The 90,442-nt window shown below is 32.1% G+C and carries 66 protein-coding genes, 1 other RNA gene and 1 pseudogene; 34 read left to right on the plus strand and 34 right to left on the minus strand.

Annotation, left to right across the window (positions count from 1 at the left end):
- Positions 1–75 precede the first annotated feature (75 nt).
- On the minus strand, positions 76–438 hold the full coding sequence (locus FHR24_RS14595; RefSeq protein ID WP_167190626.1) for an ISAon1 family transposase N-terminal region protein: 363 nt from the start codon (positions 436–438) through the stop codon (positions 76–78).
- A 320-nt stretch (positions 439–758) separates the two neighbouring features.
- Between FHR24_RS14595 and FHR24_RS14600 the strand changes: the two genes are divergently transcribed.
- Positions 759–2,312 carry an alpha-L-fucosidase gene (locus FHR24_RS14600; protein ID WP_167190629.1) on the plus strand — a complete coding sequence of 518 codons (1,554 nt, stop codon included), beginning with the start codon at positions 759–761 and terminating at the stop codon, positions 2,310–2,312.
- Between the two features lie 94 nt (positions 2,313–2,406).
- Here the strand turns inward: FHR24_RS14600 and FHR24_RS14605 are convergent, their stop codons facing one another.
- Entirely contained in the window at positions 2,407–3,042 is a 636-nt protein-coding gene (locus FHR24_RS14605) for a low molecular weight phosphatase family protein (RefSeq protein ID WP_167190632.1), read from the minus strand.
- A 77-nt stretch (positions 3,043–3,119) separates the two neighbouring features.
- Between FHR24_RS14605 and FHR24_RS14610 the strand changes: the two genes are divergently transcribed.
- A complete protein-coding gene (locus FHR24_RS14610; RefSeq protein WP_167190635.1) occupies positions 3,120–3,659 on the plus strand; it encodes a DNA mismatch repair protein MutS in 540 nt (179 codons plus the stop codon).
- A 58-nt stretch (positions 3,660–3,717) separates the two neighbouring features.
- On the opposite strand, the gene FHR24_RS14615 is transcribed toward FHR24_RS14610, so the two are convergent.
- The 3 genes from FHR24_RS14615 to FHR24_RS14625 all read right to left on the minus strand — a co-directional run bounded on the left by FHR24_RS14615 (position 3,718) and on the right by FHR24_RS14625 (position 6,976).
- Positions 3,718–5,436 carry a phospho-sugar mutase gene (locus tag FHR24_RS14615; RefSeq protein WP_167190637.1) on the minus strand — a complete coding sequence of 573 codons (1,719 nt, stop codon included), beginning with the start codon at positions 5,434–5,436 and terminating at the stop codon, positions 3,718–3,720.
- A gap of 63 nt (positions 5,437–5,499) precedes the next feature.
- Entirely contained in the window at positions 5,500–6,453 is a 954-nt protein-coding gene (locus tag FHR24_RS14620; protein ID WP_167190641.1) for a glycosyltransferase family 2 protein, read from the minus strand.
- A 7-nt stretch (positions 6,454–6,460) separates the two neighbouring features.
- Positions 6,461–6,976 (minus strand): DUF4199 domain-containing protein, encoded by a 516-nt coding sequence (locus FHR24_RS14625; RefSeq protein ID WP_167190644.1) that lies wholly within the window; start codon positions 6,974–6,976, stop codon positions 6,461–6,463.
- 143 nt (positions 6,977–7,119) lie between these two features.
- On the opposite strand from FHR24_RS14625, the gene ffs reads away from it, so the two are divergent.
- An RNA gene (gene ffs, locus FHR24_RS14630) (signal recognition particle sRNA small type) lies at positions 7,120–7,217 on the plus strand.
- An 89-nt stretch (positions 7,218–7,306) separates the two neighbouring features.
- On the opposite strand, the gene FHR24_RS14635 is transcribed toward ffs, so the two are convergent.
- The 12 genes from FHR24_RS14635 to FHR24_RS14690 form a co-directional block, all read right to left on the minus strand.
- Positions 7,307–8,746, minus strand: a complete 1,440-nt coding sequence (locus FHR24_RS14635; RefSeq protein WP_167190647.1) for a glycosyl hydrolase family 28-related protein — start codon at positions 8,744–8,746, stop codon at positions 7,307–7,309.
- 78 nt (positions 8,747–8,824) lie between these two features.
- Entirely contained in the window at positions 8,825–9,802 is a 978-nt protein-coding gene (locus tag FHR24_RS14640; RefSeq protein WP_167190650.1) for a T9SS type A sorting domain-containing protein, read from the minus strand.
- A gap of 166 nt (positions 9,803–9,968) precedes the next feature.
- Positions 9,969–13,100 (minus strand): chondroitinase family polysaccharide lyase, encoded by a 3,132-nt coding sequence (locus FHR24_RS14645; protein WP_167190653.1) that lies wholly within the window; start codon positions 13,098–13,100, stop codon positions 9,969–9,971.
- A 21-nt stretch (positions 13,101–13,121) separates the two neighbouring features.
- A complete protein-coding gene (locus FHR24_RS14650; RefSeq protein WP_167190656.1) occupies positions 13,122–14,786 on the minus strand; it encodes a glycosyl hydrolase family 28-related protein in 1,665 nt (554 codons plus the stop codon).
- Between the two features lie 96 nt (positions 14,787–14,882).
- On the minus strand, positions 14,883–16,403 hold the full coding sequence (locus FHR24_RS14655) for a sulfatase family protein (protein ID WP_243846566.1): 1,521 nt from the start codon (positions 16,401–16,403) through the stop codon (positions 14,883–14,885).
- A 59-nt stretch (positions 16,404–16,462) separates the two neighbouring features.
- Entirely contained in the window at positions 16,463–18,022 is a 1,560-nt protein-coding gene (locus tag FHR24_RS14660) for a DUF4955 domain-containing protein (protein ID WP_167190662.1), read from the minus strand.
- Positions 18,023–18,025: 3 nt separating this feature from the next.
- Complete coding sequence (locus FHR24_RS14665; protein ID WP_167190665.1) at positions 18,026–19,225, minus strand: glycoside hydrolase family 88 protein; 1,200 nt, start codon at positions 19,223–19,225, stop codon at positions 18,026–18,028.
- A gap of 175 nt (positions 19,226–19,400) precedes the next feature.
- Complete coding sequence (locus tag FHR24_RS14670) at positions 19,401–21,125, minus strand: RagB/SusD family nutrient uptake outer membrane protein (RefSeq protein WP_167190669.1); 1,725 nt, start codon at positions 21,123–21,125, stop codon at positions 19,401–19,403.
- A gap of 27 nt (positions 21,126–21,152) precedes the next feature.
- On the minus strand, positions 21,153–24,281 hold the full coding sequence (locus FHR24_RS14675) for a SusC/RagA family TonB-linked outer membrane protein (RefSeq protein ID WP_243846567.1): 3,129 nt from the start codon (positions 24,279–24,281) through the stop codon (positions 21,153–21,155).
- Between the two features lie 47 nt (positions 24,282–24,328).
- Positions 24,329–25,855 (minus strand): hypothetical protein, encoded by a 1,527-nt coding sequence (locus FHR24_RS14680; RefSeq protein WP_167190675.1) that lies wholly within the window; start codon positions 25,853–25,855, stop codon positions 24,329–24,331.
- Positions 25,856–26,056: 201 nt separating this feature from the next.
- Positions 26,057–30,145: a hybrid sensor histidine kinase/response regulator transcription factor gene (locus tag FHR24_RS14685; protein ID WP_167190679.1), complete on the minus strand. Its 4,089-nt coding sequence runs from the start codon at positions 30,143–30,145 to the stop codon at positions 26,057–26,059.
- A 3-nt stretch (positions 30,146–30,148) separates the two neighbouring features.
- Positions 30,149–31,156 (minus strand): LacI family DNA-binding transcriptional regulator, encoded by a 1,008-nt coding sequence (locus FHR24_RS14690; protein WP_167190682.1) that lies wholly within the window; start codon positions 31,154–31,156, stop codon positions 30,149–30,151.
- Positions 31,157–31,294: 138 nt separating this feature from the next.
- On the opposite strand from FHR24_RS14690, the gene kduI reads away from it, so the two are divergent.
- Genes kduI through FHR24_RS14705 form a run of 3 tightly spaced genes read left to right on the plus strand, consistent with a single transcriptional unit; the run spans position 31,295 to position 34,138 of the window.
- Complete coding sequence (gene kduI, locus FHR24_RS14695; protein ID WP_167190685.1) at positions 31,295–32,137, plus strand: 5-dehydro-4-deoxy-D-glucuronate isomerase; 843 nt, start codon at positions 31,295–31,297, stop codon at positions 32,135–32,137.
- A 38-nt stretch (positions 32,138–32,175) separates the two neighbouring features.
- The gene (locus tag FHR24_RS14700; protein WP_167190688.1) at positions 32,176–32,967 is read left to right on the plus strand and encodes a gluconate 5-dehydrogenase; all 792 of its coding nucleotides are present in this window, start codon (positions 32,176–32,178) and stop codon (positions 32,965–32,967) included.
- 4 nt (positions 32,968–32,971) lie between these two features.
- On the plus strand, positions 32,972–34,138 hold the full coding sequence (locus tag FHR24_RS14705) for a DUF4861 family protein (RefSeq protein WP_167190690.1): 1,167 nt from the start codon (positions 32,972–32,974) through the stop codon (positions 34,136–34,138).
- Positions 34,139–34,205: 67 nt separating this feature from the next.
- Here FHR24_RS14705 and FHR24_RS14710 read toward each other — a convergent pair whose 3' ends face one another.
- From FHR24_RS14710 to FHR24_RS14720, 3 genes are all read right to left on the minus strand, one after another.
- Positions 34,206–34,982: a DUF1961 family protein gene (locus tag FHR24_RS14710; RefSeq protein ID WP_167190692.1), complete on the minus strand. Its 777-nt coding sequence runs from the start codon at positions 34,980–34,982 to the stop codon at positions 34,206–34,208.
- Positions 34,983–35,148: 166 nt separating this feature from the next.
- Positions 35,149–37,044 (minus strand): sulfatase family protein, encoded by a 1,896-nt coding sequence (locus FHR24_RS14715; RefSeq protein ID WP_243846568.1) that lies wholly within the window; start codon positions 37,042–37,044, stop codon positions 35,149–35,151.
- 174 nt (positions 37,045–37,218) lie between these two features.
- Positions 37,219–40,047, minus strand: a complete 2,829-nt coding sequence (locus FHR24_RS14720; protein WP_167190694.1) for a M16 family metallopeptidase — start codon at positions 40,045–40,047, stop codon at positions 37,219–37,221.
- 105 nt (positions 40,048–40,152) lie between these two features.
- On the opposite strand from FHR24_RS14720, the gene FHR24_RS14725 reads away from it, so the two are divergent.
- The 4 genes from FHR24_RS14725 to FHR24_RS14740 all read left to right on the plus strand — a co-directional run bounded on the left by FHR24_RS14725 (position 40,153) and on the right by FHR24_RS14740 (position 44,137).
- A complete protein-coding gene (locus tag FHR24_RS14725) occupies positions 40,153–41,118 on the plus strand; it encodes a bile acid:sodium symporter family protein (protein WP_167190696.1) in 966 nt (321 codons plus the stop codon).
- A gap of 87 nt (positions 41,119–41,205) precedes the next feature.
- Complete coding sequence (locus tag FHR24_RS14730; protein WP_167190698.1) at positions 41,206–42,126, plus strand: Ig-like domain-containing protein; 921 nt, start codon at positions 41,206–41,208, stop codon at positions 42,124–42,126.
- 30 nt (positions 42,127–42,156) lie between these two features.
- Entirely contained in the window at positions 42,157–43,014 is an 858-nt protein-coding gene (locus FHR24_RS14735) for a hypothetical protein (RefSeq protein ID WP_167190700.1), read from the plus strand.
- Positions 43,015–43,108: 94 nt separating this feature from the next.
- Positions 43,109–44,137, plus strand: coding sequence for a family 16 glycosylhydrolase (locus FHR24_RS14740; protein ID WP_167190702.1), 1,029 nt, complete (start codon positions 43,109–43,111; stop codon positions 44,135–44,137).
- 103 nt (positions 44,138–44,240) lie between these two features.
- On the opposite strand, the gene FHR24_RS14745 is transcribed toward FHR24_RS14740, so the two are convergent.
- Positions 44,241–44,954: a pirin family protein gene (locus FHR24_RS14745; RefSeq protein ID WP_167190704.1), complete on the minus strand. Its 714-nt coding sequence runs from the start codon at positions 44,952–44,954 to the stop codon at positions 44,241–44,243.
- A gap of 127 nt (positions 44,955–45,081) precedes the next feature.
- Positions 45,082–45,957 carry an AraC family transcriptional regulator gene (locus tag FHR24_RS14750; protein ID WP_167190706.1) on the minus strand — a complete coding sequence of 292 codons (876 nt, stop codon included), beginning with the start codon at positions 45,955–45,957 and terminating at the stop codon, positions 45,082–45,084.
- A 153-nt stretch (positions 45,958–46,110) separates the two neighbouring features.
- Between FHR24_RS14750 and tgt the strand changes: the two genes are divergently transcribed.
- From tgt to FHR24_RS14785, 7 genes are all read left to right on the plus strand, one after another.
- On the plus strand, positions 46,111–47,241 hold the full coding sequence (tgt, locus tag FHR24_RS14755; protein WP_167190708.1) for a tRNA guanosine(34) transglycosylase Tgt: 1,131 nt from the start codon (positions 46,111–46,113) through the stop codon (positions 47,239–47,241).
- 2 nt (positions 47,242–47,243) lie between these two features.
- Positions 47,244–48,335 (plus strand): LptF/LptG family permease, encoded by a 1,092-nt coding sequence (locus FHR24_RS14760; RefSeq protein ID WP_167190710.1) that lies wholly within the window; start codon positions 47,244–47,246, stop codon positions 48,333–48,335.
- 20 nt (positions 48,336–48,355) lie between these two features.
- Entirely contained in the window at positions 48,356–49,750 is a 1,395-nt protein-coding gene (glmM, locus tag FHR24_RS14765) for a phosphoglucosamine mutase (RefSeq protein WP_167190713.1), read from the plus strand.
- 144 nt (positions 49,751–49,894) lie between these two features.
- Complete coding sequence (locus tag FHR24_RS14770) at positions 49,895–50,575, plus strand: 2'-5' RNA ligase family protein (RefSeq protein WP_167190716.1); 681 nt, start codon at positions 49,895–49,897, stop codon at positions 50,573–50,575.
- An 82-nt stretch (positions 50,576–50,657) separates the two neighbouring features.
- Complete coding sequence (locus tag FHR24_RS14775; RefSeq protein WP_208412375.1) at positions 50,658–51,776, plus strand: DEAD/DEAH box helicase; 1,119 nt, start codon at positions 50,658–50,660, stop codon at positions 51,774–51,776.
- A 234-nt stretch (positions 51,777–52,010) separates the two neighbouring features.
- On the plus strand, positions 52,011–53,453 hold the full coding sequence (locus FHR24_RS14780; RefSeq protein ID WP_167190720.1) for a sulfatase-like hydrolase/transferase: 1,443 nt from the start codon (positions 52,011–52,013) through the stop codon (positions 53,451–53,453).
- A 132-nt stretch (positions 53,454–53,585) separates the two neighbouring features.
- Positions 53,586–54,554: a LamG domain-containing protein gene (locus FHR24_RS14785; protein ID WP_167190723.1), complete on the plus strand. Its 969-nt coding sequence runs from the start codon at positions 53,586–53,588 to the stop codon at positions 54,552–54,554.
- A 75-nt stretch (positions 54,555–54,629) separates the two neighbouring features.
- Here FHR24_RS14785 and FHR24_RS15695 read toward each other — a convergent pair whose 3' ends face one another.
- From FHR24_RS15695 to FHR24_RS14805, 5 genes are all read right to left on the minus strand, one after another.
- A complete protein-coding gene (locus FHR24_RS15695; RefSeq protein ID WP_317166210.1) occupies positions 54,630–55,103 on the minus strand; it encodes a malate:quinone oxidoreductase in 474 nt (157 codons plus the stop codon).
- Positions 55,051–56,019 carry an FAD-dependent oxidoreductase gene (locus FHR24_RS14790; protein ID WP_243846570.1) on the minus strand — a complete coding sequence of 323 codons (969 nt, stop codon included), beginning with the start codon at positions 56,017–56,019 and terminating at the stop codon, positions 55,051–55,053. Before FHR24_RS14790 ends, FHR24_RS15695 begins: the two co-directional genes overlap by 53 nt.
- 151 nt (positions 56,020–56,170) lie before the next feature.
- Positions 56,171–56,866 carry a 3'-5' exonuclease gene (locus FHR24_RS14795; RefSeq protein ID WP_167190726.1) on the minus strand — a complete coding sequence of 232 codons (696 nt, stop codon included), beginning with the start codon at positions 56,864–56,866 and terminating at the stop codon, positions 56,171–56,173.
- Positions 56,867–56,879: 13 nt separating this feature from the next.
- Positions 56,880–58,793, minus strand: coding sequence for a DUF294 nucleotidyltransferase-like domain-containing protein (locus tag FHR24_RS14800; RefSeq protein ID WP_167190729.1), 1,914 nt, complete (start codon positions 58,791–58,793; stop codon positions 56,880–56,882).
- Between the two features lies 1 nt (position 58,794).
- Positions 58,795–59,334 carry an NUDIX hydrolase gene (locus FHR24_RS14805; RefSeq protein WP_208412376.1) on the minus strand — a complete coding sequence of 180 codons (540 nt, stop codon included), beginning with the start codon at positions 59,332–59,334 and terminating at the stop codon, positions 58,795–58,797.
- A 77-nt stretch (positions 59,335–59,411) separates the two neighbouring features.
- Here FHR24_RS14805 and menD point away from each other — a divergent pair, with 77 nt between their 5' ends.
- Both menD and FHR24_RS14815 read left to right on the plus strand, forming a co-directional pair.
- Positions 59,412–61,094: a 2-succinyl-5-enolpyruvyl-6-hydroxy-3-cyclohexene-1-carboxylic-acid synthase gene (gene menD / locus FHR24_RS14810; protein ID WP_167190734.1), complete on the plus strand. Its 1,683-nt coding sequence runs from the start codon at positions 59,412–59,414 to the stop codon at positions 61,092–61,094.
- Between the two features lie 4 nt (positions 61,095–61,098).
- Positions 61,099–61,530, plus strand: coding sequence for a S1 RNA-binding domain-containing protein (locus tag FHR24_RS14815; protein ID WP_167190737.1), 432 nt, complete (start codon positions 61,099–61,101; stop codon positions 61,528–61,530).
- 37 nt (positions 61,531–61,567) lie between these two features.
- Here FHR24_RS14815 and kwaA read toward each other — a convergent pair whose 3' ends face one another.
- Positions 61,568–62,182 carry an anti-phage protein KwaA gene (gene kwaA / locus FHR24_RS14820; protein ID WP_167190739.1) on the minus strand — a complete coding sequence of 205 codons (615 nt, stop codon included), beginning with the start codon at positions 62,180–62,182 and terminating at the stop codon, positions 61,568–61,570.
- Between the two features lie 240 nt (positions 62,183–62,422).
- The gene (locus FHR24_RS14825; protein ID WP_167190742.1) at positions 62,423–64,294 is read right to left on the minus strand and encodes a peptidase U32 family protein; all 1,872 of its coding nucleotides are present in this window, start codon (positions 64,292–64,294) and stop codon (positions 62,423–62,425) included.
- 254 nt (positions 64,295–64,548) lie between these two features.
- On the opposite strand from FHR24_RS14825, the gene FHR24_RS14830 reads away from it, so the two are divergent.
- The 15 genes and pseudogenes from FHR24_RS14830 (at position 64,549) to FHR24_RS14900 (ending at position 79,674) form a co-directional block, all read left to right on the plus strand.
- Positions 64,549–65,388, plus strand: a complete 840-nt coding sequence (locus tag FHR24_RS14830; protein ID WP_167190745.1) for a 1,4-dihydroxy-2-naphthoyl-CoA synthase — start codon at positions 64,549–64,551, stop codon at positions 65,386–65,388.
- A gap of 6 nt (positions 65,389–65,394) precedes the next feature.
- Positions 65,395–66,303, plus strand: coding sequence for a formyltetrahydrofolate deformylase (gene purU, locus FHR24_RS14835; RefSeq protein WP_208412377.1), 909 nt, complete (start codon positions 65,395–65,397; stop codon positions 66,301–66,303).
- A gap of 54 nt (positions 66,304–66,357) precedes the next feature.
- Positions 66,358–66,975: a fumarylacetoacetate hydrolase family protein gene (locus FHR24_RS14840; RefSeq protein ID WP_167190748.1), complete on the plus strand. Its 618-nt coding sequence runs from the start codon at positions 66,358–66,360 to the stop codon at positions 66,973–66,975.
- Between the two features lie 42 nt (positions 66,976–67,017).
- On the plus strand, positions 67,018–68,262 hold the full coding sequence (locus tag FHR24_RS14845) for a CinA family nicotinamide mononucleotide deamidase-related protein (RefSeq protein WP_167190751.1): 1,245 nt from the start codon (positions 67,018–67,020) through the stop codon (positions 68,260–68,262).
- 73 nt (positions 68,263–68,335) lie between these two features.
- Positions 68,336–68,575 (plus strand): 50S ribosomal protein L28, encoded by a 240-nt coding sequence (gene rpmB / locus FHR24_RS14850; protein ID WP_167190754.1) that lies wholly within the window; start codon positions 68,336–68,338, stop codon positions 68,573–68,575.
- 29 nt (positions 68,576–68,604) lie between these two features.
- Positions 68,605–68,787: a 50S ribosomal protein L33 gene (gene rpmG / locus FHR24_RS14855; RefSeq protein ID WP_010134999.1), complete on the plus strand. Its 183-nt coding sequence runs from the start codon at positions 68,605–68,607 to the stop codon at positions 68,785–68,787.
- 8 nt (positions 68,788–68,795) lie between these two features.
- Entirely contained in the window at positions 68,796–68,948 is a 153-nt protein-coding gene (locus FHR24_RS14860; protein ID WP_167190757.1) for a DUF4295 domain-containing protein, read from the plus strand.
- A gap of 108 nt (positions 68,949–69,056) precedes the next feature.
- A complete protein-coding gene (ftsY, locus tag FHR24_RS14865) occupies positions 69,057–70,010 on the plus strand; it encodes a signal recognition particle-docking protein FtsY (protein WP_167190760.1) in 954 nt (317 codons plus the stop codon).
- Positions 70,011–70,079: 69 nt separating this feature from the next.
- Positions 70,080–71,396: a 30S ribosomal protein S12 methylthiotransferase RimO gene (gene rimO / locus FHR24_RS14870; protein WP_167190763.1), complete on the plus strand. Its 1,317-nt coding sequence runs from the start codon at positions 70,080–70,082 to the stop codon at positions 71,394–71,396.
- Between the two features lie 306 nt (positions 71,397–71,702).
- Positions 71,703–73,399, plus strand: a pseudogene (dnaX, locus tag FHR24_RS14875) (DNA polymerase III subunit gamma/tau).
- A 179-nt stretch (positions 73,400–73,578) separates the two neighbouring features.
- Positions 73,579–74,253 carry a universal stress protein gene (locus FHR24_RS14880; protein ID WP_317166211.1) on the plus strand — a complete coding sequence of 225 codons (675 nt, stop codon included), beginning with the start codon at positions 73,579–73,581 and terminating at the stop codon, positions 74,251–74,253.
- A gap of 3 nt (positions 74,254–74,256) precedes the next feature.
- The gene (locus tag FHR24_RS14885; RefSeq protein ID WP_167190766.1) at positions 74,257–76,473 is read left to right on the plus strand and encodes a SulP family inorganic anion transporter; all 2,217 of its coding nucleotides are present in this window, start codon (positions 74,257–74,259) and stop codon (positions 76,471–76,473) included.
- A complete protein-coding gene (gene miaE / locus FHR24_RS14890) occupies positions 76,460–77,041 on the plus strand; it encodes a tRNA-(ms[2]io[6]A)-hydroxylase (RefSeq protein ID WP_167190769.1) in 582 nt (193 codons plus the stop codon). Before FHR24_RS14885 ends, miaE begins: the two co-directional genes overlap by 14 nt.
- Positions 77,042–77,043: 2 nt before the next feature.
- Positions 77,044–77,487 carry a DUF4268 domain-containing protein gene (locus FHR24_RS14895; protein ID WP_167190772.1) on the plus strand — a complete coding sequence of 148 codons (444 nt, stop codon included), beginning with the start codon at positions 77,044–77,046 and terminating at the stop codon, positions 77,485–77,487.
- An 84-nt stretch (positions 77,488–77,571) separates the two neighbouring features.
- Positions 77,572–79,674 carry a thioredoxin domain-containing protein gene (locus tag FHR24_RS14900; RefSeq protein WP_167190775.1) on the plus strand — a complete coding sequence of 701 codons (2,103 nt, stop codon included), beginning with the start codon at positions 77,572–77,574 and terminating at the stop codon, positions 79,672–79,674.
- A gap of 58 nt (positions 79,675–79,732) precedes the next feature.
- Here FHR24_RS14900 and FHR24_RS14905 read toward each other — a convergent pair whose 3' ends face one another.
- The 5 genes from FHR24_RS14905 to FHR24_RS14925 form a co-directional block, all read right to left on the minus strand.
- Positions 79,733–83,056 carry an FG-GAP-like repeat-containing protein gene (locus FHR24_RS14905; RefSeq protein WP_167190778.1) on the minus strand — a complete coding sequence of 1,108 codons (3,324 nt, stop codon included), beginning with the start codon at positions 83,054–83,056 and terminating at the stop codon, positions 79,733–79,735.
- Positions 83,057–83,198: 142 nt separating this feature from the next.
- Entirely contained in the window at positions 83,199–84,818 is a 1,620-nt protein-coding gene (locus FHR24_RS14910) for a RagB/SusD family nutrient uptake outer membrane protein (protein ID WP_167190781.1), read from the minus strand.
- 11 nt (positions 84,819–84,829) lie between these two features.
- Positions 84,830–88,156, minus strand: a complete 3,327-nt coding sequence (locus FHR24_RS14915) for a TonB-dependent receptor (protein ID WP_167190784.1) — start codon at positions 88,154–88,156, stop codon at positions 84,830–84,832.
- A 118-nt stretch (positions 88,157–88,274) separates the two neighbouring features.
- Positions 88,275–89,387: a FecR family protein gene (locus FHR24_RS14920; RefSeq protein ID WP_167190787.1), complete on the minus strand. Its 1,113-nt coding sequence runs from the start codon at positions 89,385–89,387 to the stop codon at positions 88,275–88,277.
- A 166-nt stretch (positions 89,388–89,553) separates the two neighbouring features.
- On the minus strand, positions 89,554–90,138 hold the full coding sequence (locus tag FHR24_RS14925) for an RNA polymerase sigma factor (RefSeq protein WP_167190790.1): 585 nt from the start codon (positions 90,136–90,138) through the stop codon (positions 89,554–89,556).
- Positions 90,139–90,442: the final 304 nt, after the last annotated feature.

Raw genomic sequence — 90,442 nt, forward strand, 5'->3', positions numbered from 1 at the left:
CTATAGAAAAAATAATGTAATTTTACCTGAACTTACGATTTAAGAACGAAGAATTTTAACTAAAAAAGAGTCAACCTATTTCAGTATAATACACTCTTTTAAAAAAGTGGCGAATTCATTCGTCATTCTTGTTCCTTTTGCTACTAATCCCCAATCTCTTGTAACTACTTTATTACTAGTCTCATTGATCCATCTACGGCGAGTTATGTGCAGGAATACTGGTTTGCCTCGGAGTGGAAAGTCTTGAAGAGTAGCCTCTGGAAAGAATCCTTTGGAGCTAAGGTTTTGGTTTTTAAACTCCTTTGGGATTGAATTGTTCTCTGTAAAATAAAAATGAAGCTCTTCGCCTTTGATCTCATGCTTAGTCAGCTCAAAATATTCAATCAAAACTTCAGGTAATAACAAGTTAGCAACAGCTAATAACGAATCAGATAACATACTATAAATTTATAACCAAAGTTCTGAATTTTTAAAATACTCCACAACTTTTGTTCTTGATCCAGGACTTTTATCATGACTCCTTGGTACTTGTGGATATTGTACTTTGTTAAGTAAAGTTTCTTTTTTGTGTTTTTTTTGTCGGTATAGTGTTTTTTATTTTTTGTTTATAGTTCTTTTTTTATTGGTTTTTTTTAAATTAAAGTCGGATTAGTGAATGAAATAGTTTGATTTATAATGCGTTGAAAAGATAATGATTTTTTATTTTTGGTAGAAAAGGTTAGGTCGCAATAAAGAACTAAAAATTAAGTATCAAAAACATGAATAAAAAACAATTTACATCAGTTATGTGTGTCGTGATCATGTGCATTAGTAGCCAATTGGTGAATGCTCAGAAAAAATTTAAACCTACTTGGGAATCTCTGCAAGGATATGAAATTCCAGAATGGTTTAAAGATGCTAAATTCGGAATCTTTATTCATTGGGGACCCACTACTGTGCCAGCACATGGACCTGCAGAATGGTATGGGTTTCAAATGTGGAATGAAGGAGTGGTAGATGCTCTAGGAAATCCAGAAAAAAAACCTTCGAGTTCTTATAAATACCATGTGGAAAATTTTGGAAAACCAGAAGACTTTGGGTACACAAAGTTTATTCCCATGTTTAAAGCAGAAAATTTTGATGCCAAAAAATGGATAGACTTGTTTGAGCAAGCTGGGGCTAAATACATTGTGCCTGTTGGTGAGCATTGCGATGGTTTTGCCATGTATAACTCTAAAGTAACTAGATGGAACTCGGTAGATATGGGGCCTAAAAAAGATATTGTAGGAGAACTTTTTAAAGAAGCTCGTTCTAGAGCGTTAAAGGTTGGAGTATCATCACACTTTGCTTATGGATGGCATTGGTGGACTTACAAAGATAAATTTGAAACGACAGATCCTAAACTAAAAGATTTTTATTGGGATAAGCACAAAAGATGGGAGCCGGCTTCTAGGTCTTATGTAAAACATTTTTACAAACGTACTTCTGATTTAATGAGTCAATATAAGCCAGATTTATTATGGTTTGATTTAGGTTTTAGTGAACCAGCATACGAGAGTACACGAAAGAAGATATTTGCTGAATTTTATAATCAAGGAATAAAAAACAAACAAGAAGTAGTTTTAAATTATAAAAACATTAGATACAAAGGTGCTCCAGACGGAACTGCAGTTTTAGATATAGAAAGCGGAAAGTTAGATAGAATTAGAAAAGAAGCTTGGCAAACAGATATGTCTTTGGGTGGATATAGATGGGGATATACAAATGACTATCAGATGCGAGAGGCAGGAGCTTATATTAACGATTTAATTGATATTGTTAGTAAAAATGGTTGTTTGTTGCTTAATGTGGCTCCAAATAAGCACGGAGAAATTCCATTGCCACAACAAGATATTTTAAAAGAGATAGGAGCTTGGTTAAAGGTAAATGGAGAAGGAATCTACGAAACTCGTCCCTTTGAAGTATTTGGGCAAGGACCTACAAATGCTTCTATGAAGTTACATGGAAATTCTCATGACAAAGGGTTTACTCCTGATGATTTTAGATATACCCAAAAAGGACAAAATGTGTATGCTTTTTGGTTAAAAAAAGATGATCGTAAAGTAGTAACGTTAGATGCTCTTGGTGCTGAAGATAGAATTCTAAATGATGCTATTTTAGACGTTCGTTTGTTAGGATTTGATAAAAGTATAAAATGGATTCAGCAAAAAAATGAATTGGTGATTGAATTGCCTAAAGATTATAAATCAGATAATGCAGTTTGTTTTAAAATTAGATTAAAGGAAAAACCAAGTGATATTTTGGGAGATCAAAAAAGCAGAAAAGACTTTTAAGAACGTATAATTTAAGAATAAAGTAATTCCGTTTTAAAATAAGTTGAACTAAAAACAGCCTATTTTAAAACGGAATTTTAGTTAAATTCAGTATTTAAATCAATTGACCTTTTACTTTTTTAAAGATAGATCCCATTTCACCAGCAATTAATTTAGAGGTGTTTAAATAAATTTCTTTTTCGTTTTCTTTACCATCACCAATTTTAGGATCTATATAGGGTAAGTGAAAACGAGAAGATGCATCTAATATAACAGGACAATTTTCATCGGCATGTCCACAAGTAGTAATGGCAATAAAAGGAGTTTTGTTTACAGGATGTTCTACTTGTTTAGAAAAACCTAAAAGCTCTTTAGAACTTCCGCTATAGCTTATAATATACTTTGGGTTTTTATGGTTAAATTCTTCCAAAACAAATTTAAATCCACAAGTTTCTAAAGCTTTTAGTGTATTGGCATGAAAAGCAGTTTCTGCAGTACCACTAGAAAAACTATCTCCATTTTCTATTTTAAAATATTCCATAGCATAATATGCCCAAACTTGTGCAAACTGACTACGTCTAGAATTGTGAGTGCAAATAAAATTTATATGTACCTTTCCTGTTTTATTGATGGTTTCTGCAATTTTGTTTGCAATATTTTGTAGTAATTTTTCTCTCTGAATATCTAACTTTGTATGGCGGATTGCTTTTTCAAAAACATCTCTCACCGTTGTTTTTTGTAGTAGAGTCATTTGCAATTAGGTATATGTTGTAGGGAACAAATATACAGGTAACATCATAATCATATGTTAATATATAATTAAGTAAAATGAAATTTAAAATTGGGGATAAGGTATTGGTTAAAGATTCCGTTGTTAAAGGCAAGGTTGCTAAATTATTGAAAGACAAAGTATTTGTTTTAGATGAAGATGGGTTTGAACTTCCTTATCAAGAAAGTCAGTTAATTTTAGTTAATATAGAGCAATCTAAGCTGTCTTTGTATACAGATATTAACAATAAAATGTTATTGCAAAAAGAAAGACTGGTAGAAGGTACTAGACGAAGCACAAAAAAATCGAAGCAAGAAAAATATGGTGTTGTTATGGAGGTAGACTTACATGTTGAAAAATTAGTAAAGTCTAAATCGGGAATGTCTAATGCTGATATTTTAAACAAGCAATTAGATACTGCTAATCATAAAGTAAATTTTGCCATTAAAAATAGAATTCCCAAAATTGTATTTATTCACGGTGTAGGAGAGGGGGTTTTAAAAGAAGAGTTGTACAGATTGTTTCATAGATATTCTTTAAGATTTGAGGATGCATCTTATCAAAAATATGGACTGGGAGCTACTGAAGTTACCTTTTAAAAACAACAAAAGCCTAATCAAAATAATGATTAGGCTTTTGTTTGTAAAATGTTAAGACTTATTTAAGCTGTAACGTTTCTATAATGTTATTAATTTTTTGATCTAATTGAGCTTCAACTTCTTGAGCTTGATTGATATTGTTTAACTCACCTTTTACACCAAAGTAAAATTTAATTTTAGGTTCTGTACCACTTGGTCTAACACAAAGTTTAGTTCCATCTTCTGTATGGTATATCAATACATTAGACTTAGGAACGTTTATTGTTGTTTCTTCACCAGTAATTAAGTTTTTTTGAATAGAAGATTCATAATCACATACATACTTAACTTTAGAACCTACAATTTCTTGAAAAGGATTTGCCCTAAAATCAGCAATCATTTGTTGAATTTGAGCAGCACCATCCATTCCTTTTTTGGTAATAGATATTAAAGATTCTTTATAGAATCCGTGTTCCTTATAAATGTCTAATAATTGTTGATAAAGTGTAGTTCCGTTTGCTTTTGCATGAGCTACCATTTCACAAGCCAATAAGCAAGAAGTTACGGCATCTTTATCACGAACAAAATCGCTAATCATGTATCCAAAACTTTCTTCTCCACCTCCTACAAAATCTTTAGTAGGATTGTCTGCAATAGCTTTTCCAATCCACTTAAATCCGGTTAAGGTAATTACGGTTTCTACTCCATAATGATCTGCCAAAACTTTTACCATTTCAGAAGATACAATAGTAGTTGCTGTAAACTGATTTCCGTTTAATTTTCCTGCTGCTTTCTTTTGTTGAATTAAGAAGTCAGTCATTAAAATCATGGTTTGATTTCCGTTTAACAACTTCATGTTTCCGTCTAAATCTCTAACAGCAATTCCTAAACGGTCACTATCAGGATCACATCCCATTAAAATATCAGCATTCACTGCATTTGCCAAATCGGTAGCCATAGCCAATGCTTCTGGCTCTTCTGGATTTGGAGATTTTACCGTTGGAAAGTTTCCATCAGGTTTAGATTGCTCTTCTACTAAATGCACATCGTTAAAACCTGCTTTATCTAATACTTGTGGTACGGACATAATTGAAGTTCCGTGTAAAGCAGTAAAAACTACTTTTACATTGCTTCTATTTACATTTCCAAAAGTTCCGTTTTCAACAGATACTTTGTTAAAAGCGTTGTCTACTTCGGTACCTATATAGGTTAATAAGTTTTCGTTTGCATCAAATTTAATTTGATCAAAAGATACTTTGTTTACTTCGTTTATAATCAATCCATCGTTAGGAGGAGTTATTTGGCAACCATCTGCCCCATAAACTTTGTATCCGTTATATTCTGGTGGATTGTGAGATGCTGTTAATACAATACCTGTATCACATCCTAAATGACGAACTGCAAAAGATAATTCTGGTGTTGTTCTTAAATCATCAAACAAAAAAACTTTAATTCCGTTTGCAGTAAAAACATCGGCAACTATTTTAGCAAACTCCTTACTATTATGTCTACAATCAAAAGCAATTACAGCCTTTAGTTCTTTGTTTGTATTGTTAGCTAATAAAAAGTTAGAAAGTCCTTGAGTAGCTTTACCTAAAGTGTATTTATTAATACGATTAGTACCGGCACCCATTACACCACGCATACCCCCTGTACCAAATTCCATATTCTTGTAGAATCTGTCCGTTAGTTCTTCGGGTGAGTTGTCTATTAGGTTTTGAATTTCTTTTTGTGTGTCTTGGTCAAAGGTTGGAGATAACCATTGTTTAGAAGCTTCTAAAATTTCAGGATTTACCATATGAATTTGCGTTCTGTTAAATTTAGTATTTGGTTTTGGTACTGTAAATATATGGATTGTATGTTATATTTCTTTTTCTATATAATACAAATTACTCGTTTTTTTATTCTTTAAAATCATTTCGCCAATAAAGCCCGCTATAAAAAGTTGAGTTCCTAAAATCATAGTGGTTAACGCTATATAAAAAAGTGGGTTATTGGTAACTAAACTTGCTTTTTGATGATAGTAGAAAACAGTAAAAAGTTTGGATATTCCAATATAAGCCGTAGAAAAGAAACCGATTAGAAACATAAAAGTTCCCATCAATCCAAAAAGATGCATGGGTCTTTTTCCAAATTTAGATAAAAACCACAAAGTGATTAAATCTAAAAATCCGTTGGTAAAACGATCTATTCCAAATTTGGTTTCTCCGTATTTTCTTGCCTGATGTTGTACAGGTTTTTCTCCAATATTTTTAAATCCTACATTTTTTGCTAAAATAGGAATGTATCGATGCATTTCTCCGGTAACATCTATAGATTTTATTACTTTTTGTTGATAGGCTTTTAACCCGCAATTAAAGTCGTTTAATTCTATTCCAGAGGTTTTTCTAGCAGCCCAGTTAAAGAGTTTAGAAGGAATGTTTTTACGAATTTTAGAATCGTATCTTTTTTTCTTCCATCCGCTTACCAAATCATAATTTTGCTGAGTAACCATAGTGTACAAGTCTGGAATTTCTTCGGGACTGTCTTGTAAATCTGCATCCATGGTAATAATAACATCACCTTTTGCTTTTTTAAATCCTGCATTTAACCCCTGCGATTTTCCAAAGTTTTTTAAAAACTTGATTCCCTTTACGTTTGGATTTTTAGCCTGTAAATTGGCAATAATCTCCCAAGAAGCATCAGAACTTCCATCATCGACAAAAATAAGTTCGTAACTATAGTTGTTTTTTTCCATTACAGCTACAATCCACTTGTGCAACTCTGGCAAAGAATCTGCTTCGTTTAATAACGGAATGACTATAGAAATTTGCATAAAAGACTTATTTATTTCGAACAAATATAGCAGTTATAACCGCAGAAAGAAAACCAATAAACAAATTGATGGCAATACTAAATAAAATAGTTCCTGGTAAAAAGGCATTTCTAGACAATTGAATAGCATTGTTTAAATCTTCTTCATTCTTAAATTGTCCTGATGCAATTGAACGTTCTCTATTCATTTGCTCAAACTCAGCCAAGGTATTAGGTTCTATGCTGTAAATAAACAATAAAGAATATGCTATATAAACTAAGGCAGTTAACAAACCAATAATTAATCCGGGTTTGATTATTTGTCCAAAACTGGTAAATGTTGCATGTTTTTTTAAATAGTTTAGGGCAATAACCACCATTACTACAGGAATGATTAATCCTATTAAAGAAAAAACGGAATTACGTTCTCCAATATATGGATTTGTTTGTGTAAGAGTGTTGATGATTACTTCATTTAAAACTAATAAAAGTCCGGATAGTATTCCGAATTTTAAAACAGGTTTTATACTAAAAAATGAATTCATTGGAGTTTGTTCTATTTAAAATTTAAGCGCAAATATAGGTATTTATTGTGCTAAAGTGTAGTCTTAGAGTAAGATGAATTGAATGTTAAAAAATGATGTGGTAAATGTTGTGAGAATTGTAATAAGGTTGTAAATTTGCTGCCGGGCAAGTCCTGCACAACTAGCTCCCTTGGAATCCCCCAGGGCGGGAACGCAGCAAGGGTACTTGGTTGAGCGGTGTGATGTAGGCAGCTTGCCCTTTTTTATAAGACAATTAGTATGTTTATTTTACATAAAAACCCAACTATTTAATAGTTGGGTTTTGTGTTTTATAAATATGTGTTTGCTTTGTTATTTAACGACTGATATTTTTTTTGTAATTGTTCCGTTTGTAGAAGATAATGAAATAATATAGATTCCAGTTTTTAAGAAATCAGTATTAATAGTGTTTGTAGTACCAACAATAAGTTCTTTTTCTAATAGTGTTGTTCCATAAAAATCAATAACTCTTAAATAAGCTTCTTTAGCTTTATTATATACATCAATGGTTAAATCTTTATCCGACTTTGTAAATTCAGGAAAATCTAATTTAATAGCTTCTTGATTATTTACTTGATTAGAATTACTACTCGCTTTGGTAGAATATATCAATTTATTATAATCAATATTGGTGGTGTTTACAAAAGGATTTCCGTGAGTTTGAGAAGTTACATTAGGTTCGTATTTATCTGCACCTCTGTAAATTTTATTTCCTAGATTACAACGTGGAGTACCGCTAAAGGCATTATTGGCTACATTATTGTTATAAACATAATTATCTCTAACAGAAGGTGCGTGTTGTGTAGACCAGGGTCCCATAACCACATATCTTCTTCCTGCAGATCCACTTAAATATGAGGGCAGTGTAATTCTGTTTCCTTCTATTAAGTTGTTTCCTTCGTCTGCATTGTGAAAATTAACATCTCCATAAATATCATTATCATATACTACATTGTATTCACAATATTCTCTTTGTAGTGCAAAATGTCTTAAACCCCTAAACTCAGAACTGTAAACCAAACAGTCTGGACTTTGAATTGCAAAATAACAACTACCTCCACCACCTTTGTTCCAACAACCATCAGTATATAAATCTCTAAAAGAGTGATGGCTACCCGACCAAGTAGAAACGGGACTGTTTCCAGAATTTATAATATGAACATTGTCCATATAGCAGTTTTTTGATCGAACAATTTCTACGGTTTTTGCATTGTAACTTGGTTTTGCATTTGTCATTAAGGCATCATTAGGATCTCCTTTAGTTCCCCAAAAACGAAGGTTTTTTAAACCAGAAGTTTGGGAATTAGAATTGTTAAGATCTTTAAAAGAAACCACACTACCACTATTCACCTCAACTCTTAAAATGGTATTGGTAGCACCTTCTCCAATAACACTGACTCCTTTTTTCATGTGAATCGTATTTTTAATGGTATATGTACCTTGTCTAATTCTAACAAGACCACCAGCACCACCACTTTCTGTAACCACTTTATCAATTGCAGTTTGTATTGCTGCCGAAGCATCTAAATTAGTGTTAGAAAAAGGAAGTACTTGCTCGTAACCATTTCCTGTTTTTCTAATACCATTTATAACTCCTGCATTTGCCCATCTTTGACGTTTTGATTGAAAGTTAGTAATATTTACATTCACAGTATTAGAGCTATCAAATTCTCTTTCTCCATCACCAATTCGGTTTTGAGAGTACGTTATATTACTAAATGATAGAATAATTATAAGAAACAGTTTTTTCATTGTATATATTTTTAATTCGTTATTCGGATTTCAGTTTTAAAGGATGTATAAATCTTTCTTAATCTGAAAAGACATTCATTATTGCACAACTATTTTTTTGGTCAAAATACCATTACTGCTAGAGGTAATTTTTAAAATATAAATTCCTTTGGCAAAGTTTTTTACATTAATAGAAGTTGTTTCTTTACTGCTGTAAATAGATTTACTGGTTATATCTATAATATCAATATTGGCTATATCAATATTTTTTAAATTGTTGATGTGAATTTGATCGGTAACAGGATTTGGGTAGATTGAAAAAGATTCTTTTCCTAATCTAGAAGCTGATAAAGAAGCATCAGAAAAAAACTTCACATCGCTAATACTCCAGTTTCCATTTCGGTTACTAGAACCACTAAAAGCACCCTCGTTATGAAATTCAAACTGAAAAGCCAACGTAAATTTATCAGCACCGGTATCACCAATATAGGCAGATAAGTCTAATGTGGTTAATGTCCAGTTCCCATCGTTTCCAAAACTAGCATTTGCCGTTTTTACAGCTGTAGTAATATCAACAAACTCTCCAGAACCACCACCTTCTACAGGAGTTGTTCCATCGGTATAGTTTTTAGCAATTAACACTTTAAAAGGATCGTTGTTTACACCTTCATGATATTGTTTTCTAGTAGCAAAAGAAACAAATAAGTTAGACAAACTAGAAATGTCAAAAGCATCCATTACAGCCCAGGCAACACCTTCATAATTTTCTCCTGCTAGGTTTCCCGTTAGCTTAATACTTCTTGGCTGTCTGGTATCTGTTCTAGCTCCATAATTGTTGGTGGGTCTTGTGTATCCTAATAGACTTGTACCTGGCTCTGTATTTTCATCGCTAGGAATCCCTTCAACTCTGGTAATAAAAGTCCCCAATCCTTTAGTGTCAGGATCATAAGTTGCAAAACCTGTGTATCCAGAATTTCCAGCATATCTAAAATCATCGTAATAATGAATGGTTTCTTGAGCTTTTGTTGTAAACGTACCTAATAGAATTAGAGCAATTAACAAAGTAAAATTTTTCATAATGTATATATAGTTTTTTGATTAGTTAAGTGTAAAACTATTTATAGTCATGCTTAAAAATAGGGGGAATAAAGTGCTTTTAGGAGGGGGGAATTATTCTTTAGGTAGGATTAATACTAAGTTTATAGTCATTTATTGATAAAACCTAAATTTTAGTGATGAGGTATTAATAAATCTGAACTTTTCTTTTAAAGACTTTTCCTGATTGTGTACTTACAATCAGGAAATAAATGCCTGTATTTAAAAACTTGACAGGAATTGGTGTCGTGTCTTTTTGACGATGCATAGTTTTGCCAAGAATATTTACCACAGCAATCTCTTTTGCTTTTAATGTGGAATTAAGAGCAATATTTATAAAATCATCACTTGGGTTTGGATATACGTTCACAAGACTTTCGTCTTTTTCAGTAGGTTGGGGAGCAGAAGCTGTTTCTCTTTTAATAAGTTTTAAATCTACTGGCAAACCATCTTTACAACTAAGGTGAATTGTAGTTGTTGTATCTTCATTTGTTAAGGTTGTGTTTTCTGAATTGGAATTTTTTAATTCCCAGTTACCATTCAATACAAGAGAAATTGTTACCGGTTGGCTTCCATTATCTCCATCAAAATTTAAATCAGGATTTACTACAGATACATTTAGGTTTGTTCCTGTTTGCTCCGTCATTACCAAACAAGGTTGGTTGTTAGATTGTAGTGGGGTTTCACTTCCGTAATTTCCTGCTCCAAACAAAGCATATCCATGCATATTGTTGTAGTGAACAATGTGTGCAGTTTCATTTTTTTGAATAACGGTATAAATAGCCGTATTTGTATTCTGCATTTTGGTGTTCAAATCAATCATTTCTGTCTGATTTGTTTTAGGAACAATCACATATTCATACTCCTGATTATTAGGATTCGTTCCGTGGTCTATATACGCTGAAGCAAAATTTCCTGTGGTAGTTCCACCTTTTCCGTTTTCGTTAGGAGAGATTTGGTTTTGTCTATCAATATTAATTTGCTGATTATTTTTTACATAATAACCAGTACCGTAAGCATCTAACAACCAATGGTGAGTTGTGTTGTCTAAAGTAGCTTGATAAGGAAAACTAGTTGTAGAATTGGTATCAACCACAATGGCATCATTTTTACTGTTTAACTGATTTTGAAATAGCGTAGTTACCGTTTTGTTAGTACCCTCATTATTGTTGATGTTAGAACCCAAACAAATTAATTTTCCATCAAAAGCAAAAACAGATTTTTTGAAAGTAAAACTTGGATTGTGGCTAGCCGTGATGGCATTTTGTGTAAAATCCATCCCAAACATTCCATAAGTACCTTCTAATTTTTCTTCTATATAATAATCAGTTTTCTTCCCAAAACGAAGAGCTGCAGCAAAATTAGCCTCTGTTTTTTCATCTTGTCTGCTTTTAGAAGCTTTTAAATCCTCAAAAGGCAAAACAATAGTAGTGGCTCCAGGAGTTAGGTTCCAGTTCCATCCATTTTTATGGGTTCCAGAAGCATCTTGTCCGTCTTTGTAAATAATTTCTACAGAGCCGTAACTTTGGTAACGTCCGTACCTGTTGTCTGATCCATAAATTTCTGTTCCCCAAAAATATTTGTTAAAACCTTTAATTCCGGCCAGCCAATCGTCTTGTCTGTACGTTCCTAAATTGGCAAAGTTTATCTGCCAAAAACCGTTGGGTGGAGTTTCGGTTGCGTACTGGTTGGTTTGATTATTTCCTCCCGTAATATAATTATAAGCACCTATCAAATCGGTATCAACAGGATGGTACATTCCTAAATCTTTATAAGCGTTGCTAATGGAAATAGCGTTCATAGGAGAACGACCCGACAAGCCGTTAGGAAACGTATTCTGATTCATGTTGATACGAGCAACTTGTAATATTTTTTTTAAAGTATCTCTTTTGTCTTCAGACACTGCATAGCTACTTCCTGAAAGTAAATTCAATGCTTCGGCTACACTTTTATAAGCTCCAAAAGCATATTGTGGATAATACACATTGTGATGAAAAGCAGTATAATCTACCTTTAAACCTTCTCCTTCTTTAGCATAAAGACTCAACCAATTGTGAAAATAATGTTGCAATCCTTTAAGATATTGTACCCTTTCGGCATCGGTGTCTTTGTTTAGGCAAGCACCTAAAAGTGTTACAGATCTTGTCAACCCATCATCAATATTGCTAAGGTGAGCAGTAGGATGCCAAATAATATCTATAGCCGTTAACCATTCTGCCATTTTTTGAGCTGGATTCCATAAGTTGGCGGCAACCAATTCCTCTCTCATTAAATGTACAGATTTTATAACGTTTCTACATCGGTAACCTACATGGTGCAAGGTTTCTAAACAGCTACCATCTGCATATCCTTGATCTAATAAATAACGGATGGTGTTTACATAATAAGTAAGACTGCTAGCGTTGTTTTTGTGTTTGTAATCTCTTGCCAAGGTGTAAATAAAATCATCTACAACAGCAATAGAATTGGCATCAGAATAATCGGTTCCAAAAAGTGGTTTTCCTGTAACAATACCATCTACATACTTTATTTCTTGATGATTGTAGGCACTTACAGCACTATTTACAGCAGAGTTTCCTGGTGCATTGCCAAGGATAGCATTGGTGTAAGCATTTTTCACTTTGGTTAAATCGTTTATTTCTTGAGTTGTAGGAGTGGTTAAGCTAATGGTTTTTGGTAGGGATTGAAAATACATCATGTCTGACCAATGTTTACCATTGTCTGCATTTAAATACGGAAGTTGATAATCTGGAGAACGATACGTATTTCTAGCCATAGTGTAATCCACGTAATCAAAAAAGAAAGTACCAGTGCCGGTGTTGGGAGCTTTTATTTTTAAGGTGGTAATGTTAGTGGATGTTTTATTTCCAGACATTTCGTGCTTGTAACTAGCTGATGCAGCTCTCCAACCCGAAAAATTCACATAAAAATCATAGTAAAATTGTTTGGTTCCTGTGTTGTCATAAAACTCAACTTCTAATTTCTGATTGGGTAAAGCATTGGTGTTGTAAACCCACATTCTAAACATGTTTTCATAATATCCAAGTACTTCAGATGGAGTCAAACCTTTATTCTGCAAGTTAGAAATCGTTAAAACATCATTTGCATTCCAGTTCCATTGCAAGCATTTTTTGTTGTGTTTGTAATGTAGGGTTGATATGGCTAAATTTCCAGTGGCTGCATTCCAATTGCTAGGAACTGTAGAAACTTCAAAAGATTGATCTTGCGATTTTGCCACCAAAGAAATTAGCAAAGCAAGCAAAAAACTATAAGTCTTCATAAGGTAAAGTTTTAGTTGTTTTTATTGAGCGTTTAATCGTAGCTCTAATTGAGTTTGGTACAAAGGAACCATCGGTTTTTTAGAGTTTAAACCTTCTACATAAATCCATTCATCAGCACGATTTTTGTCTTGATGTTCAATGGTTAATAAGTGGTTTTCCTTTTTAGAATGCACTCCAATTACATTACTTCTTAAATATTGTTTGTGGCAATCTATATGCATTTTATTTTTAAATTTTATAGGATCTCTCCAAATCCAACTAGAAAATAACTCGTTGTAATTGTCATCTTTCCAACCGTCTAATTCTACATTCCAAAACGTGTTGTATTCTCCAGAATGTGGAATGTTTTGTGGGGCACCACCACCTGCAATTTTTTCTATATTTTGAATGTTTTCAAACAAATTGTACATAGGCGGACAAAAACCAGCATCGGCCATTCCGTGTAAATCTATGGTTGATGGATATTTGTAAGAAATGTTTCTATATACGTTTCCAAAAGAGCAACCTTCTAATCCAGGACCGTGAGTCATTTTAGCATCTACTTGAATGTTTTGTACCAAGTTGTCTGAGGAATGATACATTTTAGGCGAATAATGCCCTGCTTTTCCTGTAATGTGAATGTCTTGAATGGTAACATTTCTACTGTTTACCAAATGTGTGGTTTGTGTGTAATTGTGTATGTGTATGTCTTTGATCCATCCGTGAGAAACTCTGTGTAAATTAATAGCTCCCCAACCATAATCCATTTCTCTGTTTTGATGGTGTTTGTATTCCCCATCCCAAGCAGAACTAAATTTAAAATGTTCTACACCAATATTTGTTAGCATGGGAAACAATGCAATACTTGGGTTGTATTTTAAATCAATTTTTCTTCTAGTAGGTTGTTTTAAAAGTAGATGATGTTCGTCTAGAATTTGATCAATTTCTACGGACCACTGAAAAGATTTGGCTTTTTCTTTACCTGCATTTAAATAATTAACTTGAAAAGGTTCAAAAGTTAAAGGATGCATTAAATCTTGCATTAAATTTCCATCATCTGTCGTATTTTGTAGGGCAACTATAATTACATCTTTGGGATGTAATCCTTTTGTAGAGGCTACGGTTAAAATTTTAGTCCCTGCATTTACTGCTTCGGTAATGGTTGAGGTGGTTGTTAAATCTTCAAAATTATAAAAACTGTGAGTGTCTTGTAAATTTAGTCCAGAATGAAACACAAAAGGAGACAACCAAGGACTGTCCTCTTCTGCTTGATGTGTGGATGAACCACTAAAAATAACGGTACCATCATCCTTAGAACCAGAACCTCTTAATATAATATTGCTGTAGTTTATGTGTACAATTTGGGTCTGTGTAGTGTCTAAGTTTACATGAAAAGTTCCTTTGGGAAAAAACACAATTCCACCACCGTTTTTACCTGCAGTTTCTATGGTTGTGTTAATGGCTTGCGTGTCGTCTTTACCATCATTAGGAACGGCTCCAAAATCGGTTACGTTGTAGTTGGTGCTATGTATGTTGGGAATTGGTTTTTCGCCATAGGCATAACCCGCATAAGAATAATCGGGGAGGTTAGAGGCAATTCCTTTTTGTTTAAACTCCTTTAGCAAGTTAGGTTCCCACAATTTTTCTGTTTGCTGACAAGACCAAAGCAGCACAAAACAAACAAGGTAAAGAGGATTGGTTTTCATAATAATCTAGATTGATGATTAAAATTCCCTTACCTAAATAATATAACATCAAAAGATAAGGGAATTAAAAAGAGAGAAATTCTTTAGGAGCAAATTCTAATAAGGAATTAACTCGCTATATTTTTTTGTTTGAAACCAAGGGTCGTTTGTTTTTTCTAACAACGTAGCTAGTGTTCCTAACAATTTTTTACATGTTTTTGGAGCTTCATTCATGGTTATTTTGTGTAGCTGGTAAGGATCTTTTTCGTTGTCGTAGAAAAAGACTTGTTTAATGCTTTTCCCTTTCTTTTTATCCCATTGTTTTTTGTTTTCTTCTACACAAAACGTATACCTGTCTGTTTGTACACCTCTTGAATTTCCTAACATAATTAAAGCAGCTTCTGGCTTTTTAAGATTTGTTTTTTCATCTTTTAGAATAGGAGCGTAGTTGGTTCCTTCAATACTTGTAGGAATTTGATTATTGATTCCAGCCAACCCCATAGCGGTTGGTAACACATCAGGAGCACTTAAAATAATGTCTTCAATACCAGGTTTTAAACCTTTTGGCCAGTGCACAATAAACGGAATAGCTAAAGATTCTAATTGCACTACATTTTTACCTGTTTTACCATGGCTACCTAACATTTCTCCATGATCTGAACTAAAAATTACAATGGTATTGTCTAGCTCTCCACTTTTTTCCAATTCATCCAACACCAAACCAATGTAATGGTCAGAACTAGTCACGTTTGCGTAGTAATGACGAGCATATTTTGCAACTTCCTTGTCAGCATTTTTACGCACTAACAAATCGTCATTAATGGTTGGAAATTTATCTTTGTCATAATTTTCTCTTAAAACCTCCATGTCTGTGTTTTCATCATCCCAAGGATTGTGAGGAGGGTTCATTGCCCAAATCATACAAAAAGGTTTAGAAGTATCTCTGTGTTTGTCTTGGTTTTTTAGGTAATTGATTATGATGTTGGCTTCGTTTTTAGGAGAAAATATTTTAGGCAAATGCAATTCTCCATCTTTTTTACCCTCAATCACACTAGGGTCGTTAGAATAAATATGAGGATTATAATGTTCGTCTTTTAATGCCTGATAAAAATACTCTATTCCGTGTCTTTGATCACTAGGAATATAAGTATCGTATTTGTTTACATGATGTCCGCCTGGAGCTTTGGTTGTTCCTACATAATTTCCTTTTTCATCAAACAAAGGATCGTTTTTTAACCAGTGACATTTCCCAATGTATGCCGTGTTGTACCCTGCTTCTAAAAATAAGGATGGAATGGTTGGAATATCCTTCTTTAAGCTATGTTCTCTCCCTACTTTACAATTGTTCCAAATTCCGTTTTGCTCTGGATACATACCCGACATTAACATTCCTCGGTAGGGACTACATAACGGAAAGTTACTAATGGCTTTGGTAAATACAACTCCGTTTTTAGCCAATTTGTCTATGTTGGGAGTAATTACAGGATCCGTTTTTCCATAAGCCAAACTCTTGTAAGGTTCTTCTGACCAAAAGCCTGCAGAATATCTCCTTAGCTGATCTGGAAAAATAATTAAGACATTGGGTTTTTTTTGATCCTTGTTTTTTTCTTTTTGTTGAGCACATGAAAGAAGGCTCATAAGGCTGAAAAAAGTTAAAGCTATATTTTTGATAGATTTCATTTTAAGTTTTTTTGTGATTATTTGTATGCATGCATCCAATTAGGAAGTTTGCCCAAACGTAATTTTAGTTGTTCTTCAAACAAAGATTCTGGTTGCACAGGAGTTCCTATACTTTCTGCAATCTGAACTTCATCGGTTTTAAAAGTAGTTCCTGCTCCATGGAACCCTACAATAATAGGAGGAACAATTCTCCAAAACCAAGTATCGGTTGCTACAAAACGGAAGTCTTTTTCAGCTTCGTCAGTTTCTTTATAGTTCCATAAGACCAAATATCGTCCGTGGTTGGGCAAGCTCTGTCTTGCTCCACCAGCTCTACCCGCAAAAAAGCCACCCTCTACATTGTCAAACAAAGTACATCTTGGTTGAGAAGCGTGAGATTCAAAAGAAGTATGTGCAGGATATTTACACCTCCAAATTACGGTTCCCGTAGTGCTACCACCACCTACACCTACCGCATGATGCATTCCTGCAGTATCGGTAATTTTGGCTAATAAAATACCGGTAGAACCACCACCTGCATGTACGGAGTTATGGCCAATAGTTCCTGTCACTTTTATATTGATAGCAGTACAATAAGCCGATTGAGAAAATCCAGCAGCACGACTTACATTTTTAAACGTACAATTTCTAATCCATGAGTTTACAGTTCTAGAAAGACTTAAAATAGTCCAACCCCCATCGTCTTCAGCAGATCTATGATGTACAAAATCTTTGGTCCAGTTTCCTTCAAAACGAATGTTCTCAAAACCAATATTTTTAAGATGTCCGTACTTGTGAATTTCCCAGTTGTGTTTTGCTTTTACATCGTAATGAATAGGCTCTACAAAAGTGATAACATTTCCATCTACCTTAGCAACTTGATGTCTTTCATTTACCTGAACTCCTTTGTTTACAATTTTAGTCCATTCAGGTTGTACCTCTAAAGGTTTGGTATCATAAGCAATTAAATCTTTGCTGTTGTTTACTACTTTTAGGATTACCCAATCTCCTGTTTTAATGTTAGAAGCATCTTTCACAGTAACCTTATGGGTTTCTCTACTGCTATTGGAAACCACAGTAGTTAATAGTTTGTCTCCTTTTTTAGATTTGGCCTCTAAAGCACTAGGAGAACTGTATATTTTTTTAGGATCTTTAGGAGGTAAATTTTTTTCAAAAAATAAAACAGTTCCATTTTCACCATCTCCCTCCCCACGCAATACGATATTAGAAGAATTGATGGAAATAGTGCTAATATCATCACTAGCTGTATTGATGTAGTACTTTCCTTTTGGAAAAAAAACAATTCCTTTTTTGTTTTTTTGAGCAGCAGCAATGGCTTTTTTAACGGCTTCTTTGTCAGATTTTGCATCATTAGGAATGGCTCCAAAATCTAAAACATTAAATATTTTATGATTGACATCTGGAATGGCTTCTTGACTGTATTTGTAACCTGCGTATGAAAAATTAGGTAAAACAGCTTCTGTATTATTTTCTTGAGCGGTAACATAATTGTTCCATACACTAGATTCCTTCTTTTGAGCGGCTAAAGAAAGTGTGCAAAAAGCCAATGTTTTTAGAATGAAATGACGTTTGTTCATGTCTTAGTTGTTTAAATTCTGAAGTCTATACAAGGCTTCAAGATAGTAATAGTCCGCATAATTTAAAGGCACATCAATCTCGTTATTATGAGGAATACTACCTGTGCTATGTTTTAATAAAAAATGTTTGTTTTCTCCTGGTTTTGCAAAATAGGCATTGCTAGAAAGAGAAGTCATTATTTTATCAATATTAGATTTGTAGTCATGATTGCTATAACCGTTTAGCTCAATTAAAGCAGAAACTGTTACGGCAGCCGCAGAAGCATCTCTAGGTTCGTTAGGAATGTTAGCTGCGTTGTAATCCCAATATGGAATTCCGTCCTCTGGTGTTCCTTTATAGGTTAAAATATAGTTGGCAATTTTTTGAGCCATATTCAAGTATTTTTCATCTTGCGTATATCTATAACAAAGGGTGTAACCATACAATCCCCAAGCTTGACCACGAGCCCAAGAACTTTCGTGCGCAAAACCTTGCGCGGTGTGTTTGTTTCTTACTTCTCCAGTTTCTGGATCGTAATCAATTACGTGATATGAACTGTTATCATCTCTATAATGGTTTTTTAACGTGGTGTCTGCATGTGCAATGGCAATGTTTTTAAAAGTATCATCACCAGTAAGTTTAGAAACTTCAAAAAGCAATTCTAAATTCATCATATTGTCAATAATTACAGGATATTTCCAACCTCTTTCTGCTTGCCATCCTCTGTGTACATCCCAACTTTTAATACAGCCTACATTTGGATTAAAACGTGTGATTAATGCATTGGCAGCATCTATCATTACTTGTTTGTATTCTTCATTGTTGGTCATTCTGTATCCGTTTCCGTAAGAACAGTTAAAAACAAAACCTAAATCGTGGTTGGTGGTAATGTCTTTATGTTCTTTAAACAAACTCTGAAATTGAATAGCATTTTCTTTCCATTTAGGGTCTTGTGTTAATCCATACAAATACCAACAAGAACCAGGAAAAAAACCTTCTGTCCAGTCGAACTTTTTTTCGTGCGTAAAATGCATTTCTCCGTTAGCTTCCAAAGTTCTTGGAAGTCTATTGGCTTTTTTTGCATCTGTTGTTAATAGAGAAAATTGTTGTTCTGACAATTGAACCTGTTTAGGAATATCAACTCCTTTGTTTTGTTTTGGTTGACAGGCAAACAAAAGCCCTACCGCTAATGTTGCTGAGATTATTTTTCTTTTAATTTTCATATAAATGTATTTGTTGGTATTATTTCCCAATTGCAAGAACCACTTTTTTAGAACCACCCCATGTGGTGAAAATGGTCAGTTTTAGGGGTGGAATCTTGTTTTTTCTTTCTGTTAAAAATAATACGAGGTTGTTTTTTGTTTGACAATTAGGTGTTTAGCTAAATAGGTGCTAGAGTTACCAATTCTGTTTTTGTTCTAATTGTTGATTTAAATTGACTTCTTGTAAAGGATAAGGCAGAGACATATGCTTGCTTGGGTTAAAAAATTGTCCTGCTCTTAAATAAGATTTATGGTCTTCGTTGGTGTTGCTGTATTCTGGAGATCCTTGAATAGATGCATTTAAATCCATTAATTTTTCACCTAACAATTCCCAACGAATCAAATCGTGTTTTCTTAAAGCTTCAAAACACAACTCACGCAAACGCTCATCTACCAATTCCTCAAAAAAGGCTTGTTGACCTGCTATAGCATTTGGTTTGGCTGTACCAATAGGAAACAATCCTGCTCTGTTTCTAACTTCGTCTAAATATTGAATAGCACTGGCTGTGGGTCCACTATTAATAGCGTTGTCTGCCTCTGCGTACATTAGTAGTACATCTGAATAACGAACCACAGGAAAATTTACGGTTGAAAAATTTCGGTTAGGAGCTGGGTTGTCTTCTAAAACCACATAAGCCTCTAAAACACCAGGTTCTGGATCTGTAAATAAATCTTCGTAATTAGAAGGTTCCCAACGTCTATATTTTCCGGGAGCATAACCTCTAGCTAGTGTATTGGTTACGGCAGAGGCATTTCCAGATGCAGAATACGTCATTTCTGCCATGTTCCACATTTTACGAATACTATCATTGTTAGCAATGTAAGAATCACGTAGTAGTGGAGTTGTGTTGTACATGGCAAAAGCACCAGGATAACCATCATCTCCACCTCCTAAATTAAAAGGAACACCGTTTAAATTACCCAATCTACCGTGAGTATCAATTCCAGACTCTCTTAAATAACGGAAAGAAATTTCGAACAAAGACTCACGTATGTCATAAGAATTCTGAATGTAATTCAAAAAGTGTTTTCTGTATCCGTCTTCTGTAACCACTATTTTATCATCACTACCATCATTTACCACCATAGATTGTGAAACACTAAGACCATGAGCTCCAGATTGAATAATGGTATCACAATGTTTTTTAGCCAGTTCATACTTAGTTACATCCTTTATAGGGTAGGTTGCCATTTTTAAATAAGCACGAGCCATTAAACCATGAGCTGCATATTTGTTGGCACGTCCTGATACATAACTAGGATCTGTTGCTGCTGGTAAATGCAAACTTGCATATGTAAAATCTGTAATAATTTGGGCATACAAATCCTCTAGACTAGATACCGCTAAGTTGTTAGAAGATTGGTCTAATGTAGGTGTTAATGGCATAGGAACCTCTTCCCACCAATCTACCAGTAGTTGATAAGCATGTGCTCTTAAAAAACGAGCTTCACCTAACAATGCATTGTATTGTTCTTCTTCAAAAGCATTAGGGTCTAGCTTTTCTAAAAAAGTATTACTTAAATTAATGACTTCGTATAAGGCAGTCCATAAGTTTTTTACATAATTGTCTTGAGAGGTGTGTCTGTACAAACCTACTGTCCAATTCTCGTTGTATCTTCTGTTGTAATAACCTTCATCTGTACCAGAAGACATAATAATGGAAAGTGCTTGTCCATAAACTCTATCATCAGCTAGTTTAGAATAAATTCCAGACAAAGCAATTTCTGCTTGTGTTTGATCTTTGTAAAATTCATCTACTCCAATGGTTGATATAGGTTGTTCCTCTAAAAAATCGCTACAGCTTGCAAACAATGCAATGGCTAGTAGGGAGCTTAGCAGTTTATTGAAATGTATTTTCATTTTAAATAATTTTAAGTTTGTAAACAATTAAAAAGTGATGTCTAATCCTGTCATAACAGTAACGCTTTGTGGATATGCAGAATAATCTAAGTTTGGAGTTAAAGCTCCATATTTACCTACCGAAACATCAGGGTTGTAACCAGAGTACTTTGTCCAAGTGTACAGGTTTTGACCAGTAACATAGATACGTGCCTTTTTAAGGTTTAGCGGTTGTAGTATTTTTTTAGGAAGTCTATATCCTATAGAAACAGAGTTTAGTCTTAAGTAAGATCCATCTTCAATATATCTATCATCAATTAAATTTCCTTTAGGAGCGGTACCAAAAACGGATAAATAGCGAACTGTATTTATATCTGTATCCGTATTGGTAGGTGTCCAAATATTGGTTAAATCTTTAAAACCATTTTGAGACCCTGCTCCAGGCACATTAAATACGGCTTTGTTGGCATTTAAAATATCAAAACCATAAGACCACTGGAATAGCACGCTTATATCAAAGTTTCCTACTTTAAAGTTGTTAGACAACCCTCCAAAGTGTTTAGGATGTGGATTTCCTATAATTACACGATCTTCATTGTTTATAGTTCCGTTACCATCAATGTCTTTAAACATTACACTTCCTGGGGCTACTGGTAAAGCACCATTGTCTGGAACTCCATCTTTTAAAGTATAGGTCTGTAAGTTGTTGTCCCAATTAAAATCTTCCCATTGATAAATTCTTTCGTATTGTAAACCGTACATCATTCCTACAGGTTGTCCTATTTTTGTGATGTATTGGTTTTCTGCATACCCACTGTTCCATTCAGGATCTGTATAAATAGCTTCTTGACCGTTGTTTAGAGCCAATGTTTTGTTGCGGTTAAATGCAATGTTAAAAGAAGTAGTCCATTTAAAATTTTTGCGATTAAAGTTTTGAGTGGTTAAAGAAAACTCAAATCCTTTGTTTTCTATTTTACCTACATTTTGCTGTACTTTGTCAAAACCAGTATGTGGAGCGGTCTCTGCATTTAATAACAAATCACTAGTTTGTTTGTTGTAGTAATCTACAGTAGCTTCAATTTTTTGATCTAGCAAACCAAAATCCAATCCAATGTTTGTTTGTGCTGTAGTTTCCCAAGTTAAATCTGGCACACCTAAATTACTTTGGTAAGCTCCCGGAATGTAGTTTTGTCCTGTTCCCCAAGCGTAACCACTACCAGTGTTAATATTTAGCTGATTGTAGGCTTGGTAATCTTTAACTCTGTTATTACCTGTAACTCCCCAACCTGCTCTAACTTTAGCAAAAGAAATGGCATCTATGTTTTTGATAAAATCTTCTTCACTTAACTTCCAAGCGGTAGAAAAAGAAGGAAAATATCCCCAACGATTCTCTTCACTAAATTTAGAAGAACCATCTGCTCTGTAAGTAAAGGTTAATAGATATTTGTCTTTTAAAGAATAATTTACACGTGTAAAATAAGATAGCAATGTGTTTTTAGAAATAGAACTTTGAGGAATAGAAGGAGATGTTCCCAATCCTATATTGTCTATTCCGAATAGGTCTGTTGGAATTTCAGAGTTTTTAAGATAGGTATATTCATAACTTCTTGCTTGCATTTCCATTCCTCCTAAAAAGGCCAAATCACTTTTTCCTACATGAGTTTTATAAGTAATGGTGTTAGATGAAGATAAAGTTTGGTTTCTTCTTTGCGTAATAGAACCGTTAATATGGTCTGTTCCTCTTGCACCTGATTGTGTATCTTCTCCAAAAAACAAACTTTCTTTTCTGGTATCCACTTGATAGTTTCCAGATAGATTGATGTAGAAATTAGGTTGAAATTTATGTCTTAAAGAAACTCCACCACGAATAACATCAAACTTACTTTGTCTGTCCGTATTTTCTAGATTTTTTACAGGGTTGTATAAAAAACGTTGGTTGATATCAGCTGGATCATAACCTCCTAATTCTAAACCATCATCATTAATAGGTTCTACAGGTCTAAACTGAATAGCATCACGAATAACACTGGTGTATTTGTCTCCAGAAACTCGCAAACCACTTCGGTTTAAGTGCGTGTACATTAGGTTACCTTTAAACTCAGTCTTACTACTAATTTTTCTAGAAAACTTTAAGTTGTTTACAATTTTTTTATAACCTGTGTTTAACAAAGTTCCTTCCTGATCTATGTATTCTGTAGAAAAATAAATTCTACTTGTTTTGTCTCCTCCACTAATACTAGCGTTGTATTTGTTAGTTTTTGCCAATCTAAAAATTTCATCTTGCCAGCTAGTTCCCTCTACATTTCTGTACAGCTCTGGATCTACCCAATCTTGTGCAAAGAATTTTGTTCTATCGCCAGGAGAATACCCATCCATTGCATAGGCAATTTGTTGTTGGTATTTTACGTATTCATAAGGGCTTAACACTTCTAATCTGTTAGGAATCCATTGGTAACTGTTAGAAACATTAATTCTTACATCTGTTTTTCCATCGGTTCTACCGTTTTTAGTATTGATTAAAATAACACCGTTGGCAGCTCTAGATCCATAAATTGCTGTTGCCGATGCATCTTTTAAAATATCAAAAGTTTCAATATCATTTGTACTAATAGATCCTGGATCAAAATCTTCCAACGGAACACCATCAATAACATACAAAGGAGAGTTGTCTCCAGTAATTGAATTTCCTCCACGGATGACAATATTAACTGCCTCACCAGGAGTTCCATCTAAAGAAGTAATATTTACCCCAGAAACACGACCTGCCAATGCTTGATCAAAATTGGTGGTTGCGGTATTGCTAATTTCCTCTGGACTCACTTTGGCAACGGCACCTGTTAAATCTTTCTTTTTTACTGAACCATATCCTACAATAACTACTTCATCTAGCCCCATTCCTTTGGTTTCTAGTTGTACTTGTATTGTTTTTTGATTGAATATTTTAACTTCTTTGGTCTGAAAACCTAAATAGCTAAAAATAAGTTTGTTCCCTTTTTTTGCTTTCAGTTTATACAATCCATCAAAATCGGTAATGGTTCCTTTGTTTTGTCCTTTAAGTACTACAGAAGCACCTACCAAAGGTTCTCCTTTCATATCTGTTACTTTTCCGCTAATTACTTGTGCATACGATAGGGATGCACATAAAAATAAAAGCAGAAATCCTATGTTTTTTTTCATTTGAATAGAGTTTAGTGGGTTCTTTTTTTCTAGGTTTGATGTTACAATCATTCTTCTGAAGCTTTAAAGTGAACATCAGAAATGTAATATCTACCTGGTCTAGCAGCTGTGCTTATGTCGTTTAAAGAACCTGTGTAGTTAGATTTTACTTTAAATTTTAAAGTGAAGTTTTTAATGTCTTTGTAAGGGTTTAAGTCAAGCTCGCAACGTGTCCATTTATTGTCTGCATTTTTAGTAGCATCTTTTTGTCCGTCTGGATCACCACCACCAATTTTTTGATCTCCAGGATAAGGCAATCCTGCAAAAGGAGTAGTTGTTAAACTGTTGATTTGACTAGTAACTTCATCGTTAATTTTTGTCCAAGTAGCTGTTGCGTTATTTCCTGTATAATCTGCAGAATAATAAACTTCTAGTTCTGTAGGAGTTTTTCCATCAGGCATGTATTCTACATATTGATTTTTAATGTGGAATATGGCAGAAACATCAAACCCTAAACTAAATTGTGTTAAGTCTTGTGAGTTGAGGATGACATCAGACTCATGTGCCAATCGATCTCCAACGGTTACGTTGATCCAAATAGATTTGTTTTCAATTCCGTCTGGTCTTTCTTCTGCTGCTAAAGGTGATGGATTGGCTTGTGCCCAAGCTGTTGTAGAACCTTGCTCAATCATATCAATAGCATATCCAAAAGTTTTATTTTCGGATTCTAAGGTTGGATAAAAGAAGTAATTGGTCTTTTTAGGCAGGTCCACCGGAGTGTTAGAGGCAACTAGCATAAGAAAACTATCTCCTTGAAAAGTAGTAGTCTCTTGACTTATATTACTTGTTACTTGTACAGTTGGGTAAAGTGTGTCGTTTTCTGTAGTACTATAGCTATCTAGAAGAGAAATAACTCCTGTTTGGTTGTTGATGGATAATTTATCAGTATCAGATAACAAATCAAAAGTAACATCTGTATTTCCTGTAATTAAATAGGGCTGAGAAGTTGTGTTTCCTGTTCCTACCACCAAATTTTGAGCAATAGGAGAAAATAATAAGTTAGTGACTAGTTGTGGCCCAACATTTAAATGAAAAACATCGTTAAAAGTAGAGGTGTAGGTAGTTTCTTTATTTTGAGTGGTTACTTTCACATCAAAATAATAATCACCAATCCCAAATTTGTTTTCATCGGCAATGATAATAACTCCGGCTGTTTGATAGTTGGTAGCCGTGTAAGTTTTTACACTGTCTCCTTCCGTATTTACAAAATAATCTTCAGGATCTAAATTTGCGGTAACTTCTGTTGGGTTTTGAATGCTTACATCTGCCATATAAGTAGCATCTAAAACATTTCCATTTCCGTTTCTTCCTGCTATAATTTCGTAAGTAGGAATTAAGTTGTTGGTTTGTACAATAGGAGTTCCAGATTTAATGAACGAAAATTCACGAGCATTTAAAATTTCTGAATACGCTAATTGTGTGGGAGCTTTGTATAGAGAATCATTGGAGTTTTCTATAAAAGTATCTTTTGTACAACTACCAAAAAATAGTAGTAATGTGGCTGCACAAAACAAGGTGAGTACTTGGTTTTTCATGATCTTTAAAATTGTTTAGTTCGATGAACGCAATTTCAAAAAAGATGAGAATTTACAAGAGGGGGAAATTGCCTTTAGGGAGGGGATAAATTGCTCTTGCGTTGTGTTTACTGCAGTTTTACTGTGTTTTTGGTGATTTTATTTTAATTTACAGGGGTGTTTTTAATCATATTTTTAATAAATGGATTATTTGTTTGCCGATTAATTAGTCTTGTTTTCTGCGTTTTTAGATCTGTAAGCAGAGGGAACGTCATTAAACTGTTTTTTAAAGCAAGACCTAAAATATTTTAAATCGCTAAAGCCAATTTCATAAGCAATTTCAGAAATACTCATAGGAGTTTTTACCAACATTTGAGCTGCTTTTTTTAGTTTGATAGTTCTAATAAATTCGGTAATAGATTGATCTGTTAAGGCTTTGGTTTTTCTGTAAACTACAGATCTACTCATGTTCATTTTTTGAGTAAATTGGTTTACATTAAAATTATTGTCGTGTAGGTTTTCTTCAATAATATCAATGGCTTTTTTTAAGAATTCTTCATCAGCAGAAGTACTCACCATTTCTTTAGGTTCTAAAATAATTTCTTTTTTAAACTTAGAAATCAAATTTTTACGTGTATTTAAAATATTCTGAACACGTATTTCTAAAATAGCAGCATCAAAGGGTTTAGAAATATAGGCATCGGCTCCGGTAGTAAAACCTGTTTTTTGATGTTCTATAGCTGTTTTTGCAGTTAGTAATATAACAGGAATATGGCTGGTAAGAATGTTTTTCTTAATGTTTTCACACAATTCAAAACCGTCCATTTCTGGCATCATCACATCACTAATCACCAATTCAGGATTTGTTTTTTTAAGAATTTCCAATCCTATTTTTCCGTTTTCGGCTTCAACAATATTGTAGTTGTGTTCAAAAATTTCTTTTACAAAGTTCCGAACTTCAATATTGTCTTCTACCACCAAAATGGTTTGTTTGTTAGGGTTGATGTGTTCCTCTTGTTGCAATGATTCTTGCTCTTGTGTTTTTAGATTTTTTTCTAATAAGAAAGACTTTTCAATATCAATATTGGCTACTTTGTGTGCAATACGTTCTTCTTCTCTTAAATGTTTTTTGCCAAGCGGAACCATTACTTTAAAACAAGTTCCGTCTTGTTTAGAACTAGTTGCTGTTATTTTTCCGTAATGCAATTCCACCAAATTTTTGGTTAACGCAAGTCCAATTCCTGTCCCTTTTTGTTTTCCTTCTTTGTCAAACCTATAAAAACGATCAAAAATTGAATCTAAATTTTGTGAAGGAATTACCTCTCCGTAATTGATGATTTTAATGGTGACATATTTTTTAAATTTTTCATCTTCAAATCCTATTTTAATAGCAATTTTTCCATGTTCCTCATTGTATTTAAAAGCATTGGAAAGTAAGTTGTATAATATTTTTTTCATTTTGATTTGATCAAACCAAAGTGAAATATTTTCTTGTTCGCTATAAAAATCAAAAGAGTATTGTTTAAAACTAGCCAGTTCATCAAAGGCTTTTTTAATGGTTTTTACAAAATCTACAATATTAGATTCCGATGCATACAACTGCAATTTACCAGATTCACTTTTTCTAAAATCTAGTAATTGATTGATTAACTCTAACAACATATTTGCATTGGTGTGCATAATTTTATGTTGTTTTTGAATTTCTATATTTCCCAAATTATTTTTAATCATACGTTGTAACGGACCAATAATTAGCGTAAGAGGGGTTCTAAAATCATGAGAAATATTAGTGAACATGGTTAGTTTTAACTGATTGATTTCCTCCAAACGTTCTTTGTCTAGTTTCTCTTGTTTTAACTCGTTTCTTTCTTTAATTCTAATAATGATAATGCGTTGTATAAACAACAACAAAGTGAATAGGAGTAAGGTGTAGATGGTGTAAGCCCACCAAGTTTTCCATGGAGCGGGTAATATGGTTAACTGAATATTTTTACCCGTAACATTCCATAAATTGTTGCTATTGGCTGCCTTTACTTTAAAGGTGTAGGTTCCGCTATCTAAATTGGTATAAGTGGCTCTTTTGTTTTGTCCTACATATTTCCATTCAGTATCAAAACCCTCTAATTTATAAGCAAACTGATTTTTTTCAGCTTGAGAAAAACTCAAAGCCGTATAATCTACCTGAATGTCATTTTGATTGTGTTTTAAATCAATCTTAAAATTAGGATTGGTAATGTTAATGTAGTTTTTGTTGTTTATGTTAATTCCATAAATATCAACAGGAGGCACAAAGTTATTTTTAATAATTTCTTTTGGGTTAAAAATGTTTAGTCCGTTGGTACCACCAAACATTAATACTCCATTTTTTCCTTTAGAGTAGGCTCCGTAATTAAACTCTCTACCTTGCAAACCATCAGGTTCTAAGTAATTTTCAATTTCATTACCTTCAATCGTTAAACTACTAATTCCACTATTGGTACTCATCCATATTTTGCCATCATTGCCAGAAATAATTCCATAAATTACTTCGCTCAACAACCCTTCTGCAATACTAAATTTGGTTGTAATGTTTTTGGTTACATCAACTTTGTAAAGACCTTTTCCTTCGGTACCTATCCATATTTTTTTTTGATGTACTAAAATACAGTTTACAGATTTTGGAATAAACGTTTTTGAGTTCTCGTTATTTAAAAACGTTACCTTATGTGTAAGCGTGTTAATTTTTTCAACTCCTCCCAATCCTCCAATTAAAATTTCATTTGCTTTGTCTGACTTAGAAATACATTTAATAGAGTTTAAGTAATTGGATATTTTTTTAATTGTTTTGTTGGTTGTGTTGTAAACAAAAAGTCCTTTTGCCAAAGTTCCAATCCATATATTTTGCTGTTCGTCTTGGTACAAACTTAAAATTCTACATTCCTCTAAATAAGTTCCATCACTTAAAATAGGATTCACTTTGTTAAATAAAAATGGCTTTTTTTGAATGTTGGTATAAAACAAGCCTTTGTCGTGCGTACCAATCCATAATTGATGATGTTTGTCTAATAAAAGTGCTTTTATATTGTTAGAGCCTAAAGAGTTTGGGTTTTTAGAATTGTATTTATAGTAGGTAAATGCATCTTTACTTTTGTTATAATAGTTTAAACCACCCCCTTCTGTTCCTACAAATAAGTTTCCATTATCTAGTTCAATAATGGAGCTAACTACACTGTAATTTAGCATTTTGTGACTAGTTCCGTAGGCTATTTGTTTAAACGTCTGAAAGTTGTAATCAAAATGATTGACACCACCAGCCCAAGTACCAATCCACATGTCTCCACGGTTGTCTCTAGTAATGTTGTAAATGGAATTCTGACTCAAACTCCCCAACCGGTTAGGGTCATTTACAAATTGTTTTACTTTGGTTCTTTGTGAATTTAGAATGTACAAACCGGTGTAACTACCTATCCATAAATTTCCGTCAACATCTTCGTTAAAAGTTCTAACGGGGCTTGTAATGTTGTACGGAGCATCTACAAATTTATGCTGTTTGGCATCCCAAGTTGCCAATCCGTTTTCGTAACCCAACCAAATTTTGTTCCTAGTATCCTGATAGATTTTTGGTGCATTGTTATGATGAGGTTCCGAATTGGAGTCATTAGGATATTGATACAATTCAACTTTGTGAAGATCTAAATTGTATTTGATAATTTTTTTGGGAGTACAAAGCCAAATAAAACCGTCTTTGGTTTTGTAGGCAGCTCTTATTTGATTGAATTTGATTTTATTACCAATATCTTTAGGCAATGCCTTTGATTTTTTATTTTCAACATCAACCAAAGTGATATTTTTGTTGGTGGTAATCCATAGCGTTTTATCATCAACCTGAGCTATGTTCCAAACATTATTATCTGTTAAAAAGTTGTTAGGATGATTTTTTTGATAACGGATAAAATTTCGCTCTTTAGGATTGTATAGGTTCAATCCATCTGTGGTACCTACCCAAATATTTCTGTTACTGTCTTCAAAAACAGAAGTGACCCAGCTGTGGCTAAGGCTTGTTGTATCTTCAGAATTGTGTCTAAAAACAATAACATCTGTTCCATCAAACATGTTTAAACCATCTCTGGTTCCAAACCATAAATATCCTTTAGAATCTTGTATTATAGAGGTAACCGATCTCTGAGAAAGTCCCTCTTTGATAGACAAATGCTTAAAACGAAGATCTTCTAGTTTGTCAAAAGCAGTTTGTGCAAAGGTGTGATTTTGAAAAAATAAAATTCCAAAAATCAACAAAATAATACGAGATAAAAAAGAAGTGTTTAACGTCATAAATTAAGAATTTCTAACAATCAATTCGGTTGGTAAAACTTTAGATTGATGTTGACCGTTTACATCTTTCTTTTCAATTAAATCTATCAATTGAGAACAAGCAATGGTTCCCATTTCAAAATCGGGTTGATTAATAGTGGTTAAATTAGGTTCTATTACCGCAGAAATAGGATCGTTGTTAAAACCTACTACAGAAATATCTTCAGGAATTCTAATTCCATTGGCTTTTAAGTATTGCATGGCACCAATGGCTGATGTGTCATTTGAGGCATAAATACCATCTATATTTCCAAGTTTTAGAATTTTTTTTGCAAACTCAACTCCATCATTTTCAGATAATTTAGCCTCAAAAATATAATCTTCGTTTACAGGAATATTGTGTTTTTTTAATGCCGCTATATAACCTTCTTTACGGTTTTTGTACAAAGCTATTTTCTGAATTCCAGAAAAATGAACAATATTTTTACAGCCTTTACTAATTAAATGTTGCGTGGCCACAAAGCTAGCTTCAAAATCATTAATAGTAATAGAAGCAAAGTTTTTTAAAGGGACAGGTCTGTCATAAAAGACAATAGGACCTCCATTGTTTTTAAAATTTTCTAAATGATCATAGTCTGTGGTTTCCATAGAAATTGAAATTAACAAACCATCTACACGGTTAGAGAGAAAAGTAGAAACTAATTTTTGTTCACGTTCAAAACTTTCAAAACTTTGACCAATTACTACATTATAACCTGCAATATATGCTCGTTCCTCAATACCAGAAATTACCGAAGAAAAGAAGTTTCTAGAAATTCTAGGCACTATAATTCCAATGGTATTTGTTTTGTTGGTTCTTAAATTAGATGCCAATGTGTTTTTTTGATACCCTAATTCTTTAGCTTTTTTTAAGATTAAATCTTTGGTTTTTTTAGATACCCTAGGGCTGTTGTTTAAAGCTCTAGAAACCGTTGAACTGTTAATGTTTAACGCTTTAGAAATATCGTGTATGGTTGGTTTTGAGTTTTTCATATAAAATTTATAGTCACGTAAATGTACTACCGAAACTAATCATCAACAAATATATAAATTCAAATTTTAAAAATACAATCGATTGTATTTTTAAAATATTTATTACATTTACCAAAAAATGATCAAAAGTGTAACATTATGAACAAAAACGTAGAAACAAGATATGCTGCTTCGCCAAGAGAAGTTAAGCAAATGGACACACAAGAATTAAGAGATGAGTTCTTGATAGAAAAATTATTTATTAGCAATGAGGTAAAGTTGGTGTACTCGCATTACGATAGATATATTATAGGAGGAGTGATGCCTGTAGATAAAACAATTCCTTTAGAAGTAGTAGATGCCTTAAAAGCAAATTACTTTTTAGAAAGACGTGAATTGGGAATTATTAACGTAGGTGGAAAAGGATCTGTAGAAGTAGACGGAACTGCTTATGAATTGAATCATAAAGAAGCTTTGTATGTAGGTAGCGGAAACAAAGAAATAAACTTTGTAAGTGCTGTAGCATCAGAACCTGCAAAATTCTACATAAACTCTACACCAGCACACAAATCTTTTCCAGTTAAAAAAATTGGTTTGGATGACGTGGAAGTAACTGAGTTAGGTTCTTTAGAAACGGCCAATGCAAGAACCATTCGTAAATACATTGTAAATAGTGTGGTAGACGTTTGTCAATTACAAATGGGAATGACTACGTTAAAAGAAGGAAGTGTTTGGAACACCATGCCAGCTCACGTTCACGACAGAAGAATGGAAATTTATTTCTACATAGACGTTCCTCAAGATCAAGCAGTATGTCATTTTATGGGACAACCTACAGAAACAAGACATATTTGGATGGCCAATGAACAAGCTGTTATTTCTCCACCATGGTCTATTCACTCAGGATCTGGAACTTGTGCTTACACTTTTGTGTGGGGTATGGCAGGAGAAAATTTAGATTATAGTGACATGGATATGTGCAAAATCAATGAGTTAAGATAACATCAACCAAACCAAAAATAAACCAAAACCAAAAATAAATGTCAATTAACTTATTTGATTTAACAGGAAAAACCGCATTGGTAACAGGAGCAGTGCACGGATTAGGAATGGCCATGGCCAAAGGATTAGGAAATGCAGGAGCAAAAATTGTTGTAAACGGTTTGTCTCAAGATGCTATTGATGCTGCAGTAGAAGAGTACAAAGCTTGTGGCTTAGATGCTTACGGTTATGTTTTTGATGTAACAGATGAAGCAGCTGTGATTAAAGGAATTAAAACCATTGAAGCAGAAGTAGCACCTATTGATATCTTGATTAACAATGCAGGTATCATTAAAAGAACTCCTATGATTGACATGGAAGTTGCTGATTTTACTGCTGTTATAAATGTAGATTTAATTTCGCCTTTTATTGTTTCTAAAAATGTAGCCAAAGGAATGATTGAAAGAGGAGGAGGAAAAATTATCAATATTTGTTCTATGATGAGCGAGTTGGGTAGAGACTCTGTAAGTGCTTATGCTGCTGCCAAAGGTGGTTTAAAAATGTTAACCAAGAACATGGCAACAGAATGGGCTAAGTACAACATTCAGACTAACGGAATTGGACCAGGATATTTTGCAACGAGTCAAACGGCACCTATTCGAGTAGATGGACATCCTTTTAATGAATTTATCATTAATAGAACCCCAGCTGCTAGATGGGGAGATCCAGAAGATTTGCAAGGAGCTGCTGTTTTTTTAAGTTCAAAAGCAAGTGATTTTGTAAATGGACATGTGGTCTATGTTGATGGTGGAATTTTAGCTACTATTGGTAAACCCTCTAACGAAAATTAATTTTATGTTACGTACAATAAATAAAATAGGAGTCTTTTTATTGTTTGTTTGTTTCTTGTCTTGCAAGAAACAAACAAACATTGTTGTTAAAAATACATTGGATGTTCCTCGTTCTTCTGAGAATGTGGTCTTAACTAAAGCATTTTTACAAGTAGAAAGTCTCAAAAATATAGGAATAAAAAATACAACTACAGAAAAATTAGAAGTTGTGCAATTGGTAGATGTTGATGGAGATGGAAAAATGGACGAATTGTTATTTCAGCCCAAAGTAGAAAGTAATTCTAAAACAACTTATGCTGTAGTCACGGTTACAGAGCAAGAACAACCCAATTCTGAAGAATGGTGTTACTCAAGATTTGTTCCAGAACGTACCGATGATTATACGTGGGAAAATGACAAAGTTGCTTTTAGAATGTATGGACCGACTGCTCAAAAAATGATAGAAGATAGAGTTCCTGGGGGTACACTCTCTAGTGGAATAGATGGTTGGTTAAAAAGAGTTTCGTATCCAATTATCAACAAATGGTATGCAGAAAATGACGAACATCCTGGGGCTTATCATAAAGACACGGGAGAAGGTTTAGATAATTTTCATGTTGGAGTAAGTAGAGGAATAGGAGGGTTGGCAATCAAAGGAAAAGACACGTATCATTTTTCTAAGAATTATACAGCATGGAAAACCATTACAACAGGACCTTTAAGAACTTCTTTCTATTTAAAATTTGCTGATTGGAAAGTAGAAGATCAAACGGTTACAGAGTATAAAATCATCACACTAGACAAGGGAAGTAATTTATCTAAAATAGAAACTTTTATTACCGGTGCAGATAAAGTTTCAGTAGGTTTAACACTACACGATCAAAAAGGAAAAGTTGATGTTAACCAAGAACAAGGTTGGATGAGTTATTGGGAGCCTTTACAAGATTCTGAAATAGGAACTGGAATTGTAATCAATGATAATGATTTTTTAGGGCAAGAAACCTATATAGTAGAAGAAAAAGATTTGTGTAATGCCTATGCACATGTAAAAGTTAATAACAATAAAGTTACTCACTACGCAGGATTTGGATGGAAAAAAGCAGGTGAGTTTACCACAGCAGCAAAGTGGAAAGCGTATTTAAAAGATTTTAAAAACAAATTAGAACATCCTTTGCTAGTAGAACTTAAATAATACTTTAGAAAAGAAGTAGAAGCCCTCGGAAGAATTTACTGTTCCGAGGGTTTTTTATGGAATAAATCTATTCTAATTGCCAAATTTTAAAGTTCTTGTACCTGGCACTTCGGGTATACATGTGTCTTAGTCCAACTCGGCCATAATTGCAATCAGCAAACTCAGAAACATCCCATTTGCAAATTTTTTGATCAGCAGTATCTTGTTTGTTCTGAATGTGCATTTCAATCTGGCTTTTGTATTTAAAAACTTGAATGTGATACGTAAGATTGGTTTTAAAAAGTCCAGTGTTAAAATGATCTCCAGGAACATCGGTGTTTTGTAAACCTATTTGTGTGGGATTGTATCTTCTTAATCGAATGTAATCATGGTCTCCAGAATATTCTTTAGCAGAAAAAGCAGCATAACTAATATGGTAGGTATGTATGTTGTTAAAGTAAGTTTTCATGTGCGGAACCGTTCTTTTGTTATTCCATAAAGAAATATCAGTAGGATATTCTTCAGTCCCTTTTCCTGTAGTATGAAAATAAAGAATGTTCACACATCTAGAGGTAGTATCTGTTTTGGTGTAATCATATTCAATACAAATGTTTCCTTTAAAGCTTTTTTTAGTCCACAAAACGGTATGGCAAGTATCATTTCCATGTTCTGGTCCAGCAATTAATTCCATTCCTTTTTTAGAATTAACTACTTTAGATTTTGTACCATCTAACATCCAGTTCTGTGTCCAGTTTTGGGTTCCATCATCAGAAAATAAAAGCGTTTTTTTTTGATAGCTAGATGAATGTTTACAACTTAAAAGTGTTAAAATTAGAATAGAAAAACAAAAGAATATTTTTTTCATTTTGATAGAATTATGAGTGTAATATAAATATACTTTGTTTTAGCAGATAGAAATAGTATTAAAACAAAGTAGACGAATTTACCCTTTGTATTAGAGCAAAATAGCTCCTAAAAACACAAGCCGCTCCTTGGTTAAGGAACGGCTTGTGTTTGGAAAAAGAATGAGATTATTTAACTCCTAAATAATCCAATCTTCTTACAGCTTGTGGTTCTGTATAAACAGTTGCTAATTTTTCTTTTTCAAGGTTGAATTTATAATCAAATCCATCTTGCATAACTACAATAGAGTTTAGCATTAACAAAGCTTCATTAGGATCTTTAGAATCGTATAAAGCTTGTGTCATTACTTTTACTGGATTTTTATTTCCAATGGCTCCTAAAAATTCAGCAGCTTTCACTCTGTTAATTAGTTCTGAATCATTTTCAGATATCTTAATCGCATTTTTAACAAATTGATCTGCTTGTTTTCCAAAGCTAGTACAAGCATTAATAGCCCAATATCTTTCCCAAGAGTCTTTAGAATTTAAGTATTTTTCAATCTTATTTTTAGCAGTTTTAAAATCTTCTAAAGCTAAATTGGCAACAGACAAGTATTGTTTAATATCTGCTTGGTGAGTCTTACCAAAAGCAGCAGGATTGTTAAAAGCATTTTTGATTAAGTAAAATTCTGGATACAAAGATAAATCGTTGATAGTTTCCATTTTGTTGGTTAGCAATCCTCTTAATTCAACCAATTTGTTTTTAAGAGCAGGATCGTTTGCTAAATTTTTTGTTTCATATGGATCTGCTTCAATATCATACAGAGCTTCAGGAGCTTTTGTGTTAAAAAATTGTGATTGAACTTCATTTAATTTTCCTGCTTCATTCAATTCACTCCACTCCTTATAAGCCAATTGTTTGTAACGGTAGTTGTTCATCAATCCATCATAATTAATAGGCTGAAAATTTCTTAAGTACTTGTATTTTCCTTTTCTATATCCTCTAACCATGTCGTATTTTTCGTCCATTCTGTCAGAATAACTAAAAGTTTCATCACGATCACTAAGCTCTTTAGCAGAAATATTTTTACCTAAGAAAGGTTTTCCATCAATTCCTTCTGGTATTTTAATTCCAGCAATGTTCATTAATGTTGCTCCAAAATCTACAAAACTTACAAAACCATCGTTTCTAGTTCCAGCTTTTATGTTTACCAAATGTTTATATTTTTCTGGAATGTAAACTACCATTGGTACTTCTAAACCAGTTTCTAAAATATATCCTTTGCTTCCTGGTAAAACTCCACCGTGATCAGAAAAATAGAAAATAAAAGTATCGTCCATTAAACCATCTTTTTTTAATTCATCTACAACTTGACCTACTTCTGTGTCCATTTGCACAATTTTGTCTCTATACCAAGCGTTGGTATATTTCATCAATTTTGTATCTGGATGATTTGGTTGTACAGAATAATCTTTTGGGTTGGCATTTGTTTTTTTTGTTTCGTAATCTTCTTGTGTAAAATGCACTCTACTTTCGTGAGTAGTCATAATATTAAATACATGGAAAAAAGGTTGTCCTGGTTTTCTATTTCTCCACGTTGCTTTTTTAGAAGAAGAATCCCACACGGTATCTGATTTGATAATGTTGTAATCTTCTTTATAGCAATTGGTAGTATAATAACCTGCTTGTTTTAAATAAGCTGGATACATTTCTACATTGTTTGGCATAGGTACTTGTTGTAATCTTCTGTGATAATGTGAAGAAATTCTAGGTCCGTAAATTCCAGAAATTAAAGTAGAACGTGCAGCACTACAAACAGCAGCGTTAGAAAAAGCATTGTCAAAAATAACACCTTGTTCTGCTAAAGCTTCAATATTAGGAGTTGCAATACCGTTATCATCAAAAAGTTTTAAATAGTGTTTAGAATTGTCTTCAGAGGTAATCCAAACAATATTTGGATGTTCTATTTTTTCTTGTTTTTGTGCACATGCAGACAGCATGGTAATTGCTACTAATAAAATTAGTCTTAATGGATTCATAATTACTTTAAATTGAATTGGTCTATAAAAATAAATGTTTATCATTTATATAATAAATTTAAAATGTACTTATTACATATATGTTTTGATGTTTTTTTCTTTAAAAAAAACGTGAGTCTAAAATTATAACAATTTATAATTAGATATATAATTTAGCATACATAAACCTGTACAAAAACTGAACAAGTTGTTATTGAGACTTTAGTTTGTATAGATGGTTTAATTCTGAGGTTTAAGAACCGCTGTTATTTTGTTTTTTGTTAAATATTTGTTGGCTACTTTCTTAAGGTCTTCAGATGTTAATTGCTTTATTTTTTCTTTCTGATTTAAGAAATTATGAATATCAGTTTTATAAAAATCCGCATTTTTAATTTTATTGATCCAGAAGCCATTTTGTTTTAAAGCTTGTTTGTAATCTAACAATTGGGTTTCTTTAATTTTGTTTAAATCCTTATCAGAAATACCGTTGTTTTTTATTTTTTCTAATTCAGCTAAAGCTTTTTGAATTAGCTTGTCTACATTTTCTGGACCACAAGGAAAAGCAATAGAAAAATTGTATTGTTTAACAGGTAGTTTTCTAATACCTCCTTTGGCAGAAACTCCATAAACACCACTTTCTTCTTCTCTTAATTGTTCAATAAGTTTTATAGAGAGCACTTCTCCAAGACTTCTTAAATAATAATCTTCATTTTTTGTGTATTCTTTTGCTAAGCCAGAAAATAGGATTCTGACCAAACTTTTAGGTTCGTTTCCTTTTAAAACGGTTTTTTCTAAAATACCTTCCATCGGTTTTGTAGAAACATTTTTGTAAGTTTCTTTAGAATATGTGCTAGGTAAAGAAGCCAGGTAAGTTTTACAATATTCTTGCAAAGTTTGTTCATCAAAGTTACCTACAAAGTAAAAGTTAAAATCAGAAGCATCGGCAAAACGTTCTTTGTACTTTTGATACGCTAACTTATAATTTGTTTGGTTCCAGACCTCATCTGTAGGAAAACCAATGTGTCTTTTGTTGTGTTGATTTAAAAATTGATCAACCTCTACAGAAAAATAGGTTGAGGGTTTAGAAATTGCGTTTTTTAAGTAAGCCTGCATTTTATTTTTGTAAGAATTGTAGGCTTTTACATCGTAATTTAGTTTTGTAAAATACAAATGTGTTAATTGAAAAAAGGTTTCTAAATCTTTTGGAGTTGAAGCTCCACTCATTCCTTCACTTAAACTTCCAATAGATGGAGAAACACTTACGGATTTACCAGCCAATAATTTTTGCAAATCATTTTTAGAATATCCATTAACACCTGCTTCTGTTAAAGCTCTATTGGCAATGCTGGTTTGTTTGTATTCTTCATCTGTTAATAAAGAAGATCCTCCAAAACTAAAAGCTCTAAATAGAACTTGATTGTCTTTAAAATCTGTTTTTTTGTAACTTACTTTTACTCCGTTACTTAAAGTGATTTTTGTAATGTTTAGAACCGTGTCTTTTTCTATTTGGGTAATGCTCCCTGCTATTGGTAGTGTAGACATCAATCCATCTCCTAATTCTTTTTCCTGATAAGGTTTTAGTGATGATTTTTTTACTTTATTTAAAATTTGAATAACTTCTGTTTCAGTAATATGGGGAATGTTTTCTTTTTGTGGTCCTGTAAATATTATAACACGGTTGTTGTTATGAATGTAGTTTTTAAGTAAAGAATTGCAATCATTTAAAGAAATTTTAGGCAACAATTCTTGTAAATTTTTAAACTCCCACTCAACTCCTGGAATAGGTTCTGCATTTAAAAAGTTTTGAATATATTCTGACGTATAGCTTTTAGATTCTGATTTTTCTTTTTCGTTAAAAGCTCTCTCCATGCTATTTAATAATGATTTTTTAGCTCTTTCTAATTCGCTTTCTAAAAATCCAAAGCGAAAGGCTCTTTCATTTTCTTTTACCAAAGTTTTAAAAGCTTCTATTTGACCTGTTTCGCTACTAATAGCATAGTTTTGATATGCATTTTTAGATTTATCCCAAATATTACCATACCAAGAACCTGCATAAATAAAAGGAGGGTTTTCTTTGTTTTTTAGTTCGCTTAAACGATTGTTTAACATCGTACTAAATAAATTGTTGATCAAACTTTCTTGATAATCAGCAATAGTAACAACAGGTTTGGCAGTAGCTGTGCTTTTGTAATATAATTGTACGGTTGATCTAGTTGCTTCTGGATCTGTAACAATAGAAACCAATGTTTTTTTATGATTTGGAGTGGTGTATTCTGTTCTTTTTTTAGGTTTTTTTACAGCAGGATATTTTTCAAAGTGAGTCTTTATTTTTTCTTCTAGCGTTTTTACATTCACATCACCTACGGCAACAATGGCCATTAAATCGGGTCTGTACCAATTTTTATAAAACTCCCTTAAATCTTTATAAGTAAAATTTTCTAAGACTTTTTTAGTTCCTATAGGCAAACGCTCTGCATAACGAGATTTGTACATTAATTTAGGTAAATAATCGGCTAACATTCTTTTGTTTGCTCCCAAACCTAATCGATATTCTTCTAGAACTACACCTCTTTCTTTGTCTATTTCTTCATCTGTTAAAGAAGCGTTAAAAGCCCAGTCTTCTATAATTTGAAATCCTTTTTCTAGTTTTTCATCATCGTCTGTAGGAATGGGCAATATGTAAACAGTTTCGTCAAAACTGGTGTAGGCATTTAGGTGAGCTCCAAACTTAACTCCAATACTTTGTAAATAATCTACTAGTTCATTTTTGTTAAAGTTCTTAGAACCATTAAAATTCATATGCTCCATAAAATGAGCCAATCCTAATTGTTTTTCGTTTTCTAGAATAGAGCCTGCCTTCACCACCAAACGCAATTCTACTTTTTGTTCTGGTTTAGAATTTTGTCTAATGTAATATGTCATACCGTTAGATAAAACTCCTTTTTTTACATTTTTATCTGTAGGAATAGCAGAGGTTGTCGCTGTTTTGTTGGTTGTTTCTGGATTAGAAATGCGATTACAAGAGATAAATGCAACTATAAATGTGGCAACTATAAGTACTTTTTTCATAAGATAAAGGATGCTTTTTTTTATAAACTTATTAATTATAGATCAAAGAATATGTTTCAAAAGGATTAATTTCGTTTTTAATTAAAGATATAGAGTTACCAAACAATGTTCCAAAAAAAACTAAAAATTCCTATTGATGGATTTATTCTATCTTTATTAGGTGCTATTTTAATTGCTGTTGTATTTCCTAACGGAGCCAAACTTTTAAAAATTAAGGAAATAACTAATATTGGAATTGCGTGTATTTTCTTTTTTTATGGATTAAAATTATCCTTTAAAGAAATACAATCAGGATTAAGAAACTACAAGGTTCATGTTTTAATTCAGATAACTACTTTTTTAATTTTTCCTATAATTTTAATTTTGTTAAAACCTATAATTACAAATTTAGTAGGGCCAGATTTTTGGATAGGATTGTTCTTTTTAGCAGCTTTGCCTTCTACAGTTTCTTCTTCGGTAGTTATGGTTTCTTTGGCAAAAGGAAACGTGCCTTCGGCCATTTTTAATGCAAGTATTTCTGGAATTATAGGTGTGTTTGTAACTCCTGTTTGGATTAGTATATTTGTGTCTACGTCAGGCAATATCTCACTTTCATCTGTGTTTTTAAAACTTTTTATTCAGATTATAGCACCCTTAACATTAGGTTTGTTGTTCAATAAAAAAATAGGAGTGTATGCAAAGAAAAACTCAAAACGAATTGCTTTTTTTGATAAGGTAATTATTGTATTAATTGTGTATGCTAGTTTTTGTAGTTCTATTTTAGAAAACATTTTTGGTGGAGTAAGCATTTTAAACTTAGTCTATTTATTTTTTATAGTTGTGTTTCTTTTTGGTCTGTTAATGGCTATTGTTTTTGTGACTTCTAAATTTCTTAAATTAAAGTATCAAGATAAAATTACGGCCATGTTTTGTGGTTCTAAAAAATCGTTGGTTCACGGTTCTGCCATGTTAAAAATTATTTTTTTAAACAATCCAAGTGCAGGTATGTATTTGTTACCAGTTATGTTATATCACATTAGTCAATTAATGATTTTAGCTTTTGTAGCCAACAAATTGGGGAATAGAAATTAACAATAGAAAATAGTTTTTTTATAAGTGTTTGTAATTGATTTAGTTATGTGTCGACCAAAAGATAACTAACCAACACTTATACCCTAAATGAAAACAATGCACTTTTTTAGTTTTTTACTACTAATCAGCCTCACTTCCTGTATTCAAGAAGATTTGGTAGACGATTATGTAGAACCAGAATTTAGAGTTGACATTCAAAACCCTGTCCCTGCAAGAATAGGTTTGAATAATACGTATCAATTTTCTGCTTCTTTTTTTAATGATATTGGACAACAAATAGATACACCAATTACTTGGTCTAGTTCCAATACTACTGTAATTACAGTAAGCAGTCAAGGATTGGCAACTGCAGTAGGTACGGGACAAGCAATTATAATAGCTAGTGTAACAGATGATAATCCCAAAAAAACATCACAAACTATTACCCAAAGCATAGGAACTATTACTGTGGATGAAATAAAAGAAGGAACGCTAGTTATTAATAACCCAAGAACAACCTCAATGCTGATTGGTGCTACCTATAATTACAATGCAGATTATATTGGAGAGGGAGTTTTAAACTGGTCCAGCTCCAATTCAAATATAGCTAGTATTAATGCAGTTACAGGTCTAGTTACTGCAAAAGCCTCAGGAAATACAACAATTACGGTTACTGTTCAAGATCAAGGAAATACATTAACGGATACAACTCAACTAAGTGTTATTACTGCTGTTTCTAAACAAGCTACTTTATCGGGTTCTTATGGTTTATCTGGTAATGTTACGTTTACCAATTCAAGTTTAAATTTTTCAGATGATTTTAGTGTGAGCTCTGCACCTGGAGGCTATTTTTATTTATCTAACAATCCTAACTCTATCAGCGCAGCTATAAAAGTAGGAGGACAAGTAAATGAAAGAACTGGAGCGTGGTCAATTTTACTAAACAATATTGATGTGAACGATTACAACTACATTATTTTTTGGTGTGACCCATTTGATGTGTATTTGGGGGGAGGAACTTTTAACTAAACAAAACTAGACATATACTAAACATAACAGATGAAAAATAAATTTATAATGATAGCCATGCTTTTGTTTACTGCAAATGTAATGGCACAATGGACGAAAGGAAAAGGTAACGGATATTTTAAATTATCAACTTGGTATTTACAAGCTGATGAACATTTTACAGATTCAGGAGACAAGTCTCCTTTAACAACAAGAGGAGTGTTTAATGTTAGTTTGTATGGGGAGTACGGATTGACAGATAAGTTAGATATAATAGCTTACATTCCATTCTATGTAAGGAGTTTTCAAAACAAATCGGTTTCTGCTACCAGAGGAACTGTTGTTACAGAAGGTGCAGCATTAAACAGTTTTGGAGATACAGATATAGGAATTCGATATTCGTTATTGAAGAACAGTAAGTTAGCTGTTTCATCAACTTTAAAGTTTGGGATTCCATTAGGAGAAACAGAAGGAGGAAATGAAAGAGCGGTGCTGCAAAACGGAGATGGAGAATTTAATCAGCAATTACAGGTAGATCTAGGAATTCCTTTTGTATTAGGAAACTTAGGGGCTTATGCAAAAACACATTTGGCTTATAATCATAGAACAGAGGGGTTTTCTGATGAGGTCTATTATGGAGGAGAATTAGGTGTTCAGTTTTTTAATAGACTATGGCTTATAGGTAGGTTGACTGTTTTAGAATCTACCAGAAATGGATCTTTAAGTGATGCAGGAAGTGTAAACGGAAGCATTTTTGCTAACAATATAGAGTACACAAATTTAGGAGCAGAGGTGGCTTACTATATAACCTCTAAAGTGGGACTTTCATTTACTTATACTTCGGTAGTGTCGGGTAGAATTATTGTGGCGGCTCCATCGTACAGTGGAGGAGTGTTTTTAGATTTGTAACTAGTCTCAATCAAAACATTTGTGGTAGTGTTTAAATCCAAAGACACCATAGTTATAAAACCTATCTGTTAGCTTTGAAAAAAAAGTATATAAAATGAAGATAGTTTTAAAATCAATGGTCATTGTTACCATGTGTTTGTTTTGGAATTGTAGCAATGCTACTGGAGATAATTTTGTCCCACCAAGCGAAGAAGAAAATTTAGAAGAAGAAACTTTGTTAGGGTCAGATGTTAGTGCACCCACATTTAATGCCAATCAGGATCCTAATACCACAGATAAAAAATGGGTAAAAGTAGTTGAGCTTTCAGATGAATTTGAAGGAAGTAAATTAGATACCAAAAAATGGAATCCTACTCCAGAAACAATGTGGAATGGAAATGATAGAGGATGGTATGGATCAAATAGGTCATTGTTTGATGAAGACAATGTATCTGTTGGAGATGGACATTTAAGAATACAAGGTATAAAGTATGCTTCTCCACAATACGGTCCTAAGGATAATACTTCTCAGCCTGCTAACAGAAGGTATGGTGGTGCTTATTTGTACGGAAAAACATCAGCCAAAGAAGGGTATTATATGGAAGCTAGAATGAAAGCTAGTGGTACAGCAATGTCAGCAGCTTTTTGGTTAAAAACGCCTCCAATTCCATGTAGTAGTAACCTAAGTTATGGAGAGAATTTAGAAATTGATATTCAAGAGTGTGTAGGAGTTTTTACAGGTGAAAAAGGAGATGCTTGGACGAAAGATGATTGGGCGGTAGATTCTAAGTGGGATCGTATTTTTCATTATAACACACACAGACATAATGCAGGAGATTGCTATACTGGAGGGAAAAAAACCAAAGGAGGGAAACTGAATTTTGATGAAAAAAATGCAGATAAATTTCATGTTTACGCTGCTTATTGGTATCCAGGAGGAGAGCGTGTAGACTTTTTTATTGATGGAGATTTTGTAAAACAAGTAACTCCTGCTGTTGCTTTTAAAGGAGAATTACGTTTAATTATGTCTAGTAACTTTTACGATTGGATAGAAGAGACAACAGCAGAAGAAATGGGATTTACCAAACCTTTAGAAGAACGTTACACTAGGTTTGATTGGGTGCGTACTTGGGAGTTGAAATAATAATAAATTAAAAATATTTTTAGATAAAAAACAAAAGAGATCGTATGTATACGGTCTCTTTTGTTTTAAAACTATAGTTGATTAGGAATGTTTGTAATTATTTTTAAAGAAACATAGGAACCTCCATTAATAATACGTTGGCTCCTTCTTTTGCGGTTAGGTTAAAGTTTTTTGTATTCCAAATTCCCATTCCGTCTCTTTTAGATAAAAGTTCACTGTTCACATCAATATTTCCTTCTAACACAAAAACATAAACTCCATTTCCTTCTTTTTTTAACGTATATTCAATAGTCGTTTCTTTGGTGAATTTTCCAAGACTAAACCAAGCATCTTGATGTACCCAAACTCCTTGATCGTCTTTATTAGGTGATAGTACTTGATAAAATTGATTTTCTTTTTGAATTTCTTTGGTAGAAATTTGATCGTAACGAGGTTCAACTCCCTTTTGGTTTGGAATTATCCATATTTGAAGAAATTTTACATCTTTATTAGGGTTTCTGTTACGTTCACTATGATAAATACCTGTACCTGCACTCATCACTTGCACATCACCTTCTTTTATTACAGATATATTTCCCATGCTGTCTTGGTGTTCTAAATCTCCTTCTAAAGGAATAGAAATAATTTCCATGTTTTCATGTGGATGTTTTCCAAAACCACTTCCAGAATGTACCTGGTCATCATTTAAAACTCTTAAAACTCCAAAATTCATTCTTTCTGGATTGTGATATCCTGAAAAACTAAAAGTGTGGTAAGAGTTTAACCAACCATGATTTGCATGTCCTCTTGTTTCTGCTTTGTGAATTACTGTGTTCATTGCTTTTTTTTAATGTTAAATAATTATTTTTTCTTTTTTAATTCTATAGCAAAGATGGTACAAAAGCAGAATGTGAGGAATATAAGAAATCTGGATTTGCATATGAGAATCCGACATTGTATTATTTTTAGGAAGAAAGTTCTTTTCGCTTAAAATGGGAAGGGGAAAAAGAAGTACATTTTTTAAAAAAAGCACTAAAGTTGGCGGGCTCACTAAAGCCTAAGTTAAAACCAATTTCTTTATTGGTTAAAGTAGATAGAAACAATAATCTTTTTGCCTCTACAATAATTCTAGACTGAATGTATTCTTTGGCTGTTTTACCAATAGTGGTTTTTACAATTCTATTTAAATGATCTGGAGTAATGTGTAAAGCGTTAGCATAATAGCTGGTAGAATGTTCTGCTTTATAATTAAGGTTTACCAATTCTTTAAACTCTCTAATTATCCTGTTTTCCGAAATATCTATATATGACTCTACCGGATTAATAGATTGTATGTTGTTACATTCAATTAAAAACAATTTTAAAAAAGCTCCAATAGACAATTCTTTCATTTGCGAGTTTCCATAAAATAATTGAAAAATTTCGTTTGTAAATTGGTCAATTTTTACAAACTGACTTTTAGTAATAGCTAGCGGAGGACTTTGTCCATAATCATGAAAAAGATTTAAACTTTCAATAAAAGAAAGTTGAATAGCATTTTCAATTAAAAATTGAGTCGAAAATGTCATTGCAAAACCCAAAGAAGCTTCTTGTTCTATCACTTGATGAACTTGGCCAGGAGACACAAAAAATAATTGATAACGATCCATTTTATAAGTGTTAAAATCTATTTTATGAGTTCCTTTAGCTTGTTTTATAACCAAAACAGTATAGTAATTGTGCTTGTGGGGTTCATCTGTTTTACCATTTCTTTTTAGATATGTGGTTTCCATATTAGAAATTCCAAAACTGATTTTATCATTAGAGGCATTTATCTTTTGATATGTTTTGATGGGATTCATGATGAGTTAATTTGTTTGGTAAAAGGTAATTAAAAGTACAATTTTTTAGAGGTTTTATAATTAAAGAAAAGTAATAAGTAGTTTGCAGTAGAGATTGTTATATTTTTCTATTCTTTAAACCTTTGTTCATTTCAAAGTGTTATTTTTGTCGCTATGAAATTTAAGATAGAAGCATTAGATCCTAAAAGTAAAGCCAGAGCTGGTGAAGTTACCACGGATCACGGAGTGATAGAAACACCAATATTTATGCCTGTAGGTACTATGGGTACTGTAAAAGGAGTTCATCAACGTGAGTTAAAAGAAGAAATCAATCCTGATATTATTTTATCAAACACGTATCATTTATACTTAAGACCTAAAACAGACATTATACAAGGTGCTGGTGGTTTGCATAAATTCATGAATTGGGACCGTCCTATTTTAACAGATTCAGGAGGATATCAAGTATATTCTTTGTCTGGACGTAGAAAAATTAAAGAAGAAGGCGTAAAGTTTAAAAGTCATATTGATGGTTCTTACCATTTCTTTTCACCAGAAAATGTAATGGAAATACAACGTAAAATTGGAGCAGATATTATCATGGCATTTGATGAGTGTACTCCATATCCTTGTGATTATAATTATGCAAAACGTTCTATGCATATGACTCATAGATGGTTAAATAGATGTATCAATCATTTAGAGAAAACACCAGAAATTTACGATTATAAGCAAACATTCTTTCCGATTGTACAAGGAAGTACCTATACAGATTTAAGAAAACAATCTGCAGAATACATTGCCAATGCAGGAGCAGAAGGGAATGCTATTGGAGGGTTGTCTGTAGGGGAGCCTGCAGAAGAAATGTATGCTATGACAGATGTGGTGTGTAGCATTTTACCAGAAGACAAACCTAGATATTTAATGGGAGTAGGGACTCCAATTAACATTTTAGAAAACATTGCTTTGGGGGTTGATATGTTTGACTGTGTAATGCCTACTCGTAATGCTCGTAACGGAATGTTGTTTACTTCTGAAGGTCACATTAATATTAAAAACAAAAAGTGGGAAAAAGATTTTTCTCCAATAGATCCTGCAGCCATTACTTGGGTAGATACAGAGTATTCTAAAGCGTATTTACGTCACTTATTTGTGTCTAATGAATTTTTAGGCAAGCAAATTGCTACCATACATAACTTAGGCTTTTATCTTTGGTTGGTAAGAGAGGCTAGAAAGCATATTATTGCAGGAGATTTTAGAGAATGGAAAGATAAAATGGTAAAGCAAATGGATAATAGATTATAAGCTTGAAAATATTAGATAAATACATACTATTCAGATATTTAAAATCAGTGTTTTTTACGCTGTTTATTTTAATACCTATTGCGGTAGTAATTGATGTTTCTGAAAAAGTGGATAAGTTTTTACGCCACGATGATTTAACATTGATAGAAATTTTAAGAGATTATTATTTAAATTTTATCGTTTATTACGGAAACACTTTTTTACCCTTGGCTACTTTTATTGCCTGCATTATGTTTACTTCTAAATTGGCAAATAATACAGAGGTAATAGCCATTAGTAGTGCCAATATATCGTTTACTCGTTTTTTAAGACCTTATTTTATAGGAGCGACCATTTTGGCAAGTGTTGCTTTGGCAATGAATCATTTTGTGGTGCCTAAAGGAAATGAGATTAGACATAGGTTTGAAAAAAGTTATATTAATAAAAACTTAGGAGGTAGAGGAGCTGTAAAAAACTTTAACCTTCAGCTAAATGATAGTGCTAAAGTATTTATAAAGTCGTTTAATGTTTCTGGAAATAGAGGTTTTAACTTTTCTTATTCAGAATTTAATGATACCAAAATTAAATACAAATTGGTGTCTAATAATATTGTTTGGGATACAGAGAAGCTTGTCTTTAAACTGCCAGATTATACAGAACGTTTTGTGTTTGCTAATAAAGATTCTCTTTCTTCGGGAGTAGACAAAGAAATTGATTTAGATTTTACTCCAGAAGATTTAAAAACATCGGGATATAAATCTATGAACTTAACTTCTGATAAATTGATTGAGTTTATAGAGAAATCAGAAAAAAGAGGAGTTAAAAATTTAAATTCTTATTACGTAGAATTATATCAAAGAACAAGTTTGCCCATTTCGGCTTATGTTTTAACATTAATAGCTGTGTCTTTGGCTTCTAGAAAAAAACGTGGTGGAGTAGGAATTAACCTTGCTATTGGAGTTGGGTTGATGTTTATTTACGTGTTTTTTATGAAAGTTGCAAAAGTGCTAGGATCTGCACCAGATTCTAATGCTCTTTTTATGGCTTGGTTGCCTAATTTTATATTTGGAATAATTGCAGTGTATTTATACATAAAAGAAAAAAAACAAGGATAACCCTTAAAAATGGAAACAAAATGTCGTTAATCAAATCAATTTCTGGAATTAGAGGAACTATTGGAGGACAAGTTGGAGACAACCTAACCCCGTTAGATGCAGTTAAATTTGCAGCCGCTTATGGTACTTGGATAAAAGAAAGAAATAAAGAAGCTAAAGAAATTAATGTAGTTGTAGGTAGAGATGCTCGTATTTCTGGAGCTATGATTAGTAGTTTGGTAACCAACACACTAATAGGTTTGGGTATTAATGTTATAGATTTAGGTTTGTCTACAACTCCAACGGTTGAGGTAGCTGTGCCTTTAGAAAAAGCACATGGTGGAATTATTTTAACAGCATCTCACAATCCTAAGCAATGGAATGCCTTAAAATTGCTAAACGAAAAAGGAGAATTTTTAAATGGTGCCGATGGGTTAGAAATTTTAGAATTTGCCGAAAAGGATGCGTTTACATTTGCTGAGGTTGATGATTTAGGAACCTATACAGAAGACAATTCATATATAGAGAAACATATTCAAGAAGTTTTAAATTTAGAATTGGTAGATGTAGAAGCTATTAAAAAAGCCCGTTTTAAAGTAGTTCTAGATGCAGTAAATTCAACAGGAGGAATTTTTATTCCTGCTTTGTTAGAAAAATTAGGTGTAGAATGTGTAAAATTATATTGTGAACCTAATGGAGATTTTCCTCACAACCCAGAACCTTTAAAAGAACATTTAGGAGATATTGCTAAATTGGTGGTACAAGAAAAAGCAGATTTTGGAATTGTAGTAGATCCAGATGTAGACAGATTGGCTTTAATTAGCGAAGATGGTTCTATGTTTGGAGAAGAATATACCTTGGTAGCTTGTGCAGATTATGTGCTAGGACAATTAGGAGGTGGGAATACGGTATCTAACCTATCATCTTCTAGAGCCCTAAGAGATGTTACCGAAAAACACGGTGGAACTTATACAGCAAGTGCTGTGGGAGAGGTAAATGTGGTGACTGCCATGAAAGAAACCAATACCGTAATTGGTGGTGAAGGAAATGGAGGAATCATTTATCCAGAATCCCACTACGGTCGTGATTCTTTAGTAGGGGTTGCTTTATTTTTATCTCACTTAGCAAAAGGAAATAAATCTTGTAAAGAATTACGTGATTCTTATCCTGAATACTATATGAGTAAAAATAAAATTCAGTTAACACCTAGTTTAGATGTTGATGCGATTTTAGCTACCATGGCAGAGAAATACAAAAACGAAGAAGTAAATATCATTGATGGTGTAAAAGTTGATTTTGCTGATGAGTGGTTACATTTACGTAAATCTAACACAGAACCAATTATTAGAATTTATACAGAAAGTGGTTCGCAACAAAGTGCAGATGCTTTGGCTTTTAGAGCCATTGATGAGATCAAAGAAATTGCAGGTTTGTAATAAAAAGTAGGACCATCGAGCGGAGTCGAGATGTGAAATTATAGCACATAAACGATCTAGTTAAGTCCAAATTGACGAATTAAAAAGTCCGAGAAATTCTCTCGGACTTTTCTTTTATAAAAAACTAAATTGTTAAGAAAAAGAATGGATTTAAAGAAACATTATGATTCTCTGTACAAAGAGTCAGTTTTAAAAATAGCTAAAGAAAATTGCCAAATAGATCCTTTAATTGATGCTGGTAATGACAACCGATTTGGAATTACACTTTTATTAAGACCTTCTGAAGAAGTAAAGAACCATATTCAATATTTTTTACGTCAACTTAAGCTTATAGAACCTAGTCAATATTATTATGAAAATTCAGATATTCACATTACAGTTATGTCCATTATATCGTGTTATAATGGATTTGATTTAGATAAGCTTAATATTGAAGATTACAATCAAATTATTTGTAAAAGCTTAATCGATTTTACTCCCTTAAAAATAACATGCAGAGGTGTAACAGCTTCTTCTAGTTGTTTAATGATTAAAGGTTTTATGGAAAATGAATCTATAAATCTTTTAAGAGATAGGTTAAGAGCTCATTTTAGAGCAACCACTTTAGAACAAAGTATAGATAAACGTTATGCTATTCAGACAGCACACTCAACAGTAGTTAGATTTAGAAAAAAATTGAGCAATAAAAATGAGTTTTTAGCTCTGGTAGAAAAGTTTAAAGATTATGATTTTGGTACTTTTAAAGTTGAAAGGTTAGAATTGGTTTATAACGACTGGTATCAAAGAAAAAAGTCGGTAAGAAAATTAACAGATTTTACACTCTAAAGAGAGTCTCTTTTATCTAATTTCTCAAATCTTATATCTAAATTATAATAGTACCTTTGCATTGAAATTAAATACTAAAATTTTGAAAAATTTTAAAGATTTAGGAGTAACTCCAGAATTCATCAAATCGATGAAAGAAATGGGAGTAAACCAACCTACAGAAATACAAGAAAGATCCATTCCAAAATTATTGGAAGGACAAATAGATTATATAGGAAAAGCACAAACAGGAACGGGAAAAACCATTGCTTTTGGTTTGCCATTGTTGCAAAAAATAAATCCTAAAAAAAATGAAATTCAGGTTTTGGTTTTAGCTCCGACACGTGAATTGGCTCAACAGATAAAAAAACAATTGTTTAAGTTGACCAAATATGCATCGGAAAGAATTTTTTGTGAAGCTGTTTACGGAGGAGAAAAAATAGACGTTCAAATTAAAAACCTAGAGAGGACTACACACGTAGTTGTTGCGACTCCAGGTAGATTATGCGATTTGTTAGATAGATCTGCAATTGATATTAGCAATATAAAAATGTTAGTATTAGACGAGGCTGATGAAATGTTAAGTATGGGGTTTTTACCAGACTTAAATAGAATTTTAAAGTTTTCTACAGGAGCAAAAAACACTTGGTTGTTTTCTGCAACATTTCCAAATGCATTAAATAGTTTGGTAAAAACATATATGAACAATCCTGTTCGTGTAGAGGTAGAGTCTGAGCAATTGGTAAACGAAAACATTTCTCATAAATTTATATCAACTACAATAGGTCAAAAATTAGATGTTTTAGTCAGTTTTGTAGAGAGTAGAGGAATGGAAAAAGGAATTGTGTTTTGTAAAACAAAATTAGGGGCTCAAAAACTAAAAGAAGAATTATCAGAAGAAGGTTTTTCTGTATCGGCTTTAGAAGGTGATATGGGACAGCGAGATAGAGAAAAATCTTTACGTTCTTTTAAAAATGGAGCTAGTCAATTGTTAGTTTGTACAGATGTTGCTGCAAGGGGAATAGATGTGCCTAATGTGAATTTTGTAATTCATTACCAGCTGCCAGAGAATACAGAATATTTTGTACACCGTAGTGGTAGAACTGCCCGTGGTGGAAACAAAGGTTTGTCTTTGGCTATTGTGTTGTCTAAAGAGTTAGAGCAGTTACAGGGATTACAAAAGGAATTTAAAATTTATTTTGGAAAATATACGATTGTATAATAAGAGAAATTTATAGTCTTATTTATTTTTATAAAAACAAAAAACTCGGATGTGCAATCCGAGTTTTTTTGTAGGTGTTTTTTAGTAAATGTTAATAGCTTAACTAGATTTTATATGTACAAACTATATTTATAGATAAGGAATCATTTGTGCTAGATGTTTTAATTATAAATTATGTTCTTTGAAAAATCTAAAAATTAATTTTAGATTAATTACACATAAACTTAAAATACAATGCACATTTTTTTTAAAGTTATCGTTTTGTCTCTAACAGTGCTAACTACTGTTAATTCACAAAAAAGAGAAGTCAAAAAACAACCTAATATTATTGTTATTATGGCTGATGATATGGGGTATGCTGATACTGGTTTTACAGGATCAAAAAACATAAAGACTCCTCATCTAGACAAAATGGCTAGCGCTGGAGTTGTTTTTTCTCAAGGTTACGTAACACACGCTTTTTGTGGACCTAGTAGAGCAGGTTTGTTATCAGGTCGTTATCAACACCGTTTTGGGTTTGATCATAACCCAGCCTATGATCCTAACAATCCATATTTAGGAATATCTACAAAAGAAATTTTATTTCCTGCTAGAATGCAAAAAGTTGGATACACCACAGGGATTATTGGAAAATGGCACCTGGGAGCAGCGTATCCGTTTAACCCAATGAATAGAGGTTTTAATTATTTCTATGGATTTTTAGGAGGAGGACATGATTACTACAAGGTAGATGTATCTAGACCTTTTAAAGAAAACTATTTACACGGTTTAATTCGCAACAAAAGACCAGCTGATTTTAAAGGATACTTAACCACAGCTTTAAGTAACGATGCTGTTGATTTTGTAAAAGAAAATAAAGAAAAACCATTCTTTTTGTATTTGTCTTACAACGCACCCCATCAACCTTTACAGGCTCCAAAAGAAGATATTGAGCGTTATGCACATATAAAAGATAAAAAAAGAAGAGTGTATGCTGCTATGGTAGATGTTATGGATCAAGGAATTGGTAAAGTAATAAAAGCGTTAGAAGACAATGAAATTGCTGAAAATACACTAGTGTTTTTCCTAAGTGATAACGGAGGACCAATTCCATCTAAGCGTTTGCCAAAACGAGGAAATGGATCTTCAAATGCTCCATTTCGCGGTGGAAAAACAGATTATTTTGATGGTGGAGTACATGTTCCATTTATTGCTTATTGGCCATCTGTACTTAAAGGAGGGCAAGTCTATGATAAGCCTGTGATTTCAATTGATATTAGTAAAACCGCTGTAGAATTGGCAGGTGCAGATGCTAGCGAAGGAAATGGAATGGAAGGTGAAAATTTGATACCTTTATTAACAGGTAAGAAAAAAGAAGCTCCTCATAATGCTTTGTTCTGGAAATTCAGAAACAATTGGGCGGTTCTTTCAGATGGGTACAAACACATAAAAAATTCTCCATTAAAAGAAGCGGGTTTGTTTAATTTAAAGAAAGATGCAGGGGAACAAAATAATATAGTATCAAAAAATAAAAAAGTAGCAGAAAGCTTACGTAGTAAGTGGCAGGCATGGGATAAACAAAATATGGGACATAGAATTGGTAGTTATGCTGAGTTTGAAAGAAAAAGAGAACAGTTCTTTGAAGAATCTTTACCTGAAGGAGCTAAAAAATCTGATTATTTTGTGCCTAAAAAGTAATTTTTTAAGTATTTGTTATATTGTAATTTTTAAGTGTTTTTTTTTGATAAAATCATATATTCTATAGAATTAATTTAGCGTATCTATAAGTAGTTTTTTTAAAAATTACATTTACATAAATAATTAATGATTATGATTAAACAGTTATGTGTGCTTATTATTGGTGTAGTTTTTTTTATTTCATGTTCTAAGAATTCAGATAGTTTTATTCCTCCTGTAGATAAAGTAGACAAGGAAGAACCGTTAGAAGAAGAAAATCCCATAGAAGAAGATATTGCTTTAGGAGAAAATACATCTGTGCCTAGTTTTTTAGAAGGAGAAAATCCAAATGTTACAGTTAAAAAATGGGTAAAAGTAAATTTGTTAAGTGATGAATTTGAAACTACAAATTTGGACACGGATAAGTGGGCAATATTAACAAGTAGTTGGATTGGGAGAGAACCTGGTATTTTTAAAGAAGATGCTGTTGCTTTAGCTAACGGAAATTTAACCATTACCAATTATAAATTAGCAGAAAAAGAAATTGTAAACGGAAATGAATATACGCATGCAGGAAGCTTGATAAGATCTATAAATACAGCTCAACCCGGAATGTATATTGAATGTAGAATGAAAGCTAGTAAGACATTTATGTCTTCTACTTTTTGGTTGATTAATACAAGAAATGAAGGAAGCGGTTGTGATCAAAGAACAACGGAATTAGATATTCAAGAAACGGTGGGGCGTATTACAGATTCAACTCCAGATTGGGCAAAAGATCATGATACAGGTATGTATTCTAATACACATAGTAGAAACAAAACTTGTGATGAAACAAAAGAAGGAAGTGAGGGAGCTGAAGTAGAATATGCAACTAAAAATTGGGAGAATTACCATATTTATGCAGCTTGGTGGAAAAGCTCAAAAGAAATATTGTTCTTTTTAGACGGAGAATATAAAAACACTGTGGTTCCTGTAGAAAATTTTGATTTACCTATGTATTTAAGAATGGTTACAGAAACGTATGATTGGAGTCCTGTACCAGCTGATGGTGGTTTAACAGGAACAAAAGAAGAACGTACTACTTATTATGATTGGGTTAGAACCTGGGAATTGCAATAATTTTAAATTATAAATAAAAAAACATCAACTTATAAGTTGATGTTTTTTTATACTGTATATATATATTATAAAATGCTATTCAAAACATTTTTCCATTACGTTTTTCATTACAGAATAAGACGTAGATGCTCCAGGAGAAGCTCCTAACAATGCAGCAATAGACTTATCTTTAGAAATAATAATTTCAGTTCCAAATTCTAATTTACCACTACGTTTTTTGTATTTTTTAATAATCTGTACACGTTGTCCTGCAACTACAACTTTCCAATCTTCATCTTTAGCATCTGGATAAAATTCGCGTAACATTTCCATTCTGTCTTCAAACTTTAAACTTACTTGTTTTACTAAGTAACCTACTAAAGGCAAGTTGTTGTAACCTGCACCTAAAAGACTCATAATGTTGTCAAATTCTACTGATTTAGGCAAATCAAAGAAAGAACCGTGCTTTAAAAATTTAGTTGTAAAACCAGCATAAGGTCCGAATAATAGTTCTTTTCTACCATTTATAACTCTTGTTGTCCATATGGGGAACAGACATTGGCGGAGCACCTTTTTTAGCTTTACCATATACTTTGGCAGCATGTCTCTCTATAACTTCTGGGTTGGTACAACGCAACCATAATCCGCTAATTGGAAAACCACCATACCCTCTAGCTTCTTCAATTCCAGACTTTTCTAATAAAGATAATGCACCTCCACCTGCACCAATAAACAAGTAGTTGGTTACAATTTTCCAGTGTTTACCAACGTTTTGTCCTTTTACAGATAGCAGCCAACGGTTATTTTTTGTTTTCTCAATATCAATAACGTTACTGTGATTGATCAATTCAACATTGGGTTGTTTAGATAAATAACGAAAAATTTGTTCTGCAATTTCTCCAAAGTTTACATCATAACCTTCTTTAATATAAGTAGCAGCAACACTAGATCTTTTGTTACGTCCCTCCATCATTAAAGGCAGCCATTCTTTAATTTGTTCCCTATCTTTAGAAAAAACCATATCTTTAAAAAACTCAGTTTCTTTTAAAACGTTCCAACGCCTTTCTAAAAAATCGACATCTCTTTTACCTTGAACAAAACTAATGTGTGGTACTTCAGAAATACATTTGTCTAGATTCTGAATGTATCCTTTTTCCTTACAATCTTTCCAAAACGCAAGGGTTTCGTAAAACTGAGTGGCTGTTTTTACAGCTTTGCTAGGATCTACCACTCCACTTTTTTCTGGAGTATAATTCAATTCACAGTTTCCTGCATGTCCCGTTCCTGCATTATTCCATGCCTCAGAACTTTCTTCGGCCATTTGAGGAAGCTTTTCGATAACAGTAATTTTTTTACCAGGGTATTTCTCGAAAAGTAATATTGCCAATGTGGCACTCATAATTCCTCCTCCAATTAACACAAAATCAGCGTGTTTTATGGGTGGATGTTTAGATGTTGTTTTTTTAGAAGATGATTTTCTTGGCATTTTGTAGAACCTTTATTTTTTGTGCTAACAAAGATATAGGTTTCATGTCATTAAAATTGGCTATGTTTTAATTAAGATTGTGTTGTTTTGTTAAGAAACTAAAAATTTAACGAAAACGTTATAAAAGCTAAATTATTAACATTTTTAAATTTTAATAAATCATTTTAGGAGTGTAAAAAAGATCTTTTAATGTTAGGTCATTATTTCTGTTTAATCGTCCTAGTATTTTAAAAAATACAATGGCAGTAATGTAGGCATCACCGTAGGCAGTGTGTCTGTCTTTCTTTTTAACTTTAAGCTCATCACAAACTTCATCTAAACTAAATACTTTGTTGTATACATCTGCATATACTTGATGTTTTGTCTTTTTAAACAAAACATTGGTATCTAAAGTTTTGTTTTTAAGTTTAGGTAAGCCTATTCTTTTTAAAGCGTAGTTTACACAATTGATGTCGAAATTAATATGATGACCAACAATTATAGCACCTTCTATGTATTTTAAAAATTTTTTTATAGCCTCTTCTTCTTTGCACTTGGTATAGTTTCCTTTTTTTAAAAGACCGTGTATAGCTACACTTTCTCTCTTAAAAATTTCCTGTTCTAAATATTTTTCAAAAGTATCTTTAACGTTTATGGTGTTGTTATAAATAGTAACTGCTCCCATAGATAAAATTCGATCATTTTTAGGATCTAATCCAGAGGTTTCACAATCAAAAACAACAAATTTAGATTCTTTTATTGTTTTGTTATTTGTGGTTTTTATAGATTCTATATATTCTTTCCAGTAATCAGGATGATTTTTCTTTTTAAAATAGTACTGTATGTTTTTAAAAATATATTTAAACATAGGTGATGATGGTTTAAATGTTTGCTTGAAAACGGACCGCTATAATTTCCTGAATACTCTTTATTGGCTTAAAACAACGTCTTAGTTTTACCTTGTCAGATTTTGACAGGGTTTCTAGTTTGATAAATTTTCCATCGTCTTCTCCTAGCGAGGTTAATCCGTTTTTTGTTTTAAATTTTAACAAAGCTTTAAAAGCATAAGCACATGCTTCGTATACTTCGGCATTTTGTGGTTCTAATTCTCTTAACTTATAATATCTTTCGGCAGTATTGTTTACTCCTTTTAGGTTGTGTTGTAGAGTTAAAATTCTGGCAGCATCTATCAACGGCATAATAGCACGCTGTTTAATGTTAAAATGATCTTTGTGTGCCCCATCTTGATCTACAATAAATTGTCTAAAGAAACCAAGTGGACTAGGGCTTTTAAGAGCATCTTGCGCTAAAAACATAAAGAATCTTTTGTTGTCTTTGGTGTGTTTGTATACAGATATAGATAAATCATCTACTAATTTTTTATGGCCGTAAACAAAGTTAAAATCAAAAAATATGGCAGTTAATAATATGTTTTTTTCTGTAGGATTGTAAATCCAATCTTGAAACTGTGTTTTCCATTCTTTTTTACTTAAACACCATTTTGGATTGCTGGCCATCATTTCAGCAGGACAGTATTCAAAACCTATAGAATGTAAGTTTTTGGTAATTAAAGCCGCTAATTCCATATAGAAACTGCGAACTTCTTCTATTTGATCTTGAGGAACATCGTCAAAAATAATTCCGTTGTCTTGGTCGGTTGGGATTAATTGTTCTTTACGAGCTTGGCTTCCTAAGGCAAAAAACGCAAATTTACAAGGAGGGGTTTTGTTTAATTCTTTAACAGATAATTCTACTACTTTTTCGTTGATAGACTCATTCAATTCTGCAACAACTGTTAATGTATGTGTAAAAGAGATATGTTGATCGATATACCTTTTTAACAAATCGTTTAATTGTTGTCTTAAATCTCTTAGTCTAGAAATGGTTCTTGCTCGGCTAATCTGTTTCATTAACACTGCAGGGTTGTTACTTAAAGAAGCTACAATATCTTGTTGTGTCACCATTCCCAGCATTTTACTGTTTTTGGTACCGTCTTCTGTAATACAAACGTTTTCTACTTTTTTTTGTAGCATAATAATTTGTGCCTGCGCAATAGAAATGTCTGAGGATGCAGTAACCACAGGGCTTCCCATTATTTCGCCTACACTTTCATCAATAGAATATTTACCTGTAGCTACAGTGTGCAGTAGTATTTTATTGGTAATAACTCCTATAGGTTTATTTTTTCTTAAAATAAAAATAGAACTAATTTTATTATCACTCATAATAAGAGCAGCTTCTCTTATTGTGTGTTTATGATTGCAACTAACGGCAGTAGTTGTTAAGTTACTTATTTTAGAACTAAAGTAATCGGTTTGTCTGGTACGTTTGTAATCTGCAAAAATGCGTTCATTTTCTTCTTGAGAAAAACGTGTGGTAGAGTTACTAGCAAAACGAGTAATTAAGTATTTACTAATTTCTGCATTGTTTATAAATTGCTCGTTAAATATTTGAATGGGAATTGCGTAAACAATAGACTCTTCGTAAGCTTTTGCGTTTAAAATGTAGTTTTCGTTTACAATTAAAGGTCTTAGACCTAGAACATCTCCTTCATCACACATTTCAACTTCTACAGTTTTTTCTCCATCTTGTCTGTAGATACGAATAGCTCCTTGGTTTACAATATAAAAGAAATCCTTAGGGGGTTTTCCCTGAGAATACAATGTTTCGTCTTTGTCTAAATACAAAACATTGGTTTCTACAGCCAGCTTATATAAATCATTATAAGATAGATTATCAAAAGGAGGATAGTTTTTTATAAAGTCGGTTATTCTTTCTGCAATGCTATTTTTCATGCTAAATGGCTTCTTTTAGTAGGTCAATAATATGTTTGTAATATTCAACATCATGAGGAACAAAATACGTAGTGTCTTTGTAATTGTTTTCTAAATAATCTAAGGTTACTAGTTTTAAATCACTTACTTCTTCTGGTTGTGGAGTTAAGTCTGTAAGATTTGTTTTTAATTCTGTCAAATAAATATGATGAATTTCATGATCTATCAACCCATTGGAATGTGCGTGTTTTTCTTCCCAAATTCCTTTATAGATTAATTGATCCTTGATCACCGTAAGGTCAACTTCTTCTTTAATTTCTCTAATAGCTCCATCTAAAAAGTTTTCTTCAGATGCCACATGACCTGCTACTGACACATCCCACAAATTTGGATAAATTTCCTTTTTTTTGTTTCTTTTCTGAATCAGAATTTTTCCATTTTGATGATAAAACCAAATATGTACACTAGCGTGTAAAATTCCATTTTGATGGGCAAAACTTTTCATGCAAGCATTGCCTGTTGGTTGCCCCATAAGGTTTACAATATCTATAAGTTCATCCATAATAAAAAGAAAGAGTGTATGGTAAAGATACTATCTTTTTATTTGTAATTTTACGCTCTTATAGAGAGAAATACTGAATGAAATATCCTAAAAATGAATTGGCACAATTGGTCATTGCTTCTTGTGTATCAAATCATATAAACGAGGTAGTAATATCTCCGGGTTCTCGTAATGGACCCTTAACTATTGGGTTTAATCAAGTGCCAACTATAACATCTTATAGTGTGGTAGATGAGCGTTGTGCTGCTTTTGTGGCTTTAGGAATGGCTCAAAAAAAACAAAAAGCTACGGCTGTTGTTTGTACTTCTGGTTCTGCGTTGTTAAATTATTATCCAGCGGTTTCAGAAGCTTTTTATAGCAATATTCCTTTGCTGGTAATTTCTGCAGATAGACCTAAGTATTTAATAGATGTAGGCGATGGACAAACCATAAGACAAACAGGTGTGTTTAAAAATCATATTTTGTTTGAAGCTAATTTGGTTGAAATGCAATCGGAAGTAGATAGAGAAATTAATAAAGAGTTGGTTTACAAAGCAATTAAAATTGCCAATACACAGAAAGGACCTGTGCATATTAATGTTCCTTTTGATGAACCTTTGTATGATTTGGTTTCTGATATGTTAGAATATCCTTTAGAAAAAATAGAGGAAGAGCAAGTACTTACAGAAACTCCTTTAAAGGTAAAAGAATTAGAAGTGTTTGCTGATACATGGAACAAAGCTGCTAAAAAAATAGTGTTGGTGGGAGTGCATCAGCCTAGTGAGTTGTTACAAACACAAATTAATCATTTATTAAAAGATCCATCGGTATTGGTGTTTACGGAAACGAATTCTAACATCAATTCAAAAAACACAATCAATAGTATTGATCAGTTTTTAGCAGGTTTATCGGAAGAGGAAAAAGAATTTTATCAGCCAGATATATTGCTAACCATTGGTGGTTTGGTGGTGTCTAAAAGAATAAAGCAGTATTTAAGAGCTTTACAACCCAAAGAACATTGGGCGATACATGCAACTACGGGCTATGATACTTTCTTTGCTTTAACACATCATTTTAAAATATCTACAGAGTTGTTCTTTAGTCAGTTTTTTTGGTTGATTAAAAATAAAGAAAGTAAATATCAGCAAAAAGGATTGAGGGTAAAAGAGACAAGAAAGCAACAACATCATGATTTTGTGGCTACTTGTGAATATTCTGACCTTAAAGTGTTTGGTGTTTTAAACCAGTTTTTTCCCAAAAAATCAGTTTTGCAACTGAGTAATAGTGCTACAGTACGTTATGCACAGTTGTTTGATGTTGATGATTCTATAACTGTGTTTTGTAACAGAGGTACTAGCGGAATTGATGGAAGTACATCTACTGCTATAGGGCATGCAATGCAAACTAAAAAACAAGTTACGTTGGTAACTGGAGATATTAGTTTTTTATACGATAGCAATGCTTTGTGGAATATGTATATTCCTACTAATTTTAGAATTATAATTGTAAATAACAATGGAGGTGGTATTTTTAAAATTTTACCAGGGCCTAAAAAAACAGATGCCTTGTCTTATTTTGAAACTCCACATGGATTAACAGCAGAGCATTTGGCCAAAATGTATGGTTTTGAATATTTGTTTGCAACCAGTATTAAAGGCATAGAAAAAGAGATGACTTCTTTTTACAAAGAAAGTTGTCAACCAAAAATAATAGAGGTTTTCACACCAAGTGATAAAAACGATCAGGTTTTGAAAACATATTTTGAATCGTTTAAAGTGTAAAATTATGGAAGAGTTTGAAGAAGGGCAACAAGTAGATGTTGTAATAGGTAGTTTTTCTAAATTAGGAATTACGGTATTGGTAGATGAGGTAACTGAGGGGATTTTGTATAAAAATGAAGTTTATCAGCGACTAGAAGAAGGGCAACGTTTAAAAGCATATGTTAAAAAAGTTAGAGAAGATGGTAAGCTAGATATTTCTTTACAACCTATTGGTTTTAGAAATAGTATTACCAAATTTCAGGTACAAATATTAACTGCTTTAAGAGCTCATAATGGTTTTTTACCTGTTACAGATAAATCGGAACCAGACACCATTAAGTATGAATTGGGAATGAGTAAAAAAGCATTTAAAAATGCTATTGGCGGTTTGTATAAAAACAAAGTAATTACGTTAGAAGAAAACGGAATAAAATTATTAGAACATACACAAGAATAAAAAAAGGAAGCTAATTAGCTTCCTTTTTTTATGAATTTTAATGTATTAGAGAATCTAGTCTTTTGGAGGATATATGCTGTTTTTGGTTGGTTTTACTAGCAAAAAAAACATTATCGCTAATATGTTTAGATTCAATGTAATCTTCTTTACTTATAGAATCTTTGGTAATAAGTATTACGTGTCTTTTGTTTTGAGTGCTTACTTTGTAAATATGATAACCTAATAAAGCTAAGGTGGGGTTTGTATAATAAATATTGGTTTTTACATAAATAACACCAATAATAAACAAGATTAAAATAAACATTAATCCGTTTCTTTCTTTAGATAAATCAAAATCTAAATCAAAACTTAAAAGAGGAACTACATAAGTAACTAAAAAAGTTAAATGTTCCCAATTGTGATCTTCTACTTCTGTAATTTGTTCGGGTTTGGTAACTCCATCTTCTATGATGTATTTAAACTTATAATAGAATAAGAATCCTGAAAAAATAAAAATTAAGCAAACAATTGGGATTGCGTTAGAAATAACAAGTTCCTTAATTCCATTAGTGCTATATTTTTCAAAATAAATGGGTATGTTTAATTTGTTTACGAACAATAATAAGAATAACAGCCATAGCGACAGTACATAGAGTTGGATTTTTAATAACATTTTTTTCAGTTTTTAAGCAATTTGTGAAACACATAACTTGGTTTTATAAGAATAGCCTTATTTGGTATTTATGTTTTGTTTTACAACTTGCTATAAAAAGGGGGGATAGTTAAGGGGGAATTGTTTAAATATCTTCTTTCATAGCTTTCTAAAGTTAAGAAAAAATATATAAAAGAGATGATTGTTAAATTGTTAAGGCTTCTGTTAAAAACAAAAAGCAGCCAATTGGCTGCTTTTTGTTTAATAATTATCTTCTTCAAATTCTAGTTCTGCATCTTTTTCCCATATTTCCATTTCACAAGGTTTACAGTTAAACTTTAATTTGTATTCGTTTTCTCCGTGGGTTAAGGTTAAAGGTTCTTTTAACTTTTCGCCCATAGTATCACGTTGAAATCTTGCACATTTTCCTAATTCGTATTTTACACAATATTTAGTGGTCATTACTCTGGCTTTACCAGGTTCCCATTGCAATTCAAATGCTTTTTCAATTTCTTCTACTCCGTGTCTTTTGTAAAACTGTCTAGCCAATTTGTTAGAAACATTGTAGGTGAAGTCTAATGTTTTTTCTGGGTAAGGATGATCTGTTTTTACGATAGCTTGCTCCTCTCTATGGTATTCGTTAACTCTAATGTTAATTAAGTTTTCTAAAACCGTTCTTCTAATTTCATTAATTTTAGAAATAGGCACAAACCAGTTGTCTTCTAATTCAATAGCAACATCATCAACAATAAAAGGAGTGTTTCCTGTTTTAATTAAGTTTTTTTCTAAGTTGCTTTTTAAGAAACCTTCTTTTTTTGCTAATTCTTTGGTTACTTTAAATCCTTCTGAGCTAACATGTCCATCTTCATCCGTAGCGGTTAAAAGAAAACCATATTGAGTTTCTTCAAATTTTAATTCCACTCCAATTTTTCTGATAGCACTATTGTCTTTTTCAACTTGTTTGTTAAAATTGGCATCAGAGTTTCTAGAAATTAAAGTACCTACAGGAATGTTTTTATAGTTGTTTGGAGTAATCCATCCGTTTTCTACGGTATTTACTTGTACTCCGTCAGCTTCGTTTTGTTCATTTAAAAAATAAAGACCATCACCATTATTTAATTTTTCGGCATTCTCTATAAGATATTTACCGTTTTTAAATTCAATAATTTTACCGATTATCTGACCTTGAGATTTTGGAGTTTCCCAAGATCCTATTTTTTCAGTTCTTTTGTTTACAAAATAATCTGTGTAACCACGGTTAAAACTTCTGTCCATTTCTGCATCAAACGTGTAAAAAGTTCTACCTGATGATGCTTTTTGAAATTTATCTTTTCCATCGCCATTTAAAAACTGATCCAATCTAGCTCTTAAAAAAGAAACATTATTTTTAACGTATACTACATCTTTTAATCTTCCTTCAATTTTAAAAGAGATGATACCAGCCTCAATCATTTGTGGCAATTGGTCGCTTAAGTCTAAATCTTTAATAGATAATAAATGACTGCTTTCAATTAAAGTATCATTGTTTCCATCCGTTAATTTATAGGGTAATCTACAGTTTTGAGCACAAGAACCACGGTTGGCACTACGCTCTCCTCCGGCAACACTCATATAACAGTTTCCGCTAAAAGAAACACATAAGGCACCAGATACAAAAAACTCGAGCTCTACATCACAAGCTTCGTTAATTTCTTTAATCTGATCTAGGTTTAACTCTCTTGCCAAAACCACACGTTTCATTCCTGCTTTTTGCAAAAAACCTACTTGTTTAGGTTCTCTGTTATTGGCTTGGGTACTTGCGTGAATTACAATAGGAGGCAAGTCCATTTCAAAAATAGCCATGTCTTGTACAATTAAGGCATCTACACCTATATGGTACAATTCGTGAATTAATTTCTGACAAGTTTCTAGTTCGTTATCATATAAAATAGTGTTGATTACTACAAAAACTTGCGCTTTAAACAAGTGAGCATATCGTACCATTTCGGCAATATCATCTACAGAATTGTTTGCGTTTGTACGTGCTCCAAATTGCGGAGCTCCAATATATACTGCATCTGCTCCTGAATTGATGGCTGCCATACCTTGGAGTAGGTTTTTGGCAGGTGCTAAAATTTCAACCTTTTTTTTCATAAATGATGTTCCTGTCTAAGTACGCTAGGTCTGTTGATAAAATGCTTTTTATCAAACAATTAGGTTAAGAGTACTAGTTGTTTTAAAAATTAGGGATTGCAAAGTTACTGTTTTTTGTTGGTAAAATAATTAATAATCAAACGTTTAAGCTGATTTTATCTTTGGTTTGTAGATTGGTGAAAACACAGATTGAAATAAAATTAAAATGATAACTTTACCCACTGTTATTAAAAACAAAAAAGAAATAGATCCGCATGTCAACAATCAATTGGAAAACAGTTAAGGAATACGAAGATATTACGTACAAAAAATGTAATGGAGTTGCAAGAATTGCTTTTAACAGACCTAATGTAAGAAATGCTTTTAGACCTAAAACAACATCAGAGTTATATGATGCTTTTTACGATGCGCAAGAAGATGAAAATATAGGAGTTGTTTTATTATCTGCAGAAGGACCATCCACCAAAGATGGGGTGTATTCATTCTGCTCAGGAGGAGATCAAAAAGCACGAGGACACCAAGGATATGTGGGTGATGACGGTGCGCATCGTTTAAATATTTTAGAAGTACAACGATTGATTCGTTTTATGCCTAAAGTGGTTATTGCTGTTGTACCTGGTTGGGCTGTAGGTGGAGGACATAGTTTACATGTAGTTTGCGATATGACTTTAGCAAGTGAAGAACATGCTATTTTTAAACAAACAGATGCAGATGTTACTAGTTTTGATGGTGGGTATGGTTCTGCTTATTTGGCTAAAATGGTGGGACAGAAAAAAGCAAGAGAAATTTTCTTTTTAGGAAGAAATTATTCAGCTCAAGAAGCTTTTGAAATGGGAATGGTAAACAAAGTGGTTCCTCATGCTGAATTAGAAGATACAGCTTATGAATGGGCTCAAGAAGTGTTAGGAAAATCTCCACTATCTATTAGAATGTTAAAATTTGCAATGAACTTAACAGACGATGGAATGGTAGGGCAGCAAGTCTTTGCGGGAGAAGCAACTCGTTTGGCTTATATGACCGATGAAGCAAAAGAGGGAAGAAATGCCTTTTTAGAAAAACGCAAACCAAATTTTGATAAAAAATACATTGTTTAATTACTAATGGCTACCTGCCATAAGCTAAATGCTAAAAAATTGATAAAACCACAAATCATAACTTTTTTAATAAAGTGTCCCGATCAAAAAGGGATTGTATCTAAATTAACACATTTTTTTTATCAAGAGGGGTTCAACTTGGTAAGTGCACAGCAATATACAAATTCTATAGACGGAATGTTTTTTATGCGTTTGCGTATAGAATCGGATGATTCTGTAACAATAACACAAGAACAACTAGAAGAACGTTTTTCTCGTTTGGCTCCTGTTTATGATATTATTTGGAGTGTAGATTATGGAATTACAAAACAAAAAGTAGCTATTATGGTGTCTCATACCACACATAATTTATATGATTTGTTGCAACGTAATAAAGAAAATAAACTGCATTGTGATGTGAAAATGGTGGTGAGTAATCATACCAAATTAAAGCCTATAGCAGATATGTTTGGAATTCCATTTTACCACTTGCCTGTAACTAAGGATACCAAAAAGGAACAAGAACAACAATTAATAGATTTGTTTGATTCTAATGAGATTGATTTAATTGTGATGGCTCGTTATATGCAAATTTTATCTAATGATTTTATCAATCATTATCCAAATAGAATTATCAATATTCATCATTCTTTTTTGCCTGCTTTTCAAGGAGCAAACCCTTATAATAGAGCATATGATAGAGGAGTAAAGTTAATTGGAGCAACAGCACATTACGCAACAGAAGATTTAGATGAAGGTCCAATTATTGAGCAAGATGTAGAACGAGTAACGCATGAAAGTACTCCTAATACCTTAAAAGCAATTGGTGCAGATATTGAAACAATGGTGTTGGCTAGAGCAGTTAAATGTCATTTAAACAATCAGATTATTGTTGATAATAACAAAGCAATTGTATTTCCAGAAACAGGAGAATAAACTTTTAAGAAAATAGAGGTCATCTACTAAAAAATAAATTTTAATTCAAAGCATATGAAAATCATTTGTATAGGAATGAATTATACAGAACATATCAAAGAATTTGATAGAGATTTTATACCTACAGAGCCTGTAGTGTTTTTAAAACCGGATTCTGCTGTATTGCCTAAAAAAAATCCATTTGTAATTCCTGTTTTTTCTAACAGAGTAGAGTATGAAATAGAGGTTCTCGTCAAAATAAATAAAGTAGGAAAACACATTGGAGAAAGGTTTGCTCATAAATATTATGATGAAATTGGTTTAGGAATAGATTTTACAGCACGTGATGTGCAGTTAGAGTTAAAAAAGAATGGTCATCCGTGGGAAAAAGCTAAGGGTTTTGATGGAAGTGCTATTATAGGAGAGTCTTTTTTACCTAAAGAGCAGTTTACAGATTTAAACAATATAAATTTTAGATTAGAAAAAAACGAGGAGCAAGTCCAGGTAGGAAATACCAAAGACATGATTTTTAAAATTGATGAAATTATAGCTTACATTTCTACCATCTATACCTTAAAAAAAGGAGATATTATTTTTACAGGAACACCTTCTGGTGTAGGACCTGTAGCCAAAGGAGATGTGTTGAGAGGTTATCTGGAAGATGAAAAATTAATAGATATTAAAGTAAGATAAACACAGAGGCATTTGCCTCTGTTGTTGTATGTAAAACAGCGTATGAAAGCAAGTATAATTACCATTGGTGACGAAATTTTAATAGGACAAGTTTTAGACACCAATACACAATGGATAGCGAATAAACTGCACGCTTTAGGAGTAGAATTGGTAGAAACCGTCTCTATATCAGATACAAAAGAAGCAATTGTTAACGGAATGGATCATGCGGTTTCTATTGCAGATTTAATTATTGTGACAGGAGGTTTAGGGCCTACAAAAGATGATATTACAAAATACACTCTTACCAGTTATTTTGAAGATGAATTGGTGTTGAATGAAGTGGTTTTAGCTCAGGTAAAAGCAATGTTTGATAAACGAGGAATTCCGTTTGGACACTTAAACAAAGCACAAGCAATGTTGCCTAAAAAGGCAACTATTTTACCAAATCCTATAGGAACAGCTGCGGGGATGTGGTTCGAAAAAAATGGAAAAATAGTAATAAGTCTGCCAGGAGTCCCTTTTGAAATGAAAGGATTGGTAGAAAATGAAGTATTGCCAAGGTTGATTAAAATAGGAGGGTTTCCTTCTCAAGTATATCAAACCTATGTGCTGTATGGTGTAGGAGAAAGTACAGCTGCAGAAATGTTAGAAGATTTTGAGAATCAAATTCCTGAATTTATAAAATTAGCTTATTTGCCTGCTCCAGGACGTTTAAGATTACGATTGACAGGGGTACATGCCGATAAAAGTTTCTTAGAAACTATTCTATTGGAGCAAGGAACTAAAGTTGCTGAGGTTTTTAAAGATTACAGTTTTATGATTGGCGATGTTGATTATGTAAACTTTGTAAAAGAAAAGTTAATTGAAAGAAATCAAACATTGGCAGTTGCCGAAAGTTGTACTGGAGGTAAAATAGCGAATGAAATTACAGCTCACAGTGGAGTGTCTGCTTTCTTTTTAGGAGGGGTGATTGCTTATAATAGTGCGTTAAAACAAAATTTGTTAGGAGTGCCTTTAGAGGTGATTAAGAAACACTCAGTAGTCTCTTCTCAGGTGGCAAAAGAAATGGTTTTAGGAGTAAAACGAATTACGGGAGCAAATTATGCAATTGCTACAACAGGAAATGCAGGGCCAACTTTAGACGATACAAACGAAGAAGTTGGGATTGTTTTTATTGCAATAGCAACAAAAAACAAAGTAATTGTAGAAAAATTTAACTTTGGACAACCTCGTGAAAAAGTGATAGAACAGGCTAAAAACAAGGCTTTTGAAATGTTAAGTAAAGAAATATTAAAAAATCACTAAATTAATTTTGTTTGTACCATTAATTGTTGTTAAATTTGCACTCCGTTTAGAATTAAATTAAAACTGATACGAGATGTCAAAAGTTTGTGAACTTACTGGTAAAAAAGCAATGGTTGGGAATAACGTTTCTCACGCTTTAAATAGAACAAAAAGAAAATTCAACGCTAACCTAATTACAAAGCGTTTTTACATTCCTGAAGAGGATAAGTGGATTACCTTAAAAGTATCTACTGCTGCGTTAAAGAATATCAATAAAAAAGGTATTTCTGCTGTAATTAAAGAGGCAAAGGAAAAAGGATTTTTAGTTAAATAATTTTTTCTTCGTAATAAAGATATATAGAGATGGCAAAAAAAGGAAACAGAGTACAGGTTATTTTAGAGTGTACTGAGCACAAAGCTTCTGGTCAACCAGGAACTTCAAGATACATTACAACTAAAAACAAAAAGAATACTCCAGATAGATTAGAGATTAAGAAATTTAATCCTATCTTAAAGAAAATGACTGTTCACAAAGAAATTAAATAATATAGGAAATGGCAAAGAAATCAGTAGCATCGTTACAGACAGGTTCTAAGAGATTGTCTAAAGCTATCAAAATGGTGAAATCTCCAAAAAGTGGAGCTTATACTTTTGTTGAAGCTATTATGGACCCTACACAAGTAAAAGACTTTTTTGCAAAAAAATAATTTTTGTAAAAATTGACAATACAAAGGCTACTTTCAATATTGAAAGTAGCTTTTTTTGTATTTTAACACTTTCTTGTTAAAACAAACACACAGGTAAATAGTTGAATTATGAGTTTTTTTAAAAAAATATTTTCTTCAGAAAAGAAAGAAACTTTAGATAAAGGTTTAGAGAAATCTAAAACGTCATTTTTTTCTAAGCTATCTAAAGTCGTTGCAGGTAAATCTAAAGTAGATGCAGAGGTCTTAGATGATTTAGAAGAGGTATTGATTGCTTCTGATGTAGGAGTAGATACAACTTTAAAAATTATTGATCGAATTGAAGAAAGAGTTGATCGAGACAAGTATTTAGGTACTGATGAGCTAAATCAAATTTTGAGAGAAGAAATAGCAGGGTTGTTGTCTGAAACAAATCATGAAGATATTACGGAGTTTGTAATTCCGAAAGATAAAAAACCGTATGTTTTAATGGTTGTTGGTGTAAATGGGGTTGGTAAAACAACAACTATTGGTAAACTAGCAGCACAATTTAAAAAACAAGGTTTAAGTGTTGTTTTAGGTGCGGCAGATACTTTTAGAGCTGCAGCTATAGATCAATTACAAGTTTGGGCAGATCGCGTAGATGTACCAATTGTTCGTCAAGATATGGGGTCAGACCCTGCTTCGGTTGCATTTGATACTTTAAAATCAGCAGTTTCTAAAAATGCAGATGTTGTTATTATAGATACAGCAGGTAGGTTGCACAATAAGGTAAACTTGATGAATGAACTGACCAAGATCAAACGAGTAATGCAAAAAGTAGTTGCTGATGCTCCTCACGATGTTTTATTGGTTTTAGATGGTTCTACAGGGCAAAATGCTTTTGAACAAGCCAAACAATTTACCTTGGCTACTGAGGTTACTTCTTTAGCCGTTACTAAATTAGACGGAACCGCAAAAGGTGGAGTTGTAATTGGAATATCTGATCAGTTTAAAATTCCAGTAAAATATATAGGTGTAGGTGAAGGAATAGATGATTTACAAGTCTTTAATAAATTTGAATTTGTAGATTCTTTCTTTAAATAATTTTGTGTTGTTCGCTTTTAGCAAGTTATTGGCTAAAGGCTAATAGCAAAAGGCTAAAAGCTAAATACAATGCGTACAAAAACAGTAAAACAAAATAAAATAAACGTAGTAACGCTAGGTTGTTCTAAAAACGTTTATGATTCAGAAGTCTTAATGGGGCAATTAAAAGCCAACGGAAAAGATGTAGTTCATGAAGATGAAAATGATGAAGGAAATATTGTCGTTATCAATACTTGTGGATTTATAGGTAAAGCCAAAGAAGAATCTGTGAATACTATCTTGCATTATGCAAATAGAAAAGAAGAAGGCTTGGTAGATAAAGTATATGTTACCGGATGTCTTTCGGAAAGATACAAACCAGACTTAGAGGCGGAAATTAGCAATGTAGATCAATATTTTGGAACTCAAGACCTACCAAATCTATTAAAAGTTTTAGAAGCAGATTATAAACATGAGTTGATTGGAGAGCGTTTAACAACGACTCCAAAACACTATGCTTATTTAAAAATTGCAGAAGGGTGTGATAGGCCGTGTTCTTTTTGTGCTATTCCGTTAATGAGAGGAAAGCATAAATCTACACCTATAGAAAGTTTAGTTGTAGAAGCAGAGAAATTAGCTGCTAATGGAATTAAAGAATTAATTTTAATAGCACAAGATTTAACGTACTACGGTTTAGATATATACGGAAAAAGAAACTTGGCTGATTTGTTAAAAGAATTAGTAAAAGTAGAAGGGATTGAATGGATTCGTTTGCATTATGCTTTTCCAGCAGGGTTTCCATTGGATGTTTTAGATGTGATGAAATCGGAACCTAAAGTATGTAATTATTTAGATATTCCTTTGCAGCATATCAACACAGAGATTTTAAAATCGATGCGTAGGGGTACAACTTATGAAAAAACAAATAAGTTGTTAAAGGAATTTAGAAATTACGTTCCAGAAATGGCGATAAGGACAACTTTGATTGTTGGGTATCCAGGAGAGACAGAAGAAATTTTTCAAGAATTAAAATCTTGGGTACAAGAAATGCGTTTTGAACGCTTGGGAGTATTTGCATATTCTCATGAAGAAGATACACATGCTGCAACTTTAGTAGATGATGTGCCAGAAGACGTAAAAGAAGCAAGAGTTGCAGAAATTATGGAAATGCAATCTCAAATTTCTTGGGAACTAAATCAGGAAAAAGTTGGTAAGACTTATAACTGTATTTTTGACCGTAAAGAAGGTGAATATTTTATAGGTAGAACCGAAAGTGACTCTCCAGATGTAGATAATGAAGTTTTAGTTGATGCAAAAGAGCATTATATAAAAACAGGTGAGTTTGTGAAAATTAAAATTAATGAAGCGGGAGACTTTGATTTATATGGAATCCCATTAAAACAGTAGGATAATCAAGGGCAGTATAGTAGCTACTAGTTGTTTAAATTATAACTTTTTTAACATTTGATATGGATACTTTCACTAACCTTTGTATATTTGTTTCTATAAATATTTAGGGGTAGGTATTTATAATGACGTTATACATGTTTAATTTTTAGGGGTAGAAATTAAACTGTTGTTTTTAATAACAAATAATGTTCAACAAATAAGTCCAGTCAATAACTTTTATTGCTGGACTTTCTTTTTTTTATAAACCTAGTGAGTTGTCTAGCATTGTACAAATAGGTATATTTGTTTTAATAATTTTTTTACATGGAACCATTTATTGTATCTGCAAGAAAGTATAGACCACTTACATTTAAAGATGTAGTTGGGCAACAGGCAATTACGAATACTTTAGAGAATGCAATAAAAAATAATCATTTAGCACAAGCTTTATTGTTTACAGGTCCCAGAGGTGTAGGAAAAACGACGTGTGCTCGTATTTTAGCTAAAAAAATAAACGAACAAGCAACTAACACCGAAGTAGAAGACGATTTTGCATTTAATGTATTTGAATTAGATGCTGCTTCTAACAATTCTGTTGATGATATTAGATCTTTAATAGAGCAAGTTAGAATACCACCACAAGTAGGAAAATACAAAGTTTATATTATTGATGAGGTACACATGTTATCTCAAGCAGCTTTTAATGCTTTTTTAAAAACATTAGAAGAGCCACCTACACATGCTATTTTTATTTTAGCTACTACCGAGAAGCATAAAATTATACCGACTATTCTATCAAGATGTCAAATTTTTGATTTTAAGAGAATAACAGTATTGTCTGCTAAAGATCATTTAAAATATATAGCAGAACAAGAAGGTGTAAATGCAGAAGATGACGCTTTACATGTAATTGCTCAAAAAGCAGATGGAGCAATGCGTGATGCTTTGTCTATTTATGATAGAGTTGTAAGCTTTGCTGGAAAAGAACTAACAAGACAAGCAGTAACCGAAAATTTAAATGTATTAGATTATGACATTTATTTTAAAGTAACTGATTTGTTGATAGAAAATAAAATTCCAGATGTTTTAATAGAGTTTAATTCAGTTTTATCAAAAGGATTTGATGGGCAACATTTTATAAACGGATTGGCTTCTCACTTTAGAGATTTGTTAGTTGCAAAAGACAATGCTACTGTTCAGTTGCTAGAAGTTGGAGATAATGCTAAAAAACAATATCTAGAACAAGCTAATAAAGTAGAATTATCTTTTTTAATTACTGCTATAGACAAAGCAAATAATTGTGATTTGCAATACAAAACTAGTAAAAACCAAAGGTTGTTAGTAGAACTTTGTTTAATGCAGTTAGCTTCTATCACCTTTAGTGATGTAAAAAAAAAAGCAGTAACTTTATAATACCAGCTACTTTTTTTAGAGTAAGTTCTGCAATAGTATCACAAAATCCAAAAGTAGAAACTAACAAAGGAGTTGCACAAATTATAAAAAAAGAGGTTGCCGTAAACGTTGTAGAACCTAAGAAAGAAATAGTAAATCAACCTGCTAGAAAACGAAGAACTTCTGCTTTATCCTTAAAAAAAGTACACAACAAACTTACCGATATTGATTATGTTGCTAGTGAAGATGATATTAGCAACAAGCCCAAAGATGCATTTTCGGAAATGCAATTGGTAGAACAGTGGAACTATTTTGGGAATAAGTTAAAACAAGATGGAGAGTTAAATATGTTTTCTATTGTAAATGCAAATAAACCCGTTTTAAAAAATGGAGAAATTATTTTTGCTTTACCCAATTTATTGATGGAAGAACAGTTTGGTGCGGTTAGGTCTAGATTGTTAAATTATTTAAGACAAGAATTAAATAATTATGGAATCCAAATAAAGACAGTAGTTGTTCAATCAGAAAAGAAAAAATATATTTATACTCCTCAAGAGAAATTTAAAAAGTTGGTAGAATCAAATCCAAACGTATTGTTATTAAAAAATAAATTTGGATTAAATATTTAATTAGTTTAAAAGCAATAGTCATTAAAGAATTTAAAAGAATATTAGTAGGTGCTGCTTTTTCTCCAAATTTAAAAGCAAATATAGTAGAGGCTTGTAGGTATGCAACGTACTTTAAAGCAAAGTTATATGTCGTTCATATTGGAGAAGAAGAGTCTCATAAAATAGATAAACTTAAAGCTATTGTTAAAGAGTTTGCTTTTGCAGGAGAGGTTGCTTATATTTTTGAACAAGGAAAACCAATTAAGGTATTGTCTAAAATATGTGAAGAAAACAAAATTGATTTATTGATTTTAGGAGCTGTAAAGCGAGAAAAATTAATGAAACATTATTTAGGTTCCGTAGCCAGAAAGCTCACTAAAAAAGTAAAATGTTCTGTTTTACTTATTATGAATCAATCTCAAAAAGAAATTTATAAAAAACACATTGTTGTGAATGGTTTAGAGTCAGAAAAATCACACGAAACTATTTCAACAGCTTTTTATGTAGCCAACAGTTTGTCTTCAAAAAAAATAACCATTGTAGAGGAGATTAATAATACAGAGGTAAAAGTAGACGACGATAGGTCTTTAAGAAGAGCAGCTATTAATCACGAAAGAAAAACACATCAAGAAAATTTAAGAGTTAAAAAAATATTAAAAGTAATTCCTAAAGAATTTAAAGAACCAATAGATATTAAATTACAGGGTATTTTTGGTAAAAGTGGTTATTCTATAGGTCATTATGCACGTGTTGTTAGATCAGAATTATTAATAATGCATACTCCAACTCATTTAAATTTTGTAAAAAAAATAGTAGCAAATGACTTGAGTTTTATTTTGTCAGAATTGCCAACAGATGTATTAATTATAAAATAATATATGCCACAACAAAAAGAATCAAACCAATTTTTAGCTGCTTTACCCCAAAATATTTTTTCAGGATTTGTAGTTTCTCTAATTGCATTACCCTTAGGATTGGGATTGGCTTTAGCATCAGAAGCTCCACCAATTTCTGGAGTAATTTCAGCGGTTGTTGGTGGTGTTATTGTCGCTATTTTTGGAGGCTCTAACGTTACTATTACAGGACCTGGTAACGGGTTGGTAGTTGTATTGTTAACTGCTATTACTACTTTAGGTCATGGAGATTTACAGTTAGGGTTTGCATATACACTTGCAGCTATTGTTGTATCAGGTGCAATTATGATTTTGTTAGGATTCCTAAGGTTAGGAATTCTAAGCGATTTTTTTCCATCTACTGCAATACAAGGTATGTTAGCCGCTATTGGAATTGGAATTTTTGCCAAACAGTTTCATGTAATGTTAGGAAATTCTAATGAAGATGGAGGTTTGGTAGAGTTGTTATTAGAAATTCCTAAAACAATTCAAACATTTATCGTAACAGAAAATCATAACTTTTTTTATGCAGGAATTGTAGGTTTGGTTAGTTTGTTTATTATGATTTTTCATGCAAAAATTAGAAACAAATATTTTCAATTAATTCCAGCTCCAATGTGGATAGTGGTTTTTGCTGTAGGATTGAGTTACTTTTTTCAGTTGGTCCTAAAGCAAGAACACCCTATAGACAAAGCATGGTTGATTAATATTCCAGATGATGTTTTTTCTAATTTGGCCTTTCCTAATTTTGGTAAAGCTTTTAATGCAGAATTTATAACAGCTGTTATTTCTATAACATTAATAGCAAGCATAGAGTCTTTGTTAAGTATAAAAGCAGTAGATCAGTTAGATCCTTTAAAACGTAGGTCTAATGTAAATAGAGATTTAAAGGCTTTGGGTTTAGCAACTATGACAAGTGGTTTTTTGGGAGGTTTAAATGTAGTAACAGTAATAGCGCGTAGTTCTGTAAATGTAAACAACAAAGCAACAAATAGATCTGCTAACTTGTTTCACGCTTTGTTTTTGTTAGCATTTTTAATTTTGTTTCAAACGCAGTTAAAAATGATACCTCTATCAGCATTGGCTGCAATTTTGGTGTATACTGGATATAAATTGGCAGCTCCTAAAAATATTCTGGCGGTTTCTAAAGTAGGGTACGAGCAGTTAGTTATTTTTTTTGCGACTCTATTAACAACTATATTCACAAGTTTAATTATAGGAATTTTAGTTGGGATTTTCGCAACTTTTGTAGTTCATATAATTGTAAATAAAGGAATTATAATATTTGTTAGAAATACATTAAAGCCAAATGTTTTAATGTACAAAGAAAGAGATGGAAGTTATTATGTAAGTGTAAAAAACTTTAGTTCTTTTATTAATTTTTATAGATTAAAAAATAAGTTAAACTTAATTCCAGAACACGAGAATGTGGTTGTAGATTTTTCTCGTTGTCGTTTTGTAGATAATACGGTTATGGAAAACATACATACCTATGTAGAAAAATTTGAAAGTAAACAAGGAAATTTAGAAGTTGTAGGTTTAGATATGCATGGAGCAGGAACTTTACACCCTTTTGCACCTAGAAACATAAATAAAACACCACAAAAAGATAGTGAACTTTCTTTAACCAAAAGACAAAAGAATTTAGCGCAAATAGCTAATGACTTTGGATGGGAGTACACTCCGTTTGTTACAGGCTCCATAGCTTTGTTGTCGGATTTTAACTATTTTAAAACAAGAAGAGTAGAAAGAACAAAAAATTTATTAAAAAACGGAAACGATAAATTATTTGATGTTGTTTTTACCGAAGGTGCTTTTATTGCTCGTCAGTTAATCCGTTCTACGGTATTTCACGTAAAAGTAGATGATCCAATCCCAAATTTTACGCTAGATAAAGAAGGTTTGTTTGAGTATGTAAAACAATTCACCAATTTCGCAGATATTGAAGTAGAAAATCATCCGGATTTTAACAAAAGATTTTATTTGTCTGGAGAAGATAGACAAGCCGTTTTAGATTTTTTTACAGATGAGATTATTTTGTTTTTAGAAAGTAATATTTATTATCACATAGAATCTAATCAAAATGGATTGCTAATTTTTAAGAAAGAAAGATTGGCAAGTGTAAAAGAAATAAAAGCAATGATAGATTTTGGATTGCGATTTGAAAAATTAATTAAAGAAACAGCATATGTTAGGGCTTAAATTACCAACAGACCCAAGGTGGGTAAATATTGCAGAAAAAAATATTGACGAAATATTAATAGATCATGCACATTGCGAGCAAAAGGCAGCATCTACAGCTATATCATTAATTGTAAGTTTTCCAGAATACACAGAGCTAGTTACAGAAATGATTGCTTTGGTTAAAGAAGAAATGAGTCATTTTAAACTGGTTCACGATAGGTTAATTGCAAAAGGAGTAGTTTTAGGTAGAGACAGAAAAGATTTATATGTAATGGATTTGATAAAATTCTTTCCTAAAGGAGGGAGTAGAACCAATCAATTAGTACATAGATTATTGTATGCTGCTTTAATAGAAGCTCGTAGTTGTGAGCGTTTTCGTTTGTTGTCAGAAAACTTAGAAGATCAAGAATTAGCTAAGTTTTATAGAGACTTAATGGTGTCTGAAGCAAACCACTATACGTTATTTTTAAATTTTGCACGTCAATATGGAGATAGAACAGAGGTAGATGAAAAATGGCAAGCCTTGTTAGAATATGAAGCTACATTGATGAAAAATTTAGGAACTCAAGAGTCTATACACGGATAATTATGTATAGTAAAGAAGAGTCTGCCAAAATAAGAAAAGAGTTTTGGGTAAGCTATGGAAAATCTTTTCCTAGAAAATGGGTTTTGTACAACACCAGAATTAAAGACTTTAGTTTTAAGTTTGTTGCCGATAGAAAAAAAGCAGAAGTAACTTTAGACATAGAATCTTCAGACAGTATACAAAGAGAATTACTTTTTGACCAATTGCTGTCGTTAAAGAAAATTTTAGAAACCGAATTTTTAGCAGAAGTAATTTTTGATAAAGATTATTATCTAGAAAATGGAAAACTAATCAGTCGTATATATGTGGTGCATACCACTAAATTTAGTATTAATAATAAAGATACTTGGTCAGACTGTTATGCGTTTTTTAATGAAACCATGCATCAGTTTGAACTATTTTGGTATGAATATCAAGATTATATAGAACAAGCAGTTGTAAAATAAGAATTGTATCAGTTTTGTTAAAAACAGATATAATACTGTGCTTGTGCATAAGTACTTTATTATATTTAACAAAACTTGTAACCAATGCAACACTACCTTTTAGGAATTTTTATTTCTTTTTTCTTATTTAGTTGTCATCAAAAAACAAAAAAAGAACATAAGCATACCAATCAATTAATTCACGAAACAAGTCCGTACTTGTTACAACATGCACACAATCCTGTAAATTGGCATGCTTGGAATCAAGAAACTTTAGATAAAGCCAAAAGAGAAAATAAATTACTTTTAATTTCTGTTGGTTATGCGGCTTGCCATTGGTGTCATGTAATGGAACATGAAAGTTTTGAAAACGACAGCGTGGCTAAGGTGATGAACGAAAACTTTATCAATATAAAAGTTGATAGAGAAGAAAGACCAGATATAGATCAAACCTATATGACGGCTGTTCAGCTAATAACAGGTAGTGGTGGTTGGCCATTAAACTGTATTGCTTTGCCAAACGGTAAACCTTTTTGGGGAGGAACTTATTTTCCAAAAAAACAATGGTTGTCTGCATTAACACAAATAGCTACAGCGTATAAAGAAAATCCTAATGAAATTATAACGTATGCAGATAATTTAACCCAAGGAATTAATAATGCAGAGTTGGTGACTTATAACTCTGATGCTATAAAATTTCAAAAACAAGACTTAGATTCATTAGTTACCAATTGGCAACAAGATTTTGATATAAAAAATGGAGGAAGTAAAAGAGTTCCAAAATTTCCTATGCCAAGTAATTATCAATTTTTGTTAAGGTATGCTGTACAAAGTAACAATAAGAAACTACAGAACCATGTAAGTACTACCTTAGACAAAATGGCTTTGGGAGGAATTTTTGATCAGGTAGGAGGTGGATTTTCCAGATATGCTACCGATGAAAATTGGCATATTCCTCATTTTGAAAAAATGTTGTACGACAATGCACAGCTCATTAGTTTGTATGCCGATGCTTATTTGATAACTAAAAAAGAATTATATAAAGATGTTGTTTACCAAACTTTTGATTTTGTAACTAGAGAATTAACAAGTAAACAAGGAGCTTTTTACTCTTCTATTGATGCAGATGTTAGAAAAGAAAATGGACAAAGTGAAGAAGGTGCTTATTATGTTTGGACACAAAAAGAGTTACAAAATATTTTAGGTGATGATTTTAACTTGTTTTCTAAAGTATACCATATAGATGAGCAAGGTGTGTGGGAGCAAGACAAATATCATTTGATTAAAATTGAGGATACAAAATCATTGGCATTAAAATTAAATATATCTACTGGTGATTTAACTAATAAAATAAATAGCTGGAGAAAAAGGTTATTAACTAAACGAACAAAAAGAGAAAAACCAGGGTTAGATGATAAAGTATTAACATCGTGGAACGGTTTAATGTTAAAAGCAAATGTAGATGCGTATCGTGTTTTTAATGATGCTAAATTTTTAAAAGCAGCACTTAAAAATGCACAGTTTATAAAAGAACATCAATTAAAAAAAGAGGGAGGATTGTATCACAATTATAAAAACGGAAAAAGTACTATTAACGGATACTTAGAAGATTATGCAAGTGTTATTGATGGATATATTGCTTTGTATGAAAACACACTAGATTCACAGTGGCTAAAATTAGCAAACGAGTTAACACAATATACTTGGACTTATTTTTACAACAAAGAATTGGGAATGTTTTATTTTACATCCTATGAGGATGAACAGTTGATTACCCGAAAAATAATAACAGTGGATAATGTAATTCCATCATCTAACTCTGTAATGGCTAGAAATTTATTAAAATTAGGACATTATTTTGATCATAAATTATATGTACAAACAAGCAAGCAAATGTTGAATAATGTTAAATCGGAACTAAAACAATACCCGTCTTCTTATTCTAATTGGTTACAGTTGTATGCAGATCTATCTGATAATTATTATGAGGTTGCCGTAGTAGGGAAAAATGCAATTGAGTTAATTAAAGAAATAAACCAAAAATACATTCCTAATAAATTAATAGTGGGGAGTTTTATCAATAGCAATGCTCCTTTGTTAAAAGATAGGTTTGTATTAGGAAGTACTTATGTATATATATGTATTGAAGGGGCTTGTAAATTACCAGTTACAAATTCTAAACAAGCTTTAAAACTGTTAGAAAATTAGAACAAAAAAAGGGATAACAATTGTAATTGTTATCCCTTTTTTGTTCTGTAGTTATGGTTTATTGTACTTTAAACAAATTGTGTTGATTGTTGTTGTTAATAACCAATACATTTTTAAATTTTTGGTTGTTTAAAAGAACCATATTTCTAACATCTTTATCTGCAAAAAAGCCAGAATCTATAGAGTTTACAAATTCAAATATTCCGTTGTTGTTTCCTTTTAAATAGCAGCCAGTACCAGAATCTGCTCTGGTGGTTTCAACTTCAGACATATAATTGTTACCTGCCAATAATAAATCATTTATGCCATCATGGTCAAAATCTGCATACAAAATACTATTTATAGGGGATTGTTGCACTTGATTTGTAAAAGCTTCAAAATAAAAAGTACCAGTGCTGTTTTGTTTAAAAATTCCAGATCTAAATTCGGTAGCTTCATAATGCAATGCCGATTTTATTCCAGGTCCTACAATTTCTTTAATATCTAAGTTGGCAAAACCTGTATAGGTTTTTATTTTGTTTTTTAAATGTGGCATTTGTTGTGCCGTACAACCTTTACCTCTTATAGGGACTAGTTTTTCATGATAGTTTTTGGCTAAAAAAATATCTTCTACACCATTAAAATCAAAATCTTTGGTGTAAATATGAAAAGGCTTTTCTTTAGTTGCATGAAATTTATAGTTTAAACCTAAATTACCCGCTACAATATCATCATCCCCATCATGGTCTATATCTGCAATCAATAGTTTATTCCACCAACCAACAGAAGTATTTAAAATTTTGTAATTGCTACTTTTCACCAATTTGTTGTGTTCGTTGATAAAAACCTGAATTCCCATCCATTCTCCGCAAACAATTAAATCTAAATTTTGATCTTTATTAATATCAAACCAAACAGCATCTGTAACCATTCCAATATGGCTAAGTTCTGGAGCTAAATTGCTGGTTGCTATTGTAAACTTTCCTTTGTTGTTTGTTAGTAAATAACTTTGTTCAGCATAAGGGTATTTACCAGGTGTTACCCGACCACCTATAAATAAATCTAAATCTCCGTCATTGTCAAAATCTGCCGAAGTTACTACAGATCCGTTGGCAGAAAATATAGGTAAACTGTTTTTAGCTTTGGTAAATTTTCCTTTTCCATTGTTTAGGTACAGCCTATCAATTAAGAGTTTTGGTTTTTTTACAAATTCATAACTACCACTTATTACATACAAATCGTCATCACCATCATTATCTGCATCAAAAAAGCAAGCCCCAACGTCTTCATATCTTTTATCAAGTTCAAAAGCAGTGTTTGTTGTTGGTGTATAGCTACCATCTTTTTGTCCTAAGTAAATTTTACCTGCATAAGAATGTGCTCCTCCAATATAAATATCATCAATACCATCTTTGTTAATGTCGGTTTTGGCAACAGAAGGTCCAGTTTGCGATAATTTATGAGGCAATAATACTTGTTGGTTGTAGTCGTTGTATATTTTTTCGGTATGATTTAAATTGCTTTTTGTTGATGTAAATATTTTTTTAATAGAATTTTCTTTAGAATTGGTAAATTCTTCAGCATCTAAATAGTTGATAGTAATTAATTGATTTGAGGCAACGTTTTTTAATGTTTGTGTTTTTCCGTCTTGCCAAATAATTTGTAACTGATGAATAGATTTGTCTGTAGGAAAACCTACATGTAGTTTGTTAGAAACCGAAGATAAAAAACCTCTAGTATTGATTAACTGCCTAGATATTTTAGTTTTATCATTTAAAGTGGCAACTATTTTTGTTCCTATACCAAATTTGTTGTCTTCAGGTCCCTTAAATTTTAATTGTAAATAATTTCCAGTTTTTAATTCAATAGCGTTGTTTTTTAAAAGTGTTGCTTCTTCATTAATGTTATTTACAATTAAATCTAAATCTCCGTCGTTGTCTAAATCTGCATAAGCAGCACCATTAGAAAAAGTAGGATGTGATTCGTTCCAATGATTAGATGTGTTTGTAAATGTTAAATCGCCGTTGTTTTTAAAAAAGTAATTTTTTAATTTCTGTTGAGGCAACATTTTAGCATATTTTAAAAAATCTTCTCTGGTAGGTTTTCTATTGTTTTGTCTTAATATTTGTAGAATTTCATTGTTTTTATCTTTGTCTATAACATCTCTATATACACCATTGGTTACGTATATATCATTAAATCCATCCAAATCAAAATCTGCAGAAAGTATAGACCAACTCCAATCTGTGTTAGAAATTCCTGCTAGTTGACTAATTTCACTAAAGGTTCCGTTACCGTTATTAAGTTGTAACATATTGTGCATGTATTGGTAATGATATCCTTTTTTTACCATCAAATCAAATTGCTCTATAGATACCATTCCCATAGTTGTTTTAGATCGTATGTAGTTTTCGGGATTCATATCTAAAGTCATAAAATCAAAAAAACCATCATTATTCATGTCAGCAACATCGCTCCCCATACTATTAAAAGCAGTATGTTTTACAATTTGCTCACTTTTTTCGGTAAAAGTTCCGTTTCCATTGTTTATGTAGGCAAGGTCTGGGGAATTAAAATCGTTACTAACGTATATGTCTAAGTAACTATCATTATTAGTATCTATAACAATTGGGTTTAAACCAAAACCTAAATCAGGATGAATACCTGCTTTTTTAGATATATTGGTAAAATGTCCATTTCCATCATTTTCATACAATTGATCACTTCCCTTTTGTGCAATTGTGTTTGGGTCATTTTGTATGGATTTAATGTCAATTACTTTTGTTTTGCTTGTAATATCGGGTGTGTTAGAAATGTATACATCCAAATCATTATCGTTATCAAAATCAAAGAATATGGCATTTATACTTCGATTGTTATCATTCAAACCATATTCTTTGGCTTTTTCGCTAAAGGTTAAATCACCATTATTAATATATAGTAAGTTTTCAAATTGATTGTTGTTGTTTTTGGCACCACCTCTACAAACATAAATATCTAGAAAACCATCGTTGTTTACATCGGCAATAGTAACACCAGTATTAAAACCAGGAATGTGTTTAATACCACTACTTGCTGTAATGTCTTTAAAATTTAAATTTCCTTTATTGATGTATATTTTGTTAGGGTTAGCGTTTGATGTAAAAAATAGATCAATAAAACCATCGTTATTAAAATCGGCAGTAGCAACACCACCACCAATATAAGTGTAGTTGTATTGGTAATAATTGTTGTCTAAAGTTTCTTCTAAATGATTGATAAACTTAACTCCTGATTTTTGAGAGCTAATTTTCTCAAAAAGTTTTTGGGTTGTTTTTTCTACATGACTTTTTGTTTCTTTTTTACAAGAAATAGTAGTAGATAAAATAATAAAACTAAGTAGGTAGATGATTGTTTTATTCATATTAAAAAGAATAATTTTTTAGAATGGTTAGTAATAAAAATAGTTTGTTTTATTTGCTTATCAAAAGAGTTAATGAAATTAAAAAACGGTTAGGTTATATTATAAATAGCCTAACCGTTTTTTTTACTGTTTTAAAAGATGATTAATCAGTTGCTCCTAAAGCTGGGTGTTTTGCAATCTCTCCTGCAGGTATACCTACAAAATAATTGTCTGTTCCTAAACTACCTAACACAGGGTTAGATGCTGTAGTAATTGGTGTAGCAGTAGGATTTCCATCTGTGTCATAAATAGTTCCTATAGAAGATTGAGGGGCTCTGTTAGACAAAGCATCACTTACTCTTTCCATTCGTACCAAATCGTACCAGCGTAAAAATTCACCTGCAAATTCCCACTTTCTTTCGGTAAATGCCAACTCGGCAATATCCCCACTAGTTAGATCAACTCCTGCATTTGGTGTTGCATAAGGCAAACCTTCGGCTCTTCGTCTAATCATGTTTAATGCTTCCCAAGAATCTGCAGTTACATTTCCAGATCTACCAGAAGCTTCGGCATAAATCAATAATACCTCTGCATATCTCATGTAAAAGTCATTTCTATCTGTTTCAAAAACACCAAAGATATTGTCTTCCCATGGTCCTACTATTTTTTTGAATAGTGGGTTTTGTTGATCTTTAAACTCTGTCCAAGGAATCATTTTATCTGCAGAACTAGGATCAGAGGTTACTGTTATTTTTTCAGATCCATCAACAATTTCTACATTTACGGGGATTTCAGAATGGTATGTTGCATCTTTTCTAGGACTATCTGGAAAATCTTCAAAGAACCTAATTTCAGCAAATGTTTCTTGCCATCCAGCAAAATCACCAGGCAATCCTAGTTTTCCATATTTTCTGTTAGCTAAACCACAAGAGCTACAGTAGGCAATACTCCATACTCCTTCACTATTAAAACGATTGTTCGATTTAAAGATGTCGTCAAAATCATCAACCAATTCAAAACCGTGAGTTGCTTTGTTGTCTATAACTTGTTTGGCACTACTAGCTGCATCTGCATATTTTGTAACATCACCTCCTTGAAAACCAGCCCAGTCTAAATATAGTCTAGCTAATAAAGCTCTTGCTGATCCAGAGTTAGGTTTTACAGCTCCCAAATCTGTTTTGCCAGGCAACATACCTTCGGCAGTTAACAAGTCACTTTCTATTTGCTCGTACACTTGTTGTTGTGTGGCTAAAGTAAGCTCAGGATCAGGTGTAGATACATCTAAAGTTAGGGGAATTCTACCATGGATTCTTGTTAAATGAAAGAATAAGGTTCCTCTTAAGAAATAAGTTTCTCCAAGTAATTGATCTTGTAAAGTTTTATCTTCAAGAGTTAAACTTTCGCTACTCGCTAATACTGTGTTGGCAGCACGAATCATAGAATAAACCCCTCTCCAATTGGTGGCTGTTCTAGAGTTTCCATTACTTACTGCCCTTTGATCGTATTCTCTAAAGTCTGCTTTGTTACTTGCTTTGTGAGTCGTAATATCATCTCCAGACCAGGCATTTACATAAAAAGTGGTCATCCAGGCAGCTTGTCTTAATTGACCATAAATACCTGTTACCCCATATTCTAAGTCTTCTTGAATTTCATAGGGTTTAATTACAGCATTATTGGTGGCTGCATTCTCTTCTAAATCAATATCACAGCTTTGAAATACAACACTTAGAGAAAGTGAAATAAAAGCAAGACATTTTGTTATATTTTTTTTATTTAAATTCATCATTGTATTTTTTAAAAAGTTGCTTTAAGACCAATATTATAAACTCTAGGGTTAGGATAAGCTCCAGTATTAATTCCTGCAGCAACATCTACATTCCCAGATCCATCTGCAGAACGAGAAGTGTGTTCTGGGTCATATCCTGAATAATCGGTAATTAAAAATAAATTTTGACCTCCTGCATAAATTTTTAAAGATTGAATTCCTTTAATTTCTTTTAAAGTATATCCTATATTTAAATTACTCAATCTAATAAAGTCTCCTTTTTCTACAAATCTAGATGAGTTGTAAAAAGTTGAACCTGCTGGAATTTCTGTTTCGTTAGTATCTGTCCATTGGTTTACTTGTTCTGCCGCTAAAAAACTTCTAGAGTCTCCTGCACCTCCTGTAATTGCCGCTTGTACAATATTGTAAACATCAAAACCATGTACTCCTTGTACTACAACATTTAAATCCCAGTTGTTATAGGTAAATGTATTGTTAAATCCCCATTGCATAGTTGGTGTACCATTTCCTATTGAGCTTATCAAAATTTCACCATCCTCATCTCTTAAGTATTTAGCATCTCCAGGTAAACTTCCGTATGTTGCGGCTTCTGTTGCTTCAGCTGTTTTCCAAGTACCTAAAAATGTAGCTCCTAGAAATTCTCCTAATGGTTTTCCTACCATTATAGTATTTACACTTCTATCCTGACCACCTGGTGCTTTAAAAGTACCTTCCAATTCTGTCAATCCTCCGTATAACTTGGTAACTTTATTTTTCATAAAAGATAAATTTAAATTGGCATTCCATCTAAATTCATCTTGATTGATAATATCTCCTGAGAAAGATAAATCAAGTCCTTTGTTTTCAACTTCTCCAATGTTGCTATAAATGCTAATTGCTCCGTTGTTACCTCCGTTGGTATCACTAACAGGTACATCTAATAATAAGTCTGTAGTTTTTTTATGATAAACATCAATACTTGTGTTTAGTCTGTTGTTAAAAAAGCTTAAATCAACTCCAGCATTATACTGTGTGGTTGTTTCCCATGTTAAATCAGGATTTTCAAAACTAGTAATAATGTTTCCTGTTGTAGGGCTCGTTCCATCATATGCATATTGATTTGTAGTTAATAAACCCCAAGAAGAGTAAGGTGCAATTCCTGCATTACCTACCTGACCAAATCCTAATCTAAGTTTCAGTCCATTTATACTATTTGCTATTTCTTTAATTTCGTCGTCCAAATTATAAGCAACAGCTATAGAAGGGAAGGTTCCCCATTTTTCTGATGGAAATACAGAAGATCCATCCCATCTAACGGTACCTGTAAGTAGTAAATTATTGTTAAAGTTATATTCTGCACGTAACATATAAGATTCAATTACACTTTTTGTGTAACTATTATTTACGTTTTTCCCAGATGCATCTGCTAAATCATCTCCTCTGTAAAATCCTAGAGGTAAGCTTAATCCGTTGGCATTGTATCCGTTGGTTCTATTTTCTGATGTTGTAAATTCATAAACACCAGTTGCTTTAATATTGTGTTTTCCAAATTCTTTTTGCCATGTTAAAACGTTACTTAATTGTAAGGCAGCAATATCAACTCCAGAATAATCAGTATCTGGTAAATAATCATCTCCAGTTTCTACTTTGTAATTTTGTGTAGAGTTGTTTGTTTGTGATGAACCTGCAATCATACTATAACTAAGTTCATCTAAAATTTGATAATTAAGGTTTAATGTTGAATTAACAATATTACTACGTTTTCTAAAATCACTTTCCTTTAATACAAAAACAGGGTTGTCGTTTAAGGAACCAATTCCTTTAATAGATCTTAAATTATAGTTGCCGTTTGCATCATAAACAGGTGTGGTAGGATCCCATGTAAGAGCTTTTAGTAGTGGAGATCCTTGGTGTCTATTATAAGTGTTTAAGTCGTTTTTTGTAGAGCTTTTACTAGTAAAAATGTTTAATCCAACTTTTAACTTGTTGTTAACTTTTGCATTTACATTGGCACGCAATGTTACTCTGTCGTACCCGGTATTAATTACAATACCATCTTGCTTTGTGTAGTTACCCGATAAAAAATATCTTACATCTCCTTCGCTACCACTAACAGAAACCTGAGTAGTGTTACTAATTGCTTTTTGATATATTTCATCCTGATAATTTGTTCCACCATTTTGAGCCAAAGCATCAATTTCGGCATTGGTAAAAATAGGAGATCCACCTACACGTACTCTTCGTGCGTTTTCTATAGTAGCAAAATCAGTCACACTTAATTGATCTAAATATTTTGGAACTTCAGAAATACTTGTAAAATGATCAAAATCTACCTTTAGCTTACCAGATCCTTTTTTAGTTGTAACCATAATTACACCATTAGAACCACGAGAACCATATACGGCTGTTGCAGATGCATCTTTTAATACATCCATACTAGCAATGTCATTAGGATTTATAGTACTTAAATCTCCTCCAATAATACCATCAATAACAACTAAAGGGTCGTTATTACCTGTAATTGAATTTGCTCCTCTAATTCTTACTTTTACGGCAGCACCTGGAGAACCACTAGATTTAGCAACGGTTACCCCCGCAGCTCTACCTTGTAAAGCATCTTCTAATCTTATTAAAGGTTGATCTTTAAAAGACTCAGCGGTAACTTGAGATACTGCTCCAGTTAAGTCACTCTTTTTAGTAGAACCATAACCTACAATAATAACTTCGTCTAAGCTAGCGGCATCTTCTTCTAACTGGATGTTAAAGTTTGTTTGATTGCCAATAATAATTTCTTTTGTTTTATAGCCTATAAAAGAAACTAGTATTGTTGAGCTATTTGATGATAGTTTGATGTTAAAGTTCCCATCAAAATCTGATACAACACCATTGTTTGTCCCTTTTTCTACAACACTTGCACCAGGAATCGGTTCTCCATTAGCTCCAGTAATTACACCTTTTACAATAATGGTTTGCTGAATAATATCGTTTACCTTGGTGTTGTTTTTTAAGACTATTTGATTTTTAATCACCTCATAAGAGGTTTTGTTTCCATTAAATAATTCTTTTAGAATATTTTTGATGGAAGTTTTGTTAACGTTTAAAGTTATTTCTTTAGATACGTTAATGTCATCAGTGTTGTAAAAGAATTTGAATTCGCTTAAAGATTCTATTTTATCTAATACGTCTTCTATAGATTCTTTTTCTACACTTAATGATATTTTTTTATTCTGAGAATACGATGTGTTTGCATTCGCGTTAAAAAGGGCCAGACTAAATAATAGTATAGTTAATTTCATTTTTCTGTTCTTTTTTAGTGTGTCTTCTAAAAGAGGAGAAAACCAGTTAGTTTTTTTCATACTTTTGAGTGATTTTAATTAGTTAATTGTTTTTCTGATTTTTAAATCAATTTTAGTCGTGAAACGTTGCAGCGTTTCTCGGCTTTTTTGTTTGGGGTCAAATCATTTAAGTTTGTTTTTAGGGTTTGTTAATAATTATTTGGTTGTTTAATATGGTGTAATCAAATCCAGCACTTTCTTTAAAGGTGTTTAAAAGATCAATAACAGTCTCGTCTTTAAAGTTTCCTTTAAACCTTAACTTATTAAGTTCTGTGTATTTGTTCTGAATTGTAACATTGTACTTTCTTTCAATCTTTTTTATAATATTTATAAACTTATTATTGTTAAATAATAGTCGTCCTTCTCTCCAACTTAAACTTCTTTCTACATTTACTTCTTTTACATTCATTTTGTTGTTGTAAAAAAAAGCCTTTTGTCCAGGGACTATTAATTGTTTTTGTTTTTTGTTTTGTTGATGGTATACAGCTATACTTCCTTCTGCTAGTACAGTTTGTGGACATGCTTCTTCATAAGAATTTACATTAAAATGTGTTCCCAGGACTTTAATCCCTATTTGTTTTGTGTTTACTATAAAAGGATGTTTTTTGTTTTTAGTAACTTCAAAATAAGCTTCCCCAGATAAAAAGACTTCTCTTGGTTTGTTTTTGACAAAGTTTACAGGGAATTTTAAAATAGATCCTGCGTTTAAATGAACAAAGGTACCGTCAGAAAGAGTCATTTTAAAAGTTCTTCCATTAGGTATTGTTATTTCATTAAATACAAGTTCTGTAGTTTCTACATTTTTTTTAAAATCAAAAGCCTCTCCTTTTTGCTCACATACTAATTGTCCATTATTATAAAGACTTTGTTTTTCTTTAGTATCAATAACAATTTTGTTGTTGTCAGCAGTTTTTAAAATAATAGCTTGTTGGTTGGTTGCAAGTTCAATCTTAGGTTTTATGTTTTCAGAGTTGATGTACTTGTCAATCCAGTAAGCAGATGCTAATAGTATTATAAGAGTCGCAGCGTACTTAAGATAAGTTTTAAAATAACTTTTTGATTTTTGATTAAATTCAAATGTTTCGGATACAATATTTAACCAAACTTTGTTTTTAATAGCTTCATCAAAATCAAAATCTATTTCTTTGTTTTGAAATGAGGCTAAATAGCTTTCAAGAAATTTTTTTTCTTCAGCAGTACATTCATTTTGAACATACTTTGTTAATAGTTTTTTGGCTCTCTTGTTATTCATTTAAAATCTGATTATATAGACTACTATATATAAGTACCCAAAAAAAGGTGATGGTACACTGTCAGATTGTGTTTTTTTTTAAAATAAAACCAAATAAATAATCATATGTTTTTTATTTGGGTGTTTTTAATGAGAATTACATTGTTTTTTCTTGTTTTTTTTGTGTTTAAAAAAATAAAGAAGAGTAAGTGATTAAAATATATAGCGCAACTTCTTTAGACTGTAGGCTAAGTTTAATTTTTTGTATTCCTTTAGATATTTGATTTTTTACAGCCTGTATAGTAATCCCAAGTTCTTCGGCTATTTCTTTATTTGATTTATGTTCAAACCTACTTAGTATAAAAATTTGTTGACACCTATCAGGAAGTTCGTGTTTAATTATACTTTTAATCAATTCTTCAAGTTCTACATATTCCATTTTCTGAATAGCATTCATAGAAACATCTACCAAGTTAAGTCGAGTAAGATCCTCTTTGGTTATTTTTTTATTTCTAATATGATTAAAGATCTGGTATTTTACCGACTGAAATAAATAAGCTTTCAAGTTCGTAATAGCAAGATTGTTTCTTTTGTTCCAAAAATCAATAAATAAATTTTGCACAATATCTTCACAAGTCTCTTTATCGTCTAATACTTTATATGCGTAAAGGAACATGTTTTTTGCATAAGTATCATATACTTTTTTAAAAGCAGTATAATCTCCATTGCTAATTTGTTCTAGTAATATAGAGTTTTCCGAATCCTTTTTCATTTTTAGTATTGTAAAATCGGTAATAAATATACTTAAATTATGTGTAATGTTTAGTGTTATCGTTTTTTTGGTGTTTTTTGTTTCTTAAAAACTTGTTTTGTTTGTGATTCTTTTGTCTTTAAGGTTTTCGGTGTGTCAAATCAATAGATATATAAGGAATCTAGTGTTTATAATAAGGTATTGCAGTTTTTGTCTAAAACAATTAACTTTTACTCAGTGTGATTATTGTTACAACGTCCTTGTTTTAAATAGTTTAAGTATTTTTCAAGAAATACTTTAAAAAAAGTTAAAAAAAGATTTGGTA

The organism is Wenyingzhuangia heitensis, from assembly GCF_011762155.1.
In the GTDB taxonomy this organism is placed as follows: Bacteria; Bacteroidota; Bacteroidia; order Flavobacteriales; family Flavobacteriaceae; genus Wenyingzhuangia; species Wenyingzhuangia heitensis.

What these genes read in the sequence shown, in the direction of transcription:
- FHR24_RS14595 (WP_167190626.1), bottom strand. Translation starts at nt 438, where the DNA reads ATGTTATCTGATTCGTTATTAGCTGTTGCTAACTTGTTATTACCTGAA.
- FHR24_RS14600 (WP_167190629.1), top strand. Translation starts at nt 759, where the DNA reads ATGAATAAAAAACAATTTACATCAGTTATGTGTGTCGTGATCATGTGC.
- FHR24_RS14605 (WP_167190632.1), bottom strand. Translation starts at nt 3,042, where the DNA reads ATGACTCTACTACAAAAAACAACGGTGAGAGATGTTTTTGAAAAAGCA.
- FHR24_RS14610 (WP_167190635.1), top strand. Translation starts at nt 3,120, where the DNA reads ATGAAATTTAAAATTGGGGATAAGGTATTGGTTAAAGATTCCGTTGTT.
- FHR24_RS14615 (WP_167190637.1), bottom strand. Translation starts at nt 5,436, where the DNA reads ATGGTAAATCCTGAAATTTTAGAAGCTTCTAAACAATGGTTATCTCCA.
- FHR24_RS14620 (WP_167190641.1), bottom strand. Translation starts at nt 6,453, where the DNA reads ATGCAAATTTCTATAGTCATTCCGTTATTAAACGAAGCAGATTCTTTG.
- FHR24_RS14625 (WP_167190644.1), bottom strand. Translation starts at nt 6,976, where the DNA reads ATGAATTCATTTTTTAGTATAAAACCTGTTTTAAAATTCGGAATACTA.
- FHR24_RS14635 (WP_167190647.1), bottom strand. Translation starts at nt 8,746, where the DNA reads ATGAAAAAACTGTTTCTTATAATTATTCTATCATTTAGTAATATAACG.
- FHR24_RS14640 (WP_167190650.1), bottom strand. Translation starts at nt 9,802, where the DNA reads ATGAAAAATTTTACTTTGTTAATTGCTCTAATTCTATTAGGTACGTTT.
- FHR24_RS14645 (WP_167190653.1), bottom strand. Translation starts at nt 13,100, where the DNA reads ATGAAGACTTATAGTTTTTTGCTTGCTTTGCTAATTTCTTTGGTGGCA.
- FHR24_RS14650 (WP_167190656.1), bottom strand. Translation starts at nt 14,786, where the DNA reads ATGAAAACCAATCCTCTTTACCTTGTTTGTTTTGTGCTGCTTTGGTCT.
- FHR24_RS14655 (WP_243846566.1), bottom strand. Translation starts at nt 16,403, where the DNA reads ATGAGCCTTCTTTCATGTGCTCAACAAAAAGAAAAAAACAAGGATCAA.
- FHR24_RS14660 (WP_167190662.1), bottom strand. Translation starts at nt 18,022, where the DNA reads ATGAACAAACGTCATTTCATTCTAAAAACATTGGCTTTTTGCACACTT.
- FHR24_RS14665 (WP_167190665.1), bottom strand. Translation starts at nt 19,225, where the DNA reads ATGAAAATTAAAAGAAAAATAATCTCAGCAACATTAGCGGTAGGGCTT.
- FHR24_RS14670 (WP_167190669.1), bottom strand. Translation starts at nt 21,125, where the DNA reads ATGAAAATACATTTCAATAAACTGCTAAGCTCCCTACTAGCCATTGCA.
- FHR24_RS14675 (WP_243846567.1), bottom strand. Translation starts at nt 24,281, where the DNA reads ATGAAAAAAAACATAGGATTTCTGCTTTTATTTTTATGTGCATCCCTA.
- FHR24_RS14680 (WP_167190675.1), bottom strand. Translation starts at nt 25,855, where the DNA reads ATGAAAAACCAAGTACTCACCTTGTTTTGTGCAGCCACATTACTACTA.
- FHR24_RS14685 (WP_167190679.1), bottom strand. Translation starts at nt 30,145, where the DNA reads ATGACGTTAAACACTTCTTTTTTATCTCGTATTATTTTGTTGATTTTT.
- FHR24_RS14690 (WP_167190682.1), bottom strand. Translation starts at nt 31,156, where the DNA reads ATGAAAAACTCAAAACCAACCATACACGATATTTCTAAAGCGTTAAAC.
- kduI (WP_167190685.1), top strand. Translation starts at nt 31,295, where the DNA reads ATGAACAAAAACGTAGAAACAAGATATGCTGCTTCGCCAAGAGAAGTT.
- FHR24_RS14700 (WP_167190688.1), top strand. Translation starts at nt 32,176, where the DNA reads ATGTCAATTAACTTATTTGATTTAACAGGAAAAACCGCATTGGTAACA.
- FHR24_RS14705 (WP_167190690.1), top strand. Translation starts at nt 32,972, where the DNA reads ATGTTACGTACAATAAATAAAATAGGAGTCTTTTTATTGTTTGTTTGT.
- FHR24_RS14710 (WP_167190692.1), bottom strand. Translation starts at nt 34,982, where the DNA reads ATGAAAAAAATATTCTTTTGTTTTTCTATTCTAATTTTAACACTTTTA.
- FHR24_RS14715 (WP_243846568.1), bottom strand. Translation starts at nt 37,044, where the DNA reads ATGATAAACATTTATTTTTATAGACCAATTCAATTTAAAGTAATTATG.
- FHR24_RS14720 (WP_167190694.1), bottom strand. Translation starts at nt 40,047, where the DNA reads ATGAAAAAAGTACTTATAGTTGCCACATTTATAGTTGCATTTATCTCT.
- FHR24_RS14725 (WP_167190696.1), top strand. Translation starts at nt 40,153, where the DNA reads ATGTTCCAAAAAAAACTAAAAATTCCTATTGATGGATTTATTCTATCT.
- FHR24_RS14730 (WP_167190698.1), top strand. Translation starts at nt 41,206, where the DNA reads ATGAAAACAATGCACTTTTTTAGTTTTTTACTACTAATCAGCCTCACT.
- FHR24_RS14735 (WP_167190700.1), top strand. Translation starts at nt 42,157, where the DNA reads ATGAAAAATAAATTTATAATGATAGCCATGCTTTTGTTTACTGCAAAT.
- FHR24_RS14740 (WP_167190702.1), top strand. Translation starts at nt 43,109, where the DNA reads ATGAAGATAGTTTTAAAATCAATGGTCATTGTTACCATGTGTTTGTTT.
- FHR24_RS14745 (WP_167190704.1), bottom strand. Translation starts at nt 44,954, where the DNA reads ATGAACACAGTAATTCACAAAGCAGAAACAAGAGGACATGCAAATCAT.
- FHR24_RS14750 (WP_167190706.1), bottom strand. Translation starts at nt 45,957, where the DNA reads ATGAATCCCATCAAAACATATCAAAAGATAAATGCCTCTAATGATAAA.
- tgt (WP_167190708.1), top strand. Translation starts at nt 46,111, where the DNA reads ATGAAATTTAAGATAGAAGCATTAGATCCTAAAAGTAAAGCCAGAGCT.
- glmM (WP_167190713.1), top strand. Translation starts at nt 48,356, where the DNA reads ATGTCGTTAATCAAATCAATTTCTGGAATTAGAGGAACTATTGGAGGA.
- FHR24_RS14770 (WP_167190716.1), top strand. Translation starts at nt 49,895, where the DNA reads ATGGATTTAAAGAAACATTATGATTCTCTGTACAAAGAGTCAGTTTTA.
- FHR24_RS14780 (WP_167190720.1), top strand. Translation starts at nt 52,011, where the DNA reads ATGCACATTTTTTTTAAAGTTATCGTTTTGTCTCTAACAGTGCTAACT.
- FHR24_RS14785 (WP_167190723.1), top strand. Translation starts at nt 53,586, where the DNA reads ATGATTAAACAGTTATGTGTGCTTATTATTGGTGTAGTTTTTTTTATT.
- FHR24_RS14790 (WP_243846570.1), bottom strand. Translation starts at nt 56,019, where the DNA reads ATGCCAAGAAAATCATCTTCTAAAAAAACAACATCTAAACATCCACCC.
- FHR24_RS14795 (WP_167190726.1), bottom strand. Translation starts at nt 56,866, where the DNA reads ATGTTTAAATATATTTTTAAAAACATACAGTACTATTTTAAAAAGAAA.
- FHR24_RS14800 (WP_167190729.1), bottom strand. Translation starts at nt 58,793, where the DNA reads ATGAAAAATAGCATTGCAGAAAGAATAACCGACTTTATAAAAAACTAT.
- FHR24_RS14805 (WP_208412376.1), bottom strand. Translation starts at nt 59,334, where the DNA reads ATGGATGAACTTATAGATATTGTAAACCTTATGGGGCAACCAACAGGC.
- menD (WP_167190734.1), top strand. Translation starts at nt 59,412, where the DNA reads ATGAAATATCCTAAAAATGAATTGGCACAATTGGTCATTGCTTCTTGT.
- FHR24_RS14815 (WP_167190737.1), top strand. Translation starts at nt 61,099, where the DNA reads ATGGAAGAGTTTGAAGAAGGGCAACAAGTAGATGTTGTAATAGGTAGT.
- kwaA (WP_167190739.1), bottom strand. Translation starts at nt 62,182, where the DNA reads ATGTTATTAAAAATCCAACTCTATGTACTGTCGCTATGGCTGTTATTC.
- FHR24_RS14825 (WP_167190742.1), bottom strand. Translation starts at nt 64,294, where the DNA reads ATGAAAAAAAAGGTTGAAATTTTAGCACCTGCCAAAAACCTACTCCAA.
- FHR24_RS14830 (WP_167190745.1), top strand. Translation starts at nt 64,549, where the DNA reads ATGTCAACAATCAATTGGAAAACAGTTAAGGAATACGAAGATATTACG.
- purU (WP_208412377.1), top strand. Translation starts at nt 65,395, where the DNA reads ATGGCTACCTGCCATAAGCTAAATGCTAAAAAATTGATAAAACCACAA.
- FHR24_RS14840 (WP_167190748.1), top strand. Translation starts at nt 66,358, where the DNA reads ATGAAAATCATTTGTATAGGAATGAATTATACAGAACATATCAAAGAA.
- FHR24_RS14845 (WP_167190751.1), top strand. Translation starts at nt 67,018, where the DNA reads ATGAAAGCAAGTATAATTACCATTGGTGACGAAATTTTAATAGGACAA.
- rpmB (WP_167190754.1), top strand. Translation starts at nt 68,336, where the DNA reads ATGTCAAAAGTTTGTGAACTTACTGGTAAAAAAGCAATGGTTGGGAAT.
- rpmG (WP_010134999.1), top strand. Translation starts at nt 68,605, where the DNA reads ATGGCAAAAAAAGGAAACAGAGTACAGGTTATTTTAGAGTGTACTGAG.
- FHR24_RS14860 (WP_167190757.1), top strand. Translation starts at nt 68,796, where the DNA reads ATGGCAAAGAAATCAGTAGCATCGTTACAGACAGGTTCTAAGAGATTG.
- ftsY (WP_167190760.1), top strand. Translation starts at nt 69,057, where the DNA reads ATGAGTTTTTTTAAAAAAATATTTTCTTCAGAAAAGAAAGAAACTTTA.
- rimO (WP_167190763.1), top strand. Translation starts at nt 70,080, where the DNA reads ATGCGTACAAAAACAGTAAAACAAAATAAAATAAACGTAGTAACGCTA.
- FHR24_RS14885 (WP_167190766.1), top strand. Translation starts at nt 74,257, where the DNA reads ATGCCACAACAAAAAGAATCAAACCAATTTTTAGCTGCTTTACCCCAA.
- miaE (WP_167190769.1), top strand. Translation starts at nt 76,460, where the DNA reads ATGTTAGGGCTTAAATTACCAACAGACCCAAGGTGGGTAAATATTGCA.
- FHR24_RS14895 (WP_167190772.1), top strand. Translation starts at nt 77,044, where the DNA reads ATGTATAGTAAAGAAGAGTCTGCCAAAATAAGAAAAGAGTTTTGGGTA.
- FHR24_RS14900 (WP_167190775.1), top strand. Translation starts at nt 77,572, where the DNA reads ATGCAACACTACCTTTTAGGAATTTTTATTTCTTTTTTCTTATTTAGT.
- FHR24_RS14905 (WP_167190778.1), bottom strand. Translation starts at nt 83,056, where the DNA reads ATGAATAAAACAATCATCTACCTACTTAGTTTTATTATTTTATCTACT.
- FHR24_RS14910 (WP_167190781.1), bottom strand. Translation starts at nt 84,818, where the DNA reads ATGAATTTAAATAAAAAAAATATAACAAAATGTCTTGCTTTTATTTCA.
- FHR24_RS14915 (WP_167190784.1), bottom strand. Translation starts at nt 88,156, where the DNA reads ATGAAAAAAACTAACTGGTTTTCTCCTCTTTTAGAAGACACACTAAAA.
- FHR24_RS14920 (WP_167190787.1), bottom strand. Translation starts at nt 89,387, where the DNA reads ATGAATAACAAGAGAGCCAAAAAACTATTAACAAAGTATGTTCAAAAT.
- FHR24_RS14925 (WP_167190790.1), bottom strand. Translation starts at nt 90,138, where the DNA reads ATGAAAAAGGATTCGGAAAACTCTATATTACTAGAACAAATTAGCAAT.